This window comes from Crassaminicella indica, assembly GCF_019203185.1.
Classification (GTDB): Bacteria; Bacillota; Clostridia; order Peptostreptococcales; family Thermotaleaceae; genus Crassaminicella; species Crassaminicella indica.
On sequence record NZ_CP078093.1, the window covers coordinates 2,652,890 to 2,756,133 of the forward strand.

The following is a 103,244-nucleotide window of genomic DNA, read 5'->3' on the forward strand; positions in this document are numbered from 1 at the left end:
CACCAATGATATTATTTGGTAGTGAAATCTCAAGCAGAATTTGATCTTCACTATCAAGAAAACAAATGTCAAGTTTTTCAGAACTAACATCAATACCAATAAACAATTTCATGGATAGGACCTCCTTTCTATGAATTTGGAACGGCTTGGATACTGAAACCTATCCCTAGTTACCAACAGGGTGGCAACAACCTCGCTTATGAGTATTCAATACTTGCCAATCATAAGCTGCTCCGAAGCTGCTAACATTCGGTATGACAGGCAAGAGATACAGCTTGTGAGTTTGCAGTACAACTGTTGGCTGGGAGACAGTCTTTCAATGCAGTCTTGCTGCAGGAGACATCAGCCTTTTTCCAGATAGATCCTTATTCCATACTTCTATTATCTAGGAATAGGGCTCAATATCCAAGTCAATAGATAATAATTTATTACTTAAACTTATTATACGAGGAGGCTATAATAATGATTAATAGAGTAATTTGGATTGTATTAGACAGTGTAGGTATGGGAGCGCTACCAGATGCTCAAAAGTATGGAGATGAGGGTAGTAATACTATAGGCAATGTTTCAAAAGCATTAGGAGGACTCAATATACCAAATATGGAGAAAATCGGGCTTGGTCATATTGATGGTATAAAAGGTGTAAAAAAAGTAGAAAATCCTATTGGATGCTATGGACGTTTTTCAGAAAAATCAGAAGGAAAAGATACTACTACAGGTCACTGGGAAATGTGTGGTGTTTGTTTAGAAAAACCTTTTCCAACTTATCCAAATGGTTTCCCAAATGAAATTGTAACCGCATTCCAAAATGCCATTGGTACAAAAATAATAGGGAATAAACCAGCCTCTGGCACAGCTATAATTGAAGAGTTAGGAAAAGAACATATAAAAACTGGATACCCTATTGTATATACATCTGCTGATAGTGTTTTTCAAATTGCAGCTCATGAAGAAGTTATTCCTCTTGAACGCTTATATGAAATGTGTACAATCGCTAGAAATATTTTAAAAGGAGAACATGGTGTCGCAAGAGTTATTGCACGACCTTTTATAGGAGAACCTGGTAACTTTACTAGAACAGCTAATAGAAGAGATTTTTCTCTTGTACCCCCACATGATACCCTACTAGATCATCTTAAAAATGAAGGTTTTCATGTGATGGCTGTTGGAAAAATTGAAGATATTTTTTCAAATCAAGGAATTACAGAAGCCATTCATACAAAAGATAATATGGATGGAATAGATCAAACCCTTAATTATATGAAGCAAGACAAAAAAGGATTGATTTTTACAAACCTTGTTGACTTTGACATGAAATGGGGTCATCGTAACGATGTAAAAGCCTATGGAAAAGGATTAGAAGAATTTGATAAAAGACTAGCTGAAATTTTAGATGCTATGAAAGATACCGATATATTGTTCATTACTGCTGATCATGGCTGTGATCCTACAATGCCTGGGACAGACCACTCAAGAGAATATGTACCTTTCTTAGCCTATGGAAAAGCACTAAAAGAAAATCACAATTTAAAAACCAGACAAACCTTTTCTGATATGGGACAAACTATTGCTGAAATTTTTAATGTTTCACCAATTAAAAATGGTACTAGCTTCTTAAAAGAAATTATTCATCAATAAGGAGGATGCAAAATGGAATACTATGAAAAAATAAAACAATCAGCAGAATATATTTTAAACAAAACGAAAGTAGAGCCTGAAATCGGTCTTATATTAGGATCAGGTCTTGGAGCTATAGCAGACAAAATTATAGATAAAGAAGTATATCCATACAGTGAAATCCCAAATTTTCCTGTATCTACTGTTGAAGGACATGCAGGGCAATTAGTAATAGGCACATTAGAAGGAAAAAAAGTAGTAGCTATGCAAGGTCGTTTTCACTACTATGAAGGATATCATATGAAAGAAGTAACATTTCCTGTTCGTGTAATGAAATTATTAGGAATCAAGAAACTAATTGTTACAAATGCTGCTGGAGCAGTAAACACTTCTTATAAACCTGGAGATCTAATGCTCATTAGTGATCATTTAAATCTATCAGGAGATAATCCTTTAATAGGAAAAAATTTAAAAGATTTTGGTACACGTTTTCCTGATATGTCAAATGCCTACGATAAAGAACTAAGAGAAAAAGTAAAAGAAATTGCTAAATCTTTAAATATTGAGCTACAAGAAGGTGTTTATGCTTGCATGAGCGGTCCTACTTATGAAACTCCTGCTGAAGTAAGAATGGTCCGAATTTTAGGTGGAGATGCTGTAGGTATGTCAACAGCTCCAGAAGTTATTACTGCTGTACATAGTGGTATTAAGGTAATTGGTGTTTCTTGTATGACAAATATGGCTGCTGGCATATTAGATCAACCACTTGATCATGCTGAAGTAATGGAAACCTCTGAAAAAGCTAGAGCAAAATTTATTACACTTATGCAAAATATCATTAAAAATATATAGTTAAATCAACCACTCATAAAAAACATCATTTAAAAAAACTCTTTTTTATTACTGCATAGGATAAATACAAACAAATTTATAGGGAGTGGCATTTTATGAATATATTTATCAAAAATCCTTCTGTATTATTCTTTGATAAGGAAAAAGTCTTTGTAGAAAATAAAGATATAGCCATTGAAAATGGAATTATTAAGTATATTGGAAAAATTCCAGACAGCTTTCAATATGACAAGCTTATTGATGCTACAGATAAGCTTGTCATGCCAGGACTGATCAATACCCATACTCATTTGCCCATGTCCCTTTTTAGAAATTTTGCTGATGATTTACCTCTTTGGGAGTGGCTTACAGAAAAAGTATGGCCTATTGAACCAAAATTAACAGAAGAAATCGTTTATTGGGGAACACTTCTTAGCATAGCAGAATTAATTATGTCAGGTATTACTTGTTTTAATGATATGTACAACTTTGCAAATACTGTTGCTAGTGCTGCTAAAGATGCAAAAATAAGAGGATGCATATGCGAAACACTTTTTGATAAAACTAGAAAGCATAAATCTAACTTCAAAGAAACAAGAGATCTATATAATAAGTGGCATCAATCAAATAATGATAGAATTCGTGTTTTTATAGGCCCTCACGCTCCATATACTTGTTCTCCTGACTATATAGAAGAAATGCTTCTTTTAGCAAAAGAATTAAACACAGGCATTCACATTCATTTAAGTGAAAGCATAAAAGAAGTTCAAGACAGTTTTAACATGTACGGAAAATCCCCTGTTCAACACTTATATGATTTAGGATTATTTGATGTAAGGACCTTAGCTGCTCATTGTGTACATCTATCTGATGAAGACATACAGATCTTAAAGGAAAATAATGTTAATGTTTTATATAATCCTGTCAGCAACTTAAAACTTGCAAATGGTTTTGCTCCTATTGTAAAAATGCTAGAAAAAGGAATCAATATATCTCTTGCAACAGATAGTTCTTGTAGCAACAACAATTTAAATATGTTTGAAGAAATAAAGCTTGCTTCTTTACTCAATAAAGGTGTTACAGGAGACAGTACAGTCGTACCAGCTAAAAAATCTCTTCAAATTGCTACAATAAACGGAGCTAAAGCTCTCGGCATAGATGATAAAGTAGGGTCAATAGAGATTGGCAAATGTGCTGATATAATTTTAATTGATTTAAATAAACCACACCTATGTCCAAGACATAATTTGATTTCCTTATTAGTATACTCTGTACAAGCTTCAGATGTCGATACTGTTATTGTAGATGGAAATATATTAATGGAAAATCGTAAATTAACTACAATCGATTTAGATACTGTTATGAAAAATGTTCAATTATGTGCTGAAAAATTAATAAAATATTAGGTTCTCAAATCACAAATTATATGAAGTTTTTTTCATAAAAAATAGGTCAATATTGACCTATTTTTTTATGAATCTTTTCTGCTTTCAAAGTAATTCCTTAAATATTACTTTATTTTTCCCTAAACTTTTAGCCTTATAAAGTAGCTCATCAGCTTCATTTATCAAGTCTTCCTTTGTTTGTCCATTATATGTGCTAACTCCTGCGCTAATAGTTATTTTCATTTCTTTTTCCTTCCAGTTTATATTTTCAATTTTTTCTCTTATCCTATTCGTTATGCTATATACATCCTTTGCTTCCAATTCTGGAAATATAATTATAAATTCTTCTCCACCATATCTTGCTAATATATCTTTTCCTCTTATACTTTTTAAAATAGTTCTTGCAATTTCTCTTAAGACAAAATCTCCTTTTTGATGTCCATAAGTATCATTTATTTTTTTAAAATCATCTACATCAACCATCATCAAAGTAAAATTTTCGGATTTATGAATCATTTCTTCTAATGCTTGATCAAAGTACCGTCTGTTATATACTCCTGTTAGTTTGTCATATATAGCATCATTTTTTATACGATTGATCATTTTTATAGCATTATTGAGTTTTTTATAAATTTCTCCATATTCATCCTTTCTATAATAATCTATCTCGAATATATCCAAATCTTTATTTTCAATAGCTTCAATAATAGTACATATATTTTTATTTTCTCTTTTTAACTTCCTAATTATCAAATTCCCTACAATAAAAAATAATAAGCTAGCTACTAAAATAATTATCCCCGCATATAATCCAACTGGCTTTAATAATTCTTCCAAATGTTTATCTGGAATAACACCAATAATCTTCCAGCCATTTTTATCAATTCTAGAAAAACTTACAAAGCATTTCTTTTTCTTATCATAAAAAACACCTTGTTTTTCTTTTTTAACTACTTTATACCACTGATTATTTTCTACAGTTTTCCACAACTGTTTTTTGTCTTTATGAGCAATAATATTTCCCTCTTTATTTACAATCATTACATAAGCATCTTCTCCTAAATCTACTTTTGATACACTTTCAGAAAGATTGTCTAGTGTAGTATCCATTCCTAAAACACCTATAACATGTCCTTTACTATCTTTTATAGATTTTACTGCAGAGATTAATCTTTTTTTACTTTTATAATCTATATAAGATACCCACTGGATTTTATCACTCTTTAAACTTTCTATATACCAGGGTCTCTTCGTAGGATCATAATGTGCATCATTATTTTCCCAGCATGGAAATATATATATTTCTTTACCTTTTGTTCCTACATAAATATAATCAACATTTGTATTATATTTTAAATACTCTCTCCATTCCTTCATGTATTTTCTCATCTTTTCTTTATCATATAAATCACTATAATGAATTTCTTTATATAACAAATTCAAATCTTTTTCGACATCATTAATATATTTTTCAATATATATTTTTTGCACATTCTTAATGATTTTTAAGCTTTCACTTTTCATACTTTCAACAACAATATATCGAGAATGAATGAAATACAATATACCTAACAAAATTATTGGCATAAAAGAAAAAATCAAAGATATTTTTATTTTTTTACTAAAGCTCATATTTCCAATGCCCATAAGTTTTTTCATCATGTCACTCCCAATTTGTCTTATATTGTTTAAATATATAGGGATTCAACTTCAACATAAAAAAAGAAATATATAAAGATAAGTGAATGACTTCGATAACTTTTGTAAAAAAACTTACTGAAATTTCATAAAAAATACGTTAAGAACCTTCATTGTTTGAACGAAGTGAGTTTTGAAGGTTTAGTATTTTTTCATGGAATGAAGTTTTGTTTTTTCAAAAGTTATCTGGAATGAACTGTTCTTTATATTTCATTTTGAAGTTGTTTGCCTATAGATAAACAAATTTAAAACAAAATATAAAAGATAGTTCTATATTTCTTTTTTTTGTGTTGATGTTGTTTATCTTTAACTTATATTAAAAATGAATAGAATAAATTCCTATAACTATATTTTATCCTAAATATTTTAAAAATTATGTCGCATGTTGTTAATTTTAATTCTTATATTAATTTTAAAAATAGTAAAACCCATGATTAATTATAATCATGGGTTCCCAACACATCATCTAATTTCAAAAACCTTGTCTAATCTTGTTAATTTAAAAATTCTCATAACCTGTGGATGAATTGAATGAAGTTTAAGACTTCCATTTAATTCCATGCACTTTTTATAAATTCCTACTAATACACCAAGACCTGTACTATCGATAAATGTACAATTATTAAAATCAAGCACAAAATCTTTTTCTCCTTTGTCAATTAGAGCATTTACTTTTTCTCTAAACTGATCAGCTTCATCCACTGAAAAATTCTTAGGTATTAACATATTTTTATCATTCATTTATATTCACCTCAAATTTTAAATTTTTCTACAAGATTATTTAGACTATTTGCCATAGCACTAGTCTCCTCTGAACTAGCAGCAAAATTCTGAATAATAGAATTTTGTTCCTCAGTAGCTGCTACAACTTCTTGACTATTATCTGCTGTAGTTTCAGTAATGGTTGCAACTGTATCAATCAGCTGAATAATTTGATCCGAGCTTGCGACTTCATCCTTCGCAACATCTACAACTTGTTCTATATCCTTTACTATTTGTTCTACTGCATCAATGATTCTAACAAAAGACTTGTCCGTTTCATTAACTACCATTACCCCGTTTTCTACTACCTTCTTACTATTATGCATTGATTCTACTGCCTTATCTATTTGAACTACCATTTCATTTACCAATGAAGAGATTTCATTAGCTCCTATATTTGTTTGTTCTGAAAGCTTTCTAACTTCTTCTGCTACAACAGTAAAGCCCTTTCCATGCTCTCCAGCTCTTGCTGCCTCTATGGCTGCATTTAATGCTAATAAATTTGTCTGATCTGCAATATTATTAATTGTACTAATAATTTCTCTAACTTTTTTTGAAAGTCCATTTAATGACTTTAATATATTCGCTGTTTCATTAGATACATTACTAATATTTTCAATAGCTTCAACTGTATCCTTAACTTTTATTCTTCCTTGCTGTGCAACATCCATAGTATGCTCAGAATTATTTTTTGCTTTAAATGCTCTGCTTTGTGCTATTTGTATCAAGCTAGAAAGCTGAACTAAAACCTCAGATATTTCAACAATTGAATTATTTTGACGTTCTGCATTAGATGCAACTACTTGGATATTAGATGTAATTTGTTCAGCTGATGCACTTATTTCTTCAGCAGAGGCAGAGATTTCCTCAGAAGAAGCTGCTAATTCTTCTGCACCCTTTCTAACATGATTTATTATATTAGATTGATGTTTTATCATATTATTAAAATATTCACCTAATACTTGTATTTCATCATTTGTAGTTATTTTAGATCTAACTGTTAAATCACCATTTCCTGCTTTTGTCATTAATTTTTCTAGCTCTTTAATTGGATTGATTATATTTCTTGTTATTAAAATATAAGCTACAAGCATTGAAACAAGTAACGCTATGGCAGTTATCACTATTGTATTCCTTCTAATTTTATTAGCTGCTGACATATATTCATCATAATCAGCAGTTACTGCCAAAATCCATTTATTTACAGGAATAAATTTTACAAATTTTCTCACTCCTTCATATGTATAATAACCTTCACCCGTTTCCCCCTTCTTCATTTTGTCTACTAAAGCTTTTAATTCTTTATTATTTGCATTCCCTACATTTTCTTTTAATATTTTTTCAGCTTTTGGATGATATACAAGTAATCCATTTCTATTAATCATATAAGCATATCCAGTTTTGCCTATCTTTATTTTAGAAGCATGCTTATAAATATTTTCAAATTTAATACTTCCAACAACTGTCCCCACTACCTTTTGATCTATCCTTAAAGGATAAGCAACAGCTATTACAGGTTTATTCGTGATTTTAGACAATATGACATCACTTTCAGCTTCAGTTCCTTTTAAAGCATTTTGAATATAATCAAAATCACTTAAATCCATATTAAAATTTTCACTTTTATTGCTAATAATACCTTTACCAAAGGCATCTGTAATAATTAATGCTTCTACATAATCACTGTTATCTTTTTGTAATTCTGATAAATATTTAAAAACTTTACCTTTCTCTGTACTATCCCCTGCTGCAACTTTAACCAAATCTTCATTGTGACTTAAAATTTCAATATACTTATTTACCGAATTAATTGTTTCATTAATAACATCTGCTGTTTTTATAGTAATTTCACTTAATTTTTCTTCAGTTGTATCCTGTATTGAATTTGAAGTCATCATATACGAAGTAGTGCCTAAAATAATGAGCGGTACAGCTATAAATATAAAAAACATAGCAACTAATTTTGTTTTCAAACTTATTTTCATCATATTCCTCCTTATCTTAATTCTGAGCTTTATTCTTTTTAGCTGTTAAATACTTTTGTATAATTAAAATATTATTTTTAAACTCTATTTTATCTGCCATACATTTTATAAGAAACAATCCCCTTCCAGAATCATTTAATAAATTTTCATCATATATTGCATCTGGAATATTTATGTTTTTAAACCCAGTCCCTGAATCCTCTATCTCAAACTTTATATTTTTTTCATTAAGTACATATCTTAAATAAATAGGTCTTTCTACACAACACTTATTTCCATGCTTAAAAGCATTTGTTAAAGCTTCTATAAGCATTAATCGAATATCAAATGATTCTTCAAAATTCTCTATCTCTGTAATAATTTTATCAATAACATCTTTATGTTCATCTAAGCCATATAAAATAATTTCATCTTTTTTTATTCCCACAATCATCATCACCTTACTTTGCTTCTAATACATTTGTAAAAAAAAATAAAATTTTCAAATATTACTATTAAAAAAATCTTTTACAATAATATATTTGTTAATTTTCTCAACTTTAATATCGCTCATCACCCCCCAATAAATTATTGAAAAATATACATTAAAAAAACATCTATGCTTCCACAGATGCCCAAAATTGCTAAATAAAGAATATTCTCTATATACTAGCATTGTTCGGCAGTCTGTCAATCATAGGATTACAATCCCTTAGACACATGACTTTGCGTCCTTACCTTTCGATAAGTTTGCTATTGTCGCAATATCTATCATTTAATTTTTACTGTTATATTTATAAAAATTTTTTAATATATTTTTCTATATATTATATAATTCTACATATATAGATATATATTAACATCATTGTTTATGTTTGTAAAATTATTTGCTTATTAATTATAATAATAAAAAAGTCATGCTTTTAAACACAACTCTTTTAAATTTTGTATTTTTTCAAAAATACTATTTGACAAATTTATAATTTTTCTTTATAATTTCATTTAACAATAAAATATGCTAAAGCTGTGATTAAGAGTAGTACATTTCATTGAGAATTACAGAGAGTCAGGGATTGGTGGAACCTTGATATTCAAAATGATTTGGAATGGGCTTATGAGCGGAAGCTGAAACTTTAGTAGGCAACACGGTTTTCTCCCGTTATAGAGATAGGATATCGGATTATTTCCTGTATCTGAAAAAGAGAAAATTTTTATTTTCTAAATATGAGGTGGCACCACGTTGATTCGTCCTCTATATGTATATACATATAGAGGATTTTTTATATTCTTGAATTTTAAGGAGGAATTGAATTGAAAAAACGAGAAAATTTTTCTTCAAAGCTTGGATTTATACTTTCTTGTGCAGGGGCTGCCATAGGGCTTGGGAATGTGTGGATGTTCTCTTGGAGATTAGGAGAATATGGAGGAGCTGCATTTTTAATTCCTTATTTTATATTTGTATATTTTTTAGGCACTACCGGACTTATTACAGAAATTGCTTTTGGGAGAAAATATCAAAAAGGTGCATTAAGTGCCATAAAAACTGTTTTTAAAGAGAAAAATTTAAAATTTGGAAGCCTATTAGGAAGTATTCCTCTTGCTGCAATGACAGGAATCTTTATTTTCTATATTGTAGTAGTTGGATGGATTTTCAGATATTTTTATGCTTCCCTTATAAATATCTTTCAAACAATAGATATTCCTACATACTTTGGAAGCTTTGCCGGAAGCATAGCAACAGTTCCCTGGACAATCTTAGGGATGATTGCTACAGTTTTTATACTTTGTATGGGAATTGGTTCTGGTGTAGAAAAAATTAATAAAGTAATTATGCCTGGGTTATTTATTTTATTTGTTGTTTTATTGATAAAATCGTTAACTCTCCCAAATGCGATAGCAGGTGTAAAATATCTATTAATGCCAAATTTTTCATATCTCTTAAAGCCTATTACTTGGGTTATGGCATTAGGACAGGCTTTCTTCTCTGTATCTCTAAGCGGTGCAGGAATGGTAGTATACGGGAGTTATTTAAAAGAAGATATAGATATTCCTTCATCAGCACGAAGCATAGTCATTTTTGATACATTAGCTGCACTCATGGCTGCCTTTATTATTATTCCAGCTGCATTTTCCTTTGGCCTTGATCCTGCTGCTGGTCCACCACTTTTATTTATTACTGTACCTAAAATATTTACGCAAATGACAGGTGGCTATATTTTTTCTATTATATTTTTCTTAAGTATTGTATTTGCAGCTATCTCCTCTGCAATAAATATGATGGAAGCACCTATTGAAGCTTTAATCGAAGAATTTCATCTTAGTAGAAAAAAAGCAACTATTTTAATAGGTTTAATCTGTTTATGTATTTCAATCCTTTTAAGCATCAACATAGATTTATTTGGAGCATGGGCTGATTTTATGAGCATATATTTAGCTCCTATTGGTGCAAGTATTTCTGCTTTTGTTTTTTATTGGATTTGTGGTAAAACTAAAGCCTTAGAAGCTATTAATCTAGGCGCAAAAACTCCACTAAAAAATAGCTTTTTAATTTTAGGAAAATATATTTATATTCTTGTTGCAGTTTTTATTGTAATTTTAGGAGCTATCTATGGTGGTATTGGTTAGACCTATTTTGAAATTAAAAGCTAAGGTTGTGCTTAGATATTAAGCACAACCCTTTTATAAACAAAGATGATTTCTTTTTTTGTATTCATACATCAATTTATCTGCTCTAGCCATTAACTCTTCAATACTTACTGGATTTTCAGGATCAAAATATGCAGCACCTATACTAATAGATATATTAAAAGGATAGTTGCTTTCTTCATTAAATGCTCTTTGTTGATCTAAAAGCTTATTTATAAACTTTTCAATATCCTGCTTTTTTACATCTATAGATAAAGCTACAAATTCATCTCCTCCGATTCTTGCAAGAACATCATTTTCATGAAAAGTATTTTTTAAAATCTTTGCAGTCCCAATCAATGCACAATCTCCTTGATTATGAGATAAATTGTCGTTAATATGCTTCATTCCATCAATATCAATAAAAAATAATAACATTCCTTTCTTATTACGTCTTGCAAATTCAAATTTATGTCTAATGATACTAAAAAATCCTCTTCTATTATAAAGAGATGTAAGTTCATCTGTAAGGGATTGAATTTTTAATTTTTCACGAAGATGTACCTTTTCAGTAATATCTCTAATAGATAAAAGATATGCTTCTTTCCCTTCCCAGTCAGTTTCTGAAATACATACCTCTCCAATAATTTGATTTCCATCCATAGTTTTTATTGTAATTTCTTTAACACCATTTTTAATAGTACTAAAATCTAAAATATCAAATGTTAACTCTTCATATTTTTCACCAAATATTTTTTTTGCTGCAGGATTTAGATACAGTATCTCTTTTTGACGATTAATAACTACCAAAGCATCTATATTGCTTTCAAGAATACCTCTATAATTTTTTTCAAGCTTTCGAATAGTTTCAAATGCTTTTTTTAATTCATTATTTGCCTCTTCAAGCTCCTTACTCTTTTGTACAGCATTTTCGAATGTAGAAAGCAAAAGATCTATTATTTGTATTCTCTCCGAATTTATAAAATGCTTTTCTCCTGCAAAAAATACTTCTATACCCATTTCGCTAATTTTATTTTTTCTCAATTCTATATTCACAAGCATATGCTGAATTCTTGAAAGGAGAAATCTTTCATTATATGGTTTTGTTATAAAGTTGTCTGCCTTCACCTTTAGTCCTTTTATCACATCGTTAGGATCTGAAAGGGATGTCAATAGAATAACTGGTATGTGGTTGAATCTATCATCCTCTTTGATTCTTTTACATAACTCATATCCATCCATTTTAGGCATAAGTACATCTGTTACTACTAAATCAGGCATATATTGATAAATATATTCTAAAGCTTGTACCCCATTATTTGCAATAATTACCTTATAATTTCTTTTCTCAAGCATAAATTTAAGCTGCTGTGCTTGTGTTAAGCTATCTTCAACAACCAAAATCTGTATTTCCTTGTCCATTTTTTATATTTCTCCTCCTCATATAACAGCTACGGCTATAGTTAAAATCATATTTTTCCAAACAAATCTGCAATCTTTTCAGGAGAAAGAATATATGTAGCTGCATTAAGCTTTACAGCTTCTCCTGGCATACCATAAACCACAGATGTTTCCTTATCCTGCACTACAGTAATTGCCCCTTTATCCTTTAATATTTTTAATTCTTCAGCACCATCTTTCCCCATTCCTGTAAGAAGAATTGCCATAGCATTTTTTCCATAATAATTTGCAATAGATCTAAATAAATACGAAACTGTTGGTCTTACTCCATTTTTTTTCTCATCACAATTTAAAAATATTTGTTCATTATACCGAATTTCCATATGAAATCCATCAGGTGCAAAGTAGATATGTCCAGGCAATGCTTTTTCTCCTTGTGAAGCTATATGAATAGGATATTCTGTAAATTTAGAAAGCCAATCAACAAGTCCATCTAAAAAACCAGGCGCTATATGCTGTACAACAAGTATAGGAATCTTAATATTAGCTGGAAGTTTAGAAAATATGGTTTGGAGGACAGATGGTCCACCTGTAGACACCCCTATAGCTGCTATTTTTATATCTGGACAAATATTTATCAACTTCTGAGCATTTAATAAATTTCGTTTCTTTTTCTTATAATTAGCTTTACGTTTGATCACCTTTATCTCTGACATTAATTTAACCGTTTCAACAATATTTTTTGACGCCTTATCAAAATCAGGATAAGTTATTCCTGCTGGTTTTTCTATAACAGAAACAGCACCTGCCTCCATAGCCTGAAAAGTTCTATCTATATCTTGACTATTAAATAATCCTGTTATGACAATAATAGGTATAGGATTAGTTTCCATAATTCTTCTTGTCGCCTCAAATCCATCCATTATAGGCATACTTATATCCATAGTTATTACATCAGGTTTATTTTGCTCTATGAATTGAATAGCTTCTTCTCCATTATTTGCTACACCCATTACATGAATATCCTTATCTGAATTTAATATATGTTTTATTAATGCTTGAATAGTAGGAGAATCATCTACTACAAGTACTTTAATCATTTTTTACACTCCTGCATAGTTCTTTTATATTAATCTTTTTATAATTTCCAATAAATTATTTTGTTGAAAATCACTTTTTACAATATACGCACTGGCACCAACATCTATACCTCGCTCCTTATCTTCTCTTGATTCAAGAGAAGTTACAAGAATAACAGGTATTTCTGAAAGCTCATTATCTTCCCTAATTTTTGTGATTAACTCAAATCCATCCATCTTAGGCATTTCAACATCTGTTATTACAAGATCAAATTTTTCAGATTTTAACATTCTCCACCCTTGAAGTCCATCAACAGCAGTTTTTACTGAATATCCTTGTGTTTCTAAAATATTTTTCAAAAGAGTTCTTGATGTAATCGAATCTTCTACTACAATAATACATTTCTTCTCTGTGTTTTCTTTTTTCATATCCATAATCATATTCAAAGCTTGACCATCACTTTTTAATGATGATTTAATCAGATCTGATACATCCAATATAGGTACTACCTGTCCTGAGCCTAAGATTGTTGCTCCTGAAATATTTCTAACCCTTTTTAATTGCTTATTAAACCTTTTTACAAGAACCTCTTGCTCTATGATAATCTCATCCACACTAAGCCCTATCTTATGTTTCATATCCTTTACAATCAAAATTGGAAATATATCCCTAGAATCAACTTCTATTTTTGGCTCTTTTATTTCCAATAAATCTTGAAGTTTAATAACAGGAATAATACCTTCATCTAATAATATTGTAGCCATATTTTCCATTATTTTCAATTCATCTTTTTTAACTCTTATAACCTTTTCAATTTTTCCCGTTGGTATGACAAAATATTGTTTTGCTACCTTCACAAGTATTCCTCTATGAGTAGAAATAGTTATAGGTAGCGTAATAGTAAATGTAGTACCCTTTCCCCTTTCACTTTTTACTGATATATTTCCTTCAAGCTTTTGTACTTTTTCATATAAAATAGCAAGCCCCAAGCCTCTACCAGATATATCCGTTATAATATCACTCGTTGAAATCCCAGATTTAAAAATAAGCATTTTTGCACTTTCATCGTTCATATTATCGACCTGTTCTTGTGTTAAAAGCTTATTTTTAACAGCTTTTTCCTTAACTTTATCAATATTAATTCCTGCTCCATCATCAGAAATCTCAATTTCTACTCTATCGCTACTTACCTGTATAACAGTTAAATTAATAGTTCCTTTTAAAGGCTTTTTTAACCTCCTTCTTTCTTCATATTCTTCTATTCCATGATCAATACAATTTCTGACAATATGCATAAGAGGATCTTTTATTTCTTCTAAAATTCGTCTATCAATTTCTATTTCTTCACCACTGCTAATAAATTCAATTTCTTTGCCAACATATCTTGATAAATCCCTAACCATCTTAGGAAACATTTCAAGGATAGAAGAAAAAGGAAGAAGCATAATACTTTTTATTTCTTCCATAAAAGTATCTATCCTCGTTTCCGTCATTTTAGCTTCATTTTCAGCAGATTTTAATAAAGCCTCCATACGATTTTCCAACATTTCAATAATAGTATTATTCGAATAGGTAAGGATTTGAAGTTATCTCCACCTTTTCCCCTCGACCACACCCTGCATGAGACTTTCGAACTCACAAGGCGTTCCATCTTAAACTTTTAATCTAAATTAATCAAATTACATTCTTTACGATATTTGTTTACTTTCTTCAACTGTTTTACGTTCAATTGAAGTTTGTTCATATATCTATCAATCGTCTCTTTTAGTGTTGCATGTATTAACTTGTGAACATCCTTGTGTATTGCTATGAGATTAGCAAATTCATCTTTTCCACCTAATTCTGTTGGCTTTATATGATGTATCTCCACTTCATTAGCACATAAGAATTTACCTGTGACCAAGCATTTTCCTTTCTGTGATGAGTATTTAGAGAGTTTGTTATCTGCTAATTCAACCGTATTATATTCGTATATATTATTCATAAGCCTTTGTATTTCAGTAGACACATTAGGTTTTAGTTTCTTGTATATTAATTCTCTACCTTGAGATGTATAGTTACATATATTTTGTGAAAAATTCATCACATTTTTAGTCTGTATGTCTGCTATTGGATGGAGATATAAACCTGCTACCTTATGTGTTTTAAAGTTATTTTTATTGAACTTTTTGTATGTTTCGTTGGGTTTAATAGGAATTTCACATTTACCTATTGATTTTAGACGATTGAATAGGGTTTTGGAAATTTGATAGGCTATTTTACTAAAATCTCTGTTAATATGCGTTGCATATTTGTAGTAGTTTTTAATCCCTATAATATATATGTTGTATTTATTGACTGTACTTGTTAAAGGATTTTTTTGTATATTTAAAATTAAATCTCTTAATCTTGATTTAATCTTCTCCTTTTTCTTTTCCATGACGAATGTATTAGCAACATGTTTGTTTCTCTTTTTTACTACTTTAATCTTGAATCCTAGAAAATCTGAACTTTTCTTTCTAAGATTTGTTATTTGAGATTTTTCTGTTGATATATCCAGTTTCAAATTATTCTTTAAATAGTTTTTAATTGCATGAAATATTTTATTTGCTGTTATGTGATTTCTAGTGTAAATTTTGAAATCATCAGCGTACCTTACAATGAACATTTCTTTTAGATTACTATATTTTTTAAGTCCCAAGTATTTACTGTCTACTCTTGAATATCTGTATTTGGTTTCAAAGGTTTCCCATTGGTCACTAACCCACCAATCTAATTCATTTAACACAATATTAGACAGTAAAGGAGATAATATACCTCCTTGTGGAGTACCTTCAGTTGGTATCCCTATTCCTTCTATTGGTGCTTTTAGCATTTTACTAACTATTCTAAGAACTCTCTTATCTTTGATACCTATATCATACATCTGTTTTAATAATTTTGTATGATTTACGTTATCAAAGAAACCTTTTATATCTATATCTACTACATGATGCATCTTCCCTATATTAATTAGGTATTGATTTCTTGACATAGCATGATGAGTTGACCTATTAGGTCTAAATCCATAAGAATGTTTGTGGAATCTTGCTTCGCATATTGATTCAAGAACTTGTTTGAACATTTGCTGTATAATTCTATCTCTCATAGTTGGTATTCCTAAAGGTCTTGTTTTACCGTTATCTTTAGGGATTTCTACCCTTCTAATCGAGTTGGGTTTGTAATTCTTTAGTGTGTCTCTTATTTCTTTCACAAATGTACCTTCATCCTTGACTTTATAATCTGCTATTGTCAATCCATCAGTACCTTTAGTTTTACTTCCTGTGTTAGCCTTGATGTTTCTATATGCAAGAAGTATATTTTCTCTTGATGTTATGATTTCATATAATCTAAGACCGTTAGTGGCTCTTTTCTTACTTCTATCATATAACCAATCGAATGTTTCTTGCATACCGTAATATTCGCTATATCGTAATGCTGTACTCATTGATGGCGTGTTGTTCTCCTTCCATACAGAAGTCCCATCATCTTACCTGACCCTATGAGTTTCATTTAATTAGTTCAGTTTTCAAAGTTCAAGACTTGGGACTATCCCTCCGCCACTTATTATCATGGTTTCATAGGTACTGTGTCCCTACTTTCACAAAAGTAAATTCATTTCAATATCATTTGATATCTTATAGAAACCAACCCGATTAGTAGTCGTTTAGATAGTTGACTTTTGCTTACAATGTTCCGATTAACTTAGCTTTTACATATATCCTTAGATGCTTACTATGAGCCTGTTAATTTATACCTTCGTTGTTAGGTATTCCGAATTTCTTAATTGACAAACATACTTTTCGGTAATTAACCCCACTAGTTGTGGTTTAAATATTTCTATTTAATAAGAATTTAGACTCGTACATTCGCAAGTTCGTCAGTTCATTTAAGAACATTCTCACCGTAGATATTTTCTAGCACTCCGACCTATCATACACTCAACCACCTCTGGTTCGCATTTCGTGGTGGTAGGTTATTATCCCACATGCCTTACGGTATACTCTTAGCCGACTTTACCTAGCTTCAAACCCTTAATGTCTACTAAACATTAAACGCTTGTAGGAGTATCAAGTAATTCGTTTCAGCCTACATGAAGGCTTCATTCCAAATTTCAGTTAATCAGTTAGATTAAATGTGATTTCATTAATCCTCTCTTTTCGTGATTAATCACTTATAGAGAAACATTTCGCACATCATTTTCTTTTTTCCATAAATCAAATAATTCCTTAATTTCTTTAATCTCATTAGCTCTTTGAATAGCTGAAAGCTTTGCATAAATCATTTCTTCTCCTTGAAGGAGTAAAGCATCCAATTTAGCCTTTGAAATTCTAAGAATTTCGCTCGTACTATCCTCATAACCTTTTATTTGTGTTTTTATATTTTCTTTGGCTTTTATAGCTTCTAAAGCCTTTATCTGACTATTTTTTTCTTGTTCACTCTCTAGTTTTATGTTTCTATTGCTCTTTATTTCTGTATTAAATCTTACGTCATGACACTCTATATCTTTATGATCAGATTTTATTGATTCATTTTTTACAACATCGCTATGTTCTATTTTTTTTAATTCACTCATGATTTCTGAAATGTCTCTGACTTTATCTTCATTCAAAGAAAGTATCTCTTCTATTGTATCTATTGCTCTATTAAAAATATCAAACATCTCTACATTGCATATTAATATTTCTTTTTTTACTTTAGAAAATATATTTTCTAGCATATGACATATTGTTTCAATTTCCTTCATATTTACTGCTCTAGCTGCACCTTTTAAACTGTGAAACTCTCTATGTATAGCTTCAACAAGTGATTTTTGATCTTCTTTAGCAAATGCTTTTTCTAACTTTACAAGTGACAAAGAAATGGTTTTTAAATGCTCATAAGCCTCTATCTTGAAAGTGTAGCGAAGCTTTTTAAAAAATTCAGCATCATTTCTATTCATTCCAAGCCTCTCTCCTTAAACCTTATATTTTTCAGTTAGCTGTTTCAGCTTATATCCCATTTCTTGAAGGTTACGTGTTGCCTCTTCTAGTTGCTTCATACTATTCACATTTTGAATACTTGCCTCATTAATCCCTTCCATTGCCATTGCCACTTGATCCATTCCAACTAACTGCTGCTGGCTAGATGCTTCTATCTGGATAGCTGCCTGTGCAGATATGTTCATATGCTCTGTAAGCTTTCGTATAGCATCACCTGCTTTAGATGCCTGTTTTATACCTGCATCAACAAATTTTATCCCCTTTTCCGTTGTCATTACAGCTGTATTGGCTGCCTTTTGTATATCTTTTAGTATATTTCTTACCTGCTTTGTAGCTTGTTTGGATTGTTCTGCTAAATTTCTAATTTCTTGAGCAACAATGGAAAATCCTTTACCATGTTCTCCAGCCTTTGCTGCTTCTATTGACGCATTAACTGCAAGAATATTAGATTGTTCAGAGATATTATCAACACTCTCTATCAATTCACTAATATTCTGGCTTTGCTCACTTAAAGCGATAATACTTCCTGCAATTTCCTGCATCTGATTATTAATAATCTTCATTCCTTCTAAAGTAGCTTCTGTTGCTTGATTTCCTACTTTTGATATCTCAAGAGACTGCTTTGCACTGTTTGAAACATTTTTTGTCTTTTCGTTGGATATATGAACTGTCTGTTTCACCTCCTCAACCGTTGCTGTAGTTTCACTTACTGCAGAAGAAGTTTCAGCCGCTCCTGATGTAACTTGAGTAAGAGAAACTGTAATTTCACTCACAGAAGATGCCAGTACGTTTGCTACATGAATAATCTCTTTTGTTTGTTCTCTAAGATGGTTTAGCATATTACTAATAGCTTCTGTCAAAATGCCTATCTCATCTGAACGCTTTTCTTTTGGTACTTCAATAGTTAAATCTCCCTGAGATATTTTAAAAGCAACCTCTGACATTTTTATCATTGGTGTTGCAATACTTGAAGCCATAAATATAGAAAATATTACTATAGCTATCACTGAAAGCATCAAAACAATTATCATCAATTTTTGTAATTTATATACTGAATAAAATGCCTCTTCTTCGTCTATTTTAACAAGTATAGCCCACTTCAAATGCTTAATATGCAGTGGTGTATAAGCAACAATAGACTTTATATTATGATAATCAAAATAAGTATCCACATCTGTTTTCCCAGCCATTACTGCATCTGCTCCCTTTGTTCTTATTTCTTTCAAAAGAATAGCAGTTTTTGCTGTCTTTATTCTTTCATCTTCCTCCTCATTTACAAATCTAGTATTACTTCGTAACTTATAATCAGGTCCGATTAAAATAACCTCTCCACTCTTACCAAGATTTAACGACTCCCATTTATTGTTATTAGATACAATTTCATCAATTTTCTCTGTTCCTATTTTAAAAGCAAGAACACCAACTTTTTTGTCTCCTTTAAAGATTGGAGCTGCCATACATATAATAGGTTTGTGATTAGAAGGAGCATAAAACTCATAATCTGTAATAGCTATAAAATTTTTATCATTACTATTTTTTGCAGCTTCAAAGGCTCTTGCAACATTTGTATTTTTATAAGGTCCACTCATAAGATTTGTCCCATAATCTGCTTCTTTCAATGTAGAATATAAAACTTTACCATTTTTATAATCTATTAATAATAGATCTCCATAGGCTAATTTATCAATAAAATTTAAAAATACAGAGTTATACTTTTCATATGACTCATTATCACTACCATCAGCAGCTGCATTCTGACTAAATTTTATCATAGCATCTACAGTCACTTGCTCCTGTGCCATATATAAAATTCTGCTTTGCATCATTTTAAAATAATCTTCTATTTCCCTTTTCTTTGTATCTCTTATAAAGGTAAGTTGGTCAGTAGCATCCTTTTGCAAAGATACTTTTGAATGATAATAACTAAATCCGCTTATAATCATTGCTGGTATAATTGATAATGCCAAAAAATATATAATCAATTTTCCTTTTAAGCTTTTTATAAAATTTATTTTCATTATATTTCCTCCCTTCAAATTATTAAATAACTTCTTCATCAACAATCATTTTTTCATCCATCATTATATTTTTTATATCTAAAACAATAGTCCTTTCCTTTGTTATTCCTTTAAAATATTTTGTATTCAAATTTGTTATATTTAAAATATTTCTTTGTATTTCTGATACAAAGACTTCATTACATCCTAAAATTCCATCTACAGCTATGCCTACCTCTATTTCATTAACCTTTACAACTATTACTTTTTTTATATTCTCTACAGATATTTTTTTAGAAGTAAAGCCTAAAAAATTTCTTAGATCTATAACAGATATAATTTTTCCTCTAAAATTCATTAAACCTGTTATAAAGGGAGGTGTACAAGGAAGCATAGTAACTCTTTTTACTGAATATACCTCATTTATATATAAAACTTCTATTGCATATTTTTCAGTGCTTTGATCACTCTTCAGTAAAAATTCTAGTATTTCAACAATTTCAAGCTTTTCTTCTTCATTATATTTTTTCATATAAACCACCCTTACCATATAAACTTTGAATGATTTCTTTTAACGCCCCTACTGTTATTTCTTCTGAATTGGGAATAATATCATCCTGATTCAAATGATTCAGCAATATACATACATTATCAAAATTTTTAAATGCTTTTTTGTATTTCCCTCGTTTTAAATACAAATTGCCTAAATCAAAATAAGCCATAATAAAGTCTGAATCAATATATATGGCCTTTTTTAATGATATTATAGCTTCATCAACATTTCCTTGCTCTTGCTGAATACTTGCAAGGAGATAATAATATAAAGGATTGATTTTATCTATAGCAATAGCCTTTTTACACCACCGTATAGCTTCTTCCAAATTTCCTTCATTTGCAAATAAACGTGATAATTTTTCACATTCTCCTGCATCTGCTTTTTCTTCTTGCAATAGTACTTTTTTATTATTTATATCTTCTAATACAATTAGATTCTTATATTCTTCTTCCTTCTTAGGGCTTATTTTTACTTCATTTTGAATAAATAATGTTTTGTGTGTAATATGCTTACAAAGATGTTTTTCAAAATTACTACGTTTTATATTTTTCTTATATAAAAATACACCATTTATATTTATAGGTATGAACAAGGATCTATTAAGCAACAAACTTTCGGTAGGTGCTACAATAAGCCATCCTCCATTTACAATCATATTATAAAAACGATTAATAATTTCATTTACATGGTATTTACTAAAATACATTAAAACATTTCTGCAAAATATAATATCTATATTATTCATCATAATATTATCCACTATATACATCGGATCCGCTAAATTCAAATGATGAAATGTTACAAGCTTTATAATCTCATCATTAAGCTTATAATACATGTTATCTATTCTCTTGAAATACTTATTTTTAAAATGTTGATCTGTACCTCTAAAAGACCACTTACTATATATTCCTTTTCTCGCCTTACTTAAAAAAGAATAATTAATATCTGTAGCAATAATCTTAATATCCCAATCTTTATAATCAGGAATCAATTCTTTTATTAAGATTGCTATAGAATAAGCTTCTTCTCCAGAAGAGCAACCTGCACTCCAAATTTTCAAACTTCTATTCGTATATTTTCTAGCATTGATCATATCAAGCAGTATGCTTTTTCTTAGTATCTCAAACAATTTTTTATTTCTAAAAAAATAAGTTTCTCCTATCGTCAGACAATCTATTAGCTGTTGAATATCTTCTAAAGACAATTTATTTCGCACCATTAAATCTATGTATTCTTTAAGGTCAATTTTTTTTTGTTCCGCTGCATAAGAAATCCTTCTTACAAGATCATTAAAGCTTTTTTCAGGAAAATACAAACCAAATCTATTCTCTATAAATTTACTTATCTTCTTAAGAACATTTTTTGAAATATTATTGCTCATTTTTTACCCCTTCACTTAAACGTTAGAAATTTGAACTAATTGATGAATAATTTTCCTTTTTATTATATCTCATATCAAATAACACTTAAATAATTTTTTAAATTATAACACATTGTTTACAATATATTTTATAAGGAAGAAAATCATTTTTATATAAAATAAAAATGACCTAAGTTAAACTTAGATCATTTATTGTAAAAATTGCTTAACAAGCTTATTTACTGTTTTACCGTCAGTTCTACCTTTCACTTTAGGCATTACTGCTGACATAACCTTACCCATATCCTTCATACTATTTGCACCAATTTCATCAATTGTCTGACTAACAATTTGTGAAACTTCTTCTTCTGTTAACTGCTTTGGTAAATAATCCATTAAAACATCTATTTCAGCTTTTGCTTCATCCACTAGGTCATATCTATTTCCCTTAGTGAACTCTTCAATGGCATCTTTTTTCTGTTTTACCTGTTTGGATATAATATCTAAAATGCCTTCATCATCAAGCTCTACTCTATTGTCTATCTCATATTGCTTTATAGCAGATCTTACCATTGTTATAACAGATTTTTTAATCTTATTTTTTTCTTTCATAGCGTCCTTTAAGTCAGCCATTAATCTCTCTTTGAGGGACATCTGTCACACCTCTTTTTTTAAGATTTTATTTAGAATCTTTTTTTAGCCCTGTTTCTTCTAGCAGCCTCTGCTTTCTTTTTACGTCTTACACTAGGCTTTTCATAATGCTCTCTTTTTCTAATTTCTGATAAAACACCACTTTTTGCACATGAGCGCTTGAATCTGCGAAGAGCACTTTCAAGAGTTTCGCTTTCTCCGATTCTTATTTCTGTTGACATAGTTCTCCCTCCCTCCGCTAGCAAACTTGTGCTGTGCTCGTAGAACACCAAAGCAAAAACACTTGGGAGTCCGAAATCGCACTATGTTATTATACATTAAATTAACAATTTATGCAACTTTTTTTAACCTGGAGGCCACTGAAGCTGTCTTCCTCCTAAAAGGTGAAAATGTATATGATCTACAGTTTGACCACCTAAATCTCCACAATTACTTACAACTCTATAGCCTTCCTTTAAACCTAATGTATTTGCAATATTTTTTATAGAAAGGAAAATATGTCCTATGAGATTATTATGTTCATCAGAAAGATCATTTAAAGATGCTATATGCTCCTTTGGAATAATGACCACATGGGTAGGTGCTTGAGGCTCTATATCATGAAAAGCCATTATATAATCATCTTCATATACCACTTTAGATGGAATTTCTTTAGCTATTATTTTACAAAAAATACAATCTTTCATTCCTTTCACCTCCTTTACAGAATCACAAACTTTTATCAATATCTATTCAACATAAATAAAAAAATTCCTTCTATTGATTGACTATTTTTCCGATAACGCCTTCTCCTGATATTTTCTCTAATACCACTTGTAATATTTTTCCTTCTAAATTTTCTTTAGATTTGCAAAATACTCTTATATAATTATCCGTCAAGCCTTCATAATAGCCTTTCATTTCATTGCTTGCAGTTTCAAAAAGAACTGTCCTTTTTGTACCGATAAATTTCTTATGATAATTGTTCAAACCTTCTTCTGCTAATGCTATCAACCTTTCACTTCGCATGCTTTTAATTTGAGAAGGTACTTGATTTTTAAATCCTGCTGCTGGCGTTCCTTTTCTTTTAGAATATTTAAATACATGTATCTGGCTAAAGCCTATTTCTTTTACAAATTGCATTGTTTTTTCAAATTCTTCCTCCGTCTCTCCAGGAAATCCTACCATAATATCTGTTGTAATAGACACATCAGGCATATATTTTTTTATTCTTTCTACAATAAGTTTATATTCACTTGTTGTATATTTTCTATTCATTCTCTTCAGCGTCTCATCACATCCACTTTGAAGAGATAAATGAAAATGTGGACAAACCTTTTGTAGAGTTGCAAGCGTACTTACAAATTCCTCTGTCATGATAGTTGGTTCAATAGAACTTAATCTAATTCTTTCAATGCCTTCAACTTCATGAACTTTAAGTATTACATCTAATAGAGATGTATTTTTTAGATCCTTTCCATAGGAAGCAACATGAATACCTGTAAGCACAATCTCTTTAAAATTATTCTTTGCAAGTCTTTGTACTTCTTTTATAATATCTTCTGGCTTTCTACTTCTAATAGGTCCTCTTGCATATGGAATAATACAATATGTGCAATATTGATTACATCCCTCTTGAATTTTAAGATATGCTCTTGTTTTCCCTTTTATTTCTCCTATAGTCATCTCTTCAAACTCTTTTATTTTCATAATATTTCCAACAGCATTAATTTTTTCATTTTCTACTTGTGCATTTTCTACATATTCAACTATTTTTTTTCGATCATTTGTCCCTAAAATAACATTCACCCCTTCAATAGCTGATACTTCTTCAGGGGCTGTTTGAGAATAACATCCTACTACTGCAATAATCGCTTTAGGGTTTTTTCTTTTTGCCCTGCGAATAAACTGCCTTGATTTTCGATCTCCTAAATTTGTAACTGTACAAGTATTTATCACATATACATCTGCATGATCTTCACTATCTACAATCCTATATCCTGATTTTTCAAAAATCTCTCCCATGGCCTCTGTTTCATACTGATTCACCTTGCAACCGAGAGTTATGAAAGATATGATTTTTTTACGTCCATATTTCTTGTAAAACGTTTCTGCGTCAAGGCTTAGGTCAACTTTTTCTCTATTTTTATTTTCCATCGCGGTAGCTTCCTCCTATATTTATTATTTCCAAGTATATCATCGTATATTATTAATAGAATTAATTTTCCTTGTATTCTTTCTGTATTTTTGGTATAATACTGTTTTGTACATGAGTATATTCTACCATACAGTTTGCAAGTGTTCAACTTAAAATACGACCAAAACAAAAGCCCGCTGGTGAACATCAATTCTCCAACGGGCTTTCGCTTATTTTATTCTGTTTTAATTTCTGGCGGAATTTTCTCTTCATTATTAATATACATTTTTAATGTTTTGGTTGCTTTCCCATTTTTGAATTGAAATTGAAAAATGATAAATCTCTATATATCCCACAAGGATTGAAACTTAGAAGTTAGATATTCAATGGCTTTGGGAAATAAGTGCTTGTTCGTTCTATTTAGGATTAGCTGGATGATTTGCAGGAATTACTATAGGACTTGTTTTTGCAATATTGACAAATATGTTATACTTTAAATATAAAAAGTTGGATTATAATGGAAGGTTTGCTTTAGTGCCTTATTTGGGGATTGGGTATATGTATTGTTTAGATATAATGTCGTAAATATTTAAGTTATCTACAATAGCAAAAAATTATAAAGAAGAAAAAACACATATCATAGATATTACATAGTAGTAGACTGGGAAGTTAAGGATTATTTATATTTTTTTGTAGCAGTCTACTTATTTAATATAAATTAGTAGACGAGAAATGATGAATTGTATATGCATACATATAGAAACAATGATAATTATGTAGGTGTAATCTCTATAACAATGGAGGATAAAATGATAAAACAAGAATTAAAAATACATGGTATTCCTATTATGTCTATTTAAGTTAAAAATTACCTGCATTCCTCAAATTATGATTATGTAAAGAAAGGAGTGGTTATGATAGTTTCTATTGAGAAAGCAAGATATTTCGTATATGATAAAGGCTTATTATGGGAAAAACAATTATTTGATTATCTATTTTGTAAAGGGAATCTTAAAAAATTACATCAGTCACTTTTATGTTATAAAAATGATGATGGAGGGTGGGCTAATGGAATTGAACATGATGTAAAATGTCCAGATTCAAATCCTATATCTCTTGAATTCTTACTGACAGTTGTAAGAGATACAGGGATACCAATAGGTAACTTGCTAGATGGAACAGTAGACTGGCTTGAAAGAAATATTAATGAGGATGGTTCGTTTAGATCTCCAGATACACTATATCAATATCCTCATGCTTGGTGGATGGCAAAAGATATTGATCAAACTATTCCAGATTCAATAGTGGGCAATTTAAAGAAATTAGGATTATGTACTCCTGTTTTAGAAGAATCTGCGAAAAAATGGGTCTCTCAAAATTTAACTGTAAAAAAGATATTGTCTAATAAATGGCTTTTTATGGCATACCATGCCTTTGATTACTTCTCAAGTATAGAAGAAAGTGAAGAAAACAAAAATGTAAAAGAAGCTATGATGAAAAATATATTAGAGTGTGCAAAAAATGCCACAGAAAAACAATATCATACATTGTTTCAGTTTGTAAAATCACCAGAGGACAAACTAGCAAAGTATATGCCCAATACTATTATTAATAGTTTTTTAGATTATTTATATACTTCTCAGAGAGATGATGGAGGATGGAATGATGAACATGAATTAGAATATTGGCAGCCATACGTTACTATTCAAGTTCTATGTGCATTAAAAAACTTTGGGCGGATATAACATCGTTAATATTGTTAAAAGCGTCAAAGGAGTAAAAATTCCATGTAATAGATGAAGAAGAAGCAAAAACGGTTAATATGGTTGTCGTTGAAGATATAAAGCTAAAGAGAAACAGAAAATGCGTCCAAAACAAAAGTTTCTTTATCGTTCTTATGAACCAATGCTTATACAGTATCTTAAAGAACATAAATCTGTATCAAGAAAAAAGGAAATTCCGTTGCAACTAGATATTTTTTTAAAAAAGACCACTTAATCAAAAATAGTGGTCTTTTGCCATTTAACTCTTTAACCATTTTTCTAGCTTTATTGGCTCTTTTTCCTTGTAACCTACAGCTAAATACATTAACAATTTCAACTAATAGCCTCCTAAATCCCCTATCTCATACATTAATACGCTTAAAGCTACCAAGCCAGCAGTTTCTGTTCTTAATATTCTAGGTCCTAACATAATAGGCACTATTCCAGCATTATGAGCTTTTATAATCTCTTCGTACTCAAATCCACCTTCTGGACCAATAATAATAGCAATCTTTTTATATTCTTTATTTCTACTTAAAATATTTTTCAGTCCTACTTTTTTCTCCTGTTCATAAGGTATAATTTTCAAATCATAATCTGCTAAACTATTAAGCATCTCCTCAAAAGAAAGAGGTGCTTCAACTTTTGGTATAATACCTCTTTTACATTGTTTTGCTGCTGAATCTGCAATTTTTTGCCATCTTTCGATTTTCTTTATTTCAGCTTTTTTATCTTTTAATTGTACAATTGTCCTTTCTGTTATTATAGGAACTATTTTATAAATTCCTAATTCAGTACATTTTTGTACAATCATATCCATTTTACTTGACTTAGGAATCCCTTGAAAAAGAGCAACCTGAATTTGTGGTTCCGTATCACATATTTTTCTCTCAAGAATTTCTAATTTAATTTGCGATTTTGATATAGATATAATTTTTCCTATGTAATCATTATTATTCCCATCACAAACTTCTATACAGTCCTCTTTACAAAGTCTTAAAACCTTTCCAATATGTTTCACATCTTCCCTGTAATCAATAATAATTTCTTTCTTTTCTTCTGAAATATTTTTTCTATCTACAAAAAATCTATGCATTTCCTTTGTCACCCTTTGGTTTCGAAACAATAGCTGCCCATTCACCCTTCTTGTTAACATCTATAATTTCCATTTTATTCTTTTCTAAGGCTGCAATCACTTCATCAACTTTTTCAAGAATAATACCAGAAGCAATAAAAATACTATCCTTTTTCATAAAATCTCCTATAAAGCTAGATAAATATATAATCACATCTGCAATAATATTTGCAACAACTATATCTGCCTGACCATCTATTACATCCATTAAATTTCCATGTTTAATTGTAACTATATTTTCTACACCATTATCTAATACATTTCTCTTTGATGCTTCTACAGCTACTTCATCTAAATCAACACCAATTACTTTTTTTGCTCCTAGTTTGGCAGCTACAATAGAAAGTATTCCACTTCCACAGCCAATATCAAATACAGTTGACGTATCTTTTACATATTTTTCTAAATTTTGGATGCACATCATAGTTGTTTCATGGGTTCCTGTTCCAAATGCCATTCCAGGGTCAAGCTCTATAACAATTTCATCAAGAGAAGGTGTATATTCTTCCCAAGAAGGCTTTATTACTACTTGATCCCCTATTTTTTTAGGTTTATAATATTTTTTCCATGCATTCGCCCAATCCTCTTCATAAACTTCTGATGTTGTCACTTCTCCTAATCCTTTATCAAGATTATATTGTGGTATTTTTTCTACATTCTGTTTTATTAATTCTATTTTGTCTAATAGGTCTTCACTCTCTGGAAGATATCCCGTTACAATAGCTCCTTCATAATCACTTTGTAAAATCGATTCATCTAAATAATCCCAATCCCCTGATTGCTTTTCTTTAAAAATAGGATCATTTGGATCTTCTATGGCAACACCACCTACACCTACATCATATAAAATATTTGCTACCGCTTCAACAGCCTCTGTAGTCGTTTTAATTTTTACTTCTATCCATTTCATATACAAAACCTCCGTGCTTTTCACTTTATCTGTTATTATACCCTACAATATCTATATTTATCAGAAATTTTACAATACAAGGAAACACCCAGTCATGACTGGGTGTCTTTATTAAATACCAAAAACCTCTTTTACTTTATCAAAAAAGGATTTTCTTTGTTCATGTACATCTTCGCCCATTATATCTGCAAATTGTCTTAATAATTCTTTTTGTTTTTCATTTAATTTTTTAGGAACTTCTACTATAACTTTTACGTAAAGGTCACCTCTTCCATAACCCCTTAAGCTTGGTATTCCTTTACCTTTTATTCTAAATATCGTTCCACTTTGTGTTCCTTCTGGAATCTTATACTTAATTTTACCATCTAAACTAGGAACAATTAATTCATCTCCTAATGCTGCCTGTACAAAAGTAATTGGAATCTCGCAAATCACATCATTTCCATCTCTTTTAAATATCTCATGCGGTCTTACTCTTAAAACAATATATAAATCCCCATTAGGTCCACCTTTTTCTCCTGGTTCACCTTCTCCTCTGAGCGGAATAACAGAACCCGTATCCACGCCTGCTGGAACTTTTATTTGTATTTTCTTTTGTTTTAATTCTTTTCCTGTTCCATTGCATTTTATACAAGGATTTTCTATAATATAACCTTCTCCATTACATACATCACAAGTTTTTACATTTACAAATTGTCCTAATGGTGTTCTTGTTGCATAACGTACTTCTCCTGTTCCATTACATTTGCTACAAGTCTTTTTACTTGTTCCAGGCTTTGCTCCTGTACCATTACATGTGCTGCATTTTTCATGTCTTCTAATAATTACCTCTTTATCAGCTCCAAAAGCAGCTTCTTCAAAGGTTATAGCTAATTCATATCTTAAATCAGCACCCTTTTTAGGTCCTGCTTTTCTTCTTGAGCTTGAAAAGCCTCCGCCAAATATGTCAAATATATCTCCAAATATATCTTCAAATCCACCGAATCCAGCTGCTCCGCCAAATCCACCCTGTGCATTACCATCTACACCTGCATGACCGAATTGATCATATCTTGCTTTTTTATTTGGATCACTTAATATTTCATAAGCTTCATTGACTTCTTTAAACTTCTCTTCCGCCTCTTTATCTCCAGGATTTCTATCTGGATGATATTTCATAGCTAATTTTCTATAAGCTCTCTTTATTGTTTGCTCATCAGCACCACGGTCAACGCCTAAAACTTCATAATAATCTCTTTTAGACACCCTTCTCACCGCCTTTCTAATCAGGTTTTGTGAGAATCACAAACTATATCAATTATATGAAAAATATCTATTTTTCGCAAGACTTTTCACATTTTCAAGGCACCCTATTGGGTGCCTTTTATTTATTTATCATCATCTACAACTTCATAATCTGCATCTACAACATTCTCTTGCTGTGTTTGTGTATTTTGACTCTCAGCTGCTCCTTGACCTTGCTGTGCTGCCTGTTCATACATTTTTTGAGATAATGCATGGAAAGCACTTGTTAATTCTTCTGTTGCTTTTTTAATTTCTTTTGTATTATCACCTTCTAAAGCTTTTTTAAGCACTTCAAGCTTTGATTCGATATTTGTTTTTTCTTCAGTACTAATTTTGTCTCCAACTTCTTTTAGAGCTTTTTCCGTTTCATAAACCATTGTGTCTGCTTTATTTTTTGCTTCAATAGCTTCTTTTCTTTTCTTATCTTCCTCTGCATACTGTTCAGCTTCTTTTATTTTTTTCTCTATTTCTTCATCACTTAAATTTGTTGATGCAGTAATTGTAATCTTTTGCTCTTTTCCTGTACCTTTATCCTTTGCACTAACATTTACAATACCATTCGCATCAATATCAAATGTTACTTCAATTTGAGGTACTCCTCTTGGTGCTGGCATAATTCCACCTAGTTGGAATCTACCTAATGTTACATTATCACTTGCCATTTGTCTTTCTCCCTGTAGCACATGAATATCAACTGTTGTTTGATTATCTGCTGCAGTAGAAAAGATCTGGCTCTTTCTTGTAGGAATAGTTGTATTTCTTTCTATAAGCTTTGTAAATACTCCTCCTAAGGTTTCTATTCCTAATGAAAGCGGTGTTACATCAAGCAACAATACATCTTTTACTTCTCCTGTTAATACACCTGCTTGAATAGCAGCTCCTAATGCTACACATTCATCTGGATTTATTCCTTTATGAGGTTCTTTTCCAGTAAGTTTTTTAACAGCTTCTTGCACTGCTGGAATTCTAGTTGAACCTCCTACAAGGATCACCTTATCAATCTCTCCTGTTGAAAGCCCTGCATCCTTTAATGCTTTTCTTGTTGGTTCCATTGTAGCTTCAACTAGATGTGCTGTAAGCTGATTGAATTTCGCTCTTGTCAAATCAATATTTAAGTGCAATGGTCCCTCTGCTGTAGCTGTAATAAAAGGAAGATTAATATTCGCTGTTTGTGTACTTGATAACTCTTTTTTCGCTTTTTCAGCAGCTTCTTTTAATCTTTGTAAAGACATCTTATCCTTTCTTAAATCAACGCCATGCTCTTTTTGGAAGCTTTCAGCTAAGAAATCTATAATTGCTTGGTCAAAGTCATCTCCTCCAAGATGATTATTTCCATGAGTAGCTAATACTTCAAATACTCCATCTCCAAGCTCTAGAACAGAAACATCAAAAGTACCTCCACCTAAGTCAAATACCATAATTTTTTGATGTTCATTTTCTTTGTCAAGTCCATATGCTAGTGATGCTGCTGTAGGCTCATTGATAATTCTTTTTACTTCAAGACCTGCAATTTTTCCAGCATCCTTTGTTGCTTGTCTTTGACTATCTGTAAAATATGCAGGAACAGTAATAACTGCTTCTGTAACCTTTTCACCTAAATAGCTTTCAGCATCTGCTTTTAACTTCATAAGAATCATTGCTGAAATTTCTTGTGGTGAATAATCTTTTCCATCAATATTTACTTTATAGTCAGTACCCATATGTCTTTTTATAGATATAATCGTCTTATCAGGATTTGTAATCGCTTGTCTTTTAGCTGTTTCTCCTACTAATCTTTCCCCATTCTTTGTAAATGCAACAACAGATGGTGTCGTTCTATTACCTTCAGCATTTGGAATTACAACAGGCTCTCCACCTTCTAAAACTGCAACACATGAATTAGTTGTTCCTAAGTCAATACCAATTACCTTACCCATTGTTTCATTTCCTCCTTCATCTTATATATAAAATTTTTATTTTACAACTTTAACCATGCTTGGTCGAATTGTTTTACCATTAAGAATATATCCTTTTTGAAAAACATCTATGACTGTATTGCTTTCATACTCATCACTTTCTTCCTGCATTACAGCATGATGAAAGTTTGGATCAAACTCTTTTCCTAAAGCTTCAATCTCCTCTACTCCATTTTTTTTGAATACATCTAAAAGTTGCTGTAGAATCATCTCTATACCTTGTGTAAAAGATTCATCCTTTCCTTCGTCTTTATAAGATTTTACAGCTCTTTCAAAATTGTCTACAATTGGAAGTAAATCTAAAATTAATTTTTCATTTGCTAATTGATAGATTTCGCTCTTTTCTTTTTCGACTCTTTTTTTATAATTTTGAAAATCTGCTGTCATTCTCAAATACTTACTATTTAGCTCTTCCTTTTCTTCTTGCAACTTTTTAATATCTACACTAGCTTCATCCATTTGTACTTCTTTTTCTGCATCTAAACTGCTATTTACAGCTTCATCATTTTTATTATCTACTTTCTCATCATTTTGCTCTTCTTTATAAGTATTCCCTTCCATTGCTTTCACCTACCTAGCTTTATATTTTAAATATGTAGATAGATATAGTGCAAAATAAAATTACTTTGCACCCTATCTATATTCTTTTTTAGCGATCATTTAATAATTCTGTTAAATTTTTAGTCACATAATCTACAACAGAAATAATATGCTCATAGTTCATCCTTGTAGGTCCAATCACTCCAATTTTTCCAACAATAAATCCTTTTACCTTATAGGTTGCCGTTACTATACTACAGTCTTTCATTTCTTCATGCTTGTTTTCTTTCCCAATAGTAATATCTAAGCCATCTTTACTATTCATTAACAATTCCATAATCTGCTTTTTCTGATCCAACATCTCAATAAAATTTCTTGCTCTTTCGATATTATGGTACTCTGGCAAATGAAAAATATTTGTTATCCCATCTAAATATAACTGTACATTGACCATCTCTTCTAGTGTTGACAATAAAACTGGAATAATTGCATCAATTAATGAATGAAATATTCTCATCTCGGTTTTTATTTCTTCAACTGCATGAATATCAATATCTCTTATAGTTAATCCTTTAAGTTTACTATTTAATATTTTAGATATCATGCCTAAGTTATCAAAAGTATAATCTTCATTAATTCTTAAAATTGCATTTTTTACAATGCCAGATTCTGATACGATCACAAGCAATATGCTTTTTTCATCAATTGGAACTAGCTGTACTGATTTTAACTTGCTTTGCTCAAACTGTGGAGATAAAACAATAGAAGTTAATTTCGTCATTTGAGACAAAATTTTTGAAGTAGTCGTAATTATTTGTTCTAATTCTCCTACTGATTCTATAAAGCTCTTTTTTATAGCCTGCTTTTGATTTTGAGCTAGCTTATCTAAAATCATTAAGCTATCTACATATAACCTATAACCTTTATCCGATGGAATCCTCCCTGCAGAAGTATGGGGTTGGTATAAAAACCCCATTTCTTCTAAATCCGCCATCTCATTGCGTATAGTCGCAGCACTTACTCCTAAATCATACTTTTTCATCAAGGTTCTTGAGCCTATCGGTTCAGCTGTAGAAATAAAATCTTTTATTATGGCCTGCAGAATCCTCAACTTTCTTTCTCCCAGTTCCATAATATCACTCCTATTTGTTAGCACTCTCATTGAATGAGTGCTAATCTATTACGATTTTAACTTATCATTAATAAAAACATTTGTCAATATCATTTTTGCTATTTTTTTAATCTAATAAAAAAGCTACAAAGACTTGGTTAGATAAGTCTATCCCTTTTCTAGTCAATCGTATGCTTTTTTCATCTGTATATAAAAGTCCCTGTTTTTTAAGCTTCATAATTTCTTCCCCATAAACATCATAAGGATTAAATCCAAATCGATCCTTAAATTCATCAATCACTATCCCTCTTATCATTCTTAGTCCTAAAAACATATATTCTGAAATTTCATCTTTTTTTGAAATGATTTCTTCAAATGCACAAGGACTTATATTTTTATGAATATTATCTATATACTCCTCCATTATTTTAGTATTTGAAAAGCGTTTTTTATTAAAATATGAATGAGCCCCTAAACCGAATCCAATATATTCTTTATCTTTCCAATAGATTTGATTGTGTATGCACTCTTTTCCTTTCTTTGCAAAATTAGATATTTCATAGTGTTTATAATCATAAGCAGATAAATAATCTATTGCAAAATGGTGCATATCTCGATCAAGTTCTTCTGAAGGTAAGTTTAAGCTTCCTTTTTCATATAACTCATTAAAAACTGTATTTTCTTCTATTTTCAAGCTATATGCTGAAATATGTTCTGGATTCAACTGAACAACATGATATAAAGTTTCCTCCCAGTCCTTTAAGCTTTGATCAGGCAACCCAAACATCAAATCAATATTAATATTTTCAAAACCTATTTCTCTTGCTAATAAAAAGTTTTTCAAAAATTCTTCTTTATTATGTATTCTTCCTAAACTTTTTAGATGAATATCTTGCCATGCTTGAAGCCCCATACTTAGTCTATTAACATTATTATTTAAATAATATACAAGATTTTCTTTATTAAGTGTTCCCGGATTGCTTTCTATAGAAAATTCTAAATCTTTATTAATATGAAAGTTTGAATAAATTGCATCTATTATTTTATCCATTTCTTTGATTGGAAGAATCGATGGAGTTCCTCCTCCTATAAATATAGATTTTATTTCATATGCTTTTAACTTTTCTTTCCATCCCCTTATTTCTTCTCTCAAAGCATCTATATATTTTGTAATATATTTTTCCATATTACTAAAAGAACAAAAATCACAATAAAAGCATTTTTGTTTACAAAACGGTATGTGAATATATATGCCTATTTCTTTCATTTATTTTCACCTCTTTTAGCAAAAATAGTCACCATTTGGTGACTATCTTTTATCATCATATTTTAATACAGCCATGAAAGCTTCTTGTGGTACTTCTACTGACCCTAATTGTCTCATACGTTTTTTACCCTCTTTTTGTTTTTCTAAAAGCTTTTTCTTTCTAGATATATCTCCCCCATAGCATTTCGCTAATACATCTTTTCTCATAGCACTAATGGTTTCTCTCGCAATAACCTTTGTACCAACAGCTGCTTGTATTGGAATAGCAAACATATGGCGTGGAATTACTTCTTTTAATTTTTCGCAAACAACTCTACCTCTAGATTGGGCTTTACTCTCATGTACTATCATTGAAAATGCATCTACAACCTCTTTATTTAATAATATATCCAATTTTACAAGTTTTGATCTTTGATAACCTTTGAATTCATAGTCTAAGGACCCGTACCCTCTTGTTTTAGATTTTAAAGCATCAAAGAAATCATATATTACCTCATTTAATGGAAGTTCATAATGTAGTGACACTCTTTTGTCATCTATATATTCCATATGCTTCATAGTTCCTCTTCGATCTTGACATAACTCCATAATATTTCCAACATATTCATTAGGAACCATAATATTTGCATCTACAATAGGCTCTTCCATGAAAGCTATTTCCTGAGTTGGAGGTAAATTTGTTGGATTTTGAATCATCAAAACTTCCCCATCTGTTTTCGTGATTCTATATATAACACTTGGAGATGTAGTAATTAGATTCAAATCAAATTCTCTTTCTAGTCGCTCTTGAATAATCTCCATATGAAGCAGTCCTAAAAATCCACATCTAAAACCAAATCCTAATGCATTAGAAGTTTCAGGTTCAAATTCTAACGCAGCATCATTTACTTTTAATTTTTCCAATGCATCTCTCACATTTTCATATTTTTCTCCTTCTGCTGGATACACACCACAATATACCATTGGCACTACTTTTTTATAACCGGGTAGTGGTTCATCAGTAGGGTTTTGCGCACTGGTAACAGTATCACCCACTCTTGTGTCCGCTACATTTTTTATGCTTGCTGTTATATAACCAACATCTCCAGCTTTTAACTCATTCACACTCATAGGACCAGGAATAAATACACCTACTTCATTTACCTCAAATTTTTTACCAGTAGCCATCATAAGAATCTTATCTCCCGGTTTTACCGTTCCTTCCTTGATTCTTACATAAACGATAACACCCTTATAACTATCATAATAAGAATCAAATATTAACGCCTTTAAAGGACCCTTCTCATCTCCAACAGGAGACGGAACCTTTTTTACGATTGCTTCTAAAACTTGCTCAATATTTAATCCAGCTTTTGCTGAAACTAATGGTGCATCACTTGCATCAATACCAATAATATCTTCTATTTCTTGTTTTACTTCCTCTGGTCTAGCACTAGGCAAATCGATTTTATTAATAATAGGGATAATTTCTAGATTCTGTTCAAGTGCTAAATATACATTTGCTAAAGTTTGAGCCTCTACACCTTGAGCTGCATCTACTACTAAAATAGCACCTTCACAAGCAGCTAGACTTCTTGATACCTCATAGGTGAAATCCACATGTCCAGGTGTATCAATTAAATTAAGTATATATTCTTCACCATCTTTAGTTTTGTATATTAAACGTGTTGTTTGAAGCTTTATGGTTATTCCTCTTTCTCTTTCTAAATCCATACTATCCAGTATTTGAGCTTTCATTTCTCTTTGTGTAAGTAAGCCTGTTTTTTCTATCAATCTATCGGCAAGGGTAGATTTACCATGATCAATATGGGCAATAATACTAAAATTACGTATCTTTTGTTGACGATTACTGCTCATTCCTACTCCTCCTCTATACACTACGGTAATCTTTAACATTATATCATAATTCATTTTGCTCGTATAGAGTTCTGTTTTATAAAGATTCATAATAACAGCCGAGCTAATCACTCGGCTGATCCTTACCAATACTTACAAATCACATTTTTCTTTTCCTTTAATATTTCTATAAAAATTTCTACTTCACTTTTTATCGATTGATATACATGAATAATTTTTTGTTCATCTACATAAAATTTTTCTCCACAAAAACATATTTCATGTACTTGATTATTAAGCTTTTTATATCCAAAAACCTTTGGTTCCTCAATCATCATCATCATGCGAAAAGAATCATCTACCATTAAAATACCATTCATTAATATAAAAAAAACAAATAACACACAAATAAACTTTTTGCCACTTATTTTTTTTTTTATTCTTTCCGTTTTTTTTCTTTCTACTCTACTCATTTTTATCACCATATTATTTTTTTATATCATTAATGACCCTATCTAGTATTTCAGCTAAATATTTTGTTGTTCTAATAGCTTCATCTATATTATTAGCTGTATTTCCAATTTCTATAAGTGCATAATAATCAGAATTAAACTGATTAAATCGATAAGGCTTGGTGATAGTTTTTTTTGCTAATCCCGGATAAAGTTCATCACTTTTTGCTTTTATATATTTAGCAAATGTTAATAATTTTTCTGTATTTTTATTTTTTGTACCTACAACAATACTGTATCTTGCAACTTTTTGACCATTAATCACCACATAGCTGTTTTCTCTAGCAGTATTATTATTAGGTGCTGCATCTCTATGAATATCAAATATTATTTTCAATGAAGGGTTTTTATCCATATTTGATTTTAATGTTTCTAAAGCTCTTACATATGATTGTTGGTATGATGGATAATCATGGAGAGTATCGTTATGTATAACTTTATAGCCTTTTCTAACCAAATAAGATGTTAATTTATCTCCTACAGCTCTTACTGTGAACCTTCTTTTAAGAGAATGAAAATTCCCTATAGATTCTGGCATATATGATTCTGTTGCATGAGTATGATATATGAATATTACAGGCTTATTCATATTCAGCTCCACTTTGTTTGGCATATTTACAGGAGAACTTACAATAGGAATTTGTTTTGTATTTTTTTTGGGGGTACTTTCTACTTTCGCCTTCCTAGATGCTACAGCTAATTCTTGAACTTCTTTTGTTTTTTTAACTATCTCATTATTTTCTATCTCTTCTAAAGAATTATTTATATCATGATTCTTTGCTATGTTATTTTCCTGATCCTTTAGCAACATATAATCATCCATTTCTGCTAAATCATCATCTGCTTCTTTTAACATCGATATTTGTGCCTTAAATAGTGTTTTAGGATCTTCATAATCAAAATTCATTAATTTGCCTAAAACCATTTTAACAAATGTTTTATCTTGGCTATACCCATTTTCCTTTTTATAATTTACTTCTAAAGCAGGTATCGTTTTATTTAACATCTGTATAAATAAATCATCCTTTATATTTTCTTTTTCATGAGCTTGTACAAAATTTTGACCGTTTCTGACCCCATTTGCTTTAACAATCATTTCCTTAGTATCTAAAATCAACATACCGCATGCTAAAATACACATCATACAAGTTATAAAAACACCTATCCATCTATAATATCTTTTCATTTCAATTACCTTAACTTTCACCAATCTACGCACCCCTCTTTAGTTTCTTTTGTTATTAATAAATAAGAACAATATGCTTATATAAGATTATATGAGAGGTGTCATCAATATATGATTATTCTTACTGCAAATATCTATTCACATCTTTTAAATCAATTCCAGGATGCAACGCAATATTTAAAGCATTAGCAATAATTTGAGATATATTTCTTATAGTCATATCTATATCTTTTGTTGTAACGATTACATTTGCACCATAAGGTTCTAACACTTCTTTTATCAAACCATACTGATCTTCGTCATTCATTCCTTTTAGAATTTTATAAAATTCAGAATCCTTCGATGCTTGATTAGATAATTCATCCACTACTAATTTTATTGTGTCATTTGTTAAAGTTGCAGCATCAACAACAGTAGGAACACCAATCGCTAATACAGGTACCCCTAAAGTATTTTTGCTAAGTTCTTTTCTCTTATTACCAATCCCTGCCCCTGGATTTATTCCAGTAGTAGATATTTGTATAGTTGTATGTACTCTTTGCATTTTTCTCGATGCTAAAGCATCAATAGCAATAACAAGGTCTGGCTTTGTCTTTTCAACAACTCCTCGAATAATTTCTACTGTCTCAATCCCTGTAGTTCCCATTACTCCTGGAGATATAGCACTAACAGGTCTCATTGTAGGATCATCACTTTTTTTATAAGCTTCAAAAAAATGTCTTGTAACAAACACCTTTGATACAACTTGAGGTCCTAAAGCATCTGGTGTAATATCCCAGTTTCCTAATCCAACAATAAGTGTTTTAAAATTGTCCTTTTTAGGAACAAGATTTGATAATTCTTTTGCTAGAGCTTGGCTCAAACAATCTTTTAAATCTGCATCTGGATTTTTCATTCCTGATGCCTCAATAGTAATGTAACTGCCCTTTGGCTTTCCAATTATTTTGCTACCTTCTTCATTCAAAACTGTTACATTCGTAATAGTAGCAAATTCCTCTTCTCTTCTCTTCACTTCTACGCCTGGAATTTCTTTTTTTGTCTTTTCATGATACAGCTCTCTTACTTCTAAAGCCAAATCTGTACGAATTTTAAACATTTACGCCACCTCCTATTTTTATAGTTTTGACCATCTTTATAATTTTATGTATATCTTATAGATAATTTATTTTTTTTGAAGTTTATCAGATATCAGCATTCTTTATTTTCGAATATATGTATAAATTAAAGCCTTTATGGAAATAAAACAAATAGTAGTTTTTCCCTTGCTTTTTCATGATAATCATGATAGAATATCTTTTGTTGAATTGCTTATAAGGGGGTGAACAGGTTGGCAAACATTAAATCTGCTAAAAAGAGAATTAAAGTTATTGAAGTAAAAACAGCTAGAAACAGAAGAATAAAATCTGCTGTTAAAACTGCAATCAGAAGATTCGAAGAAGCTTTAGTAGCTGGTAATGTAGAAGAGGCAAAAGCTAAGTTCCAATTTGCTGAAAAGAAAATCATGCAGGCTGCTGCAAAAGGAACTTTCCACAAAAATGCTGCTTCTAGAAAGGTTGCTAAATTAGCTATGAAATTAAATAAAGCTATGTAATGAATCTTTCAACCGTCATTTATTCCCCATTAAGATAAAAAGCGTACTTTGTACGCTTTCCGCCATTTTTTGGACTTTTTATTATCCAAATTGAGTTATTAATAATTCTATCCCTAGTCTTTGGTCAATCTTCCCTTTCTTAATGCTTTCATCTGTATCCAAACAAGCCTGAAGAGCTTTTTTTAGCATTTTTTCATCAAAATTCATAGCCTGTTGCAAATATTTCTTTACAACAAACTGTCTAAGACCTAGTTTAGGAGCTATTGCCATTGGTGTATACCCTTGTTTTTCCATTAATTTTATTTGAAATAAATATCGGAATTGTCTTGTAATCATATACAATATCTTAATTTCTGATTCCCCTTCCATTAACATATCACTAAAAAGAGAAAGCGCTTTATCCGTATTTTTCCTTCCTATTGACTCTACAAGGCTAAAAATATTATTTTCTATAGATTTAGGTGCTAATAATTCAATATCACTACTTGTTACTACAATTCGATCCCCTAAAAAGCTACACAATTTATTGATTTCATTATCTAAATCTTTTAAATTTTTATTTGAATTTTTATCTAAATATCCAGTAATATCTAAGAAATAAGATATTTCCCTATCATTGATTTCTTTATTATACTTTTTAAAGCTTTTTAAAATCCATTTATGCATATCTCTCTCTGATAATTTCTCAAAAGCTACTATTTTTCCATACTTACTAATTGCTTTTATAATCTTTTTTCTTTTATCAATGTCTTGTGTTACTACAAAAAATAAATGTGTTGTAGCAGGTAAATTAGCAAAATATTTAGTCAATCTTTCTTCCTCTCCATCGCTAATGTTTTTTCTTTTTCCAAAAAAACATTCTAGATCTTTTACAAGAACCATTCTTCTCTCTGCCATAAAGGGAAGAGTTTCACAAGCATTAATGATTGTATTAACATCTGTTTCTTTCCCATCTATAAACTGATAATTAAGATCTTCAAATCCTTTATTTATTATTTTTTCTTTAATACTATTCAAAATATTTTCTATAAGATAATATTCTTGTCCATAAAATAAATACAAATTATTCAGTGCATCATTTTTTAAATCCTTTAAAACCTCTTTGTAATTCATAATAATACCTCCAAATTATTTTCTCCATTTATGCAACATTGTTTCAATTCTTATATTTTCTTCATCTAAAGTAACAATAACAGCACCATCTTCATCATTTCTAAATACTACTATATCATTTTCTTTTAATCGATCTAATACATCCTTATGGGGATGCCCATGTAGATTTTTTCCAACCTGTATCACAGCAAATTTTGGTTTTACAAAGCATAAAAAATCATTAGTAGTGGAACTATTGCTACCATGATGTGCTACCTTTAATAGATCTACAGAAAGATTTGGATAACTTTTTAAAATTTCCTCTTCCCCTTGAGCTTCAAGATCACCAGTAAATAAAATATTATTTCCATTATATTCCATTAATACAACTAAGGAATTATTATTTATTTCATCACCAGAAAACAAAATATGCTCTTCATCTGGATGAAGAATTTTCATACTGACATCCTTTTCAATTTTTATACTATCATTCTTTAAGCATTGAATAATTTTTGTTTTTTGCTTCCTGCATTTTTCCTTTAATTTTTCTAAATCTTCTGATTGAAAATAATCTGTCCCCATAATCAAAGATTTTACCCTTAAATGATCTAATACACAAATAAGTCCTCCTATATGATCTTTATGAATATGAGATAATATCATTAGATCAATTTTACCTACATGATTCTTCCTTAGAAAAGGCACTAAAATATCTTCACCAACATCTATTTTTTTCTGATAACTTCCTCCACCATCTATTAAAATATTTTTTTTCATAGGTGTCCTAATAAGAATACAATCTCCTTGTCCAACATCTACAAAAGTAATTTCCATTTTATTAGGCATTAAATAAAAAACAACGTTTATGATAACATATAATCCAACCACTAAAATCAATCCTTGTTTTTTGCTTATGTAATATCTCTGAATTTTTTTATCTTCTACAATCCACACCAAAAAGAAAATATAATAAAAAAATATAAAAAAGCAACTTGGCGAAATTACTTCTATACTAGAAAAAGGCATAGATTCTATAAAGGTTGATAAAGCAATCATAATCTTTATTAAAATAGACACAATATATCCAAAAACAGACGCTATAGAGATGTTTACAAATCCAAATATAATACTTACAAGCCCTACTGGTACAATAAAGCCTACAATCATTACAATAGGTATATTTATAATAAATGCACCTAAAGATATATAATTAAAGTGATATGCAACAATAGGAATAACCCCTATTTGTGCAGCCATAGATACAGATAATATTGTTCTAATAGCTTTAGGTAAAATTCTTAGTTTTTTAAAAATTGATTTATATAAAAGTATAATACCTAAAACTGCTGTAAAAGAAAGTTGAAAGCCTATATCTAATAAATATAAAGGATTTATCATCAAAAATATTAACCCTGCACTAGCAACAGCACATAAGGAATCATATCTTCTATCAAAAAGTGGTGCTAAAATCAATATAAAAGTCATGCTTGCAGCTCGTAAAACTGAAGGAGCACATCCAGTTATAATAACATAAAAACTAACAATAGCCAATATGCTAAATATCTTTATAGGCAGAGGAAACCTTTTTAATAATTTATTAATATACATATAAATAATCCCTACATGTAACCCTGATACTGCTAATATATGTGCAATTCCTACTTTTTTAAAAACTTTATATAAATTTGTATCCAATTTTTCTTTATCCCCTAAAAGAATTCCTAAAAAAACCCCTCCTTCTCTTTTAGAAAAAATATGATCTATTATACATACAACTTTATCTTTTATACAATTTGCTATTTTAATTATAAAAAAAATATCACCTTCTCCAATAACCTCTACGCTTTTAGCATTTTCATATAAAATCCCATATATATTTTTGCTCTTTAAATATATATTGTAATCAAACATTTTAGGGTTTCGTCTTTTTTGAGGTTCTAAAAGCATACCATTCATACCAATTCTTTTTCCTGTTACAGCTTGAAGCTCTTCATTTTCTCCTTTAAGTTTTACAAGGAGCTTGATAGAAGGTCTATACTTTTTCCCATCAACAACAATTTCTTCTACCTTTAGGATCATGCACATACGTTCTTTATAGACAACATCTATTACATCTCCCATAACATATACTTTTTTTCCAAATAATTGTTTTAATTCCCCATCATATTCATTGTTTACCTTGAAGTTTAAAATCCCTAATAATAGTATAATAGAAAATAAAATAATAGCAGATCTCTGCTTATGTATACAAATTCCAGCCACAATCATTATAAAAAAAATATACAATATCGCATCATAAGACATAGCAAACATATATTCCAACAATATCCCTAAAATATAAAATGCTGTAATCATCAAAATAGGTCTTCTCACTTATACTATACCTCTCTTTTAATGCTTCTATATTATCCTTCAATTACATATTTTTCCCTTTTTTATAAAAAATAAAATATTTACTAAAAAACACCTCCATTTACTGGAAGTGTTTTTTATCTATAGTTTTCTTTTAGTTTTTGAAATAATTTTATTTTATCAAAAGCAATTATCAATGGTGCTGCTAATACCCCGCCACCTATTGCTTGAGTAATATTACCAATAATACCTAATACCGCTGTAGCAAAACCATAAAGTACAGTTTCATAAGCTAAATATCCTGCAACCATCACAGCTCCTCCTGCTAGTACTGAAAAAACAAATACAATTATTTTTTTTGAAATGCTAGTATCTTTTGTTACTATTTTATTATAAATATATCCTAAAACTAAAGCATCCAACCCTTTTATCACAAGAGTAGCTGGAGCATAAATATAATATCCTGAGAAAACATCTGCAAAAAGAGATCCTATTCCTGCAGCAAGACTTCCCGCTACTGGACCTAATAAAATACCGCTAAGATACACCATACTATCACCAATATGAATGTACCCCTTCGTTGGAGTTGGTACTTGTATAAGCATTGTCCCTACCAATACCAAAGCTGCCATTAATCCAGTAATAGTCAATTGTCTTACTTTCATTTTATTCATTGTATCGTTCCCCCTTCTAATTATACCCATATGTATCATTGCTATTTCATTATAACAATAAATTGTATCTATGTAAATATCAAATTTTATAGTTATTGTATCGATACGCTTTGATATTTTTCTAATTTTCTAAAAAACACAGATTATTTCGTAACGTAAGTCCTATAAACTGCATACTATATAGTAAGAAAAAGGACAAGAGATTAAAACATAGAAAAATTTAAAAAAGAAGGAGGTTTTATAAGTGGGTTGCTATGGTGGTTGTGATAGTAGTTTATTATTCTTCTTCTTACTTCTTGTAGTATTATTCTGCTGTCCATATTTCTATGGATGTGGATGCTAAAATATAAAGAGTTGGGAATTTTTCCCGATTCTTTATACATAATTTCTTACTTTTTTATTTTGTCTATATCTTTTCTATAATAACTAAACAAACGTGATGGTAATTTCCCTTTATCAATATTCAATTCCTTTCCCATTTCATTCTTCATTTTATTAAACGCTTCCCTTACCTTAGGGTTTATAGGTATTTTATCCATAAACAAATCATCTCCATTTATTTTTTCATCATTATTTTTTGCAGATCTAATCATTCAATACAGGAAATATAAGGTTAATTTTTTATACAAAAAATAAGTCAACAGCATTCACTATTGACTTAATTTAAAGGGCAGAATATTTTTTCTTTAGCTCTACAATAGCATCCCAAATAGGCTGATAATTAGGAAGTAGCTTCCTAGCCCTATATAAATGCCACCTAGCTTTTTCTAAATTACCTGTATAAAGATATATTAAACCTAAATTATGGTGTCCATATCCATTTTGAGGATATAATGCAACAACCTTTTTTGCATAATATTTAGCTTGATCATATTGTTTTAAATCTTCCCCATATATTTTAGATAGATTTAATAAAACAATAGAATCCTCTTTATTATACCTTAAAAATCTTTCATAATAATATATTGCTTTTTCATATTCACATATTTGATGATAGCATATACCAAGACTATAATAAATATCTTGTTTTGCTTCCAAAACATCTTCATCATTCATATCAAGTGTCTTTTGATAACAAATAATCGCCGCTGTATCTTTTCCAATCTGACAAAAAATATCCCCCATAAATTTCCAATATCTTGAGACATCTGGATATTTTTTTATACGGTCTTCTAAAAACGATAATGCCCTATCAAAATACTCGCAATTTACATATGCAATAAGTAAATTATTTATCAAATATTCATCATCTGGCTCAATCATAAGACCACGTTTACATACCTCTATAGCTTCCTCCTCTAATCCATTTAACAGTAAAAAATTACTCATATTCAAATAAGCTTCTGATGAACGTGGCTGTAAACTAGCTTGCACTTTTAGGCATTTAATGCTTTTATGCAATTCTCCTTTTGTTTCATAATAATAAGCTATATCTTCAAAAACATAATATCTTTTATATTTTTTTAGAAAGAAGGGATTATTTCTATATATACACATAAAAGCAGCCCTTGCAATGTCTACTCTACCATCTTCTAAATGACTTTTTCCTTCTTTCAAAAAAATCTTCCAAGCATCTGAAGAATATCCTTCCTTCAACAAATTATACTTTTGTATCCACATCTTTTCCATTGCTCTTTGCGACATCAATTTCTGAGGAAAAAACAAATGCTCTTCCCTCCAAAATAATGGGATTTCTTTGTCAATTCTTCGTTTTATTGTATCACTCTCTTGTGAATCTTTTAATTCTATTCTTATCCAATATCCAGGTATTTTTTTATATTTGTTATGAAAAGAAATATCCTTTACACCAAAAATAGATGCATCCTGCATATTTTTATGATAAATTTTTTCTTCTACTTTAAAAATTCTTTTCATATAATCATTTCTTAATTTTTCTGTAGGAAAAAAAATACTAACTCCATCCAAGCATATAGCCTCCTTTCACTATAAGGGACTATATCATACACATGTTTTACACCTTTAGCCCTTGTTGATTTCAATACATAATATTCTAACCTTTTTATTTGGTGATTAAATATACGTTATTTCCCTACATTTCTTTTGTATAAATTTTCTATAACTTCTATTTCTTCACTTGTTAATTCGTATAAATCATAAAATATTTTGTCTATTTTTTCTTGAGCTGTATGATTTTCTCCAAACTGCACCATTTCTTTGACTATAGACCTAATTTTTTCAGAAATACACTGATTAAAAGTATAAATTATTGGTAAATTCTTCAAAGGAGTTGCATACAATTCTAAATAATCTCCCTTTCTTTTTCCTCGATTATATAACCAAAAATACATAATCTTTGAATTCAAAAGTCCTAACAGCATATAAAAATCTATATTCTTTTCTTTCGATGTAATAAAATATACATCTGCACTAGCATACCAAGAAGAACAATTCAAAGCAAATTTATTTTCTTTTGCTCTATGAGGAGCAACAATCTTCATATTTTCAAATATTTCTTGATTTCTAGGCCACTGTAGTGCATACCACTGTCTTATACCTCGAATCGTTTCTCTTCTTCCCTCTAAAACCTCCTTATATCTTGATAAATGCTGTAATACCTTTTTTTCTATCTTCGTTTTATCATTAATATATAATACATATTTTGATGAATAACTCTTTACACAATACCTCTGAATATCACTATTTTTATACATTGGCTTCAGATAATGCAAACCTAAAAATCCCAGTTCACTTGCTTCATCATGAGATAAAACAAATATCCCCTGATTCATTATTATATTCCTTTTTTTAGTAATTTCAAAGGGGATTTTTTTCTGTACCATATCTTTTGTTACTTTATCTGCTCCACTAACAATCCCTTGATTTACATTACATACATCTTTCAATATACACTGTCGACGATTATATAATTTTTTCAATATACTATCATATTCGTAGTCTTCTTGAATTAAAATATGTCCATTCCTATCATATAATTTTTCTTGATTGGATATTTCATACTCATATACTTTTTCTTCTGCTTTTTTATTCCCACAAAGCAATTGATACATATCTTTAGGATCAATATTTTTTTCCTTAACATACTTTACACAAACAGATTGATGCTTATGCTTATCATTTGCTATAAAAAATATAATATTATGCTGTCCCTTAGCAGCTTTGAAAATTTCATAATCATTAAAATTTATAATATCAATAAAAGAACAATGATTTTTAAAAAAATCCCGAAGTTTTACTGCACCATCTGCCGTTACAAAATAATTGGTTGTAATATAAGCTAATATTCCTTTTTCCTTTAAAATTTCTAATGCTTTATAAATAAAAAAATAAAAATAATCCATTTTACCTTCATAATATTTTTTCCCAAAAGGAGTATTTTTGATCCCATCAAATAAATCTTTATTTCCCTTTTCTCCTAAATATGGAGGATTTCCTATTACAATATCAAATTCCTTTTCTTTTCCAAATAAATTCTCATCTATCAAACTATCTGCCTTAGTAATATTAATAATATGTGGATACCCCTTTTGCTGCTGTCCACAAACTAGATCATACAAAGCCATTTTCCCAACTATTGTTGGCTCCCTTTGTATATCTATTCCAAACAAATTGTTCTCCACAATATTTTTTCTTATGAAAAAATCCTCTTCTTTTCTGCCTAATACTCTATAAATATTTTTTTTATATTCATATATTTTTCTAAAAGCACCAATCAAAAACAATCCTGTTCCACAGGATATATCAATCATTCTTATTTCATCAAATGCTTTCAAAATTTTTAAAAGTTCCTTTTTATCTAGTGAATTGTTTTCAAAAAAATATTTCTTTAAATATTCTTCGGAAAATCCAGTTTCTCTTGATAAATAAATTTCTAAAGCTCTTTGTACCATATAATCGATAATATAGTATGGTGTATAAAAGCTACCTGTCTTTTCTCGACGATTTAATGACAAATAATTATCATATATCTGACTAAATACAGCAAAATCAAAATCTTCTAAATTTAGATTCTCATTTAGTTCAAATTGATCTTTTATATCTTCTCTTATAAAAACACCTATATTTTTTAGAGCTTCCATTCCATATTTCTTTAAAAATATCACTTTGCAAATTTCTAATATAAAATCTGAATCTTTAATATTAATTTGTTCTGTATTCCTTACAATTGCATCAAAAAATTTCTTCCACTTCAAATTCTGCATCACATCTCCACCTAAATAAAGTCATATGGGTATCACATATACCTTTTAATTATCAATAAAAAACTTTAATCTTTATTTTTTTACTCAGTTATATACTTTATCCTATTATCTAATTCTAAATATATAATATCATATTTGTCAAAAACCTTTTTTAAAGAGCTTCTTCTCATTTGACCCACAATAAAATACTTTTTTAAATATTCATTGGCTCTTGTTAAGCTCTTTTCATCATTATATACTACACTCAATTTTTTTTCTAACAAAACATCTCTCATTGTCTTCATTTCTTCTAAAAATAAATAATGATTTTCTATCATATAATAATTAGTTTTAACATTTGCTAATTTGATCATCATATCATCGATTGCTGCAATATTTTCTTGCAGTAACTCTTTATTATCTTGATAAATACTTTGGTTCTTTAAATCTATGGTTTCATTTACTAATGTATAAAACTGTTCCTCTATGAATTGTATACTTTTTAAATAGGTAAATATTTGTTTTTTTTGTTTTATATAAAAAAAACTTTTTACAATGCTATTTTTCATAATGAGGTCTTGTTGTGTTAAATAAACAAATGATGTAGTAATAAAAATCATTAGTATACTCAAAATAATAAATTTCTGTCCTAAGCTATTTTTTCTAGCTTTTTCTTGTGAAGGTACTTGTTTGTTTTTAAATAAATTCATTTTCTCACCTTCTATTTTCATAATATTTTATATTATTTCTATACATTTTCATAGATTCCTTCACAAGCTTTTTAATTTAAATCAAAAAATAACGCGAAAGCACCGCGTTATTTTTAAATCAATTTGTTTTTTTTAAATACATACCATCTCCAACCTTTTTAACCCCATCAATTTCTTGAATCAATTGATCCACAATTAAATCCATATCTTTATACTTTATGTTAACGCCCTTTTTCTTTAAATATTTCATAATCGTAACCAAACGAATAGGATAATCACAAGGATTTTTAAAATAAGGATGCTTTTCAATCTTTTTTTTGATACTGTTTTTATCAATATCAAAAATACGAATTACATTTTCACAATCCTTATTTCTTTCTAGCTCACTAATCAAATAGTCAATTTTATGAATCGGCTTATTGTAATCCTTTAAAAGCTTTTTTAAATCCTTTAGAAATTTTAATTCGTTGTCTACAAAATTATCACAAGTATCCAAGTATAAAGGTATATCTTCATTGCACGAATCTACCAAATCTGACAATGATATTTGCATAAGAGTTTTTTATCCCCCTTCAAGATAAGTGTTTATTCACTATTAATTACATACTATTGTATATATTTTATGCTTTACTGTCAATTTTATTAATTTATTATATTGCTTCATTTTTCTTTTTAAAGAATATCCTCTAATCCTACAACTTCATCTTTATAATGTTTTGCTAAATCTCCTAAAATTGATTCAATTATTTTCTTCACTTTGATTCGATCTTTTTCAGAATTGCACTCTAATTCTATTCTATTTTTCTCTAATACTATTTCCGCCAATATTCCCTCTTTATCAAAAAATTTAAAATAATAACTTCCATCGTCTTCAAAATCAAGCTGAATTTCTTTATGCTTTTGTAATATTTCTTTAATAGTTTTTAAATCATCAATCAAGTATATACTTTGCAAAACATTATATTCATCTTTATCATCTGTTTCCTTTGTTACATCTGTAATAACATCTACATATTTTTGAAGTAAAAGACTATTTTTCTTCAAAAATTCCTGCCATGTAGCATATCGATTCTTTCCTTTGTATTCTTCATACTTTAAAAGTATATGTTTTTCTATCGCATTTTTAAAAATGGCTGGTATGTATATACTATTGCCAACAAATTTTGATCTATTTTTTATTTCTATCATTCTTCCAAGTATCAAATCTTTACATTGTGCTTTGTGAAATTTTTCTAAGTTTACAAAAACATCTATCTTTGTAAAAATATCTCTCAATAAACCTCTATCTTCATTTAACTCTTTTATTTCATATATGCTTAGATAAGAATTTATTTTTCTTTGAATCAATTCACTTTCTTTTTGAGATAATTGACCTTTCATCCTTTCATGATATTTTTCGATAAATGTATTTCCATCTTTCATGATATAGTCATATATTAACCAAGAATTAAAATCTATCATCATTTTATCATTAGTTCCTTCTTCGCCAATACTCCTATCAAAATATGCTTTTGCCTCTTCAATATCCTTTCTAAATTCATCATCCAGTAAAAATTTTAAAATATTTTCTTCTATGATCATTTCTAAATTTTCATAATTCATATGCGTCTCTCCTTTATAACTACTCTAATCATTTCAATTTAAATATTATATACCTATTTTACCCTAATAGCTACTAATAGATGAAATTTTTTCGACTCCTTAAATAATATAACTCTTACTACATATTATTCAGCCTGTCTATATTAGTGTTTTGATACAAATTTAATAGTTGTATTTTTTGTTTTTTATCTCAAGCAAATACAAATATTTCATTTAAAAGGGACATATACTTAATCGAGGTGATATAAATGGTAAAAAAACTTTTTACAATTTTGCTTATTATCCTTTTATTATCTACAGCCTTTATATTCAATGAATTTTTTAATAACAATCAATACATTACCACTTTCAAAACATATGTAATTCCTAACTTAAAAATATCAAATAAGCTTTTAGAAAATTATTATAGTACTAATACAACACTACATAAAAAAGCCTCTGAAGCTATTCTCCTAACCACACTAAAAAATTTAAAATACAACCAATGGATTGAATATGCAGATTATATTGATTTAATCCTATATAAGTCTAATGTACTCCCTTACAATAAAGATGAACTAATCGTTGTACTAAATCTATCAAAGGACTCCTCTGTCATAGCTATATATTCCCATGTAAACAACGAATACATATTTACAAATAAAATTGAGAATGTATTACCTGTTCAAAATATTAAATTTCTACCTGTTCCTGAATTAGGATATAATATGCTAATCACCGATCAATTATTAGATGAACGATTGGGAGCATTTTTTTTAGAAGAGTTCATAGAAATTTTTGTTTATCGTGATGATCATTTCAAAAGCGTTTTTAAAAAAGCAAAATATAAAGAAGAAATCTATAATGCAGAATGGGTCGACCCAAAAGCATCTTCAGAGAAATGGATAAAAATTATCGAAGCCAATAATATTACATTTAATCAAAAACCAAAATTGAATATATCCGTTTCTATTAATCAAAAAAAATTTGAAACCATCAAAAAAACCTTCCCTGCAAAAGGAGATTTTAAACTTACTGAAGAAATTGTCACACAAGAAAATTATTACTGGAGTCCAAAATATCAGATGTTTGTAATGAATGAAGGAATAATCAAAAATTCAACAACAGCTATCGCAATTATTGATGATACAAATCATTGGCTAGAATCTTTCTTAGGTTTTCCATCAAACAACTACAAAATTCTCACAGAGAACGGAAAAGTATTTTACTTACATAAACAATTTGTATCTATAAAAAGTAAATAGCTATAGGGGCAAAAGCCCTATTTTTTTTGCAGGATTTTATCTCTTCATATAGAAGATAATAGTTATTCACAATACAATCCGAAAGGAATGAGATTATTGACAAAAAAATTATTCTACGACAATATATATCAAAAAGAGTTTACTGCAAATATTGCTTCAGTAAAAGAAATAGATGGAAAATTTCATATTGAATTAAACCAAACTGCCTTTTATCCAGAAGGAGGCGGTCAACCATGCGATAAAGGAACTATAGAAGGTCTTGAAGTATCTTATGTATATGAAAAAAACAACAAAATTTATCATATAATAGACAGAGAGCCTCCTAAGCTTCATCTTTTAAAATGTGCAATTAACTGGGAAAGACGTTTTGATCATATGCAGCAGCATTTAGGACAACATATTTTATCTGCTTGCTTTCATAAACTATTTGATGCAAAAACAGTTGGATTTCATTTAGGAAATGAATTTGTAACAATTGACATCACATTAAACAATATATCTCCTGTTCAAATTGAAAAAGTTGAGTACTTTGCTAATCAAGTAGTATTTAACAATCTTCACGTAAAACAATTATATCCAACAGCTTCAAAGCTTTCTGAACTTCCTCTCAGGAAGCCTCCTAAAGTTAAAGAAAATATTCGCATTATAGAAATAGACCAGTTTGATTTTTCTCCTTGTTGTGGAACCCATTCATCACATACAGGAGAAGTAGGAGTTATTAAAATTAGAAAATGGGAAAAAATACGAGGAAATATTCGTATAGAATTTGTGTGTGGTAATCGTGCCCTTAAAGATTTTTACTGGAAAAATGATACTATAAATAAAATATCTAAGCTATTATCCGTAAAGGACATAGATGCATTGAGCGGTGTAGAAAGAATATTTTCTCAATATAATTCACAGAAAAAAGAGATTAGGAAATTAAAAGAACAACTATTAGACTATGAAGCATCCACCTTTTATCAAAGTGCCTATATAGTAAATAATATTAAAATTATTAACAATATCTTTGATAACAGAAATTTTGAAGATATAAGAAACTTAGCAGCAAAAATTGTCTCAAAACCTGATGTAATTGTTTTATTCGGTTTAAAAAATGAAAAAGCCCAAATGATATTAAGCTGTTCTAAGGAAATAGATATTAATATGACAAAAGTATTTAAAGAAGTATGTCCTATCATTAATGGACGAGGTGGAGGAAATGCACATACAGCACAAGGTGGTGGCGATCAAACATCAAAGCTTGAAGAAGCATTAAAAACAGCTCAAGATATTATCATTCATCAATATTTAGTATAAAAAAGAAAAGTGTCCAAAGACACTTTTCTTTTTTTCTACCCTATATATGCTTGGAAAATGATCTTACTCACATTTATTAATTATATATAAAGAATGAATATACTGCAATAGTATTTTAAAATTTTTTTTATTATTTTCGACATCTTTCATCATATAGGACAAATACATACTCAATCCTTTTATTTTTCAATAATTTTTACTTTTCTAAAGTTAAAAATTCCCAAATTCCTCTTTTTTATTCACAAATAAGTAACCAAATAAAATAGTTATCACAGGAGAAACATAACATAATACAGTATATAATCCATACGCTGTTGCTCCTACACCTGTTATAACTGTAATAATAATTGAATTTACATTCCAGGGAATCAAAGGTGCTATAGTTGTCCCTGTATCTGCTATACTTCTAGCAAGAATCGTTTTCTTTATTTTAAATTCTTCATATTTAGCTTTTAAAAACTTTCCTGGCAAAAGAATTCCTATTGTTTGATCACAAGCAACTGTTGTTAAAACAATACTTAATATAGAAGTTCTTGCAATCAAAGCTCCTTTTGTTTTTATATTTGATGCCATTTTATCTATCATTGGAGCAATTGTATTCGTACCTTCAAATATACTGCTTAAAGCAACAGCACCTATAATAATAAAAATCACCTCAATCATTGGAAGAATTCCTCCACCCCTCAAAATCCCATCTAATTCCTCTATTCCTGTCCGCGCATGATATCCAAATAATATAGCATGCATCAATTCCTTTATCTGGATTCCTTGAAAAAATATACTAATACATATCCCACCTAATAAACCAAAAGTCATATTCGGAATAACCTTTACACCTACAACAGCTAAAATAATCATCGTAATAGGGAACAACAATAATGCTGGTGAAATAGTAAAAGTATTAAAAATATTCCTTTGATAAGCTTTTAATGTTGAAACATCTACCTCTCCTGTAAAACTTTTTCCTAAAATATAATAAATAATAGCACTAACTATGAGAGTAGGAATCAATGTGGCTAACATATTTTTAAAAAAATCTTTATAATTTATATCTATTGTTTTAATAGTAAGATTAACCAATGCACTAATAGGAGATATTTTATCAGCAATAAAAGCACCTGAAATAATAGCTCCTAAAAGGATAGGCTCTGGTATTGATAACCCTTTTCCTATTCCAAGTAGAGCAATTCCTATCGTACTAATAGTTCCAAAAGCTGTTCCCATAGCAAATGATATCACTACCATAATCATAAAACATGCAAGTAAATAATTCATATGTACAATATAATCAAATCCATAATAAATCATAGTAGGTACAGTTCCTGAAGCAATCCAAACAGATATAATTGATCCCATAAGGAGTACAATGATATATACTGAAAAACATTCTTTTATACCTTTTAAAATCATCTTAATTAAAGCAGTAAAAGAAAAACCATTTCTCATAAATACAATTATAGAAAAAAATACACCTATAAAAAATCCATAAAACAAAGGTATACTCTTTATGATACAAGCTGCAATAGCGCCCATACTTACAGCAAATATGATATAAATGTGCTTAAATGATCGATTATTTTTCATAGCTCCTCCTAAATTATTCATTTATTTCTTTATATTGTAAATTATACACTAAAAATATAAAAAACCATTGAAAAATTTCAGTGGTTTGTCTTTTTTAAATATAAAATAAGCGAGCGTAGCTTAATATTTTATGAGAATAATCATTCAAAAAAGAATTAAAAGATAGAGATGATAGTATCGGGGCTACTGATCTTAGGAAAAGTATTGATGGATTAAGTATCATTGTTCAAACTCAGTTTCAGCTAGATCCTTTTGAAAAGGCACTATTTGTTTTTTGTAATAGACAGATGAATAAGCTTAAAATACTACATTTTGATGATGGATTTTGGTTATACTACCATAGCTTAGAAAGAAATAAGTTTAAATGGCCTATTTCAAAAGAAGAAGGCCTTAAAGTTACAGTAGAAGAATTAAGATGGCTGCTTAAAGGATACTAAGTAAGAACTGTTTCAAAATTCAAACCAATCAAAGGGAAAAATCACTTCTAAAAGATACCACAAAATCAAATCGAAGGTTAAAAATTCAATGATTTTGTGGTATAATTACTTGAATTTTAATAGAAAATGAGGGTAAAAACATGAGTGATTTATTCAACAAAAATCAGTTAGATGAAAAAACTAAAGAGCTGATTTCAAAAATGGAAAAAGAAATTGCTAATCTAAAAAATGAGTTATTCTACTTTAAAAATCAAATTTTAAATAAAAATAGAAAAATATTCGGCTCTTCTAGTGAGCAAACAAGCTCAATGCAAATATCCATCTTTGATGAAGCTGAAAAATTCAGCAATTTAAAAATAGAAGAACCAACAATTGAAGAAATCACTTACAAGAAAAATAAGCCCTCTAAAAATATAGGCAAAAAAGATAATTTAGCGAATTTAGAAAAAGTAGTGCTTGAACATAAATTAGATGAAAATGAACAAGTCTGCGAAAAATGCTCATCAAATTTAGTAGTTATAGGAAAGAAATCAAAAGAGATTCTGAAAATAATTCCAGCAAAAATATGTGGCTTTATAAATCTCCAAGTAAAAAAGCCCCAATAGTCCTTTATGACTATCAAAAGACAAGGTCAGGTTCTTACCCTAAGAACTTTTTAAAAGGTTTTGCTGGGGTTATTCAAACAGATGGTTATACATGTTATAATCAGATTGAAAATGTAAAAAGGATATATTGTCTAGTTCACATAAGAAGAAAATTTCATGAAATCATAGTAAATCTAAATGAAGAAGCCCTCAAAGAATCACGAGCATTAATAGGGTTTAATTCTTGTGCCAAGCTTTATGAAATCGAAAAAAAGCTTAGAGAAGAGCATAGTGAAAAAGAAGATTACTATGATATACGTTATAAAACAAGACTTGAAAAATCTAAGCCAATAATAGAAGAATTTATGGATTATGTAGATAAAGAAATAAAAGATGCAGTGCCTAGAAGCCCACTAGGAAAAGCGCTAGAATACACAAAGAAGCTTTTACCAAATTTCCTTATCTTTTTAGAAAATGGAACACTTGAAATAGATAATAATGGAGCTGAAAGATCCATAAAGCCATTTGTAATGGGTCGTAAAAACTGTCTCTTTTCAGCATCATCAAAAGGAGCAGCTTCAAGTGCACCGCTTTATAGTATTATAGAAACAGCAAAGCTTAATCACCTAGCAGTAGAAAAATATCTACTATACTTGATGGATGAATTATCAAAGCTTCAAAACAAAGATAAATCATCTTTATTGAAACTTCTTCCTTGGGCCAGTGAACTCCCAAAAGAACTAAAAATTGAACTAAAAAAAATCAATCCAGTAAGAGATAATTCTCCTACTGGATTAAATTTTATCAGGTATTAAATTTATTTTCCATGCATCTATTTTGGGGTGGATACCAAAAATTGGATCGATTGTCAATCAGGGAAAATAGTTTAGCAAAATACAAAGAAAAGACAAGAATTAATAAGCAAAGCAGGAAATGACTACGAGCCATCATTTTTCAGGTAATTCTGTTGTTGGTAGCAAACAATAATGAATTTAAAGAAATATACAATTATTACACCACAAGAAAACAGAATTCACTAAAAAACTTTATTTCTGCAAAAATAAAATCGTAATTGGTAGTACTTCCAAAAATAGATATGGCATAATTCCTTAATCTGTGTTAAATAAAAGTTACCACACAAATATATAACAGGGGGTTAAGAACTTATGCCATATACAACTACTAATATTTTAAAACCAAACTAAGAAATTTACAACTATATTGAAGATGTAAATTATGGTATGATTAAACCATAAATCAATCATTTAAGCAACTTGATGTATGGTCTAGTGGCTGTACATAACAATAAGTCAATCTCTTCAATTTCTAAGGCTATCTTATCAGATAAAGATAGTAGCTGTATTTATAAGTTTTTAAGCAAGTCAAAGTGGGATGGTAAGATTCTAAACAGAAATCGAACAGCAAATTTGAATCTTTTTTTAGAGCAACATACCAAATCTAATTCCGTAGGATTTCTAATAATTGATGATACTGTTAATTCCAAGCCAGAAGCTAAGAAGATAGAAAGATTAGACTATCACTTTTCTCATGCAGAAGGCAAGAATATTTGGTTCCACTATGTAGTTACTTCTAATTTTGTTGTAAGAGATATTAAATATCGCTCAAGAATTTGTGAGAAATTTTAAAACACCATCCCATTGTAAAAAAATATATCCCTTTACAGATTCATGGTATAGCAATCAAGGGATAATTTATGAAAGTCTTAATCATTTTATTAGTGCTGTAAAAGGCAATAGAATTATAGTACCTAAAGGAATAAAACTTCAGTTTTCTAAATTCACAGAATATCTAGACCTCTCTACTTTAGATGTTGTGACCATCAAAGATAAGGAATATAGGAGATACGTTTATCAAAGTCCTGTAGCAAAATAATGGAGTTCTTAAAAGCTTTTTAAAGGAATATGAAAAATGGAGATTAAGAGAGTAAATAAAAGATATTTTAATATTATATAGAGAGGGAGTCGAATATATATGAAATTAACAAAAAAAACAATTATTTTAGGGCTTATTAGTATAACAATTATTTTTAGTATAGCATATATCTTAAATAATCTAAAATTTATTTCTACCACTGAGCAATCAACTGATAGTAAAAAGATAAAAAACACAAAATATACACTCAATGATCTTCCAAAAGATATTATTAAACATATTAAGTCCAATAGAATCACTAGTGATTTATCTAAAGAAGAGATGAAAGAAAATTTTAAAAAATGTTTATATAAATATACTAGCTTAGATGAAGGATTAGATAAGATTCCTAAGAATGATCAAATTAAAGGAAATCCTTCAGACTCCTTATTAACTCAACAGAATATGCTTAAATATGAAGAATGTGTGGAAGATATAAACTATCTTTTTACAAATCTAAAGTATGGATATCCTGGATATGAATATTTTGGTGGAGATGACAGATTTAATAAATCAAAAAGTAAAATCTTAAAAGAAATAAACCAATTTAAAGATGAAAATGAAAGAATAGAGACAATTCAATTCAATTTAATTGTTATTAGGAATTTAAAATTCATTAAGGATGGACATTTTATAGTAAATTATATGCCTCTTACTAATACTACATATACATTTATGAATATAAATAATTCTATTTTAAAAGATCGTGATAATTACTATATAAAAGATAACAACAAAATGTACTCCATAGTATCTATTGAAGAAAAAGATCCATCCTATTATATAAAGCCATCTCTTGATGATGATGGAAAAATTATATATAAAATTGTGTATTTAAAAGATGTTATAAATTCTGCATTATACATTAATATGGTTCTTAATGATGAAGAATCAGAAATTCTAAAGAAAGTGAAACTTAAAAGGGTAATTCCCCCCTCAAAGAAAATAAAATTGAAAAACTATATATTTAAAAAAATTCAAGGTATACCAATATTTAAAGTTACTTCTTTTGGAAAAGAATTAAAATCATTTCAAGAGGACGGTTTGAGATATTCAGATGAGAATATTGCCATATTAGATTTAAGAGGTAATAAAGGAGGTGCAATCTTTGATGGTTGTAAATGGATTTCGAACTTTACTAATAATAAGGTAGATTCTTTTAAACTTATTAAGTCTGCATTACTTACTAAAGTTTGTAAAAAGCGAATATCTGATAACTTTACTACAAATAACAACCTGAAAAAAGTAGACCTAAAGGATTTTTATGCTGGTATTGATTCCTCTAATTTAGTTGGTTGGTCAAAAATAAGGATTCCTGAATTAGGATACTTGAAAAATGATAAGATTATTATTGTTCTCTTTGACAAAAATACTGCATCAGCTAGTGAAAACATGATTAGTACGTTAAGTAAAATGGATAACACCATTTTCATAGGAATGAATTCAGCTGGTGCATTAAATATACCTGGTCTAGGGATTAACATTCTTCCAAATTCTAAGTTAACAGTTCAATTTGGATCTTTCATATTAATGGAACCAGACTTTGTTTGGAGAGATGGCATTGGATATTTCCCTGATTTTTGGGTTGAATCTGATGATGCTTTAGATAAAGCCATTAGGTTTATAAATAATTATATAAAGAAATAATTAAATGATAATAGAATAGTGATACTGGGCAGCTCCGTTTTTTCTGAAAAAAGTTATCAAACCTTACTTTAGTGTTTTGTCTAAAATAATACTAGTCCACTGTAACATTTAATTTCTAGTCCACTGAATCTACTTCTAAAATCCTGTCTATAATCTTGAATAATATCATATTGATGTATATAAGAGATCGCAAATCTCAAAGACAAATAAGTAAAGAAACTGGTATATCTAGAGACACCCTAAGAAAATACATCAGAAAATATGAAAACAAATTAATAGAACTAGGAAAAATCAACAAAGGAGATGATATGAATAAGGTGGACCTTATATGAGATATAATTTTGCCTCCCAAGTATAAAACTGGCCCAAGAACTAAAAAAGCTATGACAGATGAAGTTATAGAAAGAATTAAATATTACTTAAAAGAGAATGAAAATAAAAGGTTAATGGGATTATCTAAGCAACAGAAGAAAAAAGTTGATATACATCAAGCCTTATTAGCCGAAGGCTTTGGAATTAGCTATACTAGTGTTGTAAATACTATAAATAATATTGAAAAAGTAGCCAAAGAAGCCTTTATTAAGCAAGAATATTCTAAAGGTGATGCTGCGGAATTTGATTGGGAAACTGTGAAATTATACACCGAAGGTAGTGTTTTAAGAGAATATCAAATGGCCATATTTACATCTGCCTACGGCAATTATAGATAGGCTAGATTATTCCCTAAACAAAATACATATTGCTTTTCAGAAGCTCACGTTTTATTCTTTGACCATATTCAAGGTGCTTACAGAACTGTAGTATACGAGTTTATGAGATTTTATAATGAACGTAGAATTCATTCTAGTATTAATGATATGTCTCCAAAAGAATTTTATGAAGCAAGTCAGAAAAACAAAATAAAAACTAAGGAAATACACTTATAACAAAGGTATTTTAAGAATGAAAGAGCTAATAGTACTTATTGTTCAAAAATAAGGGGTTGATCCGAATGATACTTAATCCATCAATACTTTTCCTAAGATCAGTAGCCCCACAAGCTAAGTATACTGTATCTATTTTATTTATATTTAACATGTCTTCATAATCGCTTCCAAAACGGATGATATTGAAGCCTTGTCATTATTTTGAATATATATTTTGGCTTTTCCTATCTCAATTTTAATACTATTTGTTGGATACGATGTAGATGTAGTAGATACGTTTTTAGAAGTTTTTTCTTTAAGGTTGACAGCATGAAATACCTGATGATCTTTCTTTTTGATATTTTTTCTTCTGTAATATAGTTGATGGATGCTAATGTTATTTTTTTTGCAAAAAGACCTAATAGTTCCTTTATGTAAAGAAAATCTATTTAAAATATCTTCCCTGTCAATAGCTGGTGATTCTTCTTTCATAACAGGTAACTCCTCCTATATCTCCTATATAATAGATTTTGTTATCTGTTATTCTAGCAAAGTAAGATACAAACTACTAGGCAGAAAATCTTTGACGGTTACGAATAATGTTTAAAACAAGAAGCAGCAAATCTAAGAGCTAAAATATATGAGGAGTTTTAATTAATATGCATCCATAAATTCTTTTCTCAAACTATATACACTACATAATAGACATATAAACAAAGATGAATCTCTTGATTTTACAGGAACTCATCTTTGTTAGTTAAGATAATCCGACAAAACTCACCGCTAAGACAATATATGGGGATAATTATTGAATTTTTTTCACATTAATTATTTATCAGCGAAGATGTCATCAAGGGCTAAGTAATTTCCAATATATACAATTTACTTTATCCCTAGATGCACGGATGATCCTATTACCCCATGTTGAAAGAAACTCAAAACACAAGTAATATAAATTTTTCCATTCATTCTACAAAATTCTGCTTTTTTTTTAAGTTGTTTATATTATTATTATTATAAATGCAGTTTTATTTGTAATCAAATAGAAAGGAAGATTTGCATGTTCTCAATACCATTAGCTACGGCTGTAATGATAGGTTGGCCAGAAATATTTATAATGCTTATAATGGGATTTTACTTATCAAATATAAGAAAACTAAACATATTCAAATTACTGTTTATAGCATTTATACAAGCTATTATTACCTACCAGGTAAGAAAGCTAACTGGAATATTTGGAATACATACCATTGTACATATGATTACATTGACTTTATTGGTTTATTTTATTCTAAATATAAGCTTTTATAAAGCTGCAATCCCTGTTCTAATGGGAACTGTATTAGAAGGAATGATTCAAAGCAGTATGTTACCGAATATTTTAAACTTTTGTAAAATTGATGTATGTAATTTAGCACAAAAACCTAAGGATATAACTTTGTGTTTTATGCCTATTTTTATAGTTTCATTTTTGTTTATATTTCTTATTAAAAAATTTAATCTCTCCTTATGGGATGTTGAAAAATAGAAGGTGTTATATTGAAAATATTTAACATTTATATGCTTATTATTACGATTCTTTTACAACTAACAGTAATTTTAATGTTTAATACATCTATTGAAACTGCTACATCCCTTGAAAATCTCAAAAGGTGTATACCATTTTTCAACTTATTAATAATGATTTTAACTTTTTTTGTTATTTTTTCTATAAAAAAAATAAATGAATATAGAAACAAAGAAATTGAAAATAAATTATTAAAAACCTACTTAAGTAATGTAGAAAGTATACTTACTTTATTTCGAAAACAAAGACATAGCTATATCAACCATATACAAACCATAAAATCTATGAGCTATTTAGAAGAGTATAATGATTTAATAGATTATTTAGAAGGGATTTCAGAAGAATATAGAAATGTTTCTGAATTAATCAGAGTAGGAAATCCAGCTCTTACAGCTTTATTGAATATAAAAAAGGAAATTGCAGAAAAAAAAGGCGTGAATGTATATATTAAGTGTAAATACAAAACAAATTTTGAATGGATTAGACCTTGGGATCTTTGTGATATGGTAGGGAATTTAATAGATAATGCAATTGAAGGGGCTACGATACTCACTAATTCCAAAAAATGGATAAAAGTAAAAATCGATAAATCTGAAAATAAATATATCTTACAAATAGAGAATACAGGAAAATTAGATAAAAATATTCCTACAGAAGAGTTATTTAAAGCAGGTATTTCTACTAAAAATGCGACCAGCCGAGGGTACGGACTATATATCGTAAAACAAATCGTTGAAAAATATCATGGAACTGTAAGCATAGAAGAAACAGAAGATGAAACCGTATTGGTAACATTAGTGCTAATAGAAGGAGTACAAGAAAATGTTGAAAAGATTATCTGATACAATAGCTATTTACATAAGCAAAAATTTAAAAAGTGATAGGGATAAAATAGAGATTTATTCCTATGGACTACAAATATTTTTAGGAACAGCTTTCGAAATCATATTTATTATTATTACTGCTTATTTGCTTAATACCTTAAAATCTACAATTGTTGTATTAGTGTCTTTTATTCTTTTTAGAAGGTTATTAGGGGGGACTCACTGCACTATTTATAGAAACTGTTTTTTTGTAAGTGGGTTTAGTATGCTTTTATTAGGATTTATAGGTGATCAAGTAGTCTTATCATCTAAATACTTATTCGTTTTACTTGGATTAGCTTATATATTCTCTGTCATACAAACCATTAGATATATTCCAATGGGAACAGAGAAGAAAATGATAAAAAATTCAAATACTCGTTTAAAAATCAAAATACAAACAATACTACTTTTAAGTTTTTGGATGATCATCATTTATTTATTAAAAGATAAAGTTTCATCAAAATATATATTTTCTAGTTTATTAGGGGTAATTGGTGCATTTTTCTTTAGCACCCCTTTTAGTTATAAAATCATTAATCATTTAGAAATTTACTTGAATTTCTTAACAAAAGGAGGAAAAAAACAAAATGTTTAAATCAATGAGAAGAAATTTATTAGCTCTTGTTGCTGGGGTAGTCACTATGGTAGCTATGACAGGTGTAAGTACTGCATGTACATGGGGAGTTTACGAGCCTGAAATACCTGAAAGTATTAGAAAGGAACTTTAATTTAAAAGTATATGATGAATATATTAATATGTGATGATGATCTATATACAAGAAAAATGCTAGAAAAAATAGTATCACAAAATCCTTTTGTAGATACTGTTTTTCTTGCAAAGGATGGCGTAGAAGCAATTAATATGATTAAAAATGAATCTATTGATATTGCATTAATGGATATTGATATGCCTAATCTAGATGGCATAGATGCAGCAAAAATGATGAGTAATTTATCTTCTAAAACTAGATTTATTTTTATTACTGCGTATATGGAGCATGCTATTGAATCTTTTAGCGTACATCCTTATGATTATCTTTTAAAGCCAATAGATATTTCAAAATTTAAATATACACTTAATAATCTTATAATCATTGTTATGGAGGATTTTAAAGAGAATGGTATTAGAAAGATTACTATAAAAGATAAAAGTAAAATATCTGTTGTTCCACTAAAAGAGATATTATATTTTGAAAAGGTAGATAGGGATGTATTGGTACATACTCAAAAAGAAGAGTATACCTTAAGTAAAACATTAACTGAACTAGAAGATAAACTTAATAGTAGTTTTTGTAGAGTGCATCAATCGTTTATAGTAAATATAGAAAAAATAAAGACAATTACAAATATGGGAAACAGATCTTATCAAATTGAATTTACAGGATCTGAAAAAACTGCTTTAATGAGTAGATATAAGTTTGAGAAGTTAAAGAAGATTGTAATTTTTTAGAATCGGGGAACGCCGAGATACATGTAAAAAGGGTTCTGGTGCAAAAAATATTAAATGCTAAAGTAATTTTCTTTCCAATTTTACTTTATGTCATTAAACCAAATAAATTATTGACTTGTGCAAAAATTCTAGGGCGTTAGCCCAAAGATTTTATATGATTCATACAAGTTGATATTAATTGAAGCTAATATATATGTCCATATAATTATATACTTAAAGGTATCCCCTTTAAATAACTGTATTATATCTCCAAGCGTTAGCTTAGATTTTTCTTGATTTACTCTAGCTCGATAGATCTCTAACAAAGTGTAGGCTAAATATACAACCATCCAAAACCTTGTAAGGCCTTTTAGTTTACGCATTTGATAATGCTTTAATCTTAATCTGTCTTTGAGATATAGAAATAATATTTCTATTTCCCAACGATTAGAATAATACTTTAAAATGGCTTTGTTACTAAGCTCTGTGTCGGTAGATAAAATAGATACTGTTTTAGGATTGCTTTATTAGCTTCAGAACATATTAGAACTACAGCATTCGGATTGACCCCCTATTATTGGACACTATCTTAAATTTTCTTAAGATAACATAGTATTTCAGCTTTTTCTAAAGTTGTCATGTAACTCTCGGTCTGCCCTTGACATTGAGCCTTTGTATTCATGATGTAATGCTCTTAAGGCAGCATTAAAAGTGAAAGAGCTTGCCTTGTTAATAGGCTATCATGCATGCCCTAAATATCAAGGGTACGCTCTGCCAGACCTAAGTATAGCTTTTATAGCGCAATATGAACTTTCTCATTTGTATTCTGTAAATATTCATAATACTCATTTGGAGGCATAAACTTTGTAGATGAATGGATTCTTTTCGTATTATATTTTTTGACGAACTCATTAACTTCTCTATAAGCTTGAGCATAATTTTCAAATTCATTGATTCCTAAACACTCATCTTCTAAGATACGATGATATGCTTCTATATATGCATTCATGTTTGGCGTATTATATGGAATTCTTTCATGTTCTATATTTAAATCTTTACAAGCAGTATTGTAAGCATTGCTAATATATTGAGGGCCATTATCTGATCGAATAATAGGCTTGCTTTTAACATCATATAATTGTCTTTTTAGTAATGCTGTTTTAATCACTCTAATTCCATCTTCTGCTGTGCAACTAAGACCTATATGGTATGCAATAATGTTTCGATCAGCTACATCTATCATGCTCATAATGTAAAAAAATCTATCTTCGCCTGCTATATATCCATATTTTATATCTATTTCCCATAGTTGATTAGATCCTGTAACAATTCTATTTTTTGCGAGTTTTCTTGGATATTTTGGTTTGATTTTTCTTTGTTGTTTTAATATGTTCAGCTCTTTGCAAAGCCTGTATACTTTTTTCTTGTTTATGATTAAATTGCAATTTCTTCTCAACGCATATGTTAATTTTAAGTAACCGTAGGAATATCCTTCGTCTTCAATAATTTGAATAATATATTCCTTGATTTGTTCATCGGATACCTTTTTCCCATTATTGGTTTTTGAATATCCTGGTATAGCTCGTCCAGGAGCTTTACCTTTCGCTTGAGATTTTTTTGTCACGTGATAGTAGTGTTAATGTCAATACAAATTCCTCAAAAAAGGGAAGATTTTTTCCCCACCTAAAAAATATAAAAAAATAAATAATTGATTTTAAGTTTCAATCTCAGATGATTTTTTATTAGTTACTTCATTATTTTGAAACATAGACTTAATTACACCTTCACGTTGTTTCATTCTATAACTTTCACCTTTAATTACAATAAAATGGCAATGATGTATAAACCTATCTAATATAGCAGTAGCTAATACTGGATCATAAAAGATTCTTGCCCATTCTTCAAAAACTTTATTTGATGTAATTATTATTGAGCCTTTTTCATACCTTCTTGATATAATTTCATAAAAGTCATCAACACTATTTTGATTAAGTTTTTTAAGTCCTAATTCATCCAATATTAGCAAATCTGGGCTTGTATAATATCTTAGTTTTTGCCTAAATGAATTATCAGCTCTTGACATATATAGCTCTTCGAGCATTTCATTTACAGTTGTAAATACTACTTTATAGCCTTGTGTAATAGCTTTAAGACCTAGAGCTATTGCTAAATGCGTTTTTCCTGTGCCCGGAGGGCCTATTAATGCTATATTTTCTTTTTTACGTACAAATTCACAAGTACTAAGATTATACACAAACCTTTTATTAATTGTAGGTTGATAATTAAAATTATACTCTTCTAATGTTTTATGCTGTGGAAATTTAGCTTTTCTAATTCTATTTTTATTGCTATTATTTTGTCTATTTAAGATTTCATCATTTATTAATAATTCAAAAAATTCAATATATGACAAATCGCTTTTTATAGCTTCTTCATTTCTCGAATCAAGTGTTTTTACTATACCTGAAAGCTTCAGATTTTTTAATCTAGACATTAGCATATCATTCATATTTAAACTCCCCCAAACTAGCTAGTTTATCATATTCTGCAAGATTCCTTGTAATATTAGTTGTATTTTCATTGATATATGTTATATTTGTTTGAGTTGGAAAATCTATTATACCTTTCTCACAGATTCTCTTAATAATTTTATAAGAAAAAGCTCCATAAGTATTAGCTCTTTCACATGCTTTATCAATTATTTCATCATCATATTTTGTTCTTAAAGAAAGTATTCCAGAAATAGATTTATAATCATATTTTTTGTTGTTTGAATGCTTTATGAAGTTATCAAAGAACTTAAGAGCATTTTCTCCTATTTCAAGCATTTCTTCTCTTTGTCTTGACAATATTTGAGCACTTGTTATACTTTTACTATAAGGATAATGTTCATTATTTGTTATGTATTCGCCCTTTTTATCTTGACATAAGGTATGGAGGGCTATTTCTTTTTCTTTGTAGAATATTTTTAATATATTATTTATCTCAATAGCTTCTATTTCTTGTCCTATATAAGCATATGGTACAGAATAATAATTAGCATCGTAGCTGATATGACAATTTGTATTTACAATACATTTAGTAGATTTAGATAAGATAAAATCTTTATTAGGGATAGGAATTAATTTTTCTTTTTCTATAGAGTTAAAAACTTCGGCAGGAACTTTTTTAGTTGTACCATGTTTTCTTATGTTTGCAATATTTTCAAGCCATTCAGATAAAAATTCTTTAGCTTCTTCGTAATCTTTAAATTCTCGACCTTTAAAACAATTATCCTTAACATATTTAACATTAGCTTCTACTTTGCCTTTATCCGTAGGAGTGTATACTCTACATGGCTGCGCCCAAAATCCATAATGCGAAGCAAATGATGCATAATTTTTTTGCACTGTAGGTTCATAAAAATCAGCTTCTAAAATACCTGCTTTTAAATTATCTATTTTTACTGTTTCAGGTACTCCACAAAAATATTTAAAAGTATTTTTGTGACAAGTAATAAAAGTTTTAACAGATTGGTCAAATACTATTTGAACATACATATATCTTGAATAACTCAATGTCATAACAAATATCCAAGCTTTTTTATGTCTGCCATTAACTTTTATTGTTCCTATATACCCAAAATCAACTTGAGCTTCTTCTCCAGGAAGAGAAGTTAATACCATGTAAGCTTTAGGTGGATTTTTCTTTATTCCAGCTATATATTTTTTTACAGTATCATAGCTTCCTTCATATCCATGTTCTCTTTGTAAATCTTGAAAAATGCGCTTTGCTGAAAGTTCTTTAGAAGTTTGAATATTGATATATTCTTTATATGGATCAAGTATTGAAGGATACGCTTTTCTTTCTACAGCACCATGTTTTTCAAGTTTTTCTAGTACAGTTCTTACTGTTTTTCTGTCTATTTTTAACATTTTAGCTATTTGAGTTTTGTTATATCCTTTTTCAAATAAAGTATCTATTGTAGTATGCATTTCAACCCCCAACATGTATTTCATCTCCCTTTGCAGACTTTATTTTATTAAACTACAAAGGGGTATTTTTTTCTATACAGATGGGGAATTTTCTTTCCCTTTTCCGGGTAATTAAATTCTACCACTAACAGTCTATTACAAAAAACAAATAGTGCCTTTTCAAAAGGATCTAGCTGAAACTGAGTTTGAACAATGATACTTAATCCATCAATACTTTTCCTAAGATCAGTAGCCCCACAGGCTAAGTATACTGTATCTATTTTATCTATATTTAACATGTCTTCATAATCGCTTCCAAAACGAATGATAGACGATGTAGATGTAGTAGATACGTTTTTAGAAGTTTTTTCTTTAAGATTGACAGCATGAAATACCTGATGATCTTTCTTTAATATAGTTGATGGATGCTAATCTTATTTTCTTTACAAAAAGATCTAATAGTTCCTTTATGTAAAGAAAATCTATTCAAATTTTGTTATCTGTTATTCTAGCAAAGTAAGGTACAAACTACTAGGCAGAAAATCTTTGACGGTTACGCTCAAATTACATTTTTCACAAACAAAAAAAGTCAGCCAAGAATATTTTATTATTCTTAACTGACTTAAATTTTATTAATGTGCCTTAACTAAATGACATTGCCCATTAAGATACTTATTTTCTCTTTTGTTAGCATGATCAAAGTGCTTAAAGTAGCAATCAAAACGATCACCAAACTTGGCTTGTAATGTATCAGCAATAGTTAGAAATATGGTAGCATTCTTTAACGTTTTAGGAATCAATTATATTACAATACCTACGGTAATTCTAATTAGTTCTTCCATAGGGAAATGAACATAGGATAAAACGTAATATAGGGAATTTAAAGCTTTTCCACTATATTTTTTAATGAAATTTTCATATAAAAATCGTATAGATCTAACTTCTTCAACAGAAGTAATGGCTAACATTAACCACAGAAATCCATCAAAGCTACGCTTTTTGAAAAGTGAGCAATATTTAAGTAAATACTGTTGTAAAGTTTGAATAAATGAATATTTGGATATACTAATCATATCAGATGCCTCCTAGGGTATTGGTCTTCATAAAATTAGTATTCCTAGTATTCAGGTGTCTGATTTTGTTATTTATATCCAATTAATTTATAATTTCTTGTAAAGTAATGTAAAAATATTAGATAGATACGATTTTATACTTACCACCTATACTCATTATATCCACCTTCAGGACCATTGTCTTTGTCATACCATTTATCTAATAATTCAAACCAGTTACCTACTTTATTTATTTCTTTATTTATTCCTTCTTTACACCATTTTAATTTTCCATAACACATGTCTCCAAGCGCTAAATATTTAGTTAAATCAAGAGGGCTATACCAAAATTGAGATTCAAAATGTCTATGGTAAACGCGATTAGAATAAACTTCACTATCACCTGATGGGAAGAAAATAGATAATCCATTTTTACCATCCTTAAATCCATCATAATCTTCTCCCCCATAAGAATAGAGAATCATATCATCTACTCTATCCATAAGAGTTTGAGATTTACTATAGATATTCGATAAATTTGTTATAAGAATATCTTCATTTTGATTATATATCACATCATAAACAGCAGTCTGTTGTTTTTCTATATATACTTCATTCATAACAGTATTAGGTTGTTTTTCATTATATACTTCATCCGCAACAGTTTTTGTGAATTTATCACTATATTTTATTTCTTTTGCAAAATCATATAAATCAAATAATGGATAAAAAAGTTGACTAATTATATTATTCGAATAAAAATAATGCATAATTTTAGGATTACTTATGTTCCCTCTTAATTCTTCGATTTTTTGTTTCTCATCCTCAATAGCAACAACAAGACCATCTACTGCATTTTTAACATCTTTTACTTTGGATAAGTCATAACAAGACAAAGTTTGATTTGTAACAATATTTTTACAAGAATCTCTCTGTTCTTCAACGATGATTGCACCAATTTGAGCATTTGTTATAGTTTTAGGAGAATAATATTTTTCATATCCCCCCAAAGTTGAATCCTTTTCATTATTGTGTCCATCTTTAGTTTGTAATCTGTTTAGAATCTTATCATATTTCCAACCTTGTTCCCATTCAGCTGTAGCACAGCCCACCATAATATCAGCTTCAAATCCACCATTTCCTTTATAAAATTGATAAGCAAACTCTACATTTCCCATGTAGCAAGCATCTAAACCTAAAACATCTACAGATTGTTCTTTAGTTAGTACATCAGAAATCTCTCCCGTATATAAAGCATCATATCCATTTGTTTCATCTGTACATACCATTTTTCTTTTTTCGTTTTTAGGATCTTTTCTTGGTCCTCCTCCATGATTAGAAAGAATCAATACATATTTATCAGCTGGGTATTTTTCTTTACAATAATCAATAAAATTTTTTAGTGTGTAAGCATCCCCCATATTAGCTTCAAATGTTGTAAAAATTGTACTTATTTTAGGAAATTGTTTTCCACCATCTAACCTTTTAACTTCATTTGGATTGATCTTATATAATCTTGTATCATCAAAATCTTCTCCAAATACCTCTTGATCAGAACTATAGCTTTCATGTCGGTCTACTAACGCAATCAGATTAATTTCTTTAGTAACACCTTTTTTCATTTCTACAACGTCACTTAACAAATCTGGTTCAAGATCATTATCTGCATCGCAATAGTACATTATAGTGATAGGTTTTTTTTCTACTAATAATTCTTTTGCATAAGCAAAGTTAAGATTTCCTAAAACTAGACATATCAATAGAACAACGGTCAATATAGCATTATTTTTTTTATTTTTAATCATTATTAAACATCCTTTCGTTTTGTTTAAAGTACACTGCAATTTATTAAATAATTCTTAATAAGCTTGATGTTAGTATAAAAGCATGAACACGAAAAGTAGGATATAATAACTATATCTGAAAGGAAGTGTTCACATGAAACAAAATGGAAAAAGATATGATGATGATTTTAAAAGAATGCTTGTTGATTTATACAATACCACCAATCATACCTACAAAAGTCTCGAAAGCGAATATAGCGTAACAGCTACAACAATTCAAAGATGGGTAAAGGATTTAACTCCTATCGATCCATCGGATGAAAATTCTATAAGCCCTCGTGAAAGAAAGCAAGCGCCGCTATGGAGCGCATAAAATCCATCAACAGATGAAGAAAGAGAAACTGCTTGAAACAATACCTAGCCTAAAAAGAGTTCAAAGATTCATGAAAAATATGGGTTTATTTGCTGTACTCATCAAACGATTTAAATACAAGAATACCAAGACTACTAATAAAAATCTTCCAAATCTATTTAATCAAGATTTTTCGACTACTAAATTGAATCAGAAGTGGGTTGCCGATATAACTTATATCAATACAATTCATGATGGATGGTGCTATTTAGCTTCAATACTTGATTTACATAGCCAAAAAATTGTTGGCTATGAATTTACTAAGAAAATGGATTAATCCATCGTTTTAAACGCATTAGATAAAACTATGCTTCGACAAGGAAAACCTAAAAATGTGATTATACATACAGATCGTGTTAGTCAATACCTAAGTAAAGATTATATAAAAGCAATCGAAGGCTATGGAGCAAAGAGATCTTATAGTGCTAAGGGAAATCCTTATGATAATGCTGTAATCAAATCATTTCATGCAATTTTGAAAAAAGAAGAAATTTACCAAAATATTTATCGTTCATATGAAAAAGCTAATTTGGCTATATTTGAGTTTATTGAATCCTGGTACAACAATAAAAGAATTCATAGCAGCATTGGATATCTTACACCAAATGAATTTGAAAAACTTGCTGCTTAAAATATCACACTTTTTGTGTCCAAATATTGACATAAGTCCAGCTTCACATGTTCATCATTATTAACATATGATTCTACTATGCGTATATTTTATTTAAGACTGTTCATAGTCGCCTATTTGGATATTATATAATGTACTATAAATTCCTTCTAAATTCATGAGCTCTTCATGGCTTCCACTTTCCTCAATTCTTCCTTTTTCTAAAACAATTATATTAGCAGCTTGTTTAATAAAATTATTAAATCTGTGAGCTACAATAATACCTATTTTCTCTTTCAACAAATCATTATACATACTAGATAAATTGTACTCTGATATAGCATCTAATGCTGCATTAGGTTCATCTAAGATGTATATATCAGCTTCCTTTGCAAACGCTCTTGCTAAAGCAACTCTTTGCCACTGTCCAATAGATATTTGTTTACCATTATCAAACCAATACCCCAACTGAACATCTATGTTTTTAGGTTCATTCTTTGTCAAATCTTGCAAGTTAAATCTATTACTAATTTCATTAATACGATTATCGTCTCGAATAATATCTAAATTTCCATAGCCTATATTTTCTCTAAAAGTAGTTTCGAATTTAGCAAAATCTTGAAATAAAGTTCCTATTCTTCTTTGTAATACTGATTTATCTATTTCTTTCATATCAATTCCATTTATGTATACACTGCCTTCATAATCATCATAGAATCCCATCATAATTTTTATTAGAGTAGTTTTTCCACTTCCGTTTTTTCCTACTATTGCAATAAATTCCCCTTTCCTAATGGTTAAATTAATATCTTTTAATACATAATCCTCATCTTCTCTATATTTATAATATAGATGTTCTATTTTTATTTCGTTTATTTGATCTATCTCTTTTAGAGTTGTTACTTTTCTTTTGTTTTTTAAATTCAAAAAAACATACAATTGATCTATAAAAATACTTTGTTTTTGTATACTTGCAAACGACTCTAGAATTTTTTCAATATAAGATGTTAAATCTATAATCGTTCTAGTATAAGTTATAACATTTCCAATTAAAATTTCACCAATATATCCGATATAAAGAACATAAGCAAACATAAGTGAGCTTAAAATATGTTCAAATATCCCAACAATTGATAAATATACTATAGATTGCTTTGCAATCTTTAAATCTTGTAAATTAAAACTATTAATATAGTTTTTATATTTAGTTATAAAATAATCAAACAATTGATATGCTTTTAATTCTTTATAGTTCTCTCCATTCTTTATAAGAAAATCATAGTACCATGCTTGTCTCTCCTGATTAGTTCTCGCTTTTATTATTTTAAATTCTTTTATGTTTATATTTTTAACTACAAAATATTTAACAATTGGAACTATCAAAACAATTATAACAATCCAAGCTTTAAAATAAAGTAAAATAATTACATATGAAAACATAGTAATCAAAGTACTTGAAATATTAACAAACATGTTAAAATATGATAATAGCTTACCTTCACTTTCATATTGTGCTCGTCTAATTATGTCATAAGTTTCACTATTTTCATAATCCTTCAGCTCAAGATTTGTTACTTTTCGTAATACTTCCTCTTTAATTATTAAATTAAATTTTAAACTAAACTTAGTATTAAAATATCCTACTAAACTTTGAAATATAGTTTGAAATAAATCCACCCCTGCATAAAGAGCTATATAAACAAATACTTGTCTTATATTTTTTATTCCAAGTTGTATTAGATTTATAATTTTCTGCATTAATAGTAAAGAAACGGTAGGAAGTATACCCGTTACTATCGTAGAAATTAAAGTTACAGCAAAATATCTCTTGTCTACTTTATATATATACTTTATTGTTTTAATTAAGTTTTCCCAAATATTAGTAGTTGTTTCTTCTGGATTCATAATTATTCTCCTATTCAACTAAATACATTAATATAAGTTGTTCATCTTATATTATAATAGTATGCAAATTATCGTGTTTTGTATCTACCAACAATTATACTTAGTCCTACTAACTAAGTACAATAATTTTTAATGTGCTACCTGGGCTTATGTCAATATTTTGAACACAAAAAGTTTAACAGATTAAAAAGCTGACTTTAAATTATTCTCAAATTGGTCGGGAGTGATATAACCAATACTACTATGTATTCTATTTCTGTTGTATCAAGACTCAATGAATTCAAAGATAGATTTTTTAGCTTCATTAAAATCTCTATACTTTTTATGATTAACTTCTTCTTTTTTTAATATTGAATGAGATGATTCTATTGGAGCATTATCATAGGGATTACCCTTACTGCTAAAAGAAATAGATAATCCTAGACTTTTAACCTTTTTCATATATTCATAGCTAGTGTATTGGCTTCCTCGGTCAAAGTGAATGATAACTTGACCATTAGGTCTTTGGTTAAAATAAGCATTTTCTAAAGCTTTTATTGTTAATTCAGTAGTGATAGATTTAGAGAATGAGTAACCTATGATTTTTCTTGTATATAAATCCATTATTGATGCTAGGTAACACCAACCATCTTTAATAGTATAAATATAGGTAATATCAGCTACCCACTTTTGATTTATACAAGTAGCTGTAAAGTCTCTTTTGATGATGTTTTTACCTATTATTTCATTACACTTAGAAGAATAATACTTAAATTTTTTATGAACAATTGATCTAATACCTAGCTTTTTCATTAACCTTTATGTTCTTTTTAGACTTACTGACCATCCACGAGATTTTAGTATTTGTCTAATTTTAGGAGCACCGTAACGCTTTTTACTATCTAGATAAACAGACATAATGGCTTTTTAGTTTTTCATTTTCAAGAGATCTGTTAGATTTTTCTCTGGACCTACGGTCATAGTAAGTGCTACGAGGTAGTTCTAAAATTTTACATAACAATTTAATATTATGTTTTTTCTTATTATCTTCGATAAAAGAAATTAATGATTGAATATCTATTTTTTCGTGAATATGGTTAAAGCCTTTTTTAAGATTTCAATTTCCTCCTTGATCTTTGCATTTTCCTTTTTCATCTCAGCTATATCTTTAGGAGTAATAGGTTCTTGATCTTCTACTTTAATTACTTTGTTTTCTTTAATCCATTTATAGATTGTTGTTCTAGTTACACCATATTCATGTTCTAACTCTGATACTGAACTACCAGAGTTATATAATTCAATAATTGTTTGTTTAAAATCTTCGTTGTATCTTTTACCATTAGTATTCATACGGACACACCCTTTCATCTAATTATAGTTTATCTTGTTAAACTAAGTGTGTCCATGATTCTATACTAACACCAACCTGATAATTTTCTTTCTAATAATTTTGTTCCTTTAACAACAGATATTCTATCATTTAAGACTCCTTATATTGTATAGAATAGACATCTATTTTTAGATTTTTATAAGCATACCTACATTATATAAATACCATTAATCGACCATTAATACTCTTCCATACTCCATGCTTTCATGAATAACACCTAAAAGTGATAGTACAACTCCCATTGCTCCTTGTAATAAAGACAAATCATTTTCAAAATGATTTTTAATGATTTGATTCATATCATAGCTAGTATCACTATTCTTATTAAATATATCAAGAATTGCATTTATATCTTTCTCAATAGTTTTAACAAAACGTTCATCTTTGGTATCCCTATAAGCCATCATTCTTATGCATAAAACACTAGAATACCCATGACATAAAATTGTTTCAAATAAATTATATCGATTTACAGGTTGATTGATTATATTAATCAGATCTTTTTTATAAGTTTCCTCCTTTTGCGTATAACCCATATATTGAGCTGCTTTTTGCAACCCTCTTGCTATTCCTGTGTTACCATAACACCAACTTGCCATGGGAAGTCTTAAATTATCTGAATACTGTCCTTTGATAAAATTTTCAAAAGATAATTGCGTAGGCCATGCAGCAATATCATTACGGTATACTTTAAATTGATCATAAATATCAAACAATGTGCTAATTGCATTTTCAATTCCTTCTACTCTTATTTCTTTATTATGTGCTTTAGTTAATGCCACTAATGGTCCTAACATTCCATGAGATAAACCAAAATTAATATTTCCATTTGGAAACTCTAATTGTTCATCTTCTCTAGATAAATTTTCCTTAATAATATGAAAATTTATAATCGAATTATCCATATGCTCATGATAGTTAGTTAATTCAATAAGATATTTAATTAATTTTTCTAATTGCAAATTTTCCTCTAAATTCCATTCAAAATCTAGTAAAAAGTATACAAAACCAGATACTCCAGCAATAACATCATAATCGTTCATAAAAACATCATTTTTTCTTCTTAATCTTTCCACAAACTCAACAGCTTGCTCTAGAAAAAACTTATTTAATGTATTAGAGAATTTTGATAGATTTCCAGTTTTTTTATTAAATAAACTAACACAGAAACATTTATATCCAAATCCACCAATCATACCAAGATTTTTTTCTGAAATACCATATGTTTCTATTTCCTGTTTCAATCCTTTACATAAGTCATATCCCATTTGTTCCCATTTATCTTTATTATCTATTAGTGGATAGATCTCCGAAATTATCATTAAAAAATCACTATTATATATAGGATTTATAATTTCTAAATCATATTGTTCTTCAATGTATTGAAAAAAGCAATTTAAAAACTCATTAACCCTATCCCTTGTATTTTCTGAAATATGTATATAATTATTTGTATCACCTATCATTATAAAATTCCCCCTCTTTTTTTAATCTTTGCATTTTTTTATTTTTAATAGCAAATTCTTGAAATGACTTACATTCTTTAATCCATTTCTGATCCCAATAATTCCATTCATACTCTAGTTGCCCAACAGCTATTTGTTTATCAATGAGAATACTATAATAATTTTGATAAAATCCAAAGTAATCTTCCAAAAACTTATTTGAGTATCCATAATTATTTTGTATAGAATTTAAAAATTCAGCTGCACTTGTTTCTATAAACTCTTTAATTTTATCTCTCTTTTTAATAAAAACATAATTGCCTAAATTCTTAATACCTATCGACTCTTGTATTTCACACATATGTTCTTTTACAAACTCTTGTCCACTACTCATTGTAGTAGTTAATGTAAATCCTAATTTGCCAGCATAATTCATTAAATGGGCTGAACTAAATATTCTATCCTCAAAAGTTTTCATAATTCCCGATATATTGTTAAAATAAACGGGACTAGCAAAAAACACAATGTCTGATTCTAATAATTTTTTTCTTATCTTAAAAAAGTCATCATGCTCATCTACTAAGCAAAATCCATTATCTAAACAATTTGAACATCCAAGGCAATAATTTATTTTATAATCTCTTAAACAAATTATCTCCGAGTCATAACTCGTATCTAAAATCTGAATTTTTTCCAAAATTCTTTTCGTTAACAAATTTGTAATAGAATTATTGTTATTACTACCAACAACAGCTACTATTTTACATTTCACTATATCATCACTTCCTTATTACTACATGATTTTTTTAATAATTAATTTAGTAATAGTACATCCAAATGTTGTATGTGATGTAATACTATATCTATTTATGGTTATTTTTTTTACTCCTTTTATTTGCACAGTAGGTGATCAAAGGGGTCGTAATATTTTATTACAGTTTAATTATATAGTTCTACCTAATTATTTTATTTAGCAGCGTGTACCTTCTCCTGGTTTAGCAGCATTACGACAAGCTGTCATATCACTTGGTGAACAATGAGTTGAAATTTCAGAACAATGTCTTTCTGATATATAAGTATAACAAAAAACATTAGCCGTCCACGCACGGCTAGTATTTTTATTATCAGTTTTAACTTTCTTTAAATTCAAATCAAAATCTTTAAATTTACCCACAGTAATCTCTCCTTCATATGATTTAATTACATAATTTTATCTAACTATTTTTTTAGCAGCGTGTACCTTCTCCTGGCTTAGCAGCATTACGACAAGCTGTCATATCACTTGGTGAACAATGAGTTGAAGGATCAGAACAATACTTTCTTGATAAAACAGTATAGCAAGTAAGTGGATTCATCGTCCAGTTACGAGCAGTATTTTTATTATCAGTTTTAACTTTCTTTAAATTCAAATCAAAATCTTTGAATTTACCCATAGCAATTTCCCCCTTATGATTTCTAACTACTATTATTGTTTTTTATTAACTCTTACGACCCCTTTGATCACCTACTGAATTAAATATGCGGTACTTTTATTTTCTTTTTGTATACTTCCACTTTTCTATTAAATCATGTAAAGAATGTCTTATGATTGATAAACATTTTCCTTCGTATGCTGTATCACCAATCATACGATTGCAATACATATGATTCATAGAAAATATAATCTCTTTTTTGATATTTGTTGTTTTTTTCTTTTCAATCTGCTTTTCTAACTGTTTTTTGAATTCAAATAACATTAGCTGTCTTTTTTTATATACTTCTATTATTTTTAATAATCTTTTATCAATTTTTTCAACTTCTCCTTTTAATATGTATTCTGCGATTCTAAGATAATTTATCCTTTCTTTCTTAAATTCATCTCTATATTTATTTCTCAAATTCTCTTCATCTAAGATTTCAAGCAATTCAAATTCATCATGAGTTAGCTCTTTTAATACCGATATCATACCAACCATATATAACAGTTCTTTATCCTTTTCATTATCTAAATCAAATGAATTTAATATATTAATTACAAAAATGCTATCCGCATAAAAAAATTGTTCCGCATATTCTATTAATTCTAATCCACCATATCTATTCACTTCTCTTTCGTATACATCAAATATAGTTCTATTAATTAAACGATTTTTTTGCAATTCAAAAATCCAAGACTTAATTCTATGTAATTTATTTAATGCTATATTTTCATTCTCAAATTTAAATCTTAGTCGTAGATGTTTTCCATTCTCATAATATCTAAGAAAAAAGAATTTCTCTAAATCTAGATCATCTAACAAACATGGTAATTCTTTTGTTAATAATTCATTTTCTTTATCTCCTAATCCATATAATTTCATATAAATCCAACCATGGTCTCCTAAAGAAAAACGTTGACTCTTGTTTTGAATCATCCTATTGTTTTCTACAAAATCCTCTTTTATAGTCGATAAAAGTATTTTTTTATTTTCTTCATGTTGTATGAATGAAAAAACAAATTCTGCCATATAATTATTCTGGTCTAAATCCTCTACAATGGGATTGCTAAACATTTCAGTTTCGTGTAAATTCAATTCACCATTCTTCTTAACAGATGAATATATAATATCTAAGAACTCTTCATGTTTTAAATCAACTAATATTCGATGGTCTCCTTCACACAAACATACATAGTCATCAATTTTATATTGGTGAATGACTTTATCAAAGCTTTTTTTGAACTTTTCTAAACTTTTCATATCAAAGTTCTCACTACTAAAATTCCAACTTTTAGGATGTATTACAATACCCTCAAATTTAATCCTTGGAGTATATATATATTCATTTTTATAAAGAGTGAAGATTCTGTCTATTAAATCATCTTCATACTCCTCAGAAATAGTTCTTAACAAATTTATTATCTTACTATTTAGACGAGATACTAACATATTGTCCATAATTATTTTGCACTTTTTGTTTTTGCTTATTGATTTTATGTATAACTCTCTTTCCTGTGATAATCCTATACACAAATCATTTATATGGATTTCACCAGAAACAGTTTCATCAGTACAAGCTATAGCTAAGTAATATTCATGATTTTTATTACTATTTATAATGTTATTTACTCTTCCAGCAACAGGTTTTTCTCTTACTTCTACAAGTAAATATTCATTTTCAGTTAATTTAATTTCACTTTCATATATTCTGTTATACTTTGCTATTAATTGCGGGTCGAAAACATTGTAAAATCTTTGAAATATACTTCCTGCTTTATTTGAAACAGCAGGACCAGCAATAATATTGTAATCTTTATCCTTTTTATTTATATAAAAGCTCATATCGAAAGATTTTGAACTCTTATGTTTTTTTTCCTTTTTAGGTATTGATGAAAAATCACTATTATATAAATTAACTTCTTCAGTACTATTCATCAAAGCTAACATAATTTTATCATCAATAATTTTTTTTATTGATCTTTCCCTTTCGCTTATTGTCTTATCAATATTTCCAATTAAATCTAATCCATTAAATTCGCTTTTATCAATAATATCAATTAGTGGAACCTCACTGTTTAAACCAAATTTTTGAGAAAATGCTTCTTTAAATTTGTCTAATTTTGAATATTCAGTAGCATTTATAGAGATATTGTTTAAGCAATTTGCAAAATGCTCTAATTTATCTTTGATCTCATATGATAGACAGTTTTCATTTAATATTAAACCTTTATTAATCTTTAAATAATTCTTGGATTTATGAATTTTTTTCATTTTATTATAAATTGTCTCTATTATTTCTAATTTGTTTTGGTATTTGTTATATTTATTTAATAATATTTTAATTTCCTTAAATGGTTCTGCTAATTTATTAGTGTATTCATTATTTCCTAATACTTTGATAACATGTTCTAGGTGATTATCACAATAAGCAGGTATTCTTAAGTTGGTTATCAAATATTCATTTTCTATTAACTGAAATAATGTATAATCAATCAATTCATCTGGAACATCTTTATATGTTTCTCTAATAATATTTTGTATTTTTGAAAAATCAGTGAATTTTTCTGTATTTTTTTTTATAAGTTCAATCAGGTTCGTATATTGTATATCATTCTGTTCAATACAATCCTTATAATCTTTGAGCATACCATGGTTAGAAAAATATGGATTTTTAAGTCTATTTCCCCATAAATAACAAATGGGATTAAATTTTACTTTAAGTTGAGAAACCACATTAATATCACTTTCAAATTTATGTATTGCACAATCCATCCATCCTATATCTACACTAATATCTTTGATATATTCTTTTTGATTTACACTAATATCAGTTTGATCTGAAAATTCACCCAATCCTACCCCTGCAAACAATCCAAAAGGAGTCGGCCTAGTTGAAGCCCTTATAAAATATTTCAAAAGTCCTAAATTATAGTTTTTAACTTTCTTCTTTTCTGTTGGTGGATTGTTTAAAGATGCATACAGAGATTTACTAGATAACAATACACTTTCTTTCATAAAATTCATTATTTTTTCATTTTTAGAAATATAATCCGAAATATTAACATCAGTTTTATTAAAATCCCAAAATGTTTTGAGAGACAGACTTGGTACTCTTACCATAAAAACATCATGACACAAGTATCTCATATCTCAGTCCTCCTATTTTTCCTTTCTATCTATGGGGTCTCCTACTAAATTACTACTAAGATACAACTAAATCTTTTATCAAAACTTGAATAAATGTATTAATCCTCTATATCTACATATAATGTCTTACCCTTATATATCTTAATGTATTTAAATTACTAAGTTATGGTGTTAGTATAGTTTTATGGACACAAATTGGTTAAATATATAAAATAATAACTGAGAGGATGTGTCCATAATGAACAATAAAAAATTCAATCAAGATTTTAAAAAGACAATTGTAGATCTTTATTATTCTGGTCGTTCTGTAAAAGAATTAAGCAGCGAATATGGTGTTTCAGATGTCACCATATATAAATGGATTAAAAGATTTTCTCCTATATCTACATCAGATGGAAAAACTACTACATTAAATGATGTAGCAGAATTAAAAAAACAAATTGCACGCCTTCAGGAGGAGAATACTATCTTAAAAAAGGCTATCACCATATTCGCCAAAGCATAAATGACAATCAATTATTTAAAGTTATTACAGAGCAGTCTGATAAACATTCTATACAAGCTATGTGCAAAATACTAGAAGTTTCTCGTAGCTCTTATTATAATGCACTTTGTCATACACCTTCTAATCGAGAACTTGAAAATAAAGAACTAAAAGAAACAATTTATAACATCTATACTCAATCTAAAAGAAGATATGGTGCTCCTAAAATATATCATATGCTTTTACAAAAAGGATACACAGTTAGCATAAAAAGAGTACAGAGAATAATGCGAAAGCTTGGTATTTATGCTATTACAGTCAAAAAGTATAGACCTTATTCAACAAAACAGAAAGTCATAGAATATCCTAATCTACTTAATCGTGATTTTCAAACCACTGCACTTAATCAAAAATGGGTAACGGATATCACTTATATACATACGATAAAAGATGGATGGTGCTATCTTGCATCTGTTATGGATCTTCATTCTCGTAAAATAATAGGGTATTCATTTGATACTGCTATGACTGTAAATATAGCCTTACAGGCTGTAAAGAATGCTTATATTTCACAAAATCCTACAGATACACTTGTATTGCATTCTGATTTAGGCTCGCAATATACAAGCATGGAATTTGGGAGGTACCTTAAATCTAAGGGGATACAGCATTCCTTTAGTCGTAAAGGGTGTCCTTATGACAATGCTACTATTGAATCATTCCATTCTGTATTAAAAAAAGAAGAAATTCATCATGTAAAATATATAGATTTTTATACCGCTAAATTAGCTATATTTGAATACATTGAAAGTTGGTACAATAGAAGTCGTATTCATGGATCATTAAAATATAAAACCCCTCAACAAGTAGAAGATGAGGCCAAAATTGTATGTTAAAAACTAACTTTTTGTTGTCCAAAATATTGACATAGATTCATTATATAGTTTCTATATAAAAGTTATATAACTGCATTTTTTGACACATTAATGCTTAACGTAGTTTTTAATCTAAAATGTTAGCAAGTCCCCTATATATTTTGACAACATATTATCACATTTCTTTTACTTAACATATATAAATTCATTATTCAGTCACATATGCTATTTAAATAACCATATTTATTGTATAAATAGGAGTAAAAACAAAGTAACTGTCATAGAAGAAAACTCAATTTTATATAATAAGCCTTTTGACAAATTCAAAGATCTATATTTTATACATCTTTTCCATACCAAATTATAACTCTAGTTCTGTAAAATAAAAAGTTAAATTGGTAAATTTACCAAAAAATGAATATGGCATATCACTATACCTTCGTGTTATATATAAGTTACCACACAAATACACAAACGGAGGTTAGTAATATGCCAGTTATATCTACTATTCTAAACTTAAACCCTGAACTTTTCAACTATTTATATGATGTAAATTATGGAATGAGTAAACCACAATTTAATCATTTATCCAGCATTATTAATGGTTTAATAAATATAAAAGGCAATAAAACTATACCCAAAATTTCCGAAAGTATTGTATCAGCTAAAGATAAAAGTTCTATATATAATAGGTTGTTGAATAACTAAAATTACCAGTAAAAAAGTCGTCCATTTTCTAGTATCATGTTAAGCGCCAACAAAACAATCTCTAGCAAGGACGACTGTAATGATTGTAACACTTAACAAGATACTTGATAACCCCTTTTATGCAATTTGTAAAAAATTACAAAAGGTATATGAAAAATTAATTTCTAAGCCTAATACTAAAAGTGTTGGTAGACCCAAGAAATACTCGGACTTACAAATTATCCAATGTCTTTTGTATAAGGTCATGAATAAAATTTACTGTTTAAGAGAACTTGAGTGGAAATTGACTAATGATATTATAACAACAAAGATAATTGGACTTTCCGATATTCCTGATCATTCTACTTTCTGCATCAGAGCAAAAGAGATTGAAAAATCTCAGGTTGCTGACTGTTAGTGGTAGAATTTAATTACCCGGAAAAGGGAAAGAAAATTCCCCATCTGTATAGAAAAAAATACCCCTTTGTAGTTTAATAAAATAAAGTCTGCAAAGGGAGATGAAATACATGTTGGGGGTTGAAATGCATACTACAATAGATACTTTATTTGAAAAAGGATATAACAAAACTCAAATAGCTAAAATGTTAAAAATAGACAGAAAAACAGTAAGAACTGTACTAGAAAAACTTGAAAAACATGGTGCTGTAGAAAGAAAAGCGTATCCTTCAATACTTGATCCATATAAAGAATATATCAATATTCAAACTTCTAAAGAACTTTCAGCAAAGCGCATTTTTCAAGATTTACAAAGAGAACATGGATATGAAGGAAGCTATGATACTGTAAAAAAATATATAGCTGGAATAAAGAAAAATCCACCTAAAGCTTACATGGTATTAACTTCTCTTCCTGGAGAAGAAGCTCAAGTTGATTTTGGGTATATAGGAACAATAAAAGTTAATGGCAGACATAAAAAGCTTGGATATTTGTTATGACATTGAGTTATTCAAGATATATGTATGTTCAAATAGTATTTGACCAATCTGTTAAAACTTTTATTACTTGTCACAAAAATACTTTTAAATATTTTTGTGGAGTACCTGAAACAGTAAAAATAGATAATTTAAAAGCAGGTATTTTAGAAGCTGATTTTTATGAACCTACAGTGCAAAAAAATTATGCATCATTTGCTTCGCATTATGGATTTTGGGCGCAGCCATGTAGAGTATACACTCCTACGGATAAAGGCAAAGTAGAAGCTAATGTTAAATATGTTAAGGATAATTGTTTTAAAGGTCGAGAATTTAAAGATTACGAAGAAGCTAAAGAATTTTTATCTGAATGGCTTGAAAATATTGCAAACATAAGAAAACATGGTACAACTAAAAAGTTCCTGCCGAAGTTTTTAACTCTATAGAAAAAGAAAAATTAATTCCTATCCCTAATAAAGATTTTATCTTATCTAAATCTACTAAATGTATTGTAAATACAAATTGTCATATCAGCTACGATGCTAATTATTATTCTGTACCATATGCTTATATAGGACAAGAAATAGAAGCTATTGAGATAAATAATATATTAAAAATATTCTACAAAGAAAAAAAAATAGCCCTCCATACCTTATGTCAAGATAAAAAGGGCGAATACATAACAAATAATGAACATTATCCTTATAGTAAAAGTATAACAAGTGCTCAAATATTGTCAAGACAAAGAGAAGAAATGCTTGAAATAGGAGAAAATGCTCTTAAGTTCTTTGATAACTTCATAAAGCATTCAAACAACAAAAATATGATTATAAATCTATTTCTGGAATACTTTCTTTAAGAACAAAATATGATGATGAAATAATTGATAAAGCATGTGAAAGAGCTAATACTTATGGAGCTTTTTCTTATAAAATTATTAAGAGAATCTGTGAGAAAGGTATAATAGATTTTCCAACTCAAACAAATATAACATATATCAATGAAAATACAACTAATATTACAAGGAATCTTGCAGAATATGATAAACTAGCTAGTTTGGGGAGTTTAAATATGAATGATATGCTAATGTCTAGATTAAAAATCTGAAGCTTTCAGGTATAGTAAAAACACTTGATTCGAGAAATGAAGAAGCTATAAAAAGCGATTTGTCATATATTGAATTTTTTGAATTATTAATAAATGATGAAATCTTAAATAGACAAAATAATAGCAATAAAAATAGAATTAGAAAAGCTAAATTTCCACAGCATAAAACATTAGAAGAGTATAATTTTAATTATCAACCTACAATTAATAAAAGGTTTGTGTATAATCTTAGTACTTGTGAATTTGTACGTAAAAAAGAAAATATAGCATTAATAGGCCCTCCGGGCACAGGAAAAACGCATTTAGCAATAGCTCTAGGTCTTAAAGCTATTACACAAGGCTATAAAGTAGTATTTACAACTGTAAATGAAATGCTCGAAGAGCTATATATGTCAAGAGCTGATAATTCATTTAGGCAAAAACTAAGATATTATACAAGCCCAGATTTGCTAATATTGGATGAATTAGGACTTAAAAAACTTAATCAAAATAGTGTTGATGACTTTTATGAAATTCCCTATAACCCTGACGGGTAGTAGTTTTATAATGCATTGGATAAAGATTTGGGCACATTATAACATCCCATTCATCAACATATTGAAATCTATTTTTTGTAAACTTTCCTTTTTTATGTGGTCCAAGTCTGTAACCTATAGCACCCTGTATATTTTTATCATTTAAACCTTTACAAATTGGAGCAGTAAAATATCCAGCATCAAGTCCTACAAATTTCACCTCAAAACCATATTTTTCAATTTGTTCATCTAGTATTTGAAGATAAGGTGTTGCATCATTAATATTACCAGGAGTAACATTAACACCTGTAATAATGTTATTCTCTGCATCTACCGTTCTGTGTTCTAGATAGAAGAAACCTTTGGGTTTTCTATCTCTATGCATAAAACCACTGTCAGGATCTGTAATGCTAGATTTAATTCTCTTTATTTCTGGCTCATGTTCTTTTTTTTTTAGAGGTTTTTTACCATGATTTATTCTATCTTCATTAATTGCATTTTCTAAATCATCAACATATTCTTTTACTTCGACTTTAATATATTTTTCTTCATACTTATTTTTATTAGCATTAGCTTTAAGATGAGTAGAATCAGTGTATAGTATTTTACCCAATACCAAATTATTATCTATTGCTTGTTTCACTATATTTGAAAAAATTTTTTCAAATATATCAGTACCTGTAAATCTACGTCTTCTATTTTGACTAATAGTAGAATGATGAGGAATCTCATCATTAATTCCATAACCTAAAAACCATCTATAAGCAATATTATATTTGATTTCTTCCATTAATCTCCTCGTATAATAAGTTTAAGTAATAAATTATTATCTATTGACTTGGATATTGAGCCCTATTCCTAGATAATAGAAGTATGGAATAAGGATCTATCTGGAAAAAGGCTGATGTCTCCTGCAGCAAGACTGCATTGAAAGACTGTCTCCCAGCCAACAGTTGTACTGCAAACTCACAAGCTGTATCTCTTGCCTGTCATACCGAATGTTAGCAGCTTCGGAGCAGCTTATGATTGGCAAGTATTGAATACTCATAAGCGAGGTTGTTGCCACCCTGTTGGTAACTAGGGATAGGTTTCAGTATCCAAGCCGTTCCAAATTCATAGAAAGGAGGTCCTATCCATGAAATTGTTTATTGGTATTGATGTTAGTTCTGAAAAACTTGACATTTGTTTTCTTGATAGTGAAGATCAAATTCTGCTTGAGATTTCACTACCAAATAATATCATTGGTGCTAGTAAAATCAAAGAGCATATTATAAGATTTACTGAGCATATCCAATATAAGCGCATCATTGTTGGTATGGAAGCCACTTCTGTTTACAGTTTTCATCCTTCAGCTTTCCTAGCAGAAGATGCTGAATTAAAGTCCTTAGGAATCGAAGTTGTTGTCATAAATCCAAAGACCATTCATCGCTTTAAAGGACTCTTTGAAGAAGACAAAACCGATAAAATAGATGCTTACCGTATTGCAGACTTTCTTCGTTTTGATCGTTTCAATATTTCTTTGATTAAAGAAGAACAATATATGGCTTTGCAAAGATTAACTAGATCACGTTACCAGCTCATTGGTCAACTGACTGAAATGAAGCAACATTTTTTAGAAAATCTTTATTACAAATGTAATACCCTCACTAAAGAAATCGATACATCTGTCTTTGGTTCAACTATGATGGACTTACTAACAGACTCTATGTCTCTTGAAGACATTGCCAATATGTCTTTGGAAGATTTGGCAACTGTTTTACAACAAAAAGGTCGCGGTCGCTTTAGCAATCCTCAAAAGCTTGCAAAGTCACTTTCCAAAGCCCATTAGAGACTCTTATCGACTAGGAAAAGTCATGAAGAATTCAGTCGATGTTGTCTTAGCTTCATACGCTATGATGATCAAAACTATAAAAAAGCAAATCAAAGAACTTGATAAAGCTATTCAGGCACTGTTTGAAGTTCTGCCCGAATCTAAATCATTGCTCAGTATTCCTGGTATTGGACCAGTTTATGCTGCTGGTATCATCGCCGAAATCGGTCAAATTGAACGATTTGAAAATGAAGCGAAGATTGCCAAGTATGCAGGTCTTTACTGGAAACGAAAACAATCCGGCAATTTTGAAGCTGAAAGAACGACTATGACCAAAACGGGGAATCATTACCTTCGTTATTACTTGATTGAAGCTGCCAATTCAGTTATGCGAAATGAACCCGTTTATAGAGAATACTATCTCAAAAAGTATCATGAAGTTCCCAAACATCAACATAAAAGAGCCCTCGTCCTTACCGCAAGAAAATTGGTGCGCATGGTGGATGTGCTGCTACGCAATCACCAACTTTATGCACCTGAAAGGAGTGTATAATATCGAATACTATTCGATGCGTAATCCTTTCGTTTTATGCCTAATTTTCCTTAGGTTTATTAAGTGATGCCTTTTTTAAGAAATATTTTCATAAATTTAGTAAAAAATTATCTGTTTTCATCTTGACTTATTACCACAAGTCTTTCGGAGCGAATACCATAAAGATATCCAATAAACATCATCTTAAATAAAACAACTGGATCAATAGATGGTCTTCCATTATCTAAACAATACTTATCTTCTACTAAATCATATATAAATGAAAAGTTAATATATTTATTGATTTTTCTAAGCAAATGATCTTCAGAAACTAGGTTCTCAATCATAACAGTTTCAATTCTATTTTGGTATCCATTATTCTTAGTTAACAATACAATCAGTCCCTTCGGGAAATTATTCTATATATATTTATTCTACATAAAAAGCGAAAATCCTTTTTGAAAAAAAAGAATTCTCGCTTTTTTATACTTTGTCAACAGTCTGAGGGCTTTTTAGCCCTAATTATTTTTATAATTTATTTCTCTAGCATATTTCAATATTCTATTAATTACTTTTTCTTTTAATGCATCTACTGCCTTAAAATTCATATTTGAAATATAAAATTTTTCCAGCTCATCATGATTTATTTTTGCCTTTGTTATATTCGAAATACCAGCATTTAACAACTGTTCTACAATCATTTTATCTTCCTTTAAATTTTTTTCATTTTCAACTAGAAGTTCTTTATTCATAAAAGAATCAAACTCTATTTTTTTATAGTAATTTTGTGCATACTTATTACTAGTAGTCATTGCTATATTCAATTTTGGTATAATAAGTGTTTCAATATTTTTTTCATCTAGTGATTCATGATATGCTTCCATATACAGTCCCTTTTTAATTCCTTCATCAATAAACTCTTCCATAAAATTAGAAACGCCTTTTACATATGAACTATCTATATAATATACCTTTTCTACTTTCCCAATAATAGTTGCATAATCATCTACTAATCCCTTTGGAGATAATGCACTTCCAAATAAATGACGTACTTTTCCTTCCTTTTCTGCATAATTCAAGGTACCGAATATTTCGTTCTTCAATATTCTTACAGCTTTATAAAATTTTCCTACATCTAAAGCTTCTTCATAAATCACTTCCATATCATCTCTTATAGATTTTGCTGCAGCAAAGTATCTATATGCTCTTTCGAATAGTTTCCCGATTTTAGACGTAATTTTTAAAATTTCATTTCTATTCTTGCGTATTCCATCTTCATTCCAAAATTCACCAAAATTCAGTATCTCATCTACAGCACCCGGATATTTAGGATCTACTATATGTGGTGCTGTACCATCAATCAAAGCAATCTTAAGCTCTGGTATAACAACTCCATCTAATGAATCATTATCTGATGAACATTGATGAAACTCTACATCATATCCTAGCTTTACCATTTCATAGCCTATTTCTTTCATAAAAGAAGACTTTCCTACTCCTGGTCCTCCTTTAATAATAAATAATCGCTTAGCATCACTTCCTATAATATGATCATAATAAGAATAGAATCCCTTTGCTGTATTCCCACCTGGAAAAACCTTCTTTATCCAACCTTTTTCACCCATATACCCTGCCCCCTTCTAACTAATTTCTAATATAGCGATACTATTATTCTATTTATTATCTTATTTTTTGTGCCTGTACATATTTTCACCTAATATCTTTCAAAAAATACTTTTTAACATTTATATGAAATTTTTCAAAAAAAATAATTTGTGATATACTTTATTTTGCTATAAAATAATTGTGTAAACCTAAGGTCTTGGAGGCAATCATGAATAAAATCAAAAAGCACTTCATTTTTATAATATCAGTAGCTTTATTTGGAGAATTATATTTTCATCCCTTTAATAGTTTACTTAGATTTTCAGCAGGAATTATTATGTTAAATTTAATTATTCTCATTGATGAAGATTCCTCCCCATTATCCGTTTCCTGTTTATCTGGCATCGGTGTATTTTTAGTCAGGATCTTTATTCGCATATTCTTTTCTTCTATGTCTTTTATAGATAGTGTATCGTTACACTTTCCATCAATAATTTACTACATTGCATACGGATTATTTATGCTAGCTACAAATATTAGAAAACAAAAAAATCAATTCATTACTTCTATTATTGTTTTGGCTTTTGCTGATATAATTAGTAATATATTTGAAATTCTAGCAAGGAGCCAACAAATTACTCCTCATCTAATCCAGATGACAATCTTAGTTGGAATCGCTCGAAGTATCATTGCCTATTTTATTTATTTGCTCTATAAAAAACAGGAATTATTTTTACTAACACGTGAACATCAAAGACGATACAGTCAATTGAATATATTAATTTCTGATATTCAAGCAGAGATGTTCTACTTAAAAAAATCTACCCATGATATTGAAGAAGTCATGCGAAAAAGCTATCAACTATATGAAGACTATAAGCATGATAAAACTTTAAAAGAAAAAACCTTAGATATTGCTCGCGAAATACATGAGATTAAAAAAGACTACTATAGAGTGTTAAATGGATTTGAGAATTTCCTAAAAACATTTGAAAAAAATGGTACAATGATGTTATCTGATATGCTTATAATTATAAGAGAAAATACACAAAGATATCTTGCAGAAAATAATAAATCTATTTCTATGCATTTTGACTTCAAAGATGATTTCGAGCTAAAAAAATACTATCATCTATTTACTGTCTTAAACAACCTCATTCTCAATGCTATTGATGCTTGTAAAGATCATGGAAACATTCATATCCAACAAGACAGTGATACAAGCAATATTATTTTTTATGTAAGGGATAATGGTGAAGGAATTGCTGAAGATATACTTCCACTAATATTTAATCCTGGGTTTACAATGAAATATGATAAAAAAACAGGTAAACCTTCTACAGGTATAGGACTCTCTCATGTGAAACATATTATTGAGGAATTTAAAGGTACTATTGAAGTAAATTCTCTTATCAATAAAGGAACTACATTTAAGGTCATTATACCAAAAAATTCATTGATTGGGTGGTAATTTATGTTAAATACTTTTTTAATTATTGATGATGATATTAATATTCGAAAAATGCTAAAGCATTTAATCATAAAAAATAATTTAGGAAAAGTTTTAGAAGAATTAGACAATGGAGAATATGCCGCAGAAGAAATTCTTTTTTATAATCCAGATATTGTACTTATTGATTTTTTATTGCCTATAAAAGATGGTATTGAAATTATTGAATCTGCAAAAGCTCTTGGCTATAATGGAAAATTTATCATGATCTCTCAAGTAGAAGATTATGATATGATTGGAAAAGCATATGAAAATGGTATTGTTTTTTTCATTCACAAACCTATAAATATGATAGAGGCTCTTAATATTATAAAAGGAGTATGTCATAATATTGAACTTGAAAAATCTGTTGCACTGATTAAAAATGCCGTCTTTAATATTGAAAAGTCATCATATATTACAGATAAACCAAGTATTAACAACCAAATGATCAATATTTTTACAGATATTGGTATAATAAGTGAATCTGGCAGTAATGATTTGATCAATGTTATTGAAAAGGTTCTAATATTCAAAAGAAAAAATTTTTCCTCCAATTATCAATTACAAGATATTTATAGAAAAATTGCAGAGGAAGAAAATGCTATAAAAAATACTCATATTAACGCAAGAACAATCGAACAAAGAATTAGAAGAACAATTCTTAAAGCATTAGAAAATGTCGCAGTACTTGGAAATGACGATTATTATAATAACAAATTTATTGAATACAGCACTATTTTATTCGATTTTAAACAAGTAAAACAAGAAATAAAGCATATAAATAATTCTAAAGAAGATAGAGGTAAAATCAACATCAAAAAATTTATAGAAGGAATCATTTCTAAACTGAATTTTTAGAATAATGATAGATTTTTTGCATCATTTCTAAAATTATTGAATTGTAAAAATTTTAATTGTAGCATTTAGTTGTAATTCGTCGAATCACGTAGCATGTCCATTATAATATATTTGTGAACGTTTTCATAAAATAAATTTATAGGAGGTATGCTAATATGATATTACAACTAGACATGATTCAAGCATTAGCTCTTGCAGTAGTAGTTTTATTAGTAGGTCAGTTTATCAGAAAAAAAGTGAGCTTTTTAGAAAAGTTCTGTATTCCAGCACCTGTTATAGGTGGATTGATCTTTGCAATACTTGCTTTAATATTAAGACAAACTGGTATTATAGAATTTGAAATGGATGGAACGCTAAAAAAAGTACTAATGACTGCATTCTTTACAACTGTTGGTTTTACTGCCAGCCTTAGATTATTGAAAAAAGGTGGACTTAAAGTTGTTTTATTCCTTATTATTGCAATAATTCTTGTATCCCTTCAAAATGTTATTGGTGTTAGTTTGGCAAAGGTTTTCCATTTAGATACATTAATCGGTCTTTCAACAGGTTCTGTTCCTATGACTGGTGGACATGGAACAAGTGGAGCTTTCGCACCTCTATTTGAAGAAAAAGGTGCTATTGGTGCTACTACAGTAGCAATGGCTTCTGCAACATTTGGTCTAATTGTAGGAAGTATGTTAGGTGGTCCAATCGCAAAAAGATTGATCGAAAAGCATAATCTTTTAGATAAAAATAAAACATTAGCTTCAAAAGAAGTTGCAACAACAAAAGAAAATGAAATAAAAGAATTAATTCCTAGTAACTTCGCACTAGCTGCATTTCAAATTATCATTGCTATGGGAATTGGAACAATCATTTCATCTTTAATTCAAAAAACAGGTGCAACTTTCCCACCTTATATAGGAGCAATGTTTGCTGCAGCTATTATAAGAAATATATCTGATTTTACAAATGCTTATAAAACACCAAGTACTGAAATTGATATATTAGGAAATATTTCATTATCTCTTTTCTTATCAATGGCATTAATGGGATTAAAATTATGGCAGCTTGCTGATTTAGCAGTTCCTCTATTCGTAATGTTAATTGCACAAACAATACTTATGGGATTATTTGCATATTTTGTAACCTTCAATGTAATGGGAAGAGATTATCAAGCAGCAGTTTTAGCTGGTGGTCACTGTGGCTTTGGTATGGGTGCTACTCCAAATGCTATTGCAAATATGGAAGCTATTTCAAGCAAATATGGTCCAGCTCCAGTAGCATTCTTCATAATCCCATTAGTAGGAAGCTTATTTATAGACTTCTTCAATGTTGGTATTATTACAGCTTTCATGAATATATTCCATTAAATTAAACTGAACGATGGACAATAAGTCCATCGTTTTTTTGTTTATAAGTTTAATCTATTCTGTCACAATTTAACTTTTACAGTATGCTTTAAACATACTATGGAAATACTATTTTAGAGGTGATGGTATGAAAAATTTAAAGCCACATATTCTTTTTATCATGATTCTTTTGATCACTTTTTCTGCTGCTTCCTGCTCAAAAAAACCTCAAAAGCCAAGTTCAAAATCTGAAAACCAACAAAAACCTTTACCTAAAATAGTTGAAGAAATAGAAAAGGATGCATTAAAAATTATGTATGCAGCAGATATGGTTCCATACTTTCAAAGAGTCATTATAGAACAAAAGAAAATTGAAGAAAAAGAAAAAATAGAAAAAATACAAATGGAAATAGCTTCAAAAGACAATAAAGATCAAAAAAAGAAAGAAGACTCAAGCAGTAATATAAAAGAAAAACCAAAACCTAAAACCATTGAAGAAAGTATACTTACAGAATTGCTAAAAAAAGAAAAAGCATCTTCTGATGAAAACCAAGCAGAAAAACCTCCAAAAGATATTACTGAAACATGGAAAAAAATCAATACAATCATTGTAGGTATACACAATAAATGGAATATATTAGAACCACAATTAACGCAGCAAAATGTTTCTCTAGATATTATTACAGGCTTTGAAGAAACACTAGACAGATTAACAAAACATGGAATTGAACAAAATTATTTTGGTACAATGACTACTGCTAATATGCTTACTTCTTATTTACCAAAATTTATGCCTTATTTCAAAAAAGAAATTCCACCTACCGTATATACATTAAAATATCTTACAAGAAATATGGTATTACAAGCTGCTATAGGAAACTATACTGATGCACAAAAAAGTCTAAATCAAATTAAAGAGCAAGGCCAAACCATAAAATCTGAACTGATTGAGAAGAAAGCTAAATCTACAGCAGATAAATTTGATGCATCTGTAACCAATCTACAAAAAGCTCTTGATAAAAAGGATATACATCTTATTAAGATCAATACAAGCATCGTCATGAAAAACATCATGCTAATGGTTGATGATTTAGGTAAGCCTGTATCATAAAAGCATCATATACAATATGATGCTTATCCTTTTACACAAAAATACAGGATCAATAGAGAAAGGTCTTTAAGACATTTGCCATATAAAAAATCGGACCAAATCCTAAGACTTCCCTTTCCCTATCGTCCTGTACAATAATATTATCTGTCAGCAAAAAAATATTATTCATAATTACTCTAAGAAAAAACACCCAATCAAGTTTTTTTAGAATACAGGTGGTGCTTCCGGCATCTTTCTCTTATGCTCCGAACGTTTATGTAATCTTTCAATAATTTCTTGATCTTTTTTAGGAATCTCTTTTCCTTCAAGGAAATCATCTATCATATCATATGTTGTACCCATTTCTGTTTCATCAGTTTGTCCTTCCCAAAGACCTGCTGATGGAGGTCTATCAATAACACTTTGTGGTACTCCTAAATATCTTGCCCATTCATAAACCTCTCTTTTTAATAAATTAGCAATTGGTAAAATATCTACCCCACCATCTCCATACTTTGTAAAATATCCAGTATACACTTCAGCCGCATTATCTGTTCCTACAACAAGATAGTTTAGTGAATTTGCTATACAATAAATTGTGCTCATACGCAATCTCGCTCTCAAGTTTGCATCACTCAATTTCAATTGATTATTTTGATCTAATATTTTTTTGCTATGCATTGTACTTAATACACTATTAAATAATTTATCATGAACTTCACTTAATTCTACTTCAACATACTCTATTCCACAAGCTTTAGCAACTTCTAAAGCATCTAATCTATCCTTAGAATTACTTTTACAAGGTAAAATAACACCTAAAGAATTTTCTGGAAATGCTCTTTTTATTAAATTAGCCACTAAAGCTGAATCAATTCCACCTGATATTCCTACTACTAATCCTTTTGTATTAGACTCTTTTACCTTTTCTCTAAGCCAATTTACTGTTAAATCAATTTTTTCTTGTATGCTTCTACTCATTCAAGATCTTTCCTTTCTTTATAAATTCGTTAAAACTATTAGATATTATACCACAAAACTCCTCGACATATAAAGACATAGTCTCCTGAGACTATGTCTTTCTTCACCATATTATTCAAAATCAAACAACGACGTGCTTAAATATCGTTCACCATAGCTTGGAATAATCACAACGATTTTCTTTCCCTTTCCTAGTTCTTTTGCCTTTTTTATAGCTCCAAAAATAGCTGCTCCTGACGAAATTCCAACTAAAATACCTTCTTTCATAGGAAGTTTTCTTGCTGTCTGTATTGCATCTTCATCTTCTACCTGAATAATTTCATCAATAATATCTTTATTCAAAGTTTTAGGAATAAAACCTGCTCCAATCCCTTGAATTTTATGAGGTCCAGGTTTATTTCCTGAAAGCACAGAAGAATTTTTTGGCTCAATAGCTACTATTTTTACATTTTTTATTTCTTTCTTAATGATTTCTCCAATTCCAGTAATAGTTCCTCCTGTCCCTACTCCAGCAATAAGCATATCAAATTTATTATCCATTTGCTTTAAAATTTCTAAAGCTGTAGTATTTCTATGTGCTTCTGGATTTGCTGCATTTTCAAATTGCTGAGGCATAAAATAAGATGGATTATTTTTTACAATTTCATTGGCTTTATCAATAGCTCCCTTCATTCCCTTTGCTCCATCTGTAAGCACCACTTCAGCTCCAAAAGCTTTTAATAATTTTCTTCTCTCTATACTCATAGTCTCTGGCATAACAAGTATTACTTTATAACCTTTTGCAGCACCAATCATAGCAAGTCCTATTCCAGTATTTCCACTAGTAGGTTCTACAATGACTGAGTCTTTTTTTAATTTTCCTTCCCTCTCTGCTGTTTCAATCATATTTAAAGCAATTCGATCTTTTACACTACTACCCGGGTTAAAAAATTCTAGCTTAAGATATACTTCAGCATCATCCTTTCCAACTAACTTATTTAATTTAACCATAGGAGTATTTCCTATCAATTCTGTGATATTATTTACAACTCTCATACAAATCCTCCAATCCATAGTTTTCTTATCGGAATTTATGTATTTATTTTATAATATATTCATAATCCCGTCAACACATTATCTTTCCTTAATGATCCCCCCATCTAATTCATCAAGGTATAATGTGTCTTGTATAGATATTTCAGCTTTTGCATTAGTTATGTTTTTAATATTTTTCATTACTTGTTCACTTTGATCTACAGGAGAATAAATATACATATTTACAGCATCATCAAATATTGTATCTTTTATACTATATCCATCATTTAATATTTTGTTTTGAACTTTTCCAAGCATTGAATAATCTATTCTTATTTTAATCAAATCATACAAAGCTTTTTCAATAACCTTAGCTTCATTCAACACCAGCTTTGCTGTGCCAGTGTATGCTCGAACCAAACCACCTGTTCCTAACTTTATTCCTCCAAAATACCTTGTAACAACTATAGCAATATTTGTAATTCCTTCCTTTTTGAGCATATCTAAAATAGGTACACCTGCTGTTCCAGCTGGTTCTCCATCATCACTATATCTTTGTATCTCACTTTTTTTCCCTACTATAAAGGCAGGTACATTATGTGTTGCATTTTTATGTATTGATTTTATTTCTTCTACAAAAGCCACCGCCTCATCTTCCGTTTCTACAGGCTTTGCATAACCAATAAATCTTGATTTGTCAATAACATGTTCCACCTCTGCATATTGAAATATAGTTTTATATCTTTTAACCATAACTTTCCCTCCCTAAAATAATAGAAGAGTAGACTAAACTACTCTTCTATCATTATACCATTATTTCTTGTATAGCCATGTCTTTATATTTTTTATATGCAAGGTTAACTAAAGATTTATCTTGATTATGTGTAATCATATTTAATGCTACATCAATATCATAAAAACCAATATCCCTAAAACCTAATTCCTCATTTAATTGATAATTTTCTTCTAATGCCCTCATCAAATACCATGTTATTTCATTGCAAACTGGCTTTTGTCTGCTCATAGAAAAAAATTCGTAACAAGTTTCTCCCACGCATGAGATAATTTCAGCTTCAACACCCGCTTCTTCCTTAACACGAGTCAAAGCAACATCTCTTGAAAGATCCCCGTTACGAATTACACCCTTTGGTAATACCCATTGATCCTTTTCATTTTTCAAAAGCAAAACCTTATCCTCAAAGAACACTACACCACCAGCGCAATTTCTAAAAAGCATGGGGCATTCCTCCCTTCATATTGTATATTATTATCATAACCTATACATACTATTTTTTCAACGTTTTTCTGAAAATTTAAAATTTTATTTTCGTTCTATAGATAAACAACATAAACACTAAAAAAATATATAAATATAAGTGAATGACTTTGATAACTTTTGCAAAAAAACTTAATGAAATTACATGAAAAATAAGTTAAGAGCCTTCATTGTTTGAACGAAGTGAGTTTTGACGTTGTTTATCTATATTATTTCTTTCAAAATAAAATTTATGTATTATTTCCAATAATAATTTAAACTTCTTTCACGCATACTAATTGAAAAGAACTTTGAGGTGATTTATTTGTATATCATTTATCACTGCGTAGGTGGTTGTCATTCATCTTGTACTGCCGCTGCAATTCATTTGAATATTTTACCTACTCATCATACTCCAAATAAACACGATTTATTAAATATTCCTTTTTTTGATACACTGGAAAAAACAGATGCTGGAAAAATTATTTATAGAGGGACTGATGAATGTGGCAATAAAATATACACCCTCGGAAGGCAGTTTGTCCCTCATATTATTATTCCCTGCATCAAGGACATGTGGAATATATTAGGTCAAAAGGAAGAAGATCTCTTAATTATAGATACACTCCCATGCGTAAATTGGCTCATGAAAATAGGTGGTTTTATTTCTAGAAGATTGAAGTGGATTACATTTGGAAGACCTATTGTCGCACATGGAACCATTTTGGCATATAAAGATCTTGTAAAATTAGTAGAGGAGACAAAGAAAATCCTTCCTTAAGGATTTCCCAATCTCCTCTCAATATTATCAATAGCTTCATAAAATGCTTTTTTTACATATTTTTTTTCATTAGGATTTCCCAAAAGTCTTTTTATCTTCATAACAGACTTTTCATTTCCTATTTTTCCTAACCCCTTTGCAGCATATTGCCTTACTTGAGGCTTTGGATCTATTAAAGCCTTATGGAGATATTCAATACCGCTCGCATCCCCAATTTTATTAATAGCAGAACACACCATTCTCCTAACATTTCCATGAGGATGCTTGATATCCTTATAAACAATATGAATTAGTTTTTTTATCCCTAATTCACCGATAATCCAAATTAAAATCATTTTATCTTCTGCATTGCTTATTCGATTATATTGATAATAAATTTCTTTTGCCAAAGCTTTTCTATCTTCAATATTCATATTATTAATAATTTTAATCCTCTCAACTTTTGAAATCTCTAGCATTTTTTCTAAAATAGACTGCTCATTATCATTTGCAAAAAAAACTTCTGATTTTGCTAAAATAATTTGTCTTTTTACTTGTTCCACATTCATATTTCTAATCTTAGCAATCAATGCAATGCTTTTTCCTTCATGATATAGAAGATATGTTATCATATAATCCTTCATCGTATTATAATTTTCCCATGATAAACTCAAGCTATTCCCTTTTTCCATATAAGACTACTCCATTTCATTTAAACCAAATATTTTTTATATTTATTATAATCAATAGGTGCTAAACAAGTTTTTACAAAAACACCTTCTGCTTTATATTCACACTGGTCTACTTTAGTCTTATCGCATAAGTAAGATACAATCTCTCCTCTATCATATGGAATAAGCAGTTCTACCTTCTTCATATGAGAAAATATCTTTTCTTTTATTTTGCATATTAATTTTTCTATCCCTATCCCTTCTACTGCTGATATATGAATTACATCTTCTCCTGAAGGCACGTACATATTCTTAACCTGATCTATTTTATTGAATACAATAATCATAGGCTTATTTTTTACATCTAATTCTTCAAGCACTTTATTTGTAACTTTCATCTGCATTTCATAATCCTTATTGGTTGCATCTACAATATGCAACAATAAATCTGCTTCTTCTACCTCCTCTAATGTTGCTTTAAAAGCCTCTATTAATGCATGTGGCAGCTTATTTACAAATCCTACTGTATCAATTAGAATAAATTCTTCCTTGCTTGGTAGTATAATTTTTCTATGTGCTGTATCTAATGTAGCAAATAACATATCTTTTACATATACTTCCTTCTCTTCTAAAAGCTCTGTCATTGTAATAAGCTTATTCATAAGTGTAGATTTTCCAGCATTTGTATACCCTACTAATGCTACAACAGGCATTTCATTTTTCTTTCTTTGTTTTCTCTGAACTTGACGATTTTTCTTTATTTCTTCAAGTTGATCCTTTATGTCACGTATTCTATCTAAAATATGTCTTCGATCAAGCTCTAGTTTTTTCTCACCAGGACCTCTTGTACCTATTCCAGCACCAGTTCTTGATAAAGATTTACCAAGTCCTACGAGTCTTGGTAATCTATATCGAAGCTGAGCCAATTCAACCTGCAATTTACCTTCTTTTGATTGTGCTCTTTGAGCAAAAATATCTAGTATTAAAGTAGTTCTATCGATAATAGTTTTTTCAATAGCTTCTTCTAAATTTCTAATTTGAGCACCTGACAATTCATCATCGAATATAACTAAATTAGCATCTAATTCATCGCAAAGCATCTTAATTTCCTCTACTTTTCCCTTTCCAATGTAAAAAGACGCATCAATTTTTTGTTTGTTCTGCATTATCTTATGCAATACCTTTGCACCAGCTGCATTTGCTAATTCTTCTAATTCTTTTAAAGAATTTTCAACGGTCGTTATTTCTTTTTTACTTGATGTACTTAAAGCTACTAATATAGCTCTTTGCTCTACAGTTTTCATAATCTCATTATGGTCATTCAATTGCATATTAATCACCAACCTCAACTTGTTCTATCATGTCTATTATACGCTAAAATGCAAAAATTTCACCATTAAGTTTTCATATATTATAAAAAATCTCATTTAAAAAAGATCGGATAAGATTCCGATCTTTTCATTATATCAATGAACGCATAAATACAATAGCAATAGCTACTGGTCCAACATATTTAACAAGAAATGACCATATACCAGCTAATTTAAATTCTAGTGTTCCACCATTGGTAGCTTCCTCAATAGCATTATCTGTTCCCCAAATCCATCCAACAAAGATGCATAGTAACAGCCCACCTAATGGAAGTAAAATATTACTTGAAACAAAATCAAAAGTATCAAAAAAGCCTTTATCCGGCAATATATGAAAATCTGCCCACGGACCAAGTGATAATGAACATGGAATACCTATTAAGAATAATATTAATCCGAGTCCAATTGTAGCAGTCTTACGATTTATTTTCCATTCATCTACGACATAAGAAACACATACCTCCAACAATGAAATTGATGAAGATAACGCTGCAAATAACACTAATACAAAGAACATAACTGCAAAAAATGTACCTAAAGGCATTTGTGCAAATACTGCAGGAAATGTAATAAAAATTAATCCAGGTCCAGCTGATGGCTCAAATCCAAAAGCAAAAACTGCTGGTAATACTGCAAGCCCTGCAAGCAAAGCAACTCCTGTATCAATAAGTGGAATAATCGTAGCACTTTGTGGAATATTTGTATCCTTGCTTAAATAGCTACCATAAGTAATCATACATCCCATACCTAAACTTAATGAAAAAAATACTTGTCCAAGTGCATCCAGTACAACACCTATTGTAAGCTTTGAAAAATCTGGGATTAATAGATATTTGATTCCTTTAACAGCACCGGGTAAAGTCATAGCACGAATAGCAAGAATAATAACCATAATAAAAAGTCCTGGCATTAATATTTTATTTGATTTTTCAATTCCTCCACCTATACCACCAAGTACAATCAAAAGTGTTGCTAACATAAATACTCCATGATAAAAAATTGGCACAGTTGTTCCAGATATTAATTCACCAAACATATTCCCTAAAACTTCTGCATCTGTAATATTTAATGCACCACTTAGCGCTTTTACAAGATAATTGATTACCCATCCGCCTACAACACTGTAGAACGAAAGAATCAAAAATCCGGCTAAAACACCCAAGCCTCCAACCCATGCCCACCTCTTACGTATTTTTCTATAAGCCCCTATAGCATTTAGTTGCGTATATCTTCCTAAAACAATTTCAGCAAGCATCAAAGTAAAACCAACCAAAAATAATATTATAAAATATACAAGTACAAAAGCTCCTCCACCATTTTTACCTGCCATATACGGAAACTTCCATAAATTTCCTAGCCCTACAGCTGAACCTGCTGCTGCTAAAATAAATCCTATTTTAGAGCCCCATTGCTCTCTTTCTTGATTTGGGTTTATATTTGCCATACTCTTCCTCCTTTTTGATCTATTGAAAATTTTTTTCTCTTTTTCACCCCTATTATCTTTATGATATGGAAATTTTAAAAATTTAAACCTAGAAAATAATTTATATTGTCGACATATTTTGATATTGTTTTACATATTCTATTCATTTATAGGAATAATAAATATATATCCTATCATAAGCTAACACTTAATTTTTATCCTCATACAAAAATAAAACTGTTACCAAATCTGTAACAGTTTTATTGTGATACATCACTAGGAACTAAGTTGAGAACTTCATCTTTAGGCACAAAAATATAATTTTGTGGTACTTTTCCTACAATAATAGTTTCTGCAATCGGTACTGCTGTTTCAACCATTGTAGCTTTAGAAGAAAATGGAACTATGATTCTTACTTGTGTCCTTACGACTAGATATATCTTATGTCTTGTCTGATTAATCCCTGATTGCTCAAATTCTGTTTTAAAATTTACATTAACCATTCCAATAGGAGTAACATTTATATTGATTTTAGGTCCATATTTAGCTAAAAGCTGACTCTTAAATACTGTTCCCAACGGTACTTTTACAGAAGAAGCTTTAATTTGCTTAATTTTATCCTGAACCAATAATGCAACCTGTGATGCTAATTTATTCATCATCATAGTATTTGCTTGCATCATAGTCACATTACCTTCATTATCTGTTCTAATAAAAATTAAATCTTGATATTTTATATCCTCTGAAACTTTTGCATTTATAGATTCATTAATTGCACGAGTTGCAATTTCTCTCGCTTTCACCTCTGCTATTGCTATAAATGCAGGTTTTATTTTCTGATCAATTAACATAAATCCATAAATAAGTATTAAAAATATAAGTAATATACCAATAAATAGTTTTAAGCTACCCTTCGTCTTTCTACGGTGGTATCTCCTATAACGCAAAAAATCACCCCCTTCTTATATAAATATGATGGTAAAGGGTGATTTAGTTACAATTTTAATTATATATATAGATAAACAACATAAACATTAATCATCATTTATACTTTTTACCCATATATTATTATAGAACTTTAAAAAAGAGGTGATCTTT

Annotated in this window: 92 protein-coding genes, 6 pseudogenes, 1 riboswitch and 1 other annotated feature (1 of these 100 cut by a window edge); of the genes and pseudogenes, 33 read left to right on the plus strand and 65 right to left on the minus strand. The window is 29.1% G+C overall.

All coding sequences use genetic code 11. From position 1 onward, the window contains the following. On the minus strand, nt 1-112 hold the 5' end (the start) of the coding sequence (locus KVH43_RS12665; protein WP_218282877.1) for an IS110 family RNA-guided transposase. It extends 1,115 nt beyond the left edge of the window; only the first 112 of its 1,227 coding nucleotides appear in the window; it begins with the start codon at nt 110-112; its stop codon lies beyond the left edge, outside the window. A 350-nt stretch (nt 113-462) separates the two neighbouring features. Between KVH43_RS12665 and KVH43_RS12670 the strand changes: the two genes are divergently transcribed. The 3 genes from KVH43_RS12670 to KVH43_RS12680 all read left to right on the plus strand — a co-directional run bounded on the left by KVH43_RS12670 (nt 463) and on the right by KVH43_RS12680 (nt 3,854). Continuing rightward, complete coding sequence (locus KVH43_RS12670; RefSeq protein ID WP_218282878.1) at nt 463-1,638, plus strand: phosphopentomutase; 1,176 nt, start codon at nt 463-465, stop codon at nt 1,636-1,638. A gap of 12 nt (nt 1,639-1,650) precedes the next feature. Next, nucleotides 1,651-2,469 carry a purine-nucleoside phosphorylase gene (locus KVH43_RS12675; RefSeq protein WP_218282879.1) on the plus strand — a complete coding sequence of 273 codons (819 nt, stop codon included), beginning with the start codon at nt 1,651-1,653 and terminating at the stop codon, nt 2,467-2,469. Between the two features lie 95 nt (nt 2,470-2,564). Next, entirely contained in the window at nt 2,565-3,854 is a 1,290-nt protein-coding gene (locus tag KVH43_RS12680; protein WP_218282880.1) for an amidohydrolase, read from the plus strand. An 84-nt stretch (nt 3,855-3,938) separates the two neighbouring features. On the opposite strand, the gene KVH43_RS12685 is transcribed toward KVH43_RS12680, so the two are convergent. From KVH43_RS12685 to KVH43_RS12700, 4 genes are all read right to left on the minus strand, one after another. Further along, the gene (locus KVH43_RS12685) at nt 3,939-5,492 is read right to left on the minus strand and encodes a sensor domain-containing diguanylate cyclase (protein ID WP_218282881.1); all 1,554 of its coding nucleotides are present in this window, start codon (nt 5,490-5,492) and stop codon (nt 3,939-3,941) included. Between the two features lie 501 nt (nt 5,493-5,993). Then, entirely contained in the window at nt 5,994-6,272 is a 279-nt protein-coding gene (locus KVH43_RS12690) for an STAS domain-containing protein (protein WP_218282882.1), read from the minus strand. Nucleotides 6,273-6,283: 11 nt separating this feature from the next. Next, the gene (locus tag KVH43_RS12695; protein ID WP_218282883.1) at nt 6,284-8,278 is read right to left on the minus strand and encodes a methyl-accepting chemotaxis protein; all 1,995 of its coding nucleotides are present in this window, start codon (nt 8,276-8,278) and stop codon (nt 6,284-6,286) included. A gap of 16 nt (nt 8,279-8,294) precedes the next feature. Then, nucleotides 8,295-8,705: an ATP-binding protein gene (locus KVH43_RS12700; protein ID WP_255547770.1), complete on the minus strand. Its 411-nt coding sequence runs from the start codon at nt 8,703-8,705 to the stop codon at nt 8,295-8,297. 230 nt (nt 8,706-8,935) lie between these two features. Then, nucleotides 8,936-9,022, minus strand: a riboswitch (cyclic di-GMP riboswitch). Between the two features lie 252 nt (nt 9,023-9,274). Further along, nucleotides 9,275-9,513, plus strand: a binding site (T-box leader). A 55-nt stretch (nt 9,514-9,568) separates the two neighbouring features. Here KVH43_RS12700 and KVH43_RS12705 point away from each other — a divergent pair. Beyond that, complete coding sequence (locus tag KVH43_RS12705; RefSeq protein WP_218282884.1) at nt 9,569-10,882, plus strand: sodium-dependent transporter; 1,314 nt, start codon at nt 9,569-9,571, stop codon at nt 10,880-10,882. 54 nt (nt 10,883-10,936) lie between these two features. Here the strand turns inward: KVH43_RS12705 and KVH43_RS12710 are convergent, their stop codons facing one another. The 12 genes from KVH43_RS12710 to mtaB form a co-directional block, all read right to left on the minus strand. Further along, nucleotides 10,937-12,304, minus strand: coding sequence for a diguanylate cyclase domain-containing protein (locus KVH43_RS12710; protein WP_218282885.1), 1,368 nt, complete (start codon nt 12,302-12,304; stop codon nt 10,937-10,939). Between the two features lie 47 nt (nt 12,305-12,351). Continuing rightward, nucleotides 12,352-13,383 (minus strand): chemotaxis-specific protein-glutamate methyltransferase CheB, encoded by a 1,032-nt coding sequence (gene cheB / locus KVH43_RS12715; RefSeq protein ID WP_218282886.1) that lies wholly within the window; start codon nt 13,381-13,383, stop codon nt 12,352-12,354. A gap of 24 nt (nt 13,384-13,407) precedes the next feature. Then, on the minus strand, nt 13,408-14,895 hold the full coding sequence (locus KVH43_RS12720; protein ID WP_218282887.1) for a hybrid sensor histidine kinase/response regulator: 1,488 nt from the start codon (nt 14,893-14,895) through the stop codon (nt 13,408-13,410). Between the two features lie 128 nt (nt 14,896-15,023). Then, a complete protein-coding gene (ltrA, locus tag KVH43_RS12725; protein WP_218282640.1) occupies nt 15,024-16,829 on the minus strand; it encodes a group II intron reverse transcriptase/maturase in 1,806 nt (601 codons plus the stop codon). A 726-nt stretch (nt 16,830-17,555) separates the two neighbouring features. Beyond that, the gene (locus KVH43_RS12730; protein ID WP_218282888.1) at nt 17,556-18,323 is read right to left on the minus strand and encodes an Hpt domain-containing protein; all 768 of its coding nucleotides are present in this window, start codon (nt 18,321-18,323) and stop codon (nt 17,556-17,558) included. Between the two features lie 15 nt (nt 18,324-18,338). After that, complete coding sequence (locus tag KVH43_RS12735; protein ID WP_218282889.1) at nt 18,339-20,381, minus strand: methyl-accepting chemotaxis protein; 2,043 nt, start codon at nt 20,379-20,381, stop codon at nt 18,339-18,341. 22 nt (nt 20,382-20,403) lie between these two features. Continuing rightward, a complete protein-coding gene (locus tag KVH43_RS12740; RefSeq protein ID WP_218282890.1) occupies nt 20,404-20,892 on the minus strand; it encodes a chemotaxis protein CheW in 489 nt (162 codons plus the stop codon). Further along, nucleotides 20,879-22,300, minus strand: a complete 1,422-nt coding sequence (locus tag KVH43_RS12745; protein ID WP_218282891.1) for a CheR family methyltransferase — start codon at nt 22,298-22,300, stop codon at nt 20,879-20,881. Before KVH43_RS12745 ends, KVH43_RS12740 begins: the two co-directional genes overlap by 14 nt. Before the next feature lie 189 nt (nt 22,301-22,489). Then, nucleotides 22,490-22,933, minus strand: coding sequence for a GatB/YqeY domain-containing protein (locus KVH43_RS12750; protein ID WP_218282892.1), 444 nt, complete (start codon nt 22,931-22,933; stop codon nt 22,490-22,492). 29 nt (nt 22,934-22,962) lie between these two features. Next, on the minus strand, nt 22,963-23,151 hold the full coding sequence (gene rpsU / locus KVH43_RS12755; RefSeq protein ID WP_218282893.1) for a 30S ribosomal protein S21: 189 nt from the start codon (nt 23,149-23,151) through the stop codon (nt 22,963-22,965). A 123-nt stretch (nt 23,152-23,274) separates the two neighbouring features. Then, nucleotides 23,275-23,616, minus strand: a complete 342-nt coding sequence (locus KVH43_RS12760) for a histidine triad nucleotide-binding protein (RefSeq protein WP_218282894.1) — start codon at nt 23,614-23,616, stop codon at nt 23,275-23,277. A 70-nt stretch (nt 23,617-23,686) separates the two neighbouring features. Further along, nucleotides 23,687-25,066 carry a tRNA (N(6)-L-threonylcarbamoyladenosine(37)-C(2))-methylthiotransferase MtaB gene (gene mtaB, locus KVH43_RS12765; protein WP_218282895.1) on the minus strand — a complete coding sequence of 460 codons (1,380 nt, stop codon included), beginning with the start codon at nt 25,064-25,066 and terminating at the stop codon, nt 23,687-23,689. 894 nt (nt 25,067-25,960) lie between these two features. On the opposite strand from mtaB, the gene KVH43_RS12770 reads away from it, so the two are divergent. Then, the gene (locus KVH43_RS12770) at nt 25,961-26,791 is read left to right on the plus strand and encodes a prenyltransferase/squalene oxidase repeat-containing protein (protein ID WP_218282896.1); all 831 of its coding nucleotides are present in this window, start codon (nt 25,961-25,963) and stop codon (nt 26,789-26,791) included. Nucleotides 26,792-27,069: 278 nt separating this feature from the next. On the opposite strand, the pseudogene KVH43_RS13390 reads toward KVH43_RS12770, so the two are convergent. The 12 genes and pseudogenes from KVH43_RS13390 to gpr all read right to left on the minus strand — a co-directional run. Next, nucleotides 27,070-27,150: pseudogene (locus KVH43_RS13390) on the minus strand (IS607 family transposase); the annotation flags it as partial. After that, nucleotides 27,147-27,905, minus strand: coding sequence for a 16S rRNA (uracil(1498)-N(3))-methyltransferase (locus KVH43_RS12780; RefSeq protein ID WP_218282897.1), 759 nt, complete (start codon nt 27,903-27,905; stop codon nt 27,147-27,149). The pseudogene KVH43_RS13390 and the gene KVH43_RS12780, both read right to left, overlap by 4 nt. Next, complete coding sequence (gene prmA / locus KVH43_RS12785) at nt 27,898-28,854, minus strand: 50S ribosomal protein L11 methyltransferase (RefSeq protein ID WP_218282898.1); 957 nt, start codon at nt 28,852-28,854, stop codon at nt 27,898-27,900. Before prmA ends, KVH43_RS12780 begins: the two co-directional genes overlap by 8 nt. Before the next feature lie 111 nt (nt 28,855-28,965). Further along, complete coding sequence (gene dnaJ, locus KVH43_RS12790; RefSeq protein ID WP_218282899.1) at nt 28,966-30,099, minus strand: molecular chaperone DnaJ; 1,134 nt, start codon at nt 30,097-30,099, stop codon at nt 28,966-28,968. Nucleotides 30,100-30,221: 122 nt separating this feature from the next. Then, nucleotides 30,222-32,054: a molecular chaperone DnaK gene (dnaK, locus tag KVH43_RS12795; RefSeq protein ID WP_218282900.1), complete on the minus strand. Its 1,833-nt coding sequence runs from the start codon at nt 32,052-32,054 to the stop codon at nt 30,222-30,224. A gap of 36 nt (nt 32,055-32,090) precedes the next feature. After that, on the minus strand, nt 32,091-32,654 hold the full coding sequence (grpE, locus tag KVH43_RS12800; RefSeq protein WP_218282901.1) for a nucleotide exchange factor GrpE: 564 nt from the start codon (nt 32,652-32,654) through the stop codon (nt 32,091-32,093). Nucleotides 32,655-32,742: 88 nt separating this feature from the next. Continuing rightward, a complete protein-coding gene (hrcA, locus tag KVH43_RS12805; protein ID WP_218282902.1) occupies nt 32,743-33,765 on the minus strand; it encodes a heat-inducible transcriptional repressor HrcA in 1,023 nt (340 codons plus the stop codon). 106 nt (nt 33,766-33,871) lie between these two features. Next, nucleotides 33,872-35,011, minus strand: coding sequence for a radical SAM family heme chaperone HemW (gene hemW / locus KVH43_RS12810; protein ID WP_218282903.1), 1,140 nt, complete (start codon nt 35,009-35,011; stop codon nt 33,872-33,874). Nucleotides 35,012-35,053: 42 nt separating this feature from the next. Next, nucleotides 35,054-36,868: a translation elongation factor 4 gene (gene lepA, locus KVH43_RS12815; protein WP_218282904.1), complete on the minus strand. Its 1,815-nt coding sequence runs from the start codon at nt 36,866-36,868 to the stop codon at nt 35,054-35,056. Between the two features lie 122 nt (nt 36,869-36,990). Then, entirely contained in the window at nt 36,991-37,320 is a 330-nt protein-coding gene (locus KVH43_RS12820; RefSeq protein WP_218282905.1) for a hypothetical protein, read from the minus strand. A 13-nt stretch (nt 37,321-37,333) separates the two neighbouring features. Next, a complete protein-coding gene (spoIIP, locus tag KVH43_RS12825) occupies nt 37,334-38,566 on the minus strand; it encodes a stage II sporulation protein P (protein WP_255547859.1) in 1,233 nt (410 codons plus the stop codon). 100 nt (nt 38,567-38,666) lie between these two features. After that, nucleotides 38,667-39,641 (minus strand): GPR endopeptidase, encoded by a 975-nt coding sequence (gene gpr / locus KVH43_RS12830; protein ID WP_218282907.1) that lies wholly within the window; start codon nt 39,639-39,641, stop codon nt 38,667-38,669. Between the two features lie 231 nt (nt 39,642-39,872). On the opposite strand from gpr, the gene rpsT reads away from it, so the two are divergent. Next, nucleotides 39,873-40,136, plus strand: a complete 264-nt coding sequence (gene rpsT, locus KVH43_RS12835) for a 30S ribosomal protein S20 (RefSeq protein ID WP_218282908.1) — start codon at nt 39,873-39,875, stop codon at nt 40,134-40,136. An 81-nt stretch (nt 40,137-40,217) separates the two neighbouring features. Here rpsT and holA read toward each other — a convergent pair whose 3' ends face one another. From holA to KVH43_RS12880, 9 genes are all read right to left on the minus strand, one after another. Next, a complete protein-coding gene (gene holA, locus KVH43_RS12840; RefSeq protein WP_218282909.1) occupies nt 40,218-41,249 on the minus strand; it encodes a DNA polymerase III subunit delta in 1,032 nt (343 codons plus the stop codon). A 15-nt stretch (nt 41,250-41,264) separates the two neighbouring features. Next, nucleotides 41,265-43,601 carry a DNA internalization-related competence protein ComEC/Rec2 gene (locus KVH43_RS12845; protein ID WP_218282910.1) on the minus strand — a complete coding sequence of 779 codons (2,337 nt, stop codon included), beginning with the start codon at nt 43,599-43,601 and terminating at the stop codon, nt 41,265-41,267. Nucleotides 43,602-43,717: 116 nt separating this feature from the next. Then, a complete protein-coding gene (locus KVH43_RS12850; RefSeq protein WP_218282911.1) occupies nt 43,718-44,254 on the minus strand; it encodes an ECF transporter S component in 537 nt (178 codons plus the stop codon). A gap of 389 nt (nt 44,255-44,643) precedes the next feature. Beyond that, on the minus strand, nt 44,644-44,793 hold the full coding sequence (locus KVH43_RS12855; protein ID WP_218282912.1) for a hypothetical protein: 150 nt from the start codon (nt 44,791-44,793) through the stop codon (nt 44,644-44,646). A gap of 124 nt (nt 44,794-44,917) precedes the next feature. Further along, entirely contained in the window at nt 44,918-46,180 is a 1,263-nt protein-coding gene (locus KVH43_RS12860; protein WP_218282913.1) for a tetratricopeptide repeat protein, read from the minus strand. A 116-nt stretch (nt 46,181-46,296) separates the two neighbouring features. Beyond that, nucleotides 46,297-48,435 (minus strand): Eco57I restriction-modification methylase domain-containing protein, encoded by a 2,139-nt coding sequence (locus KVH43_RS12865; protein ID WP_218282914.1) that lies wholly within the window; start codon nt 48,433-48,435, stop codon nt 46,297-46,299. Between the two features lie 80 nt (nt 48,436-48,515). Then, nucleotides 48,516-49,124, minus strand: a complete 609-nt coding sequence (locus tag KVH43_RS12870; protein WP_218282915.1) for a hypothetical protein — start codon at nt 49,122-49,124, stop codon at nt 48,516-48,518. Between the two features lie 118 nt (nt 49,125-49,242). After that, nucleotides 49,243-49,677, minus strand: coding sequence for a hypothetical protein (locus tag KVH43_RS12875; protein ID WP_218282916.1), 435 nt, complete (start codon nt 49,675-49,677; stop codon nt 49,243-49,245). 119 nt (nt 49,678-49,796) lie between these two features. Further along, the gene (locus KVH43_RS12880) at nt 49,797-50,726 is read right to left on the minus strand and encodes a hypothetical protein (RefSeq protein WP_218282917.1); all 930 of its coding nucleotides are present in this window, start codon (nt 50,724-50,726) and stop codon (nt 49,797-49,799) included. 248 nt (nt 50,727-50,974) lie between these two features. Here KVH43_RS12880 and KVH43_RS12885 point away from each other — a divergent pair, with 248 nt between their 5' ends. Both KVH43_RS12885 and KVH43_RS12890 read left to right on the plus strand, forming a co-directional pair. Then, a complete protein-coding gene (locus KVH43_RS12885) occupies nt 50,975-51,970 on the plus strand; it encodes a hypothetical protein (RefSeq protein WP_218282918.1) in 996 nt (331 codons plus the stop codon). A gap of 96 nt (nt 51,971-52,066) precedes the next feature. Further along, nucleotides 52,067-53,269 (plus strand): alanyl-tRNA editing protein, encoded by a 1,203-nt coding sequence (locus KVH43_RS12890; protein ID WP_218282919.1) that lies wholly within the window; start codon nt 52,067-52,069, stop codon nt 53,267-53,269. 210 nt (nt 53,270-53,479) lie between these two features. Here KVH43_RS12890 and KVH43_RS12895 read toward each other — a convergent pair whose 3' ends face one another. Further along, entirely contained in the window at nt 53,480-54,853 is a 1,374-nt protein-coding gene (locus KVH43_RS12895) for a Na+/H+ antiporter NhaC family protein (protein ID WP_218282920.1), read from the minus strand. A gap of 176 nt (nt 54,854-55,029) precedes the next feature. Here KVH43_RS12895 and tnpB (KVH43_RS12900) point away from each other — a divergent pair, with 176 nt between their 5' ends. The 7 genes from tnpB (KVH43_RS12900) to KVH43_RS12930 all read left to right on the plus strand — a co-directional run bounded on the left by tnpB (KVH43_RS12900) (nt 55,030) and on the right by KVH43_RS12930 (nt 60,163). Beyond that, the gene (gene tnpB, locus KVH43_RS12900; RefSeq protein ID WP_218284175.1) at nt 55,030-55,290 is read left to right on the plus strand and encodes an IS66 family insertion sequence element accessory protein TnpB; all 261 of its coding nucleotides are present in this window, start codon (nt 55,030-55,032) and stop codon (nt 55,288-55,290) included. A gap of 140 nt (nt 55,291-55,430) precedes the next feature. Then, nucleotides 55,431-55,895, plus strand: a complete 465-nt coding sequence (locus tag KVH43_RS12905; RefSeq protein ID WP_218282921.1) for an IS66 family transposase — start codon at nt 55,431-55,433, stop codon at nt 55,893-55,895. Then, nucleotides 55,856-56,689 (plus strand): IS66 family transposase, encoded by an 834-nt coding sequence (gene tnpC, locus KVH43_RS12910; RefSeq protein ID WP_218282922.1) that lies wholly within the window; start codon nt 55,856-55,858, stop codon nt 56,687-56,689. Before KVH43_RS12905 ends, tnpC begins: the two co-directional genes overlap by 40 nt. A gap of 462 nt (nt 56,690-57,151) precedes the next feature. Then, a complete protein-coding gene (locus KVH43_RS13480; RefSeq protein WP_420829635.1) occupies nt 57,152-57,520 on the plus strand; it encodes a transposase in 369 nt (122 codons plus the stop codon). 346 nt (nt 57,521-57,866) lie between these two features. Beyond that, nucleotides 57,867-59,453, plus strand: a complete 1,587-nt coding sequence (locus tag KVH43_RS12920; protein WP_218282924.1) for a S41 family peptidase — start codon at nt 57,867-57,869, stop codon at nt 59,451-59,453. A gap of 173 nt (nt 59,454-59,626) precedes the next feature. After that, nucleotides 59,627-59,785: a helix-turn-helix domain-containing protein gene (locus tag KVH43_RS12925; RefSeq protein WP_255547861.1), complete on the plus strand. Its 159-nt coding sequence runs from the start codon at nt 59,627-59,629 to the stop codon at nt 59,783-59,785. 9 nt (nt 59,786-59,794) lie between these two features. After that, entirely contained in the window at nt 59,795-60,163 is a 369-nt protein-coding gene (locus KVH43_RS12930; protein WP_218282926.1) for a hypothetical protein, read from the plus strand. A 360-nt stretch (nt 60,164-60,523) separates the two neighbouring features. Here KVH43_RS12930 and tnpA read toward each other — a convergent pair whose 3' ends face one another. Further along, nucleotides 60,524-60,850, minus strand: a complete 327-nt coding sequence (gene tnpA / locus KVH43_RS12935; RefSeq protein ID WP_218282927.1) for an IS66 family insertion sequence element accessory protein TnpA — start codon at nt 60,848-60,850, stop codon at nt 60,524-60,526. A 568-nt stretch (nt 60,851-61,418) separates the two neighbouring features. On the opposite strand from tnpA, the gene KVH43_RS12940 reads away from it, so the two are divergent. Genes KVH43_RS12940 through KVH43_RS12960 form a run of 5 tightly spaced genes read left to right on the plus strand, consistent with a single transcriptional unit; the run spans nt 61,419 to nt 64,241 of the window. After that, nucleotides 61,419-61,886 (plus strand): hypothetical protein, encoded by a 468-nt coding sequence (locus tag KVH43_RS12940; RefSeq protein WP_218282928.1) that lies wholly within the window; start codon nt 61,419-61,421, stop codon nt 61,884-61,886. Nucleotides 61,887-61,897: 11 nt separating this feature from the next. Further along, nucleotides 61,898-62,767 (plus strand): sensor histidine kinase, encoded by an 870-nt coding sequence (locus tag KVH43_RS12945; RefSeq protein ID WP_218282929.1) that lies wholly within the window; start codon nt 61,898-61,900, stop codon nt 62,765-62,767. Further along, nucleotides 62,748-63,386, plus strand: coding sequence for an accessory gene regulator ArgB-like protein (locus tag KVH43_RS12950; protein WP_218282930.1), 639 nt, complete (start codon nt 62,748-62,750; stop codon nt 63,384-63,386). The genes KVH43_RS12945 and KVH43_RS12950 overlap by 20 nt, the downstream gene beginning before the upstream one ends. Beyond that, a complete protein-coding gene (locus KVH43_RS12955) occupies nt 63,379-63,519 on the plus strand; it encodes a cyclic lactone autoinducer peptide (protein ID WP_255547771.1) in 141 nt (46 codons plus the stop codon). The genes KVH43_RS12950 and KVH43_RS12955 overlap by 8 nt, the downstream gene beginning before the upstream one ends. Nucleotides 63,520-63,533: 14 nt before the next feature. Further along, entirely contained in the window at nt 63,534-64,241 is a 708-nt protein-coding gene (locus KVH43_RS12960) for a LytR/AlgR family response regulator transcription factor (protein WP_218282931.1), read from the plus strand. 128 nt (nt 64,242-64,369) lie between these two features. On the opposite strand, the gene KVH43_RS13485 is transcribed toward KVH43_RS12960, so the two are convergent. The 7 genes from KVH43_RS13485 to KVH43_RS12995 all read right to left on the minus strand — a co-directional run bounded on the left by KVH43_RS13485 (nt 64,370) and on the right by KVH43_RS12995 (nt 71,030). Next, nucleotides 64,370-64,723 (minus strand): transposase, encoded by a 354-nt coding sequence (locus KVH43_RS13485; RefSeq protein WP_218284177.1) that lies wholly within the window; start codon nt 64,721-64,723, stop codon nt 64,370-64,372. A 290-nt stretch (nt 64,724-65,013) separates the two neighbouring features. Next, on the minus strand, nt 65,014-65,844 hold the full coding sequence (locus KVH43_RS12970; RefSeq protein ID WP_218282932.1) for an IS3 family transposase: 831 nt from the start codon (nt 65,842-65,844) through the stop codon (nt 65,014-65,016). 90 nt (nt 65,845-65,934) lie between these two features. Further along, nucleotides 65,935-66,729, minus strand: a complete 795-nt coding sequence (istB, locus tag KVH43_RS12975) for an IS21-like element helper ATPase IstB (protein ID WP_218282933.1) — start codon at nt 66,727-66,729, stop codon at nt 65,935-65,937. Next, a complete protein-coding gene (gene istA, locus KVH43_RS12980; RefSeq protein WP_218282934.1) occupies nt 66,722-68,194 on the minus strand; it encodes an IS21 family transposase in 1,473 nt (490 codons plus the stop codon). The genes istB and istA (KVH43_RS12980) overlap by 8 nt, the downstream gene beginning before the upstream one ends. 47 nt (nt 68,195-68,241) lie before the next feature. Continuing rightward, nucleotides 68,242-68,472, minus strand: a complete 231-nt coding sequence (gene tnpB / locus KVH43_RS12985) for an IS66 family insertion sequence element accessory protein TnpB (RefSeq protein WP_218282935.1) — start codon at nt 68,470-68,472, stop codon at nt 68,242-68,244. 501 nt (nt 68,473-68,973) lie between these two features. Beyond that, nucleotides 68,974-69,246, minus strand: a complete 273-nt coding sequence (locus tag KVH43_RS12990; protein ID WP_218282936.1) for a hypothetical protein — start codon at nt 69,244-69,246, stop codon at nt 68,974-68,976. Nucleotides 69,247-69,386: 140 nt separating this feature from the next. Next, complete coding sequence (locus KVH43_RS12995; protein WP_218282937.1) at nt 69,387-71,030, minus strand: clostripain-related cysteine peptidase; 1,644 nt, start codon at nt 71,028-71,030, stop codon at nt 69,387-69,389. 133 nt (nt 71,031-71,163) lie between these two features. Here KVH43_RS12995 and KVH43_RS13490 point away from each other — a divergent pair, with 133 nt between their 5' ends. The 3 genes from KVH43_RS13490 to KVH43_RS13500 are packed head-to-tail and all read left to right on the plus strand — an operon-like array spanning nt 71,164 to nt 72,052. Then, nucleotides 71,164-71,382: a transposase gene (locus tag KVH43_RS13490; protein WP_420829636.1), complete on the plus strand. Its 219-nt coding sequence runs from the start codon at nt 71,164-71,166 to the stop codon at nt 71,380-71,382. A 13-nt stretch (nt 71,383-71,395) separates the two neighbouring features. Then, on the plus strand, nt 71,396-71,698 hold the full coding sequence (locus KVH43_RS13495; protein ID WP_420829657.1) for a DDE-type integrase/transposase/recombinase: 303 nt from the start codon (nt 71,396-71,398) through the stop codon (nt 71,696-71,698). A gap of 30 nt (nt 71,699-71,728) precedes the next feature. Then, nucleotides 71,729-72,052: an integrase core domain-containing protein gene (locus KVH43_RS13500; protein WP_420829637.1), complete on the plus strand. Its 324-nt coding sequence runs from the start codon at nt 71,729-71,731 to the stop codon at nt 72,050-72,052. A gap of 93 nt (nt 72,053-72,145) precedes the next feature. On the opposite strand, the gene KVH43_RS13005 is transcribed toward KVH43_RS13500, so the two are convergent. The 7 genes and pseudogenes from KVH43_RS13005 to KVH43_RS13035 form a co-directional block, all read right to left on the minus strand. Continuing rightward, a complete protein-coding gene (locus tag KVH43_RS13005) occupies nt 72,146-73,936 on the minus strand; it encodes an ABC transporter ATP-binding protein (RefSeq protein ID WP_218282938.1) in 1,791 nt (596 codons plus the stop codon). 183 nt (nt 73,937-74,119) lie between these two features. Beyond that, a pseudogene (locus tag KVH43_RS13010) lies at nt 74,120-75,265 on the minus strand (IS3 family transposase). Between the two features lie 207 nt (nt 75,266-75,472). Then, nucleotides 75,473-76,771 carry a lanthionine synthetase C family protein gene (locus KVH43_RS13015; protein WP_218282939.1) on the minus strand — a complete coding sequence of 433 codons (1,299 nt, stop codon included), beginning with the start codon at nt 76,769-76,771 and terminating at the stop codon, nt 75,473-75,475. After that, nucleotides 76,761-77,522, minus strand: a complete 762-nt coding sequence (locus KVH43_RS13020; protein ID WP_218282940.1) for a flavodoxin family protein — start codon at nt 77,520-77,522, stop codon at nt 76,761-76,763. The genes KVH43_RS13015 and KVH43_RS13020 overlap by 11 nt, the downstream gene beginning before the upstream one ends. A gap of 198 nt (nt 77,523-77,720) precedes the next feature. Continuing rightward, a complete protein-coding gene (locus KVH43_RS13025) occupies nt 77,721-77,924 on the minus strand; it encodes a hypothetical protein (RefSeq protein ID WP_218282941.1) in 204 nt (67 codons plus the stop codon). Nucleotides 77,925-77,976: 52 nt separating this feature from the next. Next, nucleotides 77,977-78,183, minus strand: a complete 207-nt coding sequence (locus tag KVH43_RS13030; protein ID WP_218282942.1) for a hypothetical protein — start codon at nt 78,181-78,183, stop codon at nt 77,977-77,979. Between the two features lie 96 nt (nt 78,184-78,279). Continuing rightward, nucleotides 78,280-81,354, minus strand: a complete 3,075-nt coding sequence (locus tag KVH43_RS13035) for a lantibiotic dehydratase (protein WP_218282943.1) — start codon at nt 81,352-81,354, stop codon at nt 78,280-78,282. Nucleotides 81,355-81,592: 238 nt separating this feature from the next. Here KVH43_RS13035 and KVH43_RS13040 point away from each other — a divergent pair. The 4 genes and pseudogenes from KVH43_RS13040 to KVH43_RS13055 all read left to right on the plus strand — a co-directional run bounded on the left by KVH43_RS13040 (nt 81,593) and on the right by KVH43_RS13055 (nt 85,975). Next, nucleotides 81,593-82,734 (plus strand): IS3 family transposase gene (locus KVH43_RS13040; protein WP_420829638.1). Its coding sequence is split into 2 segments (ribosomal slippage): nt 81,593-81,833 and nt 81,833-82,734, totalling 1,143 coding nucleotides; the frame shifts between segments, so codons are not numbered across the junction. A gap of 766 nt (nt 82,735-83,500) precedes the next feature. Next, the gene (locus KVH43_RS13045) at nt 83,501-83,818 is read left to right on the plus strand and encodes a transposase (protein ID WP_218282945.1); all 318 of its coding nucleotides are present in this window, start codon (nt 83,501-83,503) and stop codon (nt 83,816-83,818) included. 124 nt (nt 83,819-83,942) lie between these two features. Beyond that, nucleotides 83,943-85,439, plus strand: a pseudogene (istA, locus tag KVH43_RS13050) (IS21 family transposase). Nucleotides 85,440-85,486: 47 nt separating this feature from the next. Continuing rightward, complete coding sequence (locus KVH43_RS13055) at nt 85,487-85,975, plus strand: ATP-binding protein (protein ID WP_276572130.1); 489 nt, start codon at nt 85,487-85,489, stop codon at nt 85,973-85,975. On the opposite strand, the pseudogene KVH43_RS13060 reads toward KVH43_RS13055, so the two are convergent. Further along, nucleotides 85,950-86,753, minus strand: a pseudogene (locus tag KVH43_RS13060) (transposase); the annotation flags it as partial. The gene KVH43_RS13055 and the pseudogene KVH43_RS13060 overlap by 26 nt on opposite strands. A 336-nt stretch (nt 86,754-87,089) precedes the next feature. Between KVH43_RS13060 and KVH43_RS13065 the strand changes: the two are divergent. Continuing rightward, nucleotides 87,090-88,317: pseudogene (locus tag KVH43_RS13065) on the plus strand (IS110 family RNA-guided transposase). Between the two features lie 131 nt (nt 88,318-88,448). Here KVH43_RS13065 and KVH43_RS13070 read toward each other — a convergent pair. Both KVH43_RS13070 and KVH43_RS13075 read right to left on the minus strand, forming a co-directional pair. Continuing rightward, nucleotides 88,449-88,688, minus strand: a pseudogene (locus KVH43_RS13070) (transposase); the annotation flags it as partial. A gap of 126 nt (nt 88,689-88,814) precedes the next feature. Beyond that, nucleotides 88,815-89,921, minus strand: coding sequence for a hypothetical protein (locus KVH43_RS13075; RefSeq protein WP_218282947.1), 1,107 nt, complete (start codon nt 89,919-89,921; stop codon nt 88,815-88,817). A 209-nt stretch (nt 89,922-90,130) separates the two neighbouring features. Between KVH43_RS13075 and KVH43_RS13080 the strand changes: the two genes are divergently transcribed. The 4 genes from KVH43_RS13080 to KVH43_RS13095 all read left to right on the plus strand — a co-directional run bounded on the left by KVH43_RS13080 (nt 90,131) and on the right by KVH43_RS13095 (nt 94,693). Next, a complete protein-coding gene (locus KVH43_RS13080) occupies nt 90,131-91,372 on the plus strand; it encodes a sensor histidine kinase (protein WP_218282948.1) in 1,242 nt (413 codons plus the stop codon). Between the two features lie 3 nt (nt 91,373-91,375). After that, nucleotides 91,376-92,251: a response regulator gene (locus KVH43_RS13085; RefSeq protein ID WP_218282949.1), complete on the plus strand. Its 876-nt coding sequence runs from the start codon at nt 91,376-91,378 to the stop codon at nt 92,249-92,251. 155 nt (nt 92,252-92,406) lie between these two features. Continuing rightward, on the plus strand, nt 92,407-93,603 hold the full coding sequence (gene gltS, locus KVH43_RS13090) for a sodium/glutamate symporter (RefSeq protein ID WP_218282950.1): 1,197 nt from the start codon (nt 92,407-92,409) through the stop codon (nt 93,601-93,603). 127 nt (nt 93,604-93,730) lie between these two features. Next, nucleotides 93,731-94,693, plus strand: a complete 963-nt coding sequence (locus KVH43_RS13095) for a hypothetical protein (RefSeq protein ID WP_218282951.1) — start codon at nt 93,731-93,733, stop codon at nt 94,691-94,693. 204 nt (nt 94,694-94,897) lie between these two features. Here the strand turns inward: KVH43_RS13095 and nadE are convergent, their stop codons facing one another. From nadE to KVH43_RS13115, 4 genes are all read right to left on the minus strand, one after another. Further along, the gene (nadE, locus tag KVH43_RS13100) at nt 94,898-95,653 is read right to left on the minus strand and encodes an NAD(+) synthase (protein WP_218282952.1); all 756 of its coding nucleotides are present in this window, start codon (nt 95,651-95,653) and stop codon (nt 94,898-94,900) included. A 111-nt stretch (nt 95,654-95,764) separates the two neighbouring features. Beyond that, the gene (cysK, locus tag KVH43_RS13105) at nt 95,765-96,688 is read right to left on the minus strand and encodes a cysteine synthase A (protein ID WP_218282953.1); all 924 of its coding nucleotides are present in this window, start codon (nt 96,686-96,688) and stop codon (nt 95,765-95,767) included. Between the two features lie 78 nt (nt 96,689-96,766). After that, entirely contained in the window at nt 96,767-97,420 is a 654-nt protein-coding gene (locus tag KVH43_RS13110) for a YigZ family protein (RefSeq protein ID WP_218282954.1), read from the minus strand. A 52-nt stretch (nt 97,421-97,472) separates the two neighbouring features. Beyond that, the gene (locus KVH43_RS13115) at nt 97,473-97,904 is read right to left on the minus strand and encodes an NUDIX hydrolase (RefSeq protein WP_218282955.1); all 432 of its coding nucleotides are present in this window, start codon (nt 97,902-97,904) and stop codon (nt 97,473-97,475) included. Nucleotides 97,905-98,247: 343 nt separating this feature from the next. Here KVH43_RS13115 and KVH43_RS13120 point away from each other — a divergent pair, with 343 nt between their 5' ends. Continuing rightward, a complete protein-coding gene (locus KVH43_RS13120) occupies nt 98,248-98,703 on the plus strand; it encodes a DUF3189 family protein (RefSeq protein WP_218282956.1) in 456 nt (151 codons plus the stop codon). Here KVH43_RS13120 and KVH43_RS13125 read toward each other — a convergent pair. The 4 genes from KVH43_RS13125 to yunB form a co-directional block, all read right to left on the minus strand. Further along, nucleotides 98,700-99,374: a HEAT repeat domain-containing protein gene (locus KVH43_RS13125; protein WP_218282957.1), complete on the minus strand. Its 675-nt coding sequence runs from the start codon at nt 99,372-99,374 to the stop codon at nt 98,700-98,702. The two genes, KVH43_RS13120 and KVH43_RS13125, sit on opposite strands and share 4 nt — an antisense overlap. A 20-nt stretch (nt 99,375-99,394) precedes the next feature. Then, nucleotides 99,395-100,684, minus strand: a complete 1,290-nt coding sequence (hflX, locus tag KVH43_RS13130) for a GTPase HflX (RefSeq protein WP_255547772.1) — start codon at nt 100,682-100,684, stop codon at nt 99,395-99,397. A gap of 130 nt (nt 100,685-100,814) precedes the next feature. After that, a complete protein-coding gene (locus KVH43_RS13135; protein ID WP_218282958.1) occupies nt 100,815-102,167 on the minus strand; it encodes a sodium-dependent transporter in 1,353 nt (450 codons plus the stop codon). Between the two features lie 239 nt (nt 102,168-102,406). Continuing rightward, nucleotides 102,407-103,093 carry a sporulation protein YunB gene (gene yunB / locus KVH43_RS13140; protein ID WP_218282959.1) on the minus strand — a complete coding sequence of 229 codons (687 nt, stop codon included), beginning with the start codon at nt 103,091-103,093 and terminating at the stop codon, nt 102,407-102,409. Nucleotides 103,094-103,244: the final 151 nt, after the last annotated feature.

Bases quoted from the DNA above. Each gene is read 5' to 3' on its own strand.
- KVH43_RS12925 (WP_255547861.1), top strand. From the start codon at position 59,627: ATGTATATAAGAGATCGCAAATCTCAAAGACAAATAAGTAAAGAAACT.
- KVH43_RS13085 (WP_218282949.1), top strand. From the start codon at position 91,376: ATGTTAAATACTTTTTTAATTATTGATGATGATATTAATATTCGAAAA.
- KVH43_RS12855 (WP_218282912.1), bottom strand. From the start codon at position 44,793: ATGGATAAAATACCTATAAACCCTAAGGTAAGGGAAGCGTTTAATAAA.
- KVH43_RS13080 (WP_218282948.1), top strand. From the start codon at position 90,131: ATGAATAAAATCAAAAAGCACTTCATTTTTATAATATCAGTAGCTTTA.
- KVH43_RS13030 (WP_218282942.1), bottom strand. From the start codon at position 78,183: ATGGGTAAATTCAAAGATTTTGATTTGAATTTAAAGAAAGTTAAAACT.
- KVH43_RS13015 (WP_218282939.1), bottom strand. From the start codon at position 76,771: ATGATAGGTGATACAAATAATTATATACATATTTCAGAAAATACAAGG.
- cysK (WP_218282953.1), bottom strand. From the start codon at position 96,688: ATGAGAGTTGTAAATAATATCACAGAATTGATAGGAAATACTCCTATG.
- KVH43_RS12880 (WP_218282917.1), bottom strand. From the start codon at position 50,726: ATGAATTATGAAAATTTAGAAATGATCATAGAAGAAAATATTTTAAAA.
- KVH43_RS12695 (WP_218282883.1), bottom strand. From the start codon at position 8,278: ATGAAAATAAGTTTGAAAACAAAATTAGTTGCTATGTTTTTTATATTT.
- tnpA (WP_218282927.1), bottom strand. From the start codon at position 60,850: ATGAAAGAAGAATCACCAGCTATTGACAGGGAAGATATTTTAAATAGA.
- tnpC (WP_218282922.1), top strand. From the start codon at position 55,856: ATGTGGCTTTATAAATCTCCAAGTAAAAAAGCCCCAATAGTCCTTTAT.
- mtaB (WP_218282895.1), bottom strand. From the start codon at position 25,066: ATGGAAAATAAAAATAGAGAAAAAGTTGACCTAAGCCTTGACGCAGAA.
- istA (WP_218282934.1), bottom strand. From the start codon at position 68,194: ATGCATACTACAATAGATACTTTATTTGAAAAAGGATATAACAAAACT.
- holA (WP_218282909.1), bottom strand. From the start codon at position 41,249: ATGAATTACAAAGAGGTTTTAAAGGATTTAAAAAATGATGCACTGAAT.
- KVH43_RS13005 (WP_218282938.1), bottom strand. From the start codon at position 73,936: ATGAATCCAGAAGAAACAACTACTAATATTTGGGAAAACTTAATTAAA.
- hrcA (WP_218282902.1), bottom strand. From the start codon at position 33,765: ATGGAACTGGGAGAAAGAAAGTTGAGGATTCTGCAGGCCATAATAAAA.
- KVH43_RS12750 (WP_218282892.1), bottom strand. From the start codon at position 22,933: ATGTCCCTCAAAGAGAGATTAATGGCTGACTTAAAGGACGCTATGAAA.
- KVH43_RS12735 (WP_218282889.1), bottom strand. From the start codon at position 20,381: ATGAAAATAAATTTTATAAAAAGCTTAAAAGGAAAATTGATTATATAT.
- dnaK (WP_218282900.1), bottom strand. From the start codon at position 32,054: ATGGGTAAGGTAATTGGTATTGACTTAGGAACAACTAATTCATGTGTT.
- KVH43_RS12745 (WP_218282891.1), bottom strand. From the start codon at position 22,300: ATGAGCAATAATATTTCAAAAAATGTTCTTAAGAAGATAAGTAAATTT.
- KVH43_RS12865 (WP_218282914.1), bottom strand. From the start codon at position 48,435: ATGCAGAATTTGAAGTGGAAGAAATTTTTTGATGCAATTGTAAGGAAT.
- nadE (WP_218282952.1), bottom strand. From the start codon at position 95,653: ATGAGTAGAAGCATACAAGAAAAAATTGATTTAACAGTAAATTGGCTT.
- rpsU (WP_218282893.1), bottom strand. From the start codon at position 23,151: ATGTCAACAGAAATAAGAATCGGAGAAAGCGAAACTCTTGAAAGTGCT.
- KVH43_RS13495 (WP_420829657.1), top strand. From the start codon at position 71,396: ATGAAGAAAGAGAAACTGCTTGAAACAATACCTAGCCTAAAAAGAGTT.
- KVH43_RS12675 (WP_218282879.1), top strand. From the start codon at position 1,651: ATGGAATACTATGAAAAAATAAAACAATCAGCAGAATATATTTTAAAC.
- KVH43_RS12850 (WP_218282911.1), bottom strand. From the start codon at position 44,254: ATGAATAAAATGAAAGTAAGACAATTGACTATTACTGGATTAATGGCA.
- KVH43_RS12895 (WP_218282920.1), bottom strand. From the start codon at position 54,853: ATGAAAAATAATCGATCATTTAAGCACATTTATATCATATTTGCTGTA.
- KVH43_RS12730 (WP_218282888.1), bottom strand. From the start codon at position 18,323: ATGAATAGAAATGATGCTGAATTTTTTAAAAAGCTTCGCTACACTTTC.
- KVH43_RS12950 (WP_218282930.1), top strand. From the start codon at position 62,748: ATGTTGAAAAGATTATCTGATACAATAGCTATTTACATAAGCAAAAAT.
- KVH43_RS13115 (WP_218282955.1), bottom strand. From the start codon at position 97,904: ATGCTTTTTAGAAATTGCGCTGGTGGTGTAGTGTTCTTTGAGGATAAG.
- KVH43_RS12685 (WP_218282881.1), bottom strand. From the start codon at position 5,492: ATGAAAAAACTTATGGGCATTGGAAATATGAGCTTTAGTAAAAAAATA.
- KVH43_RS12720 (WP_218282887.1), bottom strand. From the start codon at position 14,895: ATGGAGGCTTTATTAAAATCTGCTGAAAATGAAGCTAAAATGACGGAA.
- grpE (WP_218282901.1), bottom strand. From the start codon at position 32,654: ATGGAAGGGAATACTTATAAAGAAGAGCAAAATGATGAGAAAGTAGAT.
- gpr (WP_218282907.1), bottom strand. From the start codon at position 39,641: ATGTTTAAAATTCGTACAGATTTGGCTTTAGAAGTAAGAGAGCTGTAT.
- KVH43_RS12760 (WP_218282894.1), bottom strand. From the start codon at position 23,616: ATGAAAGATTGTATTTTTTGTAAAATAATAGCTAAAGAAATTCCATCT.
- KVH43_RS12875 (WP_218282916.1), bottom strand. From the start codon at position 49,677: ATGCAAATATCATTGTCAGATTTGGTAGATTCGTGCAATGAAGATATA.
- KVH43_RS13045 (WP_218282945.1), top strand. From the start codon at position 83,501: ATGATTGTAACACTTAACAAGATACTTGATAACCCCTTTTATGCAATT.
- KVH43_RS12990 (WP_218282936.1), bottom strand. From the start codon at position 69,246: ATGATTAGTATATCCAAATATTCATTTATTCAAACTTTACAACAGTAT.
- KVH43_RS12710 (WP_218282885.1), bottom strand. From the start codon at position 12,304: ATGGACAAGGAAATACAGATTTTGGTTGTTGAAGATAGCTTAACACAA.
- prmA (WP_218282898.1), bottom strand. From the start codon at position 28,854: ATGAAATGGATAGAAGTAAAAATTAAAACGACTACAGAGGCTGTTGAA.
- istB (WP_218282933.1), bottom strand. From the start codon at position 66,729: ATGAATGATATGCTAATGTCTAGATTAAAAAATCTGAAGCTTTCAGGT.
- KVH43_RS12905 (WP_218282921.1), top strand. From the start codon at position 55,431: ATGAGTGATTTATTCAACAAAAATCAGTTAGATGAAAAAACTAAAGAG.
- KVH43_RS12960 (WP_218282931.1), top strand. From the start codon at position 63,534: ATGAATATATTAATATGTGATGATGATCTATATACAAGAAAAATGCTA.
- hemW (WP_218282903.1), bottom strand. From the start codon at position 35,011: ATGAAAGAAATAGGCATATATATTCACATACCGTTTTGTAAACAAAAA.
- KVH43_RS12740 (WP_218282890.1), bottom strand. From the start codon at position 20,892: ATGAAAAAATATAATGAAGAAGAAAAGCTTGAAATTGTTGAAATACTA.
- gltS (WP_218282950.1), top strand. From the start codon at position 92,407: ATGATATTACAACTAGACATGATTCAAGCATTAGCTCTTGCAGTAGTA.
- KVH43_RS12955 (WP_255547771.1), top strand. From the start codon at position 63,379: ATGTTTAAATCAATGAGAAGAAATTTATTAGCTCTTGTTGCTGGGGTA.
- KVH43_RS13125 (WP_218282957.1), bottom strand. From the start codon at position 99,374: ATGGAAAAAGGGAATAGCTTGAGTTTATCATGGGAAAATTATAATACG.
- tnpB (WP_218282935.1), bottom strand. From the start codon at position 68,472: ATGTTAAATATAGATAAAATAGATACAGTATACTTAGCCTGTGGGGCT.
- KVH43_RS12995 (WP_218282937.1), bottom strand. From the start codon at position 71,030: ATGATTAAAAATAAAAAAAATAATGCTATATTGACCGTTGTTCTATTG.
- KVH43_RS13110 (WP_218282954.1), bottom strand. From the start codon at position 97,420: ATGGTTAAAAGATATAAAACTATATTTCAATATGCAGAGGTGGAACAT.
- cheB (WP_218282886.1), bottom strand. From the start codon at position 13,383: ATGATTAAAGTACTTGTAGTAGATGATTCTCCTACTATTCAAGCATTA.
- lepA (WP_218282904.1), bottom strand. From the start codon at position 36,868: ATGAGCAGTAATCGTCAACAAAAGATACGTAATTTTAGTATTATTGCC.
- KVH43_RS13035 (WP_218282943.1), bottom strand. From the start codon at position 81,354: ATGAGATACTTGTGTCATGATGTTTTTATGGTAAGAGTACCAAGTCTG.
- KVH43_RS13135 (WP_218282958.1), bottom strand. From the start codon at position 102,167: ATGGCAAATATAAACCCAAATCAAGAAAGAGAGCAATGGGGCTCTAAA.
- KVH43_RS12670 (WP_218282878.1), top strand. From the start codon at position 463: ATGATTAATAGAGTAATTTGGATTGTATTAGACAGTGTAGGTATGGGA.
- KVH43_RS12680 (WP_218282880.1), top strand. From the start codon at position 2,565: ATGAATATATTTATCAAAAATCCTTCTGTATTATTCTTTGATAAGGAA.
- KVH43_RS12690 (WP_218282882.1), bottom strand. From the start codon at position 6,272: ATGAATGATAAAAATATGTTAATACCTAAGAATTTTTCAGTGGATGAA.
- KVH43_RS12770 (WP_218282896.1), top strand. From the start codon at position 25,961: ATGATAGTTTCTATTGAGAAAGCAAGATATTTCGTATATGATAAAGGC.
- KVH43_RS12940 (WP_218282928.1), top strand. From the start codon at position 61,419: ATGTTCTCAATACCATTAGCTACGGCTGTAATGATAGGTTGGCCAGAA.
- KVH43_RS13500 (WP_420829637.1), top strand. From the start codon at position 71,729: ATGCTTCGACAAGGAAAACCTAAAAATGTGATTATACATACAGATCGT.
- KVH43_RS13490 (WP_420829636.1), top strand. From the start codon at position 71,164: ATGAAACAAAATGGAAAAAGATATGATGATGATTTTAAAAGAATGCTT.
- KVH43_RS12920 (WP_218282924.1), top strand. From the start codon at position 57,867: ATGAAATTAACAAAAAAAACAATTATTTTAGGGCTTATTAGTATAACA.
- KVH43_RS13095 (WP_218282951.1), top strand. From the start codon at position 93,731: ATGAAAAATTTAAAGCCACATATTCTTTTTATCATGATTCTTTTGATC.
- KVH43_RS13480 (WP_420829635.1), top strand. From the start codon at position 57,152: ATGTATGGTCTAGTGGCTGTACATAACAATAAGTCAATCTCTTCAATT.
- KVH43_RS13075 (WP_218282947.1), bottom strand. From the start codon at position 89,921: ATGGGTGAAAAAGGTTGGATAAAGAAGGTTTTTCCAGGTGGGAATACA.
- ltrA (WP_218282640.1), bottom strand. From the start codon at position 16,829: ATGAGTACAGCATTACGATATAGCGAATATTACGGTATGCAAGAAACA.
- hflX (WP_255547772.1), bottom strand. From the start codon at position 100,684: ATGCAATTGAATGACCATAATGAGATTATGAAAACTGTAGAGCAAAGA.
- KVH43_RS12780 (WP_218282897.1), bottom strand. From the start codon at position 27,905: ATGCATAGATTTTTTGTAGATAGAAAAAATATTTCAGAAGAAAAGAAA.
- KVH43_RS12820 (WP_218282905.1), bottom strand. From the start codon at position 37,320: ATGAGTAGAGTAGAAAGAAAAAAAACGGAAAGAATAAAAAAAAAAATA.
- KVH43_RS12885 (WP_218282918.1), top strand. From the start codon at position 50,975: ATGGTAAAAAAACTTTTTACAATTTTGCTTATTATCCTTTTATTATCT.
- KVH43_RS12870 (WP_218282915.1), bottom strand. From the start codon at position 49,124: ATGAATTTATTTAAAAACAAACAAGTACCTTCACAAGAAAAAGCTAGA.